The 114,693-nt window shown below is 50.7% G+C and carries 112 protein-coding genes, 1 other RNA gene and 1 other annotated feature (2 of these 114 running past the window's edge); of the genes, 46 read left to right on the forward strand and 67 right to left on the reverse strand.

All coding sequences use genetic code 11. The features are described from left to right. From OGX98_RS08995 to puuE, 4 genes are all read right to left on the reverse strand, one after another. Nucleotides 1-255 carry the 5' end (the start) of an ABC transporter ATP-binding protein gene (locus OGX98_RS08995; RefSeq protein WP_286595142.1) on the reverse strand. Its footprint begins 498 nt before the window's first position, so only the first 255 of its 753 coding nucleotides appear in the window; the start codon lies at nucleotides 253-255; the stop codon falls past the left edge of the window. Further along, nucleotides 252-1,256 carry a FecCD family ABC transporter permease gene (locus tag OGX98_RS09000; RefSeq protein ID WP_286595143.1) on the reverse strand — a complete coding sequence of 335 codons (1,005 nt, stop codon included), beginning with the start codon at nucleotides 1,254-1,256 and terminating at the stop codon, nucleotides 252-254. Before OGX98_RS09000 ends, OGX98_RS08995 begins: the two co-directional genes overlap by 4 nt. Continuing rightward, on the reverse strand, nucleotides 1,243-2,298 hold the full coding sequence (locus tag OGX98_RS09005) for an ABC transporter substrate-binding protein (protein ID WP_048221552.1): 1,056 nt from the start codon (nucleotides 2,296-2,298) through the stop codon (nucleotides 1,243-1,245). The genes OGX98_RS09000 and OGX98_RS09005 overlap by 14 nt, the downstream gene beginning before the upstream one ends. 217 nt (nucleotides 2,299-2,515) lie before the next feature. Next, on the reverse strand, nucleotides 2,516-3,781 hold the full coding sequence (puuE, locus tag OGX98_RS09010; RefSeq protein WP_045442343.1) for a 4-aminobutyrate transaminase: 1,266 nt from the start codon (nucleotides 3,779-3,781) through the stop codon (nucleotides 2,516-2,518). 106 nt (nucleotides 3,782-3,887) lie between these two features. Between puuE and pdxR the strand changes: the two genes are divergently transcribed. Next, complete coding sequence (pdxR, locus tag OGX98_RS09015; RefSeq protein ID WP_284096398.1) at nucleotides 3,888-5,360, forward strand: MocR-like pyridoxine biosynthesis transcription factor PdxR; 1,473 nt, start codon at nucleotides 3,888-3,890, stop codon at nucleotides 5,358-5,360. 53 nt (nucleotides 5,361-5,413) lie between these two features. Here the strand turns inward: pdxR and OGX98_RS09020 are convergent, their stop codons facing one another. The 4 genes from OGX98_RS09020 to OGX98_RS09035 form a co-directional block, all read right to left on the reverse strand. Beyond that, nucleotides 5,414-6,601, reverse strand: coding sequence for a c-type cytochrome (locus OGX98_RS09020; protein WP_048221555.1), 1,188 nt, complete (start codon nucleotides 6,599-6,601; stop codon nucleotides 5,414-5,416). Between the two features lie 3 nt (nucleotides 6,602-6,604). Continuing rightward, nucleotides 6,605-8,497, reverse strand: coding sequence for a flavin monoamine oxidase family protein (locus OGX98_RS09025; RefSeq protein WP_048221556.1), 1,893 nt, complete (start codon nucleotides 8,495-8,497; stop codon nucleotides 6,605-6,607). A gap of 80 nt (nucleotides 8,498-8,577) precedes the next feature. Next, the gene (locus OGX98_RS09030) at nucleotides 8,578-9,051 is read right to left on the reverse strand and encodes an ester cyclase (protein WP_082138877.1); all 474 of its coding nucleotides are present in this window, start codon (nucleotides 9,049-9,051) and stop codon (nucleotides 8,578-8,580) included. Between the two features lie 11 nt (nucleotides 9,052-9,062). Further along, nucleotides 9,063-10,490, reverse strand: a complete 1,428-nt coding sequence (locus OGX98_RS09035) for a gamma-aminobutyraldehyde dehydrogenase (RefSeq protein WP_048221558.1) — start codon at nucleotides 10,488-10,490, stop codon at nucleotides 9,063-9,065. 292 nt (nucleotides 10,491-10,782) lie between these two features. Between OGX98_RS09035 and OGX98_RS09040 the strand changes: the two genes are divergently transcribed. Both OGX98_RS09040 and OGX98_RS09045 read left to right on the forward strand, forming a co-directional pair. Continuing rightward, nucleotides 10,783-11,508 (forward strand): FadR/GntR family transcriptional regulator, encoded by a 726-nt coding sequence (locus OGX98_RS09040; protein ID WP_048221559.1) that lies wholly within the window; start codon nucleotides 10,783-10,785, stop codon nucleotides 11,506-11,508. A 24-nt stretch (nucleotides 11,509-11,532) separates the two neighbouring features. Further along, a complete protein-coding gene (locus OGX98_RS09045) occupies nucleotides 11,533-12,231 on the forward strand; it encodes a cache domain-containing protein (RefSeq protein ID WP_045442326.1) in 699 nt (232 codons plus the stop codon). Between the two features lie 20 nt (nucleotides 12,232-12,251). On the opposite strand, the gene OGX98_RS09050 is transcribed toward OGX98_RS09045, so the two are convergent. Then, complete coding sequence (locus OGX98_RS09050; protein WP_200011710.1) at nucleotides 12,252-13,733, reverse strand: APC family permease; 1,482 nt, start codon at nucleotides 13,731-13,733, stop codon at nucleotides 12,252-12,254. A 247-nt stretch (nucleotides 13,734-13,980) separates the two neighbouring features. Here OGX98_RS09050 and OGX98_RS09055 point away from each other — a divergent pair, with 247 nt between their 5' ends. Continuing rightward, complete coding sequence (locus OGX98_RS09055) at nucleotides 13,981-14,121, forward strand: hypothetical protein (RefSeq protein WP_003832695.1); 141 nt, start codon at nucleotides 13,981-13,983, stop codon at nucleotides 14,119-14,121. Nucleotides 14,122-14,301: 180 nt separating this feature from the next. Here OGX98_RS09055 and OGX98_RS09060 read toward each other — a convergent pair whose 3' ends face one another. After that, entirely contained in the window at nucleotides 14,302-14,481 is a 180-nt protein-coding gene (locus tag OGX98_RS09060; protein ID WP_045442302.1) for a hypothetical protein, read from the reverse strand. Nucleotides 14,482-14,729: 248 nt separating this feature from the next. Between OGX98_RS09060 and OGX98_RS09065 the strand changes: the two genes are divergently transcribed. From OGX98_RS09065 to OGX98_RS09080, 4 genes are read left to right on the forward strand one after another with little or no spacing between them, the layout of a single operon-like run. Then, entirely contained in the window at nucleotides 14,730-15,563 is an 834-nt protein-coding gene (locus tag OGX98_RS09065) for an ABC transporter substrate-binding protein (protein WP_048221560.1), read from the forward strand. Nucleotide 15,564: 1 nt separating this feature from the next. Then, nucleotides 15,565-16,383 carry an amino acid ABC transporter ATP-binding protein gene (locus OGX98_RS09070; protein ID WP_048221561.1) on the forward strand — a complete coding sequence of 273 codons (819 nt, stop codon included), beginning with the start codon at nucleotides 15,565-15,567 and terminating at the stop codon, nucleotides 16,381-16,383. Beyond that, nucleotides 16,383-17,168, forward strand: coding sequence for an amino acid ABC transporter permease (locus OGX98_RS09075; protein ID WP_045442293.1), 786 nt, complete (start codon nucleotides 16,383-16,385; stop codon nucleotides 17,166-17,168). Before OGX98_RS09070 ends, OGX98_RS09075 begins: the two co-directional genes overlap by 1 nt. Next, nucleotides 17,158-17,835 carry an amino acid ABC transporter permease gene (locus OGX98_RS09080; RefSeq protein ID WP_286595145.1) on the forward strand — a complete coding sequence of 226 codons (678 nt, stop codon included), beginning with the start codon at nucleotides 17,158-17,160 and terminating at the stop codon, nucleotides 17,833-17,835. Before OGX98_RS09075 ends, OGX98_RS09080 begins: the two co-directional genes overlap by 11 nt. Before the next feature lie 9 nt (nucleotides 17,836-17,844). Here the strand turns inward: OGX98_RS09080 and ydhT are convergent, their stop codons facing one another. The 9 genes from ydhT to ttrS all read right to left on the reverse strand — a co-directional run bounded on the left by ydhT (nucleotide 17,845) and on the right by ttrS (nucleotide 26,837). After that, the gene (gene ydhT, locus OGX98_RS09085; RefSeq protein WP_045442287.1) at nucleotides 17,845-18,657 is read right to left on the reverse strand and encodes a protein YdhT; all 813 of its coding nucleotides are present in this window, start codon (nucleotides 18,655-18,657) and stop codon (nucleotides 17,845-17,847) included. Nucleotides 18,658-18,660: 3 nt separating this feature from the next. Next, nucleotides 18,661-19,446, reverse strand: a complete 786-nt coding sequence (gene phsC / locus OGX98_RS09090; protein WP_286595146.1) for a thiosulfate reductase cytochrome B subunit — start codon at nucleotides 19,444-19,446, stop codon at nucleotides 18,661-18,663. After that, nucleotides 19,443-20,111, reverse strand: a complete 669-nt coding sequence (locus tag OGX98_RS09095) for a 4Fe-4S dicluster domain-containing protein (protein WP_045442282.1) — start codon at nucleotides 20,109-20,111, stop codon at nucleotides 19,443-19,445. Before OGX98_RS09095 ends, phsC begins: the two co-directional genes overlap by 4 nt. A 64-nt stretch (nucleotides 20,112-20,175) precedes the next feature. Further along, nucleotides 20,176-20,853, reverse strand: a complete 678-nt coding sequence (locus tag OGX98_RS09100; RefSeq protein WP_286595147.1) for a YdhW family putative oxidoreductase system protein — start codon at nucleotides 20,851-20,853, stop codon at nucleotides 20,176-20,178. A 10-nt stretch (nucleotides 20,854-20,863) separates the two neighbouring features. Then, complete coding sequence (locus OGX98_RS09105; protein WP_048221565.1) at nucleotides 20,864-22,966, reverse strand: aldehyde ferredoxin oxidoreductase; 2,103 nt, start codon at nucleotides 22,964-22,966, stop codon at nucleotides 20,864-20,866. A gap of 120 nt (nucleotides 22,967-23,086) precedes the next feature. Beyond that, nucleotides 23,087-23,713, reverse strand: a complete 627-nt coding sequence (locus OGX98_RS09110; protein ID WP_003029338.1) for a ferredoxin-like protein — start codon at nucleotides 23,711-23,713, stop codon at nucleotides 23,087-23,089. A gap of 481 nt (nucleotides 23,714-24,194) precedes the next feature. Further along, nucleotides 24,195-24,404, reverse strand: coding sequence for a fumarate hydratase FumD (gene fumD, locus OGX98_RS09115; protein ID WP_045442274.1), 210 nt, complete (start codon nucleotides 24,402-24,404; stop codon nucleotides 24,195-24,197). 92 nt (nucleotides 24,405-24,496) lie between these two features. After that, nucleotides 24,497-25,081 (reverse strand): tetrathionate respiration response regulator TtrR, encoded by a 585-nt coding sequence (gene ttrR / locus OGX98_RS09120; RefSeq protein WP_200011703.1) that lies wholly within the window; start codon nucleotides 25,079-25,081, stop codon nucleotides 24,497-24,499. Continuing rightward, nucleotides 25,056-26,837, reverse strand: coding sequence for a tetrathionate respiration histidine kinase TtrS (gene ttrS / locus OGX98_RS09125; RefSeq protein ID WP_286595149.1), 1,782 nt, complete (start codon nucleotides 26,835-26,837; stop codon nucleotides 25,056-25,058). The genes ttrR and ttrS overlap by 26 nt, the downstream gene beginning before the upstream one ends. A gap of 179 nt (nucleotides 26,838-27,016) precedes the next feature. On the opposite strand from ttrS, the gene ttrB reads away from it, so the two are divergent. From ttrB to ttrA, 3 genes are read left to right on the forward strand one after another with little or no spacing between them, the layout of a single operon-like run. Further along, nucleotides 27,017-27,751 (forward strand): tetrathionate reductase subunit TtrB, encoded by a 735-nt coding sequence (gene ttrB / locus OGX98_RS09130; RefSeq protein WP_048221568.1) that lies wholly within the window; start codon nucleotides 27,017-27,019, stop codon nucleotides 27,749-27,751. Beyond that, nucleotides 27,752-28,774, forward strand: a complete 1,023-nt coding sequence (gene ttrC, locus OGX98_RS09135) for a tetrathionate reductase subunit TtrC (protein ID WP_286595150.1) — start codon at nucleotides 27,752-27,754, stop codon at nucleotides 28,772-28,774. It begins immediately after the preceding gene. Further along, nucleotides 28,767-31,832: a tetrathionate reductase subunit TtrA gene (gene ttrA / locus OGX98_RS09140; RefSeq protein WP_286595152.1), complete on the forward strand. Its 3,066-nt coding sequence runs from the start codon at nucleotides 28,767-28,769 to the stop codon at nucleotides 31,830-31,832. The genes ttrC and ttrA overlap by 8 nt, the downstream gene beginning before the upstream one ends. A gap of 43 nt (nucleotides 31,833-31,875) precedes the next feature. On the opposite strand, the gene OGX98_RS09145 is transcribed toward ttrA, so the two are convergent. The 4 genes from OGX98_RS09145 to OGX98_RS09160 form a co-directional block, all read right to left on the reverse strand. Then, complete coding sequence (locus OGX98_RS09145; RefSeq protein ID WP_045442239.1) at nucleotides 31,876-32,688, reverse strand: MetQ/NlpA family ABC transporter substrate-binding protein; 813 nt, start codon at nucleotides 32,686-32,688, stop codon at nucleotides 31,876-31,878. Between the two features lie 21 nt (nucleotides 32,689-32,709). Beyond that, nucleotides 32,710-33,378 carry a methionine ABC transporter permease gene (locus tag OGX98_RS09150; RefSeq protein WP_048221571.1) on the reverse strand — a complete coding sequence of 223 codons (669 nt, stop codon included), beginning with the start codon at nucleotides 33,376-33,378 and terminating at the stop codon, nucleotides 32,710-32,712. After that, complete coding sequence (locus OGX98_RS09155) at nucleotides 33,371-34,393, reverse strand: methionine ABC transporter ATP-binding protein (RefSeq protein ID WP_045442234.1); 1,023 nt, start codon at nucleotides 34,391-34,393, stop codon at nucleotides 33,371-33,373. The genes OGX98_RS09150 and OGX98_RS09155 overlap by 8 nt, the downstream gene beginning before the upstream one ends. A gap of 154 nt (nucleotides 34,394-34,547) precedes the next feature. Then, nucleotides 34,548-34,784, reverse strand: coding sequence for a hypothetical protein (locus OGX98_RS09160; RefSeq protein ID WP_045442231.1), 237 nt, complete (start codon nucleotides 34,782-34,784; stop codon nucleotides 34,548-34,550). On the opposite strand from OGX98_RS09160, the gene ynhH reads away from it, so the two are divergent. The 3 genes from ynhH (at nucleotide 34,731) to lpp (ending at nucleotide 36,927) form a co-directional block, all read left to right on the forward strand. Then, nucleotides 34,731-34,961, forward strand: coding sequence for a protein YnhH (gene ynhH / locus OGX98_RS24050; RefSeq protein ID WP_420808585.1), 231 nt, complete (start codon nucleotides 34,731-34,733; stop codon nucleotides 34,959-34,961). The two genes, OGX98_RS09160 and ynhH, sit on opposite strands and share 54 nt — an antisense overlap. Nucleotides 34,962-34,968: 7 nt before the next feature. Further along, on the forward strand, nucleotides 34,969-36,381 hold the full coding sequence (gene pykF / locus OGX98_RS09165; RefSeq protein ID WP_045442228.1) for a pyruvate kinase PykF: 1,413 nt from the start codon (nucleotides 34,969-34,971) through the stop codon (nucleotides 36,379-36,381). 309 nt (nucleotides 36,382-36,690) lie between these two features. Continuing rightward, nucleotides 36,691-36,927, forward strand: a complete 237-nt coding sequence (gene lpp / locus OGX98_RS09170) for a murein lipoprotein Lpp (RefSeq protein ID WP_003029373.1) — start codon at nucleotides 36,691-36,693, stop codon at nucleotides 36,925-36,927. Between the two features lie 69 nt (nucleotides 36,928-36,996). Here lpp and ldtE read toward each other — a convergent pair whose 3' ends face one another. From ldtE to OGX98_RS09210, 8 genes are all read right to left on the reverse strand, one after another. Next, complete coding sequence (ldtE, locus tag OGX98_RS09175) at nucleotides 36,997-38,001, reverse strand: L,D-transpeptidase LdtE (protein ID WP_225761293.1); 1,005 nt, start codon at nucleotides 37,999-38,001, stop codon at nucleotides 36,997-36,999. Between the two features lie 123 nt (nucleotides 38,002-38,124). Next, nucleotides 38,125-38,541 carry a cysteine desulfuration protein SufE gene (gene sufE, locus OGX98_RS09180; RefSeq protein WP_045442222.1) on the reverse strand — a complete coding sequence of 139 codons (417 nt, stop codon included), beginning with the start codon at nucleotides 38,539-38,541 and terminating at the stop codon, nucleotides 38,125-38,127. A 12-nt stretch (nucleotides 38,542-38,553) separates the two neighbouring features. Beyond that, on the reverse strand, nucleotides 38,554-39,774 hold the full coding sequence (sufS, locus tag OGX98_RS09185) for a cysteine desulfurase SufS (protein ID WP_045442219.1): 1,221 nt from the start codon (nucleotides 39,772-39,774) through the stop codon (nucleotides 38,554-38,556). Then, a complete protein-coding gene (gene sufD / locus OGX98_RS09190; RefSeq protein ID WP_200011688.1) occupies nucleotides 39,771-41,042 on the reverse strand; it encodes a Fe-S cluster assembly protein SufD in 1,272 nt (423 codons plus the stop codon). The genes sufS and sufD overlap by 4 nt, the downstream gene beginning before the upstream one ends. Beyond that, nucleotides 41,017-41,763: a Fe-S cluster assembly ATPase SufC gene (gene sufC, locus OGX98_RS09195; RefSeq protein WP_045442214.1), complete on the reverse strand. Its 747-nt coding sequence runs from the start codon at nucleotides 41,761-41,763 to the stop codon at nucleotides 41,017-41,019. Before sufC ends, sufD begins: the two co-directional genes overlap by 26 nt. Before the next feature lie 16 nt (nucleotides 41,764-41,779). After that, on the reverse strand, nucleotides 41,780-43,267 hold the full coding sequence (gene sufB / locus OGX98_RS09200; protein ID WP_045442211.1) for a Fe-S cluster assembly protein SufB: 1,488 nt from the start codon (nucleotides 43,265-43,267) through the stop codon (nucleotides 41,780-41,782). Nucleotides 43,268-43,275: 8 nt separating this feature from the next. Beyond that, nucleotides 43,276-43,644 (reverse strand): Fe-S cluster assembly scaffold SufA, encoded by a 369-nt coding sequence (gene sufA, locus OGX98_RS09205; protein ID WP_048221575.1) that lies wholly within the window; start codon nucleotides 43,642-43,644, stop codon nucleotides 43,276-43,278. Nucleotides 43,645-44,120: 476 nt separating this feature from the next. Continuing rightward, nucleotides 44,121-44,996, reverse strand: a complete 876-nt coding sequence (locus OGX98_RS09210) for a LysR family transcriptional regulator (protein WP_048221576.1) — start codon at nucleotides 44,994-44,996, stop codon at nucleotides 44,121-44,123. 124 nt (nucleotides 44,997-45,120) lie between these two features. Here OGX98_RS09210 and OGX98_RS09215 point away from each other — a divergent pair, with 124 nt between their 5' ends. Beyond that, complete coding sequence (locus OGX98_RS09215) at nucleotides 45,121-45,972, forward strand: Vmh family MBL fold metallo-hydrolase (RefSeq protein ID WP_286595159.1); 852 nt, start codon at nucleotides 45,121-45,123, stop codon at nucleotides 45,970-45,972. A gap of 67 nt (nucleotides 45,973-46,039) precedes the next feature. On the opposite strand, the gene OGX98_RS09220 is transcribed toward OGX98_RS09215, so the two are convergent. The 3 genes from OGX98_RS09220 to ydiJ form a co-directional block, all read right to left on the reverse strand. Then, nucleotides 46,040-46,228 (reverse strand): YdiH family protein, encoded by a 189-nt coding sequence (locus tag OGX98_RS09220; RefSeq protein WP_045449579.1) that lies wholly within the window; start codon nucleotides 46,226-46,228, stop codon nucleotides 46,040-46,042. A gap of 77 nt (nucleotides 46,229-46,305) precedes the next feature. Next, nucleotides 46,306-46,716: a 1,4-dihydroxy-2-naphthoyl-CoA hydrolase gene (gene menI / locus OGX98_RS09225; protein WP_045442199.1), complete on the reverse strand. Its 411-nt coding sequence runs from the start codon at nucleotides 46,714-46,716 to the stop codon at nucleotides 46,306-46,308. Then, the gene (gene ydiJ / locus OGX98_RS09230; RefSeq protein WP_286595162.1) at nucleotides 46,713-49,769 is read right to left on the reverse strand and encodes a D-2-hydroxyglutarate dehydrogenase YdiJ; all 3,057 of its coding nucleotides are present in this window, start codon (nucleotides 49,767-49,769) and stop codon (nucleotides 46,713-46,715) included. Before ydiJ ends, menI begins: the two co-directional genes overlap by 4 nt. Nucleotides 49,770-49,980: 211 nt before the next feature. Here ydiJ and ydiK point away from each other — a divergent pair, with 211 nt between their 5' ends. The 9 genes from ydiK to OGX98_RS09275 all read left to right on the forward strand — a co-directional run bounded on the left by ydiK (nucleotide 49,981) and on the right by OGX98_RS09275 (nucleotide 59,496). Beyond that, the gene (gene ydiK / locus OGX98_RS09235; protein WP_045442195.1) at nucleotides 49,981-51,090 is read left to right on the forward strand and encodes an AI-2E family transporter YdiK; all 1,110 of its coding nucleotides are present in this window, start codon (nucleotides 49,981-49,983) and stop codon (nucleotides 51,088-51,090) included. A gap of 184 nt (nucleotides 51,091-51,274) precedes the next feature. Beyond that, nucleotides 51,275-51,382: antisense sRNA RprA (gene rprA, locus OGX98_RS09240), an RNA gene on the forward strand. Between the two features lie 195 nt (nucleotides 51,383-51,577). Further along, nucleotides 51,578-51,934 (forward strand): YdiL family protein, encoded by a 357-nt coding sequence (locus OGX98_RS09245; protein ID WP_045442192.1) that lies wholly within the window; start codon nucleotides 51,578-51,580, stop codon nucleotides 51,932-51,934. Nucleotides 51,935-52,077: 143 nt separating this feature from the next. Next, the gene (locus OGX98_RS09250) at nucleotides 52,078-53,298 is read left to right on the forward strand and encodes an MFS transporter (protein WP_048221579.1); all 1,221 of its coding nucleotides are present in this window, start codon (nucleotides 52,078-52,080) and stop codon (nucleotides 53,296-53,298) included. Between the two features lie 241 nt (nucleotides 53,299-53,539). Continuing rightward, nucleotides 53,540-54,775, forward strand: coding sequence for an MFS transporter (locus OGX98_RS09255; RefSeq protein WP_048221580.1), 1,236 nt, complete (start codon nucleotides 53,540-53,542; stop codon nucleotides 54,773-54,775). 21 nt (nucleotides 54,776-54,796) lie between these two features. Continuing rightward, a complete protein-coding gene (gene ydiB, locus OGX98_RS09260) occupies nucleotides 54,797-55,663 on the forward strand; it encodes a quinate/shikimate dehydrogenase (RefSeq protein ID WP_286595165.1) in 867 nt (288 codons plus the stop codon). A 35-nt stretch (nucleotides 55,664-55,698) separates the two neighbouring features. Continuing rightward, nucleotides 55,699-56,457 carry a type I 3-dehydroquinate dehydratase gene (gene aroD, locus OGX98_RS09265; protein WP_286595166.1) on the forward strand — a complete coding sequence of 253 codons (759 nt, stop codon included), beginning with the start codon at nucleotides 55,699-55,701 and terminating at the stop codon, nucleotides 56,455-56,457. Between the two features lie 278 nt (nucleotides 56,458-56,735). Next, a complete protein-coding gene (locus tag OGX98_RS09270) occupies nucleotides 56,736-58,331 on the forward strand; it encodes an acyl CoA:acetate/3-ketoacid CoA transferase (protein ID WP_225760847.1) in 1,596 nt (531 codons plus the stop codon). Between the two features lie 13 nt (nucleotides 58,332-58,344). Next, nucleotides 58,345-59,496: an acyl-CoA dehydrogenase gene (locus OGX98_RS09275; protein ID WP_045442178.1), complete on the forward strand. Its 1,152-nt coding sequence runs from the start codon at nucleotides 58,345-58,347 to the stop codon at nucleotides 59,494-59,496. A 54-nt stretch (nucleotides 59,497-59,550) separates the two neighbouring features. Here the strand turns inward: OGX98_RS09275 and OGX98_RS09280 are convergent, their stop codons facing one another. Further along, nucleotides 59,551-60,441, reverse strand: coding sequence for an AraC family transcriptional regulator (locus OGX98_RS09280; RefSeq protein ID WP_286595169.1), 891 nt, complete (start codon nucleotides 60,439-60,441; stop codon nucleotides 59,551-59,553). A gap of 508 nt (nucleotides 60,442-60,949) precedes the next feature. Between OGX98_RS09280 and OGX98_RS09285 the strand changes: the two genes are divergently transcribed. From OGX98_RS09285 to fadK, 5 genes are all read left to right on the forward strand, one after another. Next, on the forward strand, nucleotides 60,950-61,714 hold the full coding sequence (locus OGX98_RS09285; RefSeq protein ID WP_045442173.1) for an electron transfer flavoprotein: 765 nt from the start codon (nucleotides 60,950-60,952) through the stop codon (nucleotides 61,712-61,714). Nucleotides 61,715-61,735: 21 nt separating this feature from the next. Next, the gene (locus OGX98_RS09290; protein ID WP_286595170.1) at nucleotides 61,736-62,671 is read left to right on the forward strand and encodes an electron transfer flavoprotein subunit alpha; all 936 of its coding nucleotides are present in this window, start codon (nucleotides 61,736-61,738) and stop codon (nucleotides 62,669-62,671) included. 56 nt (nucleotides 62,672-62,727) lie between these two features. Then, the gene (locus OGX98_RS09295; RefSeq protein ID WP_045442169.1) at nucleotides 62,728-64,017 is read left to right on the forward strand and encodes an FAD-dependent oxidoreductase; all 1,290 of its coding nucleotides are present in this window, start codon (nucleotides 62,728-62,730) and stop codon (nucleotides 64,015-64,017) included. Then, nucleotides 64,014-64,307, forward strand: coding sequence for a ferredoxin family protein (locus tag OGX98_RS09300; protein WP_048221585.1), 294 nt, complete (start codon nucleotides 64,014-64,016; stop codon nucleotides 64,305-64,307). Before OGX98_RS09295 ends, OGX98_RS09300 begins: the two co-directional genes overlap by 4 nt. Nucleotides 64,308-64,388: 81 nt before the next feature. Further along, nucleotides 64,389-66,026, forward strand: a complete 1,638-nt coding sequence (gene fadK, locus OGX98_RS09305) for a medium-chain fatty-acid--CoA ligase (protein ID WP_286595172.1) — start codon at nucleotides 64,389-64,391, stop codon at nucleotides 66,024-66,026. Nucleotides 66,027-66,078: 52 nt separating this feature from the next. On the opposite strand, the gene ppsA is transcribed toward fadK, so the two are convergent. Beyond that, on the reverse strand, nucleotides 66,079-68,457 hold the full coding sequence (gene ppsA, locus OGX98_RS09310; protein WP_045442162.1) for a phosphoenolpyruvate synthase: 2,379 nt from the start codon (nucleotides 68,455-68,457) through the stop codon (nucleotides 66,079-66,081). Nucleotides 68,458-68,786: 329 nt separating this feature from the next. Between ppsA and ppsR the strand changes: the two genes are divergently transcribed. From ppsR to OGX98_RS09350, 8 genes are all read left to right on the forward strand, one after another. Continuing rightward, nucleotides 68,787-69,620: a posphoenolpyruvate synthetase regulatory kinase/phosphorylase PpsR gene (gene ppsR, locus OGX98_RS09315; RefSeq protein ID WP_045442159.1), complete on the forward strand. Its 834-nt coding sequence runs from the start codon at nucleotides 68,787-68,789 to the stop codon at nucleotides 69,618-69,620. 126 nt (nucleotides 69,621-69,746) lie between these two features. Continuing rightward, nucleotides 69,747-70,793 carry a 3-deoxy-7-phosphoheptulonate synthase AroH gene (gene aroH, locus OGX98_RS09320; RefSeq protein ID WP_045442157.1) on the forward strand — a complete coding sequence of 349 codons (1,047 nt, stop codon included), beginning with the start codon at nucleotides 69,747-69,749 and terminating at the stop codon, nucleotides 70,791-70,793. Nucleotides 70,794-70,962: 169 nt separating this feature from the next. Next, complete coding sequence (gene hemP, locus OGX98_RS09325; protein ID WP_071828921.1) at nucleotides 70,963-71,151, forward strand: hemin uptake protein HemP; 189 nt, start codon at nucleotides 70,963-70,965, stop codon at nucleotides 71,149-71,151. Between the two features lie 74 nt (nucleotides 71,152-71,225). Then, complete coding sequence (locus tag OGX98_RS09330) at nucleotides 71,226-73,211, forward strand: TonB-dependent hemoglobin/transferrin/lactoferrin family receptor (RefSeq protein WP_286595175.1); 1,986 nt, start codon at nucleotides 71,226-71,228, stop codon at nucleotides 73,209-73,211. A gap of 47 nt (nucleotides 73,212-73,258) precedes the next feature. Then, on the forward strand, nucleotides 73,259-74,290 hold the full coding sequence (chuS, locus tag OGX98_RS09335; RefSeq protein ID WP_225760843.1) for a hemin-degrading factor: 1,032 nt from the start codon (nucleotides 73,259-73,261) through the stop codon (nucleotides 74,288-74,290). Continuing rightward, nucleotides 74,287-75,108 (forward strand): heme/hemin ABC transporter substrate-binding protein, encoded by an 822-nt coding sequence (locus OGX98_RS09340; protein WP_225760842.1) that lies wholly within the window; start codon nucleotides 74,287-74,289, stop codon nucleotides 75,106-75,108. The genes chuS and OGX98_RS09340 overlap by 4 nt, the downstream gene beginning before the upstream one ends. Then, nucleotides 75,108-76,100, forward strand: a complete 993-nt coding sequence (locus OGX98_RS09345; RefSeq protein WP_045442149.1) for a FecCD family ABC transporter permease — start codon at nucleotides 75,108-75,110, stop codon at nucleotides 76,098-76,100. Before OGX98_RS09340 ends, OGX98_RS09345 begins: the two co-directional genes overlap by 1 nt. Further along, nucleotides 76,093-76,872 carry a heme ABC transporter ATP-binding protein gene (locus OGX98_RS09350; protein ID WP_286595178.1) on the forward strand — a complete coding sequence of 260 codons (780 nt, stop codon included), beginning with the start codon at nucleotides 76,093-76,095 and terminating at the stop codon, nucleotides 76,870-76,872. Before OGX98_RS09345 ends, OGX98_RS09350 begins: the two co-directional genes overlap by 8 nt. On the opposite strand, the gene selO is transcribed toward OGX98_RS09350, so the two are convergent. The 14 genes from selO to thrS all read right to left on the reverse strand — a co-directional run bounded on the left by selO (nucleotide 76,869) and on the right by thrS (nucleotide 89,804). Further along, nucleotides 76,869-78,311: a protein adenylyltransferase SelO gene (gene selO / locus OGX98_RS09355; protein WP_045442143.1), complete on the reverse strand. Its 1,443-nt coding sequence runs from the start codon at nucleotides 78,309-78,311 to the stop codon at nucleotides 76,869-76,871. The two genes, OGX98_RS09350 and selO, sit on opposite strands and share 4 nt — an antisense overlap. Before the next feature lie 61 nt (nucleotides 78,312-78,372). Next, on the reverse strand, nucleotides 78,373-79,086 hold the full coding sequence (locus tag OGX98_RS09360; protein WP_286595180.1) for an EAL domain-containing protein: 714 nt from the start codon (nucleotides 79,084-79,086) through the stop codon (nucleotides 78,373-78,375). 316 nt (nucleotides 79,087-79,402) lie between these two features. Further along, the gene (locus tag OGX98_RS09365) at nucleotides 79,403-79,867 is read right to left on the reverse strand and encodes a C40 family peptidase (RefSeq protein ID WP_045442137.1); all 465 of its coding nucleotides are present in this window, start codon (nucleotides 79,865-79,867) and stop codon (nucleotides 79,403-79,405) included. A gap of 77 nt (nucleotides 79,868-79,944) precedes the next feature. Beyond that, a complete protein-coding gene (btuD, locus tag OGX98_RS09370; RefSeq protein WP_225760838.1) occupies nucleotides 79,945-80,694 on the reverse strand; it encodes a vitamin B12 ABC transporter ATP-binding protein BtuD in 750 nt (249 codons plus the stop codon). Next, nucleotides 80,694-81,245, reverse strand: coding sequence for a glutathione peroxidase (locus OGX98_RS09375; protein ID WP_286595187.1), 552 nt, complete (start codon nucleotides 81,243-81,245; stop codon nucleotides 80,694-80,696). The genes btuD and OGX98_RS09375 overlap by 1 nt, the downstream gene beginning before the upstream one ends. Nucleotides 81,246-81,319: 74 nt before the next feature. Further along, entirely contained in the window at nucleotides 81,320-82,300 is a 981-nt protein-coding gene (gene btuC / locus OGX98_RS09380) for a vitamin B12 ABC transporter permease BtuC (protein WP_200011635.1), read from the reverse strand. A gap of 222 nt (nucleotides 82,301-82,522) precedes the next feature. After that, complete coding sequence (ihfA, locus tag OGX98_RS09385) at nucleotides 82,523-82,822, reverse strand: integration host factor subunit alpha (RefSeq protein WP_003030571.1); 300 nt, start codon at nucleotides 82,820-82,822, stop codon at nucleotides 82,523-82,525. Nucleotides 82,823-82,826: 4 nt separating this feature from the next. Further along, nucleotides 82,827-85,214: a phenylalanine--tRNA ligase subunit beta gene (gene pheT / locus OGX98_RS09390; RefSeq protein WP_286595190.1), complete on the reverse strand. Its 2,388-nt coding sequence runs from the start codon at nucleotides 85,212-85,214 to the stop codon at nucleotides 82,827-82,829. A gap of 15 nt (nucleotides 85,215-85,229) precedes the next feature. Further along, nucleotides 85,230-86,213 (reverse strand): phenylalanine--tRNA ligase subunit alpha, encoded by a 984-nt coding sequence (gene pheS, locus OGX98_RS09395; RefSeq protein ID WP_045442121.1) that lies wholly within the window; start codon nucleotides 86,211-86,213, stop codon nucleotides 85,230-85,232. 165 nt (nucleotides 86,214-86,378) lie between these two features. Continuing rightward, nucleotides 86,379-86,503, reverse strand: a sequence feature (Phe leader region). Next, complete coding sequence (gene pheM / locus OGX98_RS09400; protein ID WP_001386830.1) at nucleotides 86,454-86,498, reverse strand: pheST operon leader peptide PheM; 45 nt, start codon at nucleotides 86,496-86,498, stop codon at nucleotides 86,454-86,456. (Overlaps the previous feature by 45 nt.) Before the next feature lie 120 nt (nucleotides 86,504-86,623). Next, nucleotides 86,624-86,980 (reverse strand): 50S ribosomal protein L20, encoded by a 357-nt coding sequence (gene rplT, locus OGX98_RS09405; RefSeq protein WP_045442118.1) that lies wholly within the window; start codon nucleotides 86,978-86,980, stop codon nucleotides 86,624-86,626. Nucleotides 86,981-87,035: 55 nt separating this feature from the next. Then, nucleotides 87,036-87,233 (reverse strand): 50S ribosomal protein L35, encoded by a 198-nt coding sequence (rpmI, locus tag OGX98_RS09410; protein ID WP_003030583.1) that lies wholly within the window; start codon nucleotides 87,231-87,233, stop codon nucleotides 87,036-87,038. A 96-nt stretch (nucleotides 87,234-87,329) separates the two neighbouring features. Further along, complete coding sequence (gene infC, locus OGX98_RS09415) at nucleotides 87,330-87,872, reverse strand: translation initiation factor IF-3 (RefSeq protein ID WP_071828920.1); 543 nt, start codon at nucleotides 87,870-87,872, stop codon at nucleotides 87,330-87,332. A 3-nt stretch (nucleotides 87,873-87,875) separates the two neighbouring features. Continuing rightward, nucleotides 87,876-89,804 (reverse strand): threonine--tRNA ligase, encoded by a 1,929-nt coding sequence (gene thrS / locus OGX98_RS09420; protein WP_045442112.1) that lies wholly within the window; start codon nucleotides 89,802-89,804, stop codon nucleotides 87,876-87,878. Nucleotides 89,805-90,109: 305 nt separating this feature from the next. On the opposite strand from thrS, the gene yniD reads away from it, so the two are divergent. Then, nucleotides 90,110-90,217: a small membrane protein YniD gene (gene yniD, locus OGX98_RS09425; RefSeq protein WP_136345516.1), complete on the forward strand. Its 108-nt coding sequence runs from the start codon at nucleotides 90,110-90,112 to the stop codon at nucleotides 90,215-90,217. Between the two features lie 132 nt (nucleotides 90,218-90,349). On the opposite strand, the gene OGX98_RS09430 is transcribed toward yniD, so the two are convergent. Then, complete coding sequence (locus OGX98_RS09430; RefSeq protein WP_045442110.1) at nucleotides 90,350-91,108, reverse strand: DUF481 domain-containing protein; 759 nt, start codon at nucleotides 91,106-91,108, stop codon at nucleotides 90,350-90,352. Between the two features lie 287 nt (nucleotides 91,109-91,395). Between OGX98_RS09430 and pfkB the strand changes: the two genes are divergently transcribed. Both pfkB and OGX98_RS09440 read left to right on the forward strand, forming a co-directional pair. Next, nucleotides 91,396-92,325, forward strand: a complete 930-nt coding sequence (pfkB, locus tag OGX98_RS09435) for a 6-phosphofructokinase II (protein ID WP_286595192.1) — start codon at nucleotides 91,396-91,398, stop codon at nucleotides 92,323-92,325. Between the two features lie 270 nt (nucleotides 92,326-92,595). Then, entirely contained in the window at nucleotides 92,596-93,456 is an 861-nt protein-coding gene (locus OGX98_RS09440) for a fructosamine kinase family protein (protein ID WP_048221595.1), read from the forward strand. Between the two features lie 75 nt (nucleotides 93,457-93,531). Here the strand turns inward: OGX98_RS09440 and OGX98_RS09445 are convergent, their stop codons facing one another. After that, complete coding sequence (locus OGX98_RS09445) at nucleotides 93,532-94,068, reverse strand: YniB family protein (protein WP_045442103.1); 537 nt, start codon at nucleotides 94,066-94,068, stop codon at nucleotides 93,532-93,534. A 169-nt stretch (nucleotides 94,069-94,237) separates the two neighbouring features. On the opposite strand from OGX98_RS09445, the gene hxpB reads away from it, so the two are divergent. The 3 genes from hxpB (at nucleotide 94,238) to tcyP (ending at nucleotide 97,178) form a co-directional block, all read left to right on the forward strand. Next, a complete protein-coding gene (gene hxpB, locus OGX98_RS09450) occupies nucleotides 94,238-94,906 on the forward strand; it encodes a hexitol phosphatase HxpB (RefSeq protein ID WP_045442101.1) in 669 nt (222 codons plus the stop codon). Nucleotides 94,907-95,051: 145 nt separating this feature from the next. After that, a complete protein-coding gene (locus OGX98_RS09455; RefSeq protein ID WP_136345517.1) occupies nucleotides 95,052-95,651 on the forward strand; it encodes a metal-dependent hydrolase in 600 nt (199 codons plus the stop codon). A gap of 135 nt (nucleotides 95,652-95,786) precedes the next feature. After that, nucleotides 95,787-97,178 carry a cystine/sulfocysteine:cation symporter gene (gene tcyP / locus OGX98_RS09460; protein WP_048221597.1) on the forward strand — a complete coding sequence of 464 codons (1,392 nt, stop codon included), beginning with the start codon at nucleotides 95,787-95,789 and terminating at the stop codon, nucleotides 97,176-97,178. A gap of 64 nt (nucleotides 97,179-97,242) precedes the next feature. On the opposite strand, the gene cedA is transcribed toward tcyP, so the two are convergent. The 8 genes from cedA to osmE all read right to left on the reverse strand — a co-directional run bounded on the left by cedA (nucleotide 97,243) and on the right by osmE (nucleotide 103,582). Continuing rightward, the gene (gene cedA / locus OGX98_RS09465; protein ID WP_225760835.1) at nucleotides 97,243-97,506 is read right to left on the reverse strand and encodes a cell division activator CedA; all 264 of its coding nucleotides are present in this window, start codon (nucleotides 97,504-97,506) and stop codon (nucleotides 97,243-97,245) included. 166 nt (nucleotides 97,507-97,672) lie between these two features. Continuing rightward, nucleotides 97,673-98,431, reverse strand: coding sequence for a chitin disaccharide deacetylase (gene chbG, locus OGX98_RS09470; protein WP_045442084.1), 759 nt, complete (start codon nucleotides 98,429-98,431; stop codon nucleotides 97,673-97,675). A gap of 12 nt (nucleotides 98,432-98,443) precedes the next feature. Further along, on the reverse strand, nucleotides 98,444-99,799 hold the full coding sequence (locus OGX98_RS09475) for a 6-phospho-beta-glucosidase (RefSeq protein ID WP_045442082.1): 1,356 nt from the start codon (nucleotides 99,797-99,799) through the stop codon (nucleotides 98,444-98,446). A 122-nt stretch (nucleotides 99,800-99,921) separates the two neighbouring features. Continuing rightward, entirely contained in the window at nucleotides 99,922-100,764 is an 843-nt protein-coding gene (gene chbR, locus OGX98_RS09480) for a transcriptional regulator ChbR (protein WP_136345518.1), read from the reverse strand. A 10-nt stretch (nucleotides 100,765-100,774) separates the two neighbouring features. After that, nucleotides 100,775-101,122, reverse strand: coding sequence for a PTS N,N'-diacetylchitobiose transporter subunit IIA (chbA, locus tag OGX98_RS09485; protein WP_045442078.1), 348 nt, complete (start codon nucleotides 101,120-101,122; stop codon nucleotides 100,775-100,777). A 54-nt stretch (nucleotides 101,123-101,176) separates the two neighbouring features. Beyond that, entirely contained in the window at nucleotides 101,177-102,535 is a 1,359-nt protein-coding gene (chbC, locus tag OGX98_RS09490) for a PTS N,N'-diacetylchitobiose transporter subunit IIC (protein ID WP_286595193.1), read from the reverse strand. 86 nt (nucleotides 102,536-102,621) lie between these two features. Beyond that, entirely contained in the window at nucleotides 102,622-102,942 is a 321-nt protein-coding gene (gene chbB / locus OGX98_RS09495; RefSeq protein ID WP_003832547.1) for a PTS N,N'-diacetylchitobiose transporter subunit IIB, read from the reverse strand. A 298-nt stretch (nucleotides 102,943-103,240) separates the two neighbouring features. Further along, nucleotides 103,241-103,582 (reverse strand): osmotically-inducible lipoprotein OsmE, encoded by a 342-nt coding sequence (gene osmE, locus OGX98_RS09500; protein ID WP_045442064.1) that lies wholly within the window; start codon nucleotides 103,580-103,582, stop codon nucleotides 103,241-103,243. Between the two features lie 336 nt (nucleotides 103,583-103,918). Between osmE and nadE the strand changes: the two genes are divergently transcribed. Further along, nucleotides 103,919-104,749, forward strand: a complete 831-nt coding sequence (nadE, locus tag OGX98_RS09505) for an NAD(+) synthase (protein ID WP_045442061.1) — start codon at nucleotides 103,919-103,921, stop codon at nucleotides 104,747-104,749. A gap of 139 nt (nucleotides 104,750-104,888) precedes the next feature. Then, entirely contained in the window at nucleotides 104,889-105,776 is an 888-nt protein-coding gene (gene cho, locus OGX98_RS09510; protein WP_286595194.1) for an excinuclease Cho, read from the forward strand. Here the strand turns inward: cho and ves are convergent. From ves to astC, 7 genes are all read right to left on the reverse strand, one after another. After that, entirely contained in the window at nucleotides 105,736-106,311 is a 576-nt protein-coding gene (ves, locus tag OGX98_RS09515; RefSeq protein ID WP_045442055.1) for an environmental stress-induced protein Ves, read from the reverse strand. The two genes, cho and ves, sit on opposite strands and share 41 nt — an antisense overlap. 342 nt (nucleotides 106,312-106,653) lie before the next feature. Beyond that, a complete protein-coding gene (gene spy, locus OGX98_RS09520) occupies nucleotides 106,654-107,139 on the reverse strand; it encodes an ATP-independent periplasmic protein-refolding chaperone Spy (protein WP_136345519.1) in 486 nt (161 codons plus the stop codon). 366 nt (nucleotides 107,140-107,505) lie between these two features. Further along, nucleotides 107,506-108,471, reverse strand: coding sequence for a succinylglutamate desuccinylase (astE, locus tag OGX98_RS09525; RefSeq protein WP_286595195.1), 966 nt, complete (start codon nucleotides 108,469-108,471; stop codon nucleotides 107,506-107,508). A gap of 3 nt (nucleotides 108,472-108,474) precedes the next feature. Continuing rightward, on the reverse strand, nucleotides 108,475-109,806 hold the full coding sequence (gene astB, locus OGX98_RS09530; protein ID WP_286595197.1) for an N-succinylarginine dihydrolase: 1,332 nt from the start codon (nucleotides 109,804-109,806) through the stop codon (nucleotides 108,475-108,477). Then, complete coding sequence (gene astD, locus OGX98_RS09535) at nucleotides 109,803-111,281, reverse strand: succinylglutamate-semialdehyde dehydrogenase (RefSeq protein WP_286595198.1); 1,479 nt, start codon at nucleotides 111,279-111,281, stop codon at nucleotides 109,803-109,805. The genes astB and astD overlap by 4 nt, the downstream gene beginning before the upstream one ends. Then, entirely contained in the window at nucleotides 111,278-112,312 is a 1,035-nt protein-coding gene (gene astA / locus OGX98_RS09540; protein WP_045442043.1) for an arginine N-succinyltransferase, read from the reverse strand. The genes astD and astA overlap by 4 nt, the downstream gene beginning before the upstream one ends. Next, complete coding sequence (gene astC / locus OGX98_RS09545) at nucleotides 112,309-113,529, reverse strand: succinylornithine/acetylornithine transaminase (protein ID WP_286595199.1); 1,221 nt, start codon at nucleotides 113,527-113,529, stop codon at nucleotides 112,309-112,311. The genes astA and astC overlap by 4 nt, the downstream gene beginning before the upstream one ends. 444 nt (nucleotides 113,530-113,973) lie before the next feature. Between astC and xthA the strand changes: the two genes are divergently transcribed. Next, nucleotides 113,974-114,693 carry the 5' portion of an exodeoxyribonuclease III gene (gene xthA / locus OGX98_RS09550; protein ID WP_045442034.1) on the forward strand. The gene runs 87 nt beyond the window's last position, so 720 of the gene's 807 nt are visible here — the first part of the coding sequence; the start codon lies at nucleotides 113,974-113,976; the stop codon falls past the right edge of the window.

A 114,693-nucleotide genomic window follows, 5' to 3' on the forward strand; every position in this document is an offset into this window, starting at 1 on the left:
GACATCACTCACCGTATAGGGAAATGGTAGATGGGAATGCTGAGCGACAATCCCGATTCCACCTTCACTTTCTATACTTCCACCAAGCGCAGGCAACGTACCGGTTAACGTGTCCAGCAGAGTGCTTTTCCCCAACCCATTACGCCCCAGTACGGCCCATATATCACCTTTCTCACAACGAAATGTGAGTGGCTCAAATAACGGCGTTTGGTAACCATATGCCAGTTGATCAACATACAGAACCGCAGATTTCATCGTTTTCTCCGACGACTGGACTGAATTAACAAAAAGGCAAATAGGGGCGCACCGAGCAATGCGGTAATGATCCCCAGGGGTATTTCTGCCGACATCAAAGTACGCGCAATATCATCTACCGCAATCATAAAACCGCCCCCCAACCAGAAGGCGCAGGGAAGTAATCGACGATGATCGACACCCACCAGCAGTCGCGCCAGATGCGGAATAACCAGCCCAACCCAGGCAATGCTGCCGCTGACAGATACCTGTGCCGCGACTAAAAACGCGCAGCAGACCAGCACACTGCGTCGCAGAGGAATCACCGCCACGCCGAGCGCTTTAGCGTCTTTATCATTGAGTGATAACAGGTTTATCCGCCAGCGCAACTGGTACAAAATTGTCGCCGCGATACTGACCGGAACGGTCAACATCAGCACTTTATGCCAGTTGGCCGTCGCAAAACTACCCAGTAGCCAGAACACAATATTAGGCAATGTTTCTTCGGTATCGGCCTGATATTGAATCAGACTCACCAGTGCCGCAAAAAAACCACTCAAAATGATACCTGACAGGATCAGAACAAGCGTATTCTCCAGTCCCTGGAGCGCGGCAATGGCGTACACCAGGATTAAGGCTGCCAGACCGAAGAAGAACGTTGAGCCCATCATCAGCCACGGATCCAGCCCGAGCAGAATAGCCAGCGTGCCGCCAAAAGCTGAACCGGAAGTTACCCCAATAATATGTGGGTCAACCAACGGGTTATGAAACACCCCTTGCAAGGTGGCGCCACACAGCCCAAGGGCTCCCCCCGCTAACAATGCCATCAGAATACGCGGAAGTCTGACAGTCCAGATGACCTGATTTGCAATGCCCTGAGTGTCGGAATAATGGCTAAGCTGATAAAACACATCGCCCAATGACAATGGATAATGTCCAAGACACAGCGAGCCCACTCCCAGCAACAGCACAGCCGTTATGAGGATCGGTTGCCAGGGTAAAATGCGCTTACTTACCAGCATCAGGTTGCCAGTTCACACGATAAAAACGTTGGTAGTACTCCTGCGCCTGCGCATCAACATTCACGTTTTTATAGGCATCCGGGTAGAGTTTTTTTGCCATCCATAACTCACCAATCGCCAGTGCTTCCGGCATCGGATATCCCCAGGCTTTAGCGTATTCAGGCATCAGCCAGACACGATGGTTTTTCACCGCATCAATTCCCTGCCAGTTGGGATCGTTTTGGATCTCAGCCACCACCTGCGGATAGCGATCCTGAACAAAAATGACCTGCGGGTTCCACTGTAATACCTGCTCAAGCGAAACCTGCCGCGCCCCTTTAACACTCGCAGCCGCAACGTTTAGCCCGCCAGCGTGCTGCATCATCAGCCCGGTGTACTTTCCGGAACCATAGGTCATGAGATCGGGGTTAGCCATATAGATACGGACTTTTTGCGCTTCGGGAATATTAGCGACCGGTGCATTAAATTTTTCCCTCGCCGCAAAAACGTAGTTAATCAGCGATTCAGCCTGGGATTTGCGCCCAACCACATCGGCAATCAGCCGAATGCCCTGCTTTAACCCTTCGTTATAGACCTGTTCCTCGTCGGCCATTGTCGGGTTCATTTTGTTCTGCTGCCCGTCAATATCCTGGCGTAACGAGATAGCCACCACCGGAATACCGGCATTCTGGATCTGCTGGATCATCTCCGCTGGCGCATAGTTGGCAACGAACACCACCTGCGGATGAATCGCCAGCAAACTTTCAATATTCACGCTGGTGAGATCGCCAGGCGTTGGCAATGAGGTAATCGTTGGCATAAAGCGGGCAAACTCAGGGCCAAGCTGTTTTTTCCAGCTCGACATGACACCAACAATTGACTGTTGAGCATCCAACTGAACCAGAATATTCAGCGTCTGGTGTTGCAGCACAACCACCTTATCGACGTGGTCTGGTAGCGTGACCTGACGGCCTAGCTGATCGGTGACACTGCGGTCTGCCTGCGCGGAAAACGCAAACAACAGGCTGGCACAAACCAGCACAAAAGAACGAAGAGTTAACATAGATACCATCTGGAAAGGAAAAAACGATATGCATTAAATTATATAACGATGTGACTGGCAACCCATTATCTATAAATCGAGCCATTCAAAAGATGAAGATCAATTTATGACGTGAAACAGGCAGGATCGTGTTACGTCACGCTGGACTTAACGGCGATAAAAGAAAAGCCGACGGCAATCACTACCGTCGGCCTGCGTGCGTACTGCGCGTCAGATATTACGATTTAATGGCCATTTTGATGATATCTAACGCTTTGGCGAACTGATCTTGCGGAATAGTCAGCGGATAGAGGAAGCGGATCACGTTGCCGTATTGACCGCAGGTTAACAGCAGTAACCCCTGCTCAAGCGCTTTCTTCTGCACGCGTTGCGCGACGGCAGCGCTTGGCTCCTTCGTTGTTGCATCACAAAATTCAGCAGCAATCATTGAGCCTAATCCGCGTACTTCGGCCAACTCCGGACACCCTGCACGAGCATCGTTCAGGGCCGCACGCAGTTGCTCACCAAGTGCTTCTGCACGCTGGCACAGTTGTTCATCATGAATAATATCAAGCACCGCGTGGGCCGCTGCCACAGCCAACGGGTTTCCGGCATAAGTGCCGCCCAAACCACCCGGCGCTGGTGCGTCCATAATCTCGGCCTTACCGACCACACCTGACAGCGGCATACCACCAGCAAGACTTTTCGCCATGGTCATCAGGTCAGCTTTATGATCGTAGTGATCCATAGCGAACAACTCACCCGTACGGGCAAAACCACTTTGCACCTCATCGGCAATCATCACAATGCCGTGCTCATCACAGATGCGGCGGATAGATGCGACAAATTCAGGCGGAGCTACAACAAATCCCCCTTCGCCCTGCACGGGTTCGAAAATAATCGCCGCCACCTGGCTGGGGTCAATGTCAGCTTTAAACAGCCGCTCAATTGCTTTCACCGAATCTGCAGTGGAAATACCCTGTAGTTCAGAAGGATAAGGCGCATGGTAAACAGATCCAGGGAACGGACCGAATCCTTTTTTATACGGCGCGACCTTGCCGGTAAGCGCCATGGTCATGTATGTGCGTCCGTGAAAACCGCCGCCAAAGGCGATAACACCCGGCCGACCTGTGTGTGCGCGGGCAATTTTAACCGCGTTTTCTACCGCCTCTGCTCCGGTAGTAAAGAATGTGGTTTTACGCGGCCCATCAACAGGCGCAACTGCATTGATTTTCTCAGCCAGAGAAACATAGCTCTCGTACGGGACTATCTGGTATGCCGTGTGAGTAAAAGCCTGAAGCTGAGCCTCGACTGCCTGCACCATACGAGGATGACGGTGTCCGGTATTCAGCACGGCAATTCCGGCAGCGAAATCAATATATTGATTGCCTTCGATATCGGTAATTGTGCTGTTTTCCGCTGACTGAGCGAAAAAATCACACATCACACCTACGCCACGCGGGGTGGCATCCAAACGACGTTGTTGCAGGTTTTTATTGTTCATTATCTACACCTTGTCCATAAACATATCCGGGTTGAATTACCCTTTAAATTTAGACGCCATCTGGTACTTTAATCGAGAGCCAAATCGTTTTATTTTAAGGATCCAAATGCGTTCACTTGCCGGAGATGTGATCAAGCAAGCATTTAGCCAGCAGACTGACGAAAAGCTTCATCGTCGTCTGTATGCCGCCATCTGCAGTTGTATTCTTGAAGGTAACCTGAAACCAGCAACCCGCATGCCCCCTTCGCGGGATCTGGCTAGTGAGCTGGCGCTATCTCGCAACACCGTATTACGGGTATATGAGCAGTTACAGGCCGAGGGGTATATTTCTGCACGCACCAGCAGCGGGACGTTTGTTACTGACAGCGTACTGGATAATCTCAACCTGCGCACCGACAGGGAACCCACCTCACCCGCGCAAGAAGACCACACCAGCTTATCAGCCCGTTGTCTTGAACTGCTGGGTTACGCTAGCGCGAGCCCCCGACAGTGGGGACCTTTTATCCCAGGCGTACCTGACGTACAGTATTTTCCTCACCGCACGCTCAAAAAGATTCAGGACCGGCTGGCAAGACGGTTGCGCCCGGAGTTTCTTACCTACGATGCTACAGGCGGCGTAAGTGAGCTGAAAGAGGCGCTGGCCGATTACCTGCGTACCGCGCGCGGCGTCAGATGCTCTCCCGAACAGATACTGATCACCGAAGGCATTCATCAGGCGTTGGATCTGGTGACCCGCACTCTGTGTGACCCAGGTGATAACGTCTGGATTGAAGAACCTGGCTACTGGGGAATAAAAAACATTCTGCGTATCAACGCTGTTAACTTTTCGGCGATCCCCGTTGATGAACAAGGTATGGTTCCGCCAGGAGCATCAGAGGTTGCGCCGAAACTGATTTTTGTGACACCGTCACACCAATATCCCCTCGGTTCGGTAATGAGCCTCAGCCGGCGGCGGCAGCTCCTCTTTCGGGCGCGTGAAACACGAAGCTGGATAGTGGAAGATGATTACGACAGTGAGTTTCGCTTCTCGGGTCAGCCCATTCCGTCATTACAGGGACTGGAGGAAGAGAGTCCAGTCATTTACATCGGCACGTTCAGCAAAACACTTTATCCCGCACTCCGACTCGGTTATGTCGTCCTGCCCAGGGCACTCGCTACCCCACTGAAGAAAGTTCATACTGACCTCTACCGCGGTGGTCATCTTCTGATTCAGGCCGCGCTGGCTGAGTTTATTAAAGAGGGTTACTACGCGGCCCATATCCGCAAAATGCGTCAGCTCTACAGCCGCCGTCGCCATATGCTGGTTGAACTGATCACCAGGATGCTCGGTGAACATTATCTGGGTTCCTTCAACAGTAACGCCGGGCTGCATCTGATTTTACAGTTGCCAGCCGATAGCGATGACGTTGCCATTGCACGGTTGGCAAATGCCGAAGGTTTGTTGGTTCGACCGCTGTCGCGGTATTACATCAGTGAAGAGAAACGCCGCGGTCTGTTGCTGGGATTTGCCAGCATTGAAGAACATGAGATGGCATCGGCGTTTTCCAGACTGGCCGGGATTATTAAAGCCCATAGCTGACGAACGTCGGATTTGTACGCCGGATGAGGTTTGCCCCCCCATCCGGCGTTCTGCTAGTGTGTGGCTTTTTTAAGTCCGGCCAGATCCTCCTGAGTTATCTCGCCATTACCTTCGCCCCAGCTTTTACGCACATAGTTGATAACGTCGCGCATTTCACCCTTAGTCATCATTCCCTCATACGCTGGCATTTTGAAGGAGACATTTCCCCGCATCGTGGGTGTTTCCGCCCCCTGCGTAATCACTCTGTACAGCGGGGTCGGATCGTCAATCATGACCAGCGGGTTTTTGATCAAAGAAGGCACATTATCATCCGTTCCTTTGCCTTCCAGGCCGTGACAGGTTGAGCAATAGCGGTTATAGACAACCTTGCCCGCTTCAGGCGAATTTGACCACGTAGCCGTCGGGCGCGTCGGGGCAGCCTTATCGCGCTTCAGACTCAGCAAATACTGCGCTATCGCCGCAGCGTCATCATCCGTCAGATACTGAGTACTCTGACTCACAACCTCGGCCATTGATCCTGAAACCGCGGCATGTTTGCTTTTTCCTGTCAGTAACAGCGACGTTAACTCCTGCTCTGACAAGGCGGTCCCTCTGAGTGATGGTGCGTACCAGCCGTCGATCATCGCGCCGCTCAGGTATTCATCATCGCTACTGGTGTACGCTTTTTCCTGCATCGCTATCCCCCTTGGGGTATGACACGAACCGCAGTGACCAGGCCCTTCAACCAGATAAGCCCCCCGATTGACCAGCTCAGTATTTACATCCGTTTTTTTGCTCTCAGGTGCGTCGGTAAACAACCAGTTCCAGATATGCAGCGGCCATCGGGCCGAGAGGAGCCAGGGGATGGCGTTCTCTTTATTGGGTTCTGCAGATGAGGTGACATCATGCATAAAATAGGTGTACAGCGCCTGAACATCCTCATCGGAAAGCTTCGCATAAGACGGATAAGGCATCGCCGGATAAAGTGGATGACCGTCTTTGGCAATACCCTGGCGCACCGCTTTTTCAAACTCGTCGTAAGAGTAGTTGCCAATACCGTGGGTCTTGTCGGGGGTAATATTCGTCGAATAAATATCACCAACGGGCGTGGGAAACTTTTTGCCCCCCGCCATCGCCGCTCCGCCCTCAGCGGTGTGACATGCCACACAGTCAGAAATTCGCGCGATGTACTCACCGTTAGATTCAGCAGCAGAGACACCGACGCTAAATAAACAAGCGATAAGAAAGGTTACGTTACGCATAGATCACCCCATATCCTTGAGTTCGTTGACCGCACGCCATGCCTGATCGATCGCAGCATGCGCATAAGCACTCCAGTCAGAATCCGAGTTAGCAATGGCAATTCGACCGACTGGTTTACGCGCCCGGTCAATAATCTCGGGCATTTTGTCCATATCATCGAACAGCGACGTGGGGTAATACGCATAACCATGCGCCCAACGGTTAACCGTAATGGCTGAAATATCCCGTTGATTATCAAAACCCGTAGAACCGAACATCTCCTGCAACTGGGCGCGAATCATTTCTTCATGCGCCGCAAACGTGGTACCAAGTAACCATGCCCGCCCCAGGCGGAACTGTTCCCTGGCTGACAGATTACTGCCCGGATAAGTAGGCACATAGACCATATGAATAACCATTGGTTCGTCCGGTGTCGCCGGATGCTGGTAACCTCCGATACTAACCGGATAGTCGAGCTTCACCCGACTGTAAGGCGCAGCGGGAGAGTAAAACTCATGCACACCAAGCTGCTTAAACGCATTCCAGTTCTTGACCACCACGTTGGTGTACACAAGCGGTGCTTTTACGTTCAGTTTGAGGTCTGCTTTTTGCTGTTCCGGCGTTTCAGGCACAATGTATGGGATCATCATGTTATAGCCCGCCATGATGGCATTCTTACCGCGAACGCGATGCATCTTGCCATCACGTAACCAGGTTATGGCAACGCCGTCCGGCACGTTCGCCGCGTTGATCACGGTACTGTTCAGGCGCAGACGGGTTGTATTTTCCGGCTGGTCCAGCTTTTCGTAATGCAGCCTTGCGAGGACTGAATCTTCCATTGAATTGCCTGGCAGCGCGTCGGGCAGCAGGTGTCTGACCAGTAGTCGCGCCAGACCGGCATTGCCGTCCGGGAAATGATAGACATATGGCTCTTCGAGATCGGCCAGCGACTCCCCGTCCAGTGGCGGTAACCCTAATGCCTCCATACCAGGTAGTGCGCAGGCTCTGGCATCACTGCAGGAAATTCCCTCGATACCAATAGCAAAGAAATCATTGGAACGCTGCTGAAAATAGAGCAGCGCCATTTTGCTCAATCCGACTTTTGTTGCAAGGAATTCACTGTAGCTGTGGGCATCCATCCAGTCGCTTTTTTCGTCCACCGTCATGCCCTGAAGATAATCGACCGGGCGCACATGCAGGTCGATGAGCGCCTTTCGGTCACTTTCACTTAATGGAAAGTCGTTGATAAACGCTTCGATATTTCGCCCATTAAGTCTGTCCGGTGGAATATCATCGGAGACGGCCCGCCCCGGATCGCCACTGACTATTTTGGTCTCACCAAAATTCTTTTTGTCGAAAAATACGCCGCGACTAAGTTGCCAGTCAGGGTAGAAATTCACGTCAAAACTGTCTTTCAGACGCGTAGCACTAACGCCAACTGTCTCCATCAGTTTTTGGACCACGGGGCTAAAATTGTGCGCTGGTGACTGAAATGACTCGCTGCCGCCATAGCCAAGAAGTTTTTTGCCCGCGGAATTAAATTCGTTACGTTTGGCGTGCCCGCCAAAATCATCATGGTTGTCGAGGATAAGGATCCTGCTGCTCTGCCCGGCGAGTTCACGCCAGAAGCACGCGGCAGCCAGTCCGCTAATGCCGCCACCGACGATAACCAGATCGTACTCCTCCTCGATGGGGAGAGCGTTTAAGTCAAAACGTTTATGCTCACGGCCCAATGCATGAGCCATCTCGAACGAACCTGGATGATTACCCCGCAGACCAGTCAACGCAGGCGGATAATAACTTCCATTAATGAATTCGTTGCCATTTCCTGCCGCCCTGACCAGATCCAGAGGAGTCAGTCCCGCAGCGATAGTGACCGCCACGCCGTTGAGAAAATCACGTCTGGTAATTGCCATTAACTTTGTCCTTTTGCCACTTGCACACTGCCCTAAAAAAATCAGAGTCTCCCCCTCTTTTTTGAGGGAGAGACAATCGACTACTTCACTGGCTTCAGTTCTTCATCCAGTTTTTTCGAATCATAATAATCACCCTGCCAGGTAATTTTTCCTGCTTTAACATGAATATAGCTGACACCTTCAAATTTGATCGGATTATTTGTTGCCGGACTTCCGGCCCATTCACCGCTGTTTTTGCCTGAAAATTCCCACCGGAAAGCGACGGTATCCTCGTCATAAACGGGCTTACCAATCATTTTCCAGGTTAAATCAGGAACCGCTTTTATAAATGCCCCGATGACCTCTTTCTCGGCGTTTTCTCTGCCGTTTACCGGCTCACCCGCCGCCGCATCGTAATAAACCACGTCATTTGCCAGGTACTGTGCAGCAAGTGGCGCATTGTGCGCATTCCATGCCGCCATATACTCTTTCACAGTACTCAGCGAGGTACTTGCCGCCATGCTCAGGCCCGAGAACATCACCAGTGAAAGCACAGCTATTTTCAATGTTTTCATCATATTACCTGCTATTCAGAAATATCGGTCATGATATGTTTCACACGGGTATATTCATCGAGAGAATAAGAAGAGAGATCTTTTCCGTAACCCGACTTTTTGAAGCCGCCGTGTGGCATTTCAGCACACAGCGGAATATGGCTGTTAATCCACACCGTGCCAAAATCAAGATCGATGCTGAAACGTTGCGCGCGACCATGGTTGCTGGTCCAGACGCTGGCAGCCAGGCCGTATTCAACATCATTAGCCTTGTCCAGCGCCTCTTCGTCAGTTGAGAACGGCTGAATGGCCACCACCGGACCAAACACTTCGTGTTGGATGGCTTCATCATGCTGATGCAGGCCAGAGATGATGGTCGGTTCAAAGTAGAAACCCGGCCCTGCTCCTGCTCTTCCACCCGTTTCAACTTTTGCATGTGCTGGCAGACGTGCAATGAAGCCTTTTACCTGCTCAAGCTGATTTCGGCTGTTCAGCGCGCCATACAGAGCCTCCTGGTCTTCAGGAGGGCCAAATGTTATCTGCTTTGTTTTTTGGATCAGTTTTTCCAGAAACGCAGGGTAGATGGACTGTTCCACCAGAATACGCGTGGCGGCCGTGCAATCCTGACCGGCATTGAAAAAGCCCGCCGTGGTGATCGCGTCAATAGCCTTGTCTATGTTCGCATCGGCAAAAACGACGGCAGGTGCTTTTCCGCCAAGTTCCAGATGGGCTTTAGTCAGGTTTGCAGCCGCAGATGCCGCGACCTGCAAACCCGCACGGACGGAACCGGTAATAGAAACCAGTGAAGCCGTTGGGTTAGAAACCACCAGCGAACCGGTATTGGCTTTTCCCAATACCACGTTGAATGCTCCTTTCGGGAACAATGGTGCAGCCAGTTCCGCCAGCAACAACGTGCTGACCGGGGTGGTATCACTCGGTTTTAGTACTACTGTGTTACCCGCCGCCAGCGCTGGAGCAATCTTCCACACCGCCATCATAAACGGGTAATTCCACGGTGTGACTTGCCCGACAATACCCAGCGGTTCACGACGAATAGTAGAGGTAAAACCTGTGGAATATTCTCCGGCGGCCTTTCCCTCAAGACAGCGTGCTGCACCGGCGAAAAAGCGAATTGCATCGCATGAAGCGGCTATTTCCTCTTTCTCAATAAAATGCAGCAGTTGACCAGTTTCCTGGCTTTGCGCCCTCGCCAGACGTTCTACGTTTCGTTCTATTTCATCAGCCAGCGCCAGAAGCGCTTTTTGCCGCTGCGCGGGCGTCGATTTTTTCCAGATACTAAACGCTACTGCCGCCGCCGAGTAAGCAAGATCCACCTCAACCGCACTGCCGTTGGGAGATAATGCGTACGTTTCACCATCAACCGGACTCACCAGTTCAAAGGTTTCATCTGTGCTACCCGCGACATATTGCCCGTTAATAAAGTGCTTCAGGGTTTTCATGCGTGTCTCCTGCCATTTAATACATAAAGAATCTTATGTAATATATATATTGTAAAACTTTTTCAAATGCGCAACATTGACACTATGATAAGCCTCGCATTTTTAACTTATATTTTACATTTACAAGTGAGAGGCAATTCATTATCAGTAGACGCTATCGGAACACACATCCGTCTGTGCAATGGCATCACGCGCGGGCATGTAAAATAACGCGACCATTCTGACCTTCCTTGCCTGACGGGCTTGTGTTAGAAATGGTCGTTGTTTCAGGGAATTGAGTGCAGAAAAGATTATGATTACTCATGCGGTCATATTTGCGCCTATCGGGCAGGTCAGTCGTTCTGACCAGATAGTGCAGCGCCTTTCGAACGCCATTATTACGGGATTACTGGAGCCAAAAGAGCAGCTCCCAAACGAAACCGATCTGGCAAAGATGATGGGTGTCTCACATATCACAATCAGAGAAGCACTAAACACGCTTCGGGCTAATAATCTTATCCATACGATTCGTGGTCGCAATGGCGGGAGTTTTGTTTGCGAAAACATCGACGGCAAAAATAGCGCCCTGCATCCGTTCAAATCGATCAGTACAGATTACCTTTCCGATTTAGGGGAAATGCATTGCGCTATTATTAGCCACAGCGCAAGACTCGCTTCCAGGCGTATGACCGGTGCCGATATCTCTAAATTTCGCGAGTTTGTTGAGGTGTTAAGAAGAGCGGATTCGCCAGAATTAATGACACAGGCCGATATGCGTTGCCTGCTGGCAATAGCAGCCAGTTCCCATTCGGCGCGGCTGGCCAATCAGGAATTGCAGGTACAGGCTGAATGGGCCTCACTGGTTGCCATACTTTATCGCTCTGGCAATATTCATGCAGAAATTATTGCGCTCTATTCGGCGCTGGCCGACGCGCTGGCTGCCCATAACGAGGTGGAATCCGTACAGTTCGCCACGCAGATTATCGACACATTTACCTATTACCTTATAGAAAAAAAGCTGAAATATAATTCGAATTAACAATCAGTGAAGGCAGGACAGACAATGACCTCTTCGACATCCTTAAGCGCATTAATCCGTAAAATTGATGATATTACTGCTTCTACCGTAGATTCTACCGTTGCGCTGGCGAGGAGTATCCATGAGGCTATTGCCGGTGTGCAAAAAGGCTCAGCGGAGGTGGTCCTCGACCCTGCTGTAAGAGCAACCGTTCAGCAGCACATTAAACGTACACTCAATGACAATCACTATTGCTCCGGTGCCGGATTCGCCAGCCATATTGAGAGCACGCCGACAACGAGAGAGTACTGGCATCTGGAATGGTGGTATAAAAAAGATAATGGTTTGAGTCAGGCAAATCTGGATTTGGATCAGGCCACACAGCAGCGGCTGGATTTCAGAACGTTCGAGTGGTTTAAACACTCCCCACCAGCCGGCGAAGCTTATATTCACGGCCCGTATGTCGATTATATTTGCAACATCTCTTACACACTGACGTCAGCTGTACCCGTCTACTTCAATGATCAGTTTCTTGGTGTCGCCGCTGTCGATCTGCTGGTCAGCCAGATTGAAGCTGAATTGCTTTCCTGCCCCCAGCCTGATTATGTGATTCTGACGAATCTGGAAAACAGAATTATTTTCTCCAGTTGGCCGCGTTATCGCGTAGGTGAATTGTTGTCGCCGACGAACACCACCCTTGTTTATCAGAGCGACTACTTTATCCTTTATCACTATCAAAACTAAGGGCCTGAAGGCCCTTGTTTTCAGTTGTCCTGCCCCATAGTTAGCTTGTTTGCGTAGGCAATAGCATCATTTTCAGGCGCAGCGGAGCGACCGAACGGACGGGTCAGGAACATATAGACCAGCCCTGAGCCCACGACAATCGCCAGACCAAACAACACCGTCCAGCGATCAATGAAGTCGCTGCTGTCGGCAGGCTGCGCCAGCAGCCAGATACCACACAGCCCATAGGCTAACGCCAGCACGTTGACGAGAGTCCCCCAACCACCTATGGTCCACTCACCCGCTGGTTTCCAGCCCTTCAGACGCTGACGCAACGCGGCCAGCACCACCATCTGGAACGAAATGTAAATACCGATGACGGCAAACGCGGTAATGCGCGACAGATTATCCGGCTGAAAATAAACCCAGATACAAATGATCACCGGCAGTAAGCAGCTAACAACCATGGCATTATCCGGTACGCCGTTTTTGGAAATTTTTGCCATCCACTCGCTTCCCGGTAGCATTTTGTCACGGGAGAAGGAAAAGATGAGGCGGCTCAGCGCAGCCTGAAGGGACAGAATGCACGACAACATGGCTATAATCGCCACGACAATAAAGATTGTTGCGCCCGTTTCCCCCAGAGCCTCATTAAGGATAGCCGGGATCGGATCGGCCGTTTTACCGTTAACAATGCTGACCAGGTTTGGTGAAGCAAGCAGATAGCCCATCACAGAGATGATGGCGGAGATCGCGCCAAACACGATGCTCAAAATCATAGCTACCGGGATTTTTTTGCTTGGGTTCTTCACCTCCTCCGCGACGTTACCGCATGCCTCGAAGCCAAAGAACATAAACAAGCCCATCAGCGCGGCTGACATAAATGCGGTGGAATAACTTCCGTCCTGAGCAAGTACGCCCATCGAATCAAAGATGACCGAGAACGGTTGTGAGCGATGAAAGATCAGCAGATATATTCCCAGCGCAATAACGCTGACAATTTCACACCAGAAACCAATTTTGGCGACGCGGGCAAGATTCTTCGTCCCTGACATATTCACCGCCATCATCAAAAACAGCAGCACGACAGATGTCAGCAGCATAGTGGCGGGCGTTTGACCATAGTGGAACAGAGACTCTACAAAAGTCGAAGTGTATTCAGCGATTGACGTTATGGTGACAACCAACGCCCAAAGGTAAATCCACGCCGCGATCCATGCATACTTTTTCCCCCATAACCTTCTGGCCCAGGGATACAGTCCACCGGTAATAGGATACTGGGATGCCACTTCACCAAATACCAATGCCACCAGAAGCTGTCCGCACGCGACGATCAAAATCCACCATACCGCGGGTGGCCCAGCCAGAGTCACTGCCAGAGCAAACAGAGAATAAACAGCAGTAAGTGGCGACAGGTAGGTAAAACCCAACGCAAAGTTAGAGATAAGTCCGATCGACCGGTTGAACTGTTCTTTGCCATCTTTATGAAAACTATCGTTTTTCTTATCAGGTGTCTGTTCCATATATCTTTCTCTTTTGTGGAATAGTCGCAGGGGTGAACGATTAATGTATAAAAGATATTAAGTTATATGTATAGTGATTTTGTCACATATTTGTTAAATAAAATCGTATGATTTCCACTAATGAGAGAAGACACAGCGCACCGTTAAGCGGCATCTGAACTGAAAAAACGCAAGAATCGCTGCTGTTAAGCAACATATTTGCAATATAATAGGGAGATGTTTAACGCCGAACCTGAACAGGTGAATGATGGAAATTGATCTCGATAATCTGGTCTTTGATGGACTGGAAGAAGCGCAAGAGCGTAATGCTGAACGTCTGGAAGATGCTGACAAAAAAGCGCAGGAAATTATTGCTGATAATGACTGCGGCGACGCCTGCAAGATCTAATCTCTGAACCGGCGTAATGCCGGTTTTTTTATATTCGGTTCATCCTGCCCGCGCCAAATCAAATGGCACAATGTTTCAACCCGTTGCGCGAATACTGCAGTGTGCTGTTACGATCTGAATTGCCATCCGGTAGCGACGTTGCACACCTCATTCCAGTACATCTCGCGCGTCAGGCGAAGTTCAGCGTGTTGTTTTATCACGGAACCACTCCGGATCAATATTGGCGATATCCACCCCATACAGGCTGGCGACAGGAAGAACAGACTCCACAACACGCTGAAGATTAGACTCTGCACCATATTGTGGGGTCAGTGGACGCCGTTTTATTACGTTCAGCCAAAGCTGTTTCAGCCCTTTCATCTTCTCCGCCTCCTCTGTATGTCGGATGCGTTTTATTCCAGCGCACTCTCGCCTAAAAATGAAATGCGAATTATTGCCAAGGTTTTGCACAATTTTGCATTTCACTCGCTCATTGCATTTACCCGTTATTAACACCCCCGTCACTAATATCTTTTTGTATATAGATAAGAATTTTTTCATATTTGGTGACAACCCTAAGTTATGGGAGCGTAAAAAGCACAAACCAATAACTACAGGGATTTCATAAAATGATGGCAACGAAAATTCACAGCGCTAAAAAAACTCTGCTGGCTCTCAGCGTACTGCTGGCATCGGGTGTTACCGCCACGCAGGCTCAGGCCGACCAGTTGGCAGATATTAAAGCCGCAGGTGTGGTAAAAGTCGCGACATTCGACGCTAACCCGCCGTTTGGCTCAGTCGATGCGAAAAGTCACAAAATTGTCGGATACGACGTTGATTTTGCCGAAGCGCTGGCCAAATCCCTCGGCGTTAAACTTGAACTGGTAGCGACCAATCCGGCAAACCGTATCCCGCTATTGCAATCCGGGAAGGCGGATTTAATCGTGGCGGATATCACGATTACCCCTGAACGGGCACAGGTTATCGATTTCTCCGTCCCCTACTTTGTCACCGGCCAGCAATTTCTCGTTCCGGCAAAGTCTCCGGACAAACTTGATGATTACAGCCGCGCCAGAATTGGTGCGGTGAAAGGCACCACGGGTGAGCAGGCGTTGCATCAGCGATTCCCGCAGTCGCGGGTGCTGGCCTATGACGATATTCCGCTGGCATTAACTGCACTGCGTAACGGTAATGTCCAGGCAATCACGCAGGACAGCACTATTCTGGCGGGTTTATTGAGCGGCGCGCCGGATAAAGCGGATTTCAAAATCCTGCCCGACCTGCTGAGCAAAGAAGAGATCGGCGTTGGGGTGAAAAAAGGCGAATCAGCGCTGTTAAAAGCGGTAAATGATGAGCTACTGAAACTCGAATCTGAGGGTCAGGCAGCCAAAATCTATGACGTCTGGTTTGGCCCTGAAACCAAAAACCCACAGCCGCGCGCCTTTAAAATAGAAGCGAAGTAATATGCTCTCAGGTCTGTTTCCTCGTTCCGCAGCTCCCGCTGCGGATTTTACACATTTGCGCCAGGCTCGCGTTGAACTGCGCAATGTCGTTAAACAATATGACGCGCACACCGTTTTGAACGGTGTCAGTCTGTCCGTTGAGCCCGGTGAAGTGGTCACCATCCTCGGCCCCTCAGGTTCAGGCAAATCCACGCTGATTCGCCTGATTAATCAGCTTGAGTCACTGAGCGGCGGCGATATCTACATTGATAACAAACCGATTGGCCAGCTTCGCGGTGCGGCATTACGTCAGTTACGCAGTCGTATTGGTTTCGTGTTCCAGCAATTCAATCTGTATACCCATCTGACGGCACAGCAAAACATCACGCTGGCACTGGAATATGTTCACGGATGGAACAAAGCGGACGCAGAACACCGCGCGCTTGAACTGCTGGATCAGGTCGGGCTGAGAGAGAAAGCTGATGCGTATGCCGCCCAGCTTTCCGGCGGGCAGCAGCAACGTGTTGCTATCGCCCGCGCTCTGGCCTCCTCACCACAAATTATCCTTTTTGATGAACCCACCTCTGCGCTGGATCCTGAGATGATCGGAGAAGTATTACAGGTGATGAAAAATCTAGCACACAGCGGTATCACCATGATCGTCGTTACCCATGAAATGCATTTCGCCAGAGAGATTGCTGACCGGGTGGTCTTTATTGATGGCGGCGATATTCTGGAAGTGGCACCGCCAGAAGATTTTTTCACCCGTCCACAGCACCCCAGAACCCAGCGTTTCCTGAAAAAAGTGCTCGACCCGTTACATCAGGAGTCACCGTTATAATGCATGCAATGGACTGGCAGGGAGTGCTGAGCGGGCAACCTCTGCAATGGATAATTTCAGGTTTTCTGACCACGCTATGGGTCACAGTGGCAGGTATTGTACTCGCCACACTGCTGGCTATTTTGTTGCTCAGCCTGCGTCTTACGGGCAACCGCTTTGGCATCGGTGTGGTTAACGTATGGGTTTCAGTTTTTCGCAATACACCGTTACTTGTGCAACTGATGTTCTGGTATTTCGCCGCATGGAATCTGCTACCCAGGGGGGTTATTACATTCGTCAATGCAGAGCATGGCTGGTCCATTCTGCCAGGAGACGTCTGGTGGCTAACACCCGAATTTATCTGCTCTGCCTGGGGCCTGGGGGTCTTTACTTCTGCCTTTCTGGTTGAGGAAATCGCATCAGGTTTACAGGCCGTGTCTGACGGGCAGCGAGAGGCCGCCATTGCGCAGGGCTTTTCATCATGGGCCACTTTGCGTCACATATTGCTTCCTCAGGGGCTGGTGAACGCCTGGCAACCGATCGTTGGGCAATATCTCAACCTGATGAAGCTCTCTTCGCTAGCCAGTGGTATCGGTTTTGCCGAGCTGACCTACCAGGTGCGACAAGTTGAAAGCTATAACGCGCACGCGCTGGAAGCATTTGCCGTCGGTACCGCGCTCTATCTGCTGACCGGCATTGCGTTGGGTATGTTGTTAACGCGTCTTGGCCCGGCCCCTGTGTCAGCCAGGGCATTTGCCAGAAAAACGCGCGTATTCAGTCTCAGGAGTCCACAGCATGATCGCTAATATTTCGGTCATTACCGACAATCTGGACTATCTCCTGTGGGGACGCATAGCGGACGGTCAACGGGGTGGCGTTCTGCTTACACTATTGATGGCAATTGGCGCGGCAATTCTGGCCCTTCCTGCGGGAATAATACTGGCCTGCTGTGCCTGGCGTTTTCCGGGAGTGGTTCGCAAAGGACTGTTTATCTGGGCGGAGTTCATTCGCGGTATTCCGTTGATCTTTGTGATCTTCTGGATGTGGTATCTGCTACCAATGCTGAGCGGAAGCGATCTTCCTGGTGCTGTTACCGTCACGCTGGCTCTGGCCTGGTTTACCGCAGCCTCAGTGATGCACTCAGTTTATGCCGGGATAAATGCACTCCCTGCAGGGCAATATGATGCAGCGGTGGTTCAGGGCTTTCGCCCGTTTCAGGCATTATGGCTCATCATGTTGCCGCAGGTGCTGCGGAACATTCTGCCTTCACTAACAGGGATATTTATTGGCTTGCTGAAGGATACGTCGCTGGCGTTCATCGTTAACGTTCCTGAACTGACAACGGTAGCCGGTCAGGTTAACAGTCGGGTGCAAATTTACCCGGCAGCGATTTTTATCTTCACCGGGCTGGTCTATTACCTGTTGTGTTTTGGGCTGGAGAAAATTACCCGGCGTCGGTTTGCCTTGAGATAATCCTACGGCTCAACAAGCTACAAACTGGTGATCTTCGTTGAGCCTGTATTTCACGCCCGCCCGGATATTGTTTTCCCCCTCAATGGCAACCGCAAAGCGCATTCTTTCGCCGTCATGATAGGCTAACGCCGCGCATCCGCCAGGGCCGAGAATGATCGAATCGACAACACCGGTGCTGGCAATAACAGCATTTTCGCCGCAGGCATTAATATGGATGTTGTCAGCGCAATTTACGATTTTCGACTCTGCGCCAAAACTGGCGATCTGCGTCAAATCGCCGCTACTGGCAATACGACTTCTGTCACCCAGAGAACTGATACGTACACGCATGCCAGTACTTGCGATGCGCGTGCCATCACCGACACTGCTGATACGTGAGGAATTTCCCGCGATTGCTACCCTGGCACGATCCCCGGAGCTACCGATGTGCGCGTTATATCCGACGCTGCCAATACGTGCGCTGTGTCCGGCACTGGCAATCTGCGCGGCATATCCGGCACTGGCGATTTTGACGTTATCGCCCGCACAGCTAAAGTTGGTGCTATCCACGGCACTCGCCAGTTGCCTGCCGTTTTCACCTGCTGTTTGCGCACCAGCAATACTCTCCATGGCGCAAATATCCTGTTGAACAAAACTCTCCTCACCCAGCCATTTTGACCAGGCGTACTCCACAAGGCTGTTTGCCCAATCAATATACCCCTCCCGCAGGAGAGCGCGATGCACATCTGCATAGCTCCCCCCCTCAGGAAAAGCGCGTAAAAACCAACGATACATTACGGACCCAACGCGCCAGGCCCGTAAGTCACTGCGAGTAATCATCATCTCTTAATGCCGGTGATAGCCATCGATCATACATTTGAAGGTTTCGCCCGGTGTGCGCCCCGTGGTACAGAGATAAAGATGCCCAAAAATAAAAAACAGACTGACAATCGCCAGGGCAAAGTGTGCCTGTAGCAACCAGTAACGCACGCCAGGGAATACATCGCCCACCACCTGTGGGTAGAGCGATAACAGACCCGATATCAGCAACAGCGGCAACAAGCCATACATCACGCCGACATAAGCAGCCTGTTGTAATGGATTGAATTTTGAACGTGTAGATGCAGGAAACGGGTGTGACTCACCTTGCATAATGCCAAACAGATAAAACCGCGTCTGTCTTAGCGCCCTTCCGACCCAGCCCTGACGTTTGATAATATAATGATGTCCGTTCCCCCCTATCAGGTTGATCAGCACAAAACCAATCCAGCAGGCGAGCAGCAAAAAGCCGCAAACTTCATGTACGGTCAGTAAGCTTTTCATCACCGATGCGCTGACCGCAGAGAAATGGTTCACCAGACCGCTGACAAGCAGCAGCAGAAATAACAGCGCATTCGACCAGTGCCACAACCTGACGGCCTTCGAGTATAAATACACCTTTTCGCCATGCCCGGCTGATGCTTTATTGGCTGAACGGAAGCGCAGCATGGCGTGTAGCGCAAGTACCAGCCACATCCCCACCAGCATTAATCCCGCGATCACCAACCAGACAGGCCAGTAGTCCGGCGAAAACATGGGGACATACTGCGCTAGTTGTGCGTGAAACTGCTCAGCATTCTGCGACGCGTTCATACATTTTCCTTCTTAATCAAATGTTGACCGAACCGACGATACAGATGGGGTTTCCCGGCGCCTGAAAGTTGATATTCGTAATACTTGTTTTCCCGTAACCATGTCTGAATTTCCGGACTGTCTTCGCGACCAAAGATCAGCGCATGCTCCGGACAAGAGTTAACACAGATCGGTGGGAAACCTTTCGCCAGACGAGATTCGGCGCAGAAGTCGCATTTATCCGCCACTTTGGTCTGCGGGTTGAGATAACGCACCTGGTACGGACACGCACCAATACAATAGCTACATCCAATGCAGCGAGAAGCGTCTACGCGCACAATCCCATTCTCATCACGCCAGGAAGCCCCGGTCGGACATACCTCAATGCACGGCGCATCGTCACAGTGCTGACAGGACTGGCGGAAGTAGTGATACAGCGTTTCGTTGTCGTTATCCGATACCGGAATATGGGCTATCGATAAACGGCTCCCCTGAGCGGGAACATGATTCGTTTTCCTGCACGCACGAGCGCAAATATTACATCCGTTGCACAATGATTCATCATGGATCATAACGTAACGAACATCTTTGGTTGCCTTGGTACTCGCTAACAGGTTTTGACCTGGGCCGGTGAAAAAAATCACCGTCCCCATGCCAATGACAAATTTTCGTCGGGTGAAGGACATCGGGTTATCCTCTAATACTGTGACAGTGATCGTCCACACATTCCATGACATCAACCTGAAGAATTCAGGGGTTCTGATACTGCTCAACTTCAAGCCATTCGCACAAGCCGTACGCTTTGCCGTAACTCATAAAGCGCTCGCTGAACAGGTAAGGTTCCGCATTCGACGATTCCACAGTGCGTATGTCTGCGTAATCAGGATGCGTTTCCATTGCCGTGAGCGCTGCGGCGACCTGCTGAGGCTCGAAGTGATAAGGTGGCTGTTCCAGCATCGCGACCTTATAAGGGCGAGGATACGTTCTACAGTCAAAACGTACCGCTTCAGCGATCGCGCGGCAGATATCGTTTTCAACCACCTGCACACACATGCTGGCGTAGTTTTCTGCCATGGTTTGCGTCGAGTAGAAATACGTATCTTCAACCCCCTGCACACTGGCAATATCCGCCCCGGACTCATGCTGACACATCGTGTCCAGAAGCGCCGCCAGGTCGGTTTCTGGAACCGAGTAAGGCGGCAGCAAAAAGAGATTGCGAGCCACCAGTTGACCCGCTGCGGAGTGCTGGCGAATAAAATCCGCCACAATTGACTCCGGGGTAGCGGGCTCCTGGATCTGCGGCGCATTCCTGTGTTCTACAGGCTGATGTAACACATGCAGCCACTGTCTCTTTTGGCTGTCGACCTCGTCAGGAAGCGCACCAGACGCTTCCTCAACAGGCACCAGAACGTTGCTCACGTTAGTCATCTCACGTTCCTTACGCCGGCAGCAGATCCTGCGCAGCCAGATCGGCTGCCACATCTTCAAGACCGAGTCGATTCAGGGTTTCGCGAGTTGGGCATCCCAGTTCCGGATCCCAGCCCATTTCCTGATAGAACATCGTAAGTGACTGGCGCATATCCTCTCTGTCCATCTTGTCCGTCCCTTCTGTGAAGACCGGAATCTTAGGATCTTTATCAAATACCCAGGAGCAGATGAGATCGTGTTCATTGCGCATATCTTTGGTTTGCATCAGTTTTACCGTATAAGCACGATGCAGGGTAAAGATACGCTCCGCAGCTAAATCCAGACTCGCCTGCGTCGTTTCATCACCAGTTACGGCCTGGAAGAACTTCGCCTCCAGATCCAGATCCCCACGATAGTTTCGACTTTTCAGAGGTGAAACCGTCATTGGCCAGACCCAGTTGCACAGCGTCACGGCGTTATGCAAGCAGACCTTAAGCAGCGTCCATTTGGCATATTTGATTTTGGCCGCATTGATGGGGGTGTAGTTTTTGGTTTCGTCGTAGGCATCTTGCGAACCGAACAGTTCGCCCGCCACTTCCCGTTGTAATTTCAGTGGCAAACCAGAACCAATGAAGTTGATATGGGTGTGCGCCATACAGTCGCGGTTAAACATACAGTTGGTAATCGCCCCCACCTGTGCCGAGGCTTCGTTGGCATGGTGAACAGGAAAGCCAAACGGCGACCACAGTTTGTTTTTGGCATATCCCCAGTACTCTTCACCCAAATTCCAGCGTTCAGCAATGGCGTAAGAGCCATCTGCGAGGTGGCTGAGTTCACCGACGCGATGCGCCAGGCGGTAGTAGAAATCTTTAATAAAGTTAGGATCGCCCGCTTCCAGCTGATCCCAGCGGATCTCCGCATACTCTTCAGCCGGGAGTACGCGCTTAAAGACGCCTTTGGAGTAGCAGTACGTAAAGTCGCGATGCAGTTGTCCGTAGTTACACCAAATGCCGTAATCATCAAACAGGTTCAGGCCAATCAGATTCCCCACCACACGTCCATCGTCTTTATCGTCAAAGTCTTTAGGGCCGTTCGGGAAAATGGTGGTGTGCACAAAGTTCGCCACACAGGTGTTACCGCCGGTACTCGGTACGCCAAAGTCTTTAACTCGCGGGACATTGAGCTGAGACATACAGCGAATTGGGCATGAATGGCACCCGCTCATTTTGACCGTGTATTTTTCAGCCGCAGGGCCGAGATCGAATACGGATTTATAGGTACGGAAGCCAACGGTATTCTGGTTGCCAGGGGGAATTTCACCCGTTTCGATAGGTCCACCTTCCGCTGCGCCCCAGAACAGTCCTTTACGCGCCGTCCAGCGTGAGTTTGGTGAGGAGTATTCTGCCCATGCCTGCGGGGTACTCGGCACAACGTGGTTATTGTTAGCACCGATAAGCTCGGTCATCATATAGTCATTCAGCCGCTTCATCTCTTTGCGATCGGCAATGTTGACTCCTTTTGTCCCTTCGACCGCAATAGCCTTCAGGTTCTTCGACCCCATCACTGCACCAGTTCCGGCACCACCACTATGGTTACGGCTGTTGATCATGCAGGAGAGCGGAACCAGGTTCTCACCCGCCTGGCCGATAGCGGTGACGCAGGTTTCCGGGCTGGTTACGCGACAGATTTCTTCGGTCGTTGCACGCGTGCCCTTGCCCCACAGAAAATCGGCTTTTTCGATGCTCACCTTGTCATCTTTAATATTGATCCAGACAGGTGATGGCGACTTTCCTTCAATAATAATGGCGTCATAGCCGGCAAATTTCATTTGCGCAGCGAAGAATCCGCCCATATGGGCATCAACCACTAAATTACCTTTTGTGAAGGTCGATAAGGAGGTGATATTGACGCGGGAACTACAAGGCGCACCAGAACCAGTTAGTGGTCCGGTGGCAAAAACCAGTTTATTACCTTCATCAAAAGGTTTGGTACCTGGCGGGACCTCGTCGTACATGATTTTATAACCAAAGCCCATCCCACCGACAAATTTTTTAAATTTACTGGAATCTTCAACGGTGATATTACCCGTAGTGAGATTGACCCGTAAAATATTACCCGTCCAACCATTAGCCATCATATATTCCTTTGCAAGAAGGTTCGATAGATATACCCGTCACTTTGCAGGCAGCTTTTTCATTCAAAACTGCGATATTTTTGGCAATTAGTGACGCGTATCAGACATCCCTGCTATCAATCAAACAGTAATATCTTTCCACTCGATAATTTTTAATGCTCCAGTCGGACAAGCATTGGCGCATTCCCCACACAAAACGCATTTTGAGGATTTCTTCGTTTCGGTATTTACGGTTGCCATCATCCATGGGCAAGCCGTGGTACAGGCGCTACAACCAATACAGCGTTTATGATCTACCGCAATACAGCCATCTTCCTGTTTCCAGGTAATTGCGCCAATCGGGCAGACTTTCATACATTGCGGGTCTTTACACTGACGACAGGTGTCGGCGGTATAGTTTAAATCGCCATACAAACCACCACCGGAGCCTACGCCATCGTCGCCAAAAAAGAAGTTTCGATGAATTTTAATGCGGGAAAAGAAGGTACCCACAGCGCCATCGTTATAATTTGTACAAGAAATTTCGCAGCGGTGGCATCCGGTGCAACGAGCTCGCTGAGTCACCAGCACCCCTTTTGGTGTGTTGATGAGCCCCACAGTGCCGCTATCCACATCTTCCTGTTTACAGCCAAAAAGCGATAGCAGCGCGGGTGCAATGGTTAATCCCGCCAGCCCCTTCCCTGATATGCGCAGAAATTCAAGCCGCGTTAAACCACAATCTAAAAATGGACGATCAACCTGGTTCATTTATTTCGCATCCTCTTCGCAAACGCTGTAGCAGCAACACTTCCAGGCTAATATTAATGAGCGCAGGTCAGGCCATTTCGGGCCACTCATGTTGCCAACAACACGTGATTATTTGCCCTAACCTGATCGCATAAATGACGGCGGTTAAACTGAATGAATCTAATCCTTTAGGGTTAGGCATATGAATAATGTGGTTATTCTCCCCCTATAACTTTGATCGTTATCAATTAAAAAACGGAAGAAAAATAATTAATGTGGAGTGATATTTATTATCATTAAGGAAATTTGAAATAGTATTTTATATGCGCAACAAATATTTGTGACTATGCTTCAAAATACAGTGCAATATACAATTCGATATGTAATTAAATATATAACGATATTGACAATATTAGTGACAAAGCTAAATTATATTAACTGGAAGATTATTGTGATTAAAATAAGAGGGCGGCAGATTATTTCCGCCGCCCTCTTTTCTGCTTTAACCCGCCAGTGCTTTAATCACGGTCTCAATGGCCTGTCTCTCTAACTCACTGCGCTTTACACGCTGATTGGCGAGAGTCGTTCTCAGCACCCCAGCAATGACGATATGCTTAGGCTCTTGCCCCAGATCGCGCATTTCCAGCACTACTTTCCCGACTACTCTGCACATCTCACGGTACAGCTCGTCGTCTTTAGTCTGATTTCCCATATTTGCCTGCTCGTCATTGACTCAAACCAACAGCATATATCACTCTGCCCCGTTAGACAAAAATCAATGAAAATCAATGAAATGTCATAAATCTACAGCACCCGTTGTAGTCGGTTAACCAGCTCTGCAAGGCTCCCGGCCTGCATTTTTTCCATCACCCTTGCCCGGTGGACCTCAACCGTACGCACGGCGATGTTCATGGCGTCAGCGATTTCCCGGTTCATCAACCCTGTCGCCACCAGCGTCGCCAGTTCACGTTCCTTGGGAGTGAGTTGTTGATAGCAGTTGACGATCTCTTGTCGCGAGCAAGCCGCTGCGGATACCTCCAGTGCGCGCTCCAGCGCGACCTGCAGCGGTTCGGCTGAAACCGGCTTTTGCAAAAAATCGACCGCTCCGCGCTTCATTTGCTCAACCGCCATTGGTACGTCTCCATGCCCGGTGAGAAACACAACTGCCAGCGTACTTCCGCGTCGCAGCATCTCCTCATGTACACCTTGCCCGTCCAGTACCGGCATACGCATATCCAGCAACAATACGCCAGGTTGATGCAGACAGGCCTGAGCCAGGAACGTTTCGCCTTGCTCCCAGCATCGAACGTCATATCCCAAACTTTCCAGTAAAAATGCGCAGGCCTGGGTGACGGCAACGTCGTCATCCAGCAAATGAATTGTCGCCACAGCGCCCTCCTTCCTGTGTCTGCTTAAAATATAATGTCACCCTGACACCCGCCTGCCCGTCAGGGGCTGTCTGGTTTTTAATCGTAATCTCACCGCCTGCGTAACGAACCAGTCGCTGGCAAATTGCCAGTCCCAGCCCCATACCTTCCTTGCGGGTGGTCATGAAGGGCTGAAAAGCCTGATAGAGCTGAGCTTCATCAATACCTCCGCCGTTATCCTGCACCATGATGCTGATCCCCATGTCCTCATCCTGGGCCGTAAACCACACCGTTTTGGCCCCTGCCTGGGCCGCATTCAGCACCAGATTCGCCAACACCTGCTCGAGCAAAACGGACGGTAGTGTCACCATTAACGCATGACTGGCCTTCGTTTGTAGCGTCACTGCCGGGAACTGCTGCGCCATGCGTAATAATTGCCATACATGGTGAATGGCGTCACGCACGTTAATCGACTTCCAGTCATCAGCCATCACCGGGTTTCCCTGCGCCTGGCTGACCCACAAACGAAGATTATGCAATGTGTCTGCTCCCCGTTGCGCCTGGACATCAATCTGTTCAAGTGCGGGCAACAGTGGATGCTGTTGATCTTGTCCGCGCAGGCGAATCAGGCAGCCTTGCGCATAGTGGCGGATGGCCGAAAGCGGTTGATTGATTTCATGGGCAAATCCGGACGTCATCTCTCCAAGGACGCTCATTTGCCGGGCCGTTTCCAGTGCCTGTTCCTGCTTGCGCAACAGCACATTGTTGCGTTCCAGCTCTCGTCCGCGCCTGCGGACCAGCAGCATGACCCAGATATAATTGAGCGTGAGCAACAACAGCATGACAACCACAGCCCCCATTGCCAGCCGGTGTTGAATAAACCAACTTTTGACATCTAACCACAGATGCCGCTGCTGCGGATGCTGCCGAACGTCGCGTAACAATGCCTCAACTTCACGGGTAGACGCAGGCGCGCCCCAGCGAAAAGTAGCACCTTGCGGCGCGTTAAACAGTACCCGTGTGACGCGATCGGCAAGTTCATCACTCACCACCGGCAGTGCCGCAAATGACCAGTCAGGATAGAGCGGCGTGCTGGATAAGCAGGGAATGGAGGTGGGATAATTGAGCACTGCGATAAAATCCGCTTTATGGATCAACCCTTCTTCGTCCATTTTTTCCAGTAAACAGACGGGTACGATCGCCGCCTGAACGGCTTTTTCGCGTAATAAATACAATAAGGCATCTGCGGGAAATCCAGTGAATCTCAGACGCAGATCGCGCTCAGGGCGCAGGCCGACATCGCTGAGCGCCTTATACCCGAGTAAATAACCACCAAACGCCTGAGCATCAATCGCGCCGACTGTTTTACCTATCAGATCGTGTGGGGAAGTTATCCCGCTGTCACGTCTGACGAGGATCGCACTGCCTATCACATTACTCGTCGCTTTCCCGCCGCGTGTGGAACGTAAAGAGGCCAGCCAGCGTAGCGCAGAGCGGCTGTTTAGCTGCACGAATTGCGCCGGATTGGTCACCACAAATTGTACGTCTCCCCGATTGACTGCATCCTGCATTTGATGCAAATCCAGAGGTTGAATATGAAAGCGCTCACCGGGGATTTGCTGATTCAACAGGGTTTCAAGCGGTTGCCAGTGGTTTCGTGTAGATACTTCACCACGCATCGCCAAAATGCCAATGTTCCATGTATCTGCCCAGGTTACACTGCTAAATATCCATACGGATACCAACAACGCCAGGCGTCGTACGACTTTACATCCCACGCAATTATCCCTGTCAATTATGTTGTTTTAGATCAACAACAAGCCGGGTATGTGGTTAACCACAATAGTGCTTCCCCCGCCGCGATTTTTACACTGTAAATCATCAACATTCTTTATTCATCATACGCAAACCAACGGCGTGACCAATGTTTCGTTGTTGCATCGTGACGGGAGAAAATATGGACAGCAGTAAACGGCAGTTTCTCCAGCAACTGGGTGTCCTGACCGCTGGCGCATCACTGGTTCCCCTGGCTCAGGCACAATTCCCTTTCTCACCTGAACGGCATGAAGGCTCTCTTCAGCACCGCTACGGCATGCTGATTGACCTGCGGCGGTGTATCGGCTGTCAGGCCTGCACCGTCAGTTGTGCTATTGAAAACCAGACACCTCAGGGGGAGTTTCGTACCCACGTTAACCAATATCAGGTGCAGCTTGAAGGCCAGCAAAGCGTAACCAACGTCCTGCTGCCGCGCCTGTGTAACCATTGTGATAATCCACCCTGCGTTCCCGTTTGTCCGGTGCAGGCCACCTTCCAACGTGAAGATGGCATTGTGGTGGTCGACAACACGCGCTGTGTAGGCTGCGCCTACTGCGTACAGGCGTGTCCTTACGATGCACGCTTTATAAACCATGAAACCCAAACCGCCGATAAGTGCACCTTTTGCGTTCACCGACTGGAAGCCGGATTGCTCCCTGCCTGCGTGGAGTCCTGCGTTGGTGGTGCGCGAATCATTGGCGATCTAAAAGATCCACACAGTCGGATTTCGCAGATGCTGCACGATCATCATGACGCCATCAAAGTCCTGAAACCCGAAAGCGGCACTTCGCCCCACGTGTTCTATCTCGGACTGGATGAAGCCTTTGTTACCCCGTTGATGGGACGTGCTCAACCCGCTCTCTGGCAGGAGGTTTAAATGACCCACTCATTGGTTATTGAAGAGGTTCTGGCGCATCCACAGGACGTAAGCTGGCTACCGTGGGCTGTACAATACTTCTTTTTTATCGGTATTGCCGCCTGCGCCGCGCTCTTCGCCTGCGTTCTCTACTGGCGAAAAAAAGAGCAGCCGGAGTTAGAAAACCTCACTCTGCTTATCGCATTGACCTGTGCGATCACCGCCCCACTGGCGCTTACAGCGGATTTACACCAAACCGCCCGCGTCTGGCATTTCTACGCTTACCCAACGCCGTGGTCATGGATGCCCTGGGGGGCGCTATTTTTACCACTGTTCACCGGGTTTCTTGGGCTATGGTTTCTGGCACAACACATCAAACAGTTTACGCTCAAAAGTTACAGTGTCACCAAATGGTTAACCATCGGCAGCGCGCTTTCTGCAATCGGGTTGTTGGTGTACACCGGTCGTGAAGTATCGGTGGTTCAGGCGCGCCCCATCTGGTTCAGTTATGCCTTCCCGGTCGCGATGTTCCTGAGTGCGCTACAGACCTTCTTAGCTCTGCTGATCGCCGCATCGAAAAGTGAAGGCACATTGCTGCGCAAGCTGGCATGGGGACAAACCGCAACGTTAATCGCGCTGGCGATGGTGATGGTTATCTGGGTAAGCGGCAATACGCTTTCAGGTTCGGCTATCCGCTACTGGCTGGATATTGCGTCTTCAGCACGCCATTACGCCATCGGCTGGGTGGTGCTGTGGGTTGTTTCTCTGTGCTTTTGTGGACTGGTGTTGCGTCATCCTTTGTCACTTCCGCTGCGCGTTTTGCTGGCTTTAAGTGCAATGGCGCTGTGCTGGCTGATGCGCTGGACACTCCTGATTCAGGTCCAAACCATACCCAAGTTTAACGCGCAGTTTAACCCATACTCCCTGCCTGCCGGCACGGATGGCTGGCTTGCCATACTCGGCACCTTTGGCCTGTGGATAGCACTTATCATTATTGTTCGTGAAGTCCTGAATGCGATCGCAAGGAGAATGCAACATGGCTAATTTAACCCGTCGTCAGTGGCTTAAAGTCGGTCTCACCGTTGGAGGGATGGTAACCTTTGGGCTGAGTTACCGGGACGTGGCAAAACGTGCAATTGACGGTTTACTTGATGGATCTTCAGGAAAAATCACCCGCGATCGAATCATTGGCAACGCATTAATCCCCGAAGCCAACGCCCGGTCACGCTGGCAGCAGAATCCGCAACAGGTGATCTCAATGACGCAATGCTTCGGTTGCTGGACTCAATGCGGTGTACGCGTTCGCGTTGACAGCGAAAAAGGGAAAGTGCTGCGTATTGCGGGCAACCCGTATCATCCGTTATCTCACGAACACCACATTGATTCTTCTGTACCCTTTGCCACCGCTATGGAACAACTGGCGGGTGAAAGCGGTCTTGATGCACGTTCAACCGCCTGCGCTCGTGGCGCAACTTTACTTGAAGGCCTGTACAGTCCACTTCGCATTCTGGAGCCGATGAAGCGCGTTGGTAAGCGTGGCGAGGGTAAATGGCAGCGCATTAGCTTCGAACAGTTGATCAAAGAGGTCGTGGAAGGTGGCGATCTGTTTGGTGAGGGCCATGTTGACGGTCTACGGGCAATACACGATCCCAATACACCAATTGATGCCAGTCATCCCGGCTTTGGTCCGAAATCAAATCAGTTGCTGGTCACCAATACCAGCGATGAGGGGCGCGATACGTTTTTACGTCGCTTTGCCCTTAACAGTTTCGGCAGTAAAAACTTCGGCGCACACGGCGCTTACTGTGGGCTGGCATATCGGGCTGGATCTGGCGCGTTAATGGGCGATCTGGATAAGAATACCCACGTCAAACCTGACTGGGACAATGTCGAATTCGCGCTGTTTATGGGCACCTCTCCGGCACAGTCCGGCAACCCGTTTAAGCGCCAGGCCCGGCAGCTTGCCAGTGCCCGTTTACGCAACGATTTTCAGTATGTCGTGGTTGCGCCCGCCCTACCGTTAACCACGGTGTTGGCTGATGATCGTGGACACTGGCAACCCGTGCGTCCGGGAAGCGACTCCGCGCTGGCGATGGGGATGATCCGCTGGATAATCGACAACCAGCGCTACAACGCTGATTACCTCACCATTCCCGGTGTACAGGCGATGCAACAGGCCGGGGAAAAAAGCTGGACCAATGCCACGCATCTGGTGATCACAGATGAAATCCCAACGCTTGCCGGACAGCATTTAACCCTTGCGCATTTGCACGCAGGCGCGACCAGTGAACCGATGGTTGTTAACGAGGCTGGAGAGAGTGTAGCCGCCAGCGACTGCCAACGCGCACAACTGTTTGTGACACGCCAGGTTACGCTGACTGATGGACAAACGGTAACGGTAAAAAGCGGGTTCCAGTGTCTGAAAGAGTCCGCCGAAAAACTCTCGATGGCGCAATACAGCCAGCAGTGCGGCGTGGCGGAAGCGAAAATAAGTGCCCTGGCCGACGCATTCACCCGTCACGGGCGTAAAGCCGCAGTGATCACCCACGGCGGGATGATGGCAGGCAACGGATTTTATAATGCCTGGGCGGTGATGATGCTAAATGCGCTGATTGGCAACCTCAGCCTGGAAGGCGGCGTGTTTGTTGGTGGAGGCAAATTCAATGGTGCGACCGATGGTCCTCGCTACAATATGGACAGTTTCGCCGGAAAGGTGAAGCCAAAAGGGCTAAGCATCGCACGCAGTAAAACCGCCTATGAATCCTCTGAAGAGTACCGTAATAAAGTCGCCGCCGGGCAATCGCCCTTCCCGGCCAAAGCCCCATGGTATCCGTTTGTTGCAGGTCAATTGACCGAATTACTCGCCTCGGCGCTCGAAGGTTACCCTTACCCGCTGAAAGCGTGGATCTCCAACATGACCAACCCGTTCTACGGTGTGGCAGGGTTGCGCGGCGTAGCGGAAGAAAAACTCAAAGATCCTGCTCGTCTGCCGCTGTTTATCGCAATTGACGCCTTCATGAACGAAACAACCGCACTGGCGGATTACATCGTTCCGGATACGCACAACTTCGAAAGCTGGGGATTCAGCGCACCGTGGGCTGGCGTTGCCAGCAAAGCCACAACCGCGCGCTGGCCGGTAGTTGCACCAGCGACCAGTAAAACCGAGGACGGTCAACCAGCGTCGATGGAGTCTTTCTGCATTGCAGTAGCCAAACGCATCGGGCTGCCGGGCTTTGGTGACAACGCGATCACCGATCCGCAAGGTAACCACTACCCACTTAACCGCGCAGAAGATTACTACCTCAGGGTCGCCGCAAACATTGCGTTTATGGGAAAAGCGCCTGTCGCTGAAGCCACACCTGACGATATCTCGCTAACTGGCGTGACGCGGATCCTCCCTGTAATAACGCAAACGCTGAAAGCCGATGAAATAAGCCGTGTCGCGTTTGTCTATTCGCGCGGTGGTCGCTTTGCTCCGGACAAGAGTGGTCGGGTGGAAAACCGCGTCGGTAATGCGTGGGAGAAACCACTGCAAATCTGGAATGCGGACGTTGCCGCGCACCGTCATGCGATTACCGGTGAACGCTATAGCGGATGTCCGGCCTGGTATCCTGCGCGCCTCAGTGACGGTCGTTCCATTGATGAATTATTCCCTGAACGGGAGTGGCCGCTGAAGCTGATTTCATTTAAATCCAATACCATGTCCAGCGCGTCGGCGGTGATCCCTCGCCTGCATCATCTTAAACCGGTGAATCTGGTAGCGCTAAATCCGGTAGATGGTCGGCGTTTTGGGGTGTCCCATGGCGATGTAGTTCGTATTACGACCCCTGGCGGTCAGGCACAGGCGCAGATCAGTCTGCTCAATGGCGTAATGCCTGGAGTGATCGCGATTGAGCATGGTTACGGACACAGAGAAATGGGCGCGGCGCAGCATACGCTTGATGGCGAGCTGATGGCGTCTGACACCCAGATAAAATCAGGAATCAATATTAACGATCTCGGCTTTGCCGATCCGACACGTCAGGTCGCCAATACCTGGCTGGACTGGGTTTCTGGCGCCTCGGTACGTCAGGGGCTTCCGGCGAAAATCGAACGGGTGTGATCCGTGTGCCGGATGGTGGCTAAACCATCCGGCACAGTCTGGATTAGTTATTTACCGGGATCACCGCACCTTTATATTTGGTGCGGATCCAGTCCTGGATCTCTTTAGAATGCAGCGCATCAACCAGTGCCACGATATCCTTCTTCTTCTCATCGCCACGATGTACGGTAATAATGTTGGCATACGGGTTATTTTCACCGCTTTCAACGGCAATCGGATCTTTAACCGGATCCAGGCCGGCGTCGATGGCGTAGTTAGCGTTAATAACGACCGCGTCGCCCTCGTCATTGTTATACATCTGCGGTAACAGTGCCGCTTCCACGTTAGGCAGGAACTTCAGCTTTTTCGGATTATCAACAATGTCGCTGATGCGTGCAGTGACTTTATCCACCCCGGGCTTAAGTTTAATCACGCCCTCTTTTTCGAAAATCGACAGAATACGACCTTCTTCAGAAACTGCGTCACGCATGATGACCTTGCCACCTTCCGGCAGGTCCTTGAGCGATTTCACCTTTTTGGAGTAAATACCGATTGGCTCAATGTGAATCGCTCCGGCGCTGACGAAATCATAAGTTTTATCGCCTGCATGATCCTTCAATACACTATTCAGATACGGAATATGCTGGAAGTAGTTAGCATCAATCTCACGGCCAGCAAGCGCGGTGTTCGGCAAAATGTAATCCTGGAACGGTTTAATCTCCAGTTCGATCCCCTGCTTCGCCAGAATAGGCTTCGCCTGCTCAAGAATTTCAGCATGCGGCACGTTAGACGCGCCAACGGTCAGGGTATCTGCCCACGAGGCAAAGCTCAGGGCGCTAAGGGTTGCTGCAGCGAGTAATGTCAGTGATTTTTTCATGATTATGGTTTCCGTATTTTATTAGCGTTTATCTAACAGAGAGGTGATCACATCGCCGCAAAGCTGGATAATGAAGACGATGACAAGTATGGTCACCGTCGCCACCAGCGTGACGTCGCTGTGGTTGCGCTGGAATCCTTCCAGATAAGCCAAATTCCCTAAACCACCTGCACCAATCACACCAGCCATCGCGCTGTAACTAACCAACGCAATCAGCGTCACGGTGATCCCGGATACCAGAGCCGGTGATGATTCAGGCAGTAAAACCCGAAAAATAAGCGTACTCAGACGCGCGCCCATCGAGCGGGTCGCTTCAATGACACCCTTGTCCACTTCACGTAAAGCGATTTCGACCAGGCGTGCATAAAACGGCGCAGCGCCAACAATTAGTGCAGGTAACGCGGCATTGGCCCCGAGAATGGTGCCAACCATCGCTTTGGTAAACGGGATCAACAGCACGATCAGAATGATGAACGGGATCGAGCGGAAGATGTTCACCACCAGTGAAATGGCGCTGTACAACGCACGGTTCGGGAATAGACCTCCGCGAGCCGTCAGAAATAGCGCCAGTCCAAGCGCAATCCCCAGCACAAATGTCGCCACGCCGGACAGCGCGGTCATGTAGAGCGTTTCCTGGGTCGCGGCAAACAGTTGGTCCCATTTCAGATGGGGAAACAGATTTTCAACCATGTTGAATTACCTCCGCGTCGATGTCGCTGTGGCGCAGATCGGCCAGAATATTGCTGAGCTGTTCTTCGGTGGCCACAACGTGCACCCATAGCTGACCAAATGTGCCGTGGGCGGTTTGCGTCATCTTGCCGTGCAAAATGTTAAATGGCAGGCCGTAACGCAGAGTCAGTTCCCCAACAACAGGCCGGTGTGTGCGGTTTCCGGTAAAGGTTAATTTGATTACTACCCCGCCAAGTTCGCTTGCCAGCTGTGGGTTAAACTCATCCTCCTCAGCATACTGACTTACCTGACGGACAAACTGGCGTGTAATCGGCTGCTGCGGATGGGTGAAGACGCTAAGTACATCGCCCTCTTCAACAACTCTGCCGTTCTCCATCACTGCCACGCGATCGCAGATTTTGCGCACCACATGCATTTCATGAGTAATCAGCACAATCGTTAATTTGAAGCGGCGGTTAATATCGAGCAGTAGATCTAAAATCTGATCGGTGGTTTGCGGATCCAGCGCCGATGTGGCTTCGTCACACAGCAGCACGTCCGGATTGTTCGCAAGCGCCCGTGCAATCCCAACGCGCTGCTTTTGACCGCCGCTGAGCTGCGACGGATAAGCATTTTCACGGCCACTCAGCCCAACCAGCGTAATCAGTTCTGCAACCCGTGCTTTAATTTTCGCTTTCGGAGCGCCGGCAATTTGCATCGAGAACGCAATGTTTTCGAAAACGGTTCGCGACCACAGTAAATTGAAATGCTGAAAAACCATGCTGATCTTCAGTCGCGCCTGACGCAGAGATTCTCCGCTTGCTGCTGAGATGTCATGACCATTAATAATCACACTGCCGGATGTCGGTTTTTCGAGTCCATTAAGCAGGCGTATCAGGGTGCTCTTACCGGCACCACTGTAGCCAATAATTCCGTAAATCTGTCCCTGTTCAACCGTCAGATTGACGTCATCGACAGCGGTAATGGAAAGCCTGCCTGGCGTAAACACTTTTGAAATATTTTTCAGGACAATCATGTCGTTTGGTATCCGCTGCTGCTTATCGTTATCCTGCTAGTGCCTTTAGCTGTTTAGCAGTATGGATGTCCAAACGAGTGTAATCAGTGAAGTTAGCTTTTAAAATGAATTAAAACGAATTTGATATAACTTTTAGAAATATGCAAAAATCACATTACCATGTACAGAAAACAGCCATTTCAGACGACAAATGTAGCTTGTTGCGCAACAAACCACGCCCGTGGGCAACCTCTTTATCCATACCGATGAACAAATGCGTGAATATTTTTTGTGAAACTGCACAGAACTCTTTTGAAACGCTGTTTCCATTTTCCTTTTTGATAATTTTCAGCGTATAATGCGCGCCAATTGTCTCTTGAATGGTTTCAGCACATTGACCTGTAATACTCAACGACTACAAAACTCACCTTCCCGTTGGGCTGAAACGCAAGCACACATTCCTCTGCACGCTTTATTGATGTCACCTATCCTTAGAGCGAGGCATCACAACTTTCGCAACTCAGGTTTAGCTTCCCGGCCGTGCGCGACGGAAGCCAGATTTCCATATCCTTCTCAACTTAAAGACTAAGACTGTCATGAAAAAGACGAAAATTGTTTGCACCATCGGTCCGAAAACCGAATCCGAAGAGATGTTAACCAAAATGCTGGACGCGGGCATGAACGTCATGCGTCTGAACTTCTCCCACGGTGACTACGAAGAACATGGTCAGCGCATCAAGAATTTGCGCAACGTGATGAGCAAAACTGGCAAAAAAGCAGCCATCCTGCTCGACACTAAAGGTCCGGAAATCCGTACCATTAAACTGGAAGGCGGCAATGACGTTTCTCTGAAAGCGGGCCAGACCTTCACTTTTACTACCGACAAATCTGTTGTTGGTAATAACGAAATCGTTGCTGTTACCTACGAAGGCTTCACCAAAGACCTGTCCGTAGGCAACACTGTGCTGGTTGACGACGGTCTGATCGGCATGGAAGTTACCGCTATTGAAGGTAACAAAGTTATTTGTAAAGTGCTGAACAACGGCGATCTGGGCGAAAACAAAGGCGTTAACCTGCCGGGCGTTTCCATCGCACTGCCAGCACTGGCTGAAAAAGATAAACAAGACCTGATCTTTGGTTGCGAGCAAGGCGTTGACTTCGTTGCAGCGTCCTTCATCCGTAAACGTTCTGACGTTATCGAAATCCGTGAGCACCTGAAAGCGCACGGCGGCGAAAACATCCAGATCATCTCCAAAATCGAAAACCAGGAAGGTCTGAACAACTTCGACGAAATCCTCGAAGCATCTGACGGTATCATGGTTGCTCGTGGCGACATGGGCGTTGAGATCCCTGTAGAAGAAGTTATCTTCGCACAGAAAATGATCATCGAAAAATGTATCCGCGCGCGCAAAGTCGTTATCACTGCGACCCAGATGCTGGACTCCATGATCAAAAACCCACGTCCGACCCGTGCTGAAGCTGGCGACGTAGCGAACGCCATCCTCGACGGTACCGATGCAGTAATGCTGTCCGGTGAATCCGCTAAAGGTAAGTACCCGCTGGAAGCTGTGACCATCATGGCTACCATCTGTGAACGTACCGACCGCGTAATGACCAGCCGTCTGGACTTCAACAACGACAGCCGCAAACTGCGCATTACTGAAGCCGTTTGCCGTGGCGCAGTTGAAACTGCTGAAAAACTGGACGCTCCGCTGATCGTAGTGGCTACCCAGGGCGGTAAATCTGCACGCGCAGTACGTAAATACTTCCCGGATGCCACCATCCTGGCGCTGACCACCAACGAAACTACTGCCCGTCAACTGGTGCTGAGCAAAGGCGTAGTTGCGCAGGTAGTGAAAGAAATCAGCTCTACCGATGATTTCTACCGTCTGGGTAAAGAAGTTGCACTGGAAAGCGGTCTGGCACAGAAAGGCGACGTTGTGGTGATGGTTTCCGGCGCGCTGGTACCAAGCGGCACGACCAATACTGCATCTGTTCACGTGCTGTAATAATTCCGACGTGAATTAATTTGCTAAAAAAAGCGCCCTGGTGGCGCTTTTTTTATTTTATCAATAGTCATGATTAATAAAAAATCAAATCGGATTTCACTATCTAATTAGAGATTATCTAAGATGAATCCGATGGAAGCTTTCTGTTTTCACACGGTTTTTTAGCCGTTTTTGCACAATTCGATGCTTCTTTGAGCGAACGATCAAAAATAAGTGCATTCCCATCAAAAAAATATTCTCAACATAAAAAACTTTGTGTAATACTTGTAACGCTACATGGAGATTAACTCAATCTAGAGGGTATTAATAATGAATCGTACTAAACTGGTACTGGGCGCGGTAATCCTGGGTTCTACTCTGCTGGCAGGTTGCTCCAGCAACGCTAAAATCGATCAGCTGTCTTCTGACGTTCAGACTCTGAACGCTAAAGTTGACCAGCTGAGCAACGACGTGAACGCAATGCGTTCCGACGTTCAGGCTGCTAAAGATGACGCAGCTCGCGCTAACCAGCGTCTGGACAACGCAGCTACTAAATACCGTAAGTAATAGTATCTGTGTAATAAAAATGGCGCACATTGTGCGCCATTTTTTTTGCCTTTAATTTACGCTTCCCTGTTACTGCGTTGTACGCATTTCCTCTCCCGCGCCAGGCATTCCATTCTGCGCAGATTTAACTTCCACCCCATTGGTGGTCTCTTGCGTCTGTCCGGCCGTTACGGTGACCGGATATCCCGCACGTCGATAAAGCGCGCGTTCCACCAGACTATGATCTACTGTATTACTTTCCTTGAACTGAGTAAAACCAGCCGGCAGCACATACGGCATGGTCTGAACGTTCTGTTCTTCTTCCGGCGATAATGGACGATGCACTTCCACGTACCGCATACCGTTTGGTTCAACAGAATATTTTATCGGCTCATTAATCACTCTGACCGGTGTTCCCGTTCTGACCTGAGCAAACAGGGCTTTGATGTCCGGCGCATTCATGCGGATGCATCCGGAGCTCACGCGCAGGCCAACGCTGTCAGGTGCGCTGGTTCCGTGAATAAGGTATTCACCGTTACCATGCGCCAGACGCAGTGCAAAGCGTCCTAGCGGGTTATTTGGCCCAGCGGGTACCACAGGAGGCAACGTAATACCACGCTCAAGAGAACGCTTACGAATGCCTGGTGTAGGTGTCCAGGTGGGATTAGGTATTTTTTGCCCGACCCGGGTTTCCATCACCGGAGTTTCCAGCCCCTGCAGACCGATGCCAATCGGGAAAACCTGAACAATATTTTCTCCCGGCGGGAAGTAATAGAGACGCAGTTCCGCCAGATTTACAATAATGCCTTCACGCGGGGCATCCGGTAACAGCAGTTGCGAAGGAATAGTAATCAGGGTTCCGGGTTTCGGTACGGGAGCGATGGTGTTATTGGCTTCGAGGATCAGCATCGCCGCGGTGTCGAACCGACGGGCTATTGCCTGTAAGTTCTTATCGCTCTCCTGTACGGTATAGGTTTGATTCTGCCCAACAAGACGACTGTTTGCCTGGGGCAAAGGATAATCGACCGCCCAGGCGGCCTGTATAGCGCTGTAAGCGCCGATCAGCATTAGAGTAATAATAGACGCGCGTTTCATACTCACTCACCCCCCTGGCGTTATTGCCGGATACTGGTGAATACCTTATCCGGCCTACGAGTCACTGCGTTGCTCTGTACATAATCATCCGGGTCAACCTGAAGGATGATATGTTTTATCAGTTTAGCTAAGAGTTGCAGCTTTCGTACGAATAGCGCGAATCATCGCTTCAAGCCCCTGTGAACGAGACGGTGTGAGATGCTGTGCGAGCGCCATTTTTTCAAACCACGGACGCACGTCAAAATTCACAATATCCTGGGCTGTCATCCGGTTATACAAAATGAATACCACGGCGATTAGCCCTTTCACAATTGCCGCATCACTGTCGCCCTGTAATTCAATAATACCGTCAGCATTCTGACGCATTACTATCCATACCTGACTCTGGCATCCCTGAATGCTGTTTTCCGGACAGCGATCGTCGGTATTTAATTCCGGCAAACGCTGACCCAATTCAATAATATACAGGTACTTCTCTTCCCAATTAGCGCAACGCAGAAAATTACGCAACAATTTTTCTTTATCCGGTAGCGCAGCCATAACGCCTCTCTATTAACCCAGTAAGTGATGAATACGTTTCAGTCCCGTCACCAGACGGTCCACTTCTTCATGGGTGTTGTACATGGCAATCGAAGCCCGACACATTGCGGGAACGTTATAGTACGCCATCAACGGCATGGCGCAGTGATGTCCCGTCCGCACGGCAATCCCGTAGTTATCAAGAAAACTGCCGACGTCGTACGCGTGATGCTTACCAAGATTAAACGCAATGACGCCCAGTCGGTCTTTAGGTCCATAGAGGATCAGGTCCGGGACGCTCGCCAGTTGCTCAAGCGCATAGCTCATCATGAACTGCTCATACTCGCTGATTTCCTCGAGCCCTAACGCACTGACATACTCGATAGCGGCCCCCAGACCGATAATCCCCCCGGTGTTAGGTGTTCCAGCCTCAAAGCGCCAGGGGGCTTTAGCCCATGTCGTCCCCTGGGTCAGGCTAACTGTCGCTATCATCGATCCCCCGCCTTCCCACGGCGGCATCTCTTGCAGCAGAGATTCCCTGGCATACAGCACGCCAATGCCGGTTGGGCCGTAAAGTTTATGCCCGGAAAAGACATAAAAGTCGCAATCCAGCGCCTGTACATCCACTTTGTGGTGCATCACAGCCTGCGCGCCATCCACCAGCACTTTCGCGCCGTGCTCATGCGCCAGCGCAATCATCTCCGACAACGGGTTTTCTGTCCCCAGCACGTTTGATACATGGGTAATAGCCAGCAGTTTGCTGCGGTCATCGAACAGCGTCGGCAGCAGATCCAGTTGCAACGTGCCATCAGTATTGAGAGGAATAATGCGCAGCTCTGCGCCTACGCGGGCGCACAACATCTGCCACGGAACAATGTTGGCATGGTGCTCCATCTCGCTAATGATAATGTTATCACCTGCCCGCACATTGCTACTGCCCCAACTGTTGGCTACCAGGTTAATACCCTCCGTCGTACCACGCACAAACACCAGTTCTTCGGCTGAACGGGCGTTAATAAACAGAGAAGCCAGCTTACGCACATTCTCCATTTTCTCCGTGGCCTGGGCGCTGAGCGTATGAATACCCCGGTGGACGGCAGCATAACTATGGCGGTAAAACTCAGCCTCGGCATCAATCACTTGATTCGGCTTTTGTGCACTGGCGGCGCTGTCCAGGTAGGCCAACGGCAAACCGTTCACTTCACGCGTCAGGACAGGAAAGTCAGCCCGCACTTTTTCAATCGGAAATGTCATGCTACGCCTCCCGGCAGGCGTTGAGCGATCCGCGCCAGAACCTGTTGTTTCAGCGTTTCATCGCGCAGGGCTTCTGTTAGCTCAGCGGCAAACGCATAGAGAATCATCTGTTGAGCATCCTGCTGGCCGATCCCGCGGGATCGGAGATAGAACATCTGTTCATCGTCGATCCGCCCTACCGTCGCACCATGACTACATTTCACGTCATCAGCGTATATTTCCAGTTGCGGCTTGGTGTCCACTTCCGCCAGTTTACCAAGCAGCAAATTATTGTTGGTCATTTGCCCGTCGGTTTTGATGGCATGCTGCGCCACATTGATCAGGCCATTGAACACTGCCCGACCTTTATCGCTGACGATCGTCTTATGTAGCTGACGACTATTGCAATAGCCCTTGTTATGCTCCAGCCACGTACGGGTATCGCAGACTTCATTTTTTACCGGCATCGCCAGACTGTTAATCCGCAGCGTGGTATTTTCGCCGTTCAGTTGAGTGCTGGTGTTGTGACGCAATACCGCATCGCCGAGCAAAAAGCTGTAGCTTATGGCCGTCGCATCCGCCCCTAACTGCATGTCGTTATGAGCAAAGTGATGACTGACCGGGTTTTCAAACGCCAGCTTGATGTGATGCAAATGGGCGTTTGCCGCCACGTTCATTGTTAAGCGTGCGCCCGTAAAATGACGCGCATCGTTGAGGCTGACGTAATGTTCAACGACAGTGGCTTCCGCGCCTTCCGCCAGTTCAAGATGGTGACGATAATGCGCTGTATTGATCTCATCTCCCGCCAGTCCCTGGGTAATGTGCATGAGTAATAGTGGTTTCGTCGGGCGCTGATTACGCTTGACGTGAATGTGTGTCACGCTACGAGACAGGCTTTCAGTCAGATGCAGAAACACTTCAGGCTGAATCGGCGCCGGTAGCCCCAGGCGTGTGTCGTCAATACTCACGTCGAAACCGCTACCGTCCACGCTGTCGCTGAGCGTCGGGCAAAACTGCCCATCGACAAAAACCAGACGGATGGCATCAATACCTGTCGACAACGCCTCGCACTGTGTCGAACTAATTTCTGAAAAACGACTGACAAACTGTCCGGTGGTTAATCCTTCCAGCGGGGTATATTTCCAGTCCTCATGTTTGCGCGTAGGCAGCCCCAGACGCAGCATCTGTTGCAGGTGCTGTTGCGCGTGTTGCGAACGATTTTCGCCCTGCGCCTCAAACAGATGGTGCCACTGTTGTAGCACATTACTGCTGTTCACTAAGCCAGCCATATCCTTGCTCCTCCAGCTGTTTGACCAGTGTGAAATCACCGGACTTCACAATTCGCCCCTGGTAGAGAACGTGAACGTAATCGGGTTTGATATAGTCCAGGATGCGCTGATAGTGGGTGACGATAATGAACGACCGCTTGCCGTCCCGTAGCGAGTTCACGCCATCCGCGACAATCTTCAACGCGTCAATATCCAGCCCGGAGTCGGACTCATCAAGAATGCACAGCTCCGGCTCCAGTACCGCCATTTGCAGAATATCGTTACGCTTTTTCTCACCGCCAGAGAAGCCCACGTTCACCGAACGGGTGAGCAAATCCTCCGGCATCTTTAACAACTCAATTTTTTCTTCCATCAAATCCTGGAAGTCAAAGCGGTCCAGAACCTCTTCCCCGCGGTAGCTACGCACCGCATTAAGTGCCGTTTGCAGGAAAAACTGATTGCTGACGCCCGGGATTTCCACCGGATACTGAAATGCCATAAATATGCCTTCTCCGGCGCGGTCTTCAGGCGACAGTTCCAGCAAATCCTTTCCGTTGAATTCAACCGTACCACCGGTCACTTCATAATCTTCACGCCCGGCGAGCGTCGCAGACAGCGTACTTTTCCCTGAACCGTTTGGTCCCATAATGGCGTGCACTTCGCCGGGGCGAATCTCAAGGCTAAGCCCACGCAGAATCGCCTTATCTTCCACACTGACCTGTAAATCTTTAATACTTAACATGTGCTTTCCTTAAATTTCAGCCGACGCTGTGTTCAAGACTAATGGCGAGAAGTTTTTGCGCTTCCACAGCAAATTCCAGCGGCAGTTCAGAGAACACGTCTTTACAAAAACCGTTGACGATCATTGAGATGGCATCTTCTTCGCTGATACCGCGCTGCAGGCAATAGAACAACTGATCTTCACCGATGCGTGAGGTTGTAGCTTCGTGTTCAAGCTGGGCGCTGTTGTTACGACACTCGACATACGGGAAGGTGTGCGCCCCGCAGTCCGCACCAATCAGCATGGAGTCACATTGGGTGTAGTTACGGGCGTTGGTGGCGGTCGGCATGATTTTCACCAGACCACGATAGCTGTTCTGGCTGTGCCCGGCGGAAATTCCCTTCGATATGATGGTTGATTTGGTGTTCTTGCCAATGTGGATCATTTTGGTGCCGGTATCAGCCTGCTGATACCCACTGGTCAGCGCGACGGAATAGAACTCACCGATAGAATTGTCACCGCGCAAAATACAGCTCGGGTATTTCCAGGTGATAGCCGAGCCGGTTTCCGACTGCGTCCAGGACATCTTGCTGTTCTCACCTTCACACAGCGCACGTTTGGTGACGAAGTTCAGGATGCCGCCTGTATTTCCATCTCCGGGGAACCAGTTTTGTACCGTCGAGTACTTCACTTCAGCATCTTTATGGATGATAACTTCCACCACCGCCGCATGCAGTTGGTAGCTGTCACGCACTGGTGCCGAACAACCTTCGATATAGCTGACGTAACTGCCCTCATCCGCCACCAGAATCGTGCGTTCAAACTGCCCAGTTTTTTCCGCATTAATACGGAAATACGTGGAAAGCTCCATCGGACAGCGCACGCCTTTCGGCACATAAATGAACGTACCGTCTGAAGCTACCGCCGCATTTAACGCGGCAAAGAAATTGTCATTACCCGGAACGACAGTACCGAGATACTGCCTCACTAGATCCGGGTGATCGTGAATGGCCTCACCGAACGAACAGAAAATAATACCCTGCTCTGCCAGCTTGTCGCGGTAGGTCGTAGCAACCGATACCGAGTCAAAAATGGCATCTACCGCCACTTCTTTACCTTCGCGGACCGGCACGCCAAGCTGTTCAAACGCGTCCTCAACTTCTTTGCTTAAAAACGCATTCGCGCCCGTCTGTTGCACCGCTCCCGGCTCCGACGCGCAGGTTTCATCACAATTACCGCAAGAAGGTGCAGAGTAATAGCTGTAATCCTGATAATTCAGTTTTTCGTAATGCGCTTTTAGCCAGTGCGGCTCTTCCATCGTCAGCCACGCTCGGAACGCGTTAAGACGAAATTCGAGCATCCACTCAGGCTCGTTGCGCTTCGCGGAAATCGCGCGAACCACCTCTTCGTTGATTCCTTTCGCGAGTTCATCGGTTTTTAGTTGGGTGAAGAACCCCTCTTTGTAATTGAGGTGTCCGCCAGACCAGGTGTTGACATCGTCAGTTGCTTCAGTGTTACGAGACATAGTACCGCCTATACCCCAAAACTTTCGCCACAGCCGCATTCGTTCTGTGCTTTCGGGTTATGAAATTTAAATAACTGATTTAATCCTTCACGAACAAAATCGACTTCAGTTCCGTCGATAAACGGCATCGCCTGTAACGCTACGTAGAGTCTGGCGCCATCCGTTTCAAATAGCAGGTCGTCTTTATCCGGTTGACTGACAGTGCCCAGCACATAGCCGAATCCCGCACATCCCGTTTGCTTCACGCCTAACCGGACGCCCAACATATCGGGCTGTTTTGCCACCAGCTCGCGAATATGTGCCGCAGCGGCGGGCGTTAACGTCAATCCACGCCATGCAAAGTCGTCCGGATCAAATGTTCCTGAATGCAATTCCATAGGGTTACCTCGAGTAATTAGCCTTCAAGCTATAACATCATGTTAGTGATAATGATTATCACTTCAACCCCTCAACAGCAGGGGCATTCGGGTTAACCGCCCTTTTTGGCTACTTTTATTAAGCATAGACCCTGCGGCGAGGGTTCACAGAGATGGATTATTTTGTTCAATGCATTGATAAATAATAGATTATGAAAACCAAATCGTTCAGGCAGGTCAAACACGAAAAGATGTATAGATAATGTCTATTTAAGGAATAGGAGAAGAATTGGATGCGGGTAAACACAGGCAATAAAAAAACCCTTAAGGCTGCTGGTTAGCAGGCTTAAGGGTTCCGGCCCCATCCGGCGCTTATCTCCGGCACTCACGATGGCTTAGCTCTTGAAGGGGCGTTAGGAATAGTCTCATATCCCGGTGAGCCATTTTTAACACAAACTGCGATTCGCCTGTTTTATAATCTGGCTCACTTCACATTTTTAATTTTGTGTCTGATTGAGGGCATCCAGCAACAGACGCAGCCCTGCAGGCTGATGCTCACGCGAAAGGTATAATCCGTAAATCGGCAAGCGTCTCGGCTGCAACTGTGGCAGTAGTCGCACCAATTGTCCCTGCGCCAGGCCTTCTCTCGCCTCCTGCTCTGGTACCAGCGCGATCCCCATTCCCGCCAGCGCCGACTCGCATAAAAGCGAAGAGATACCCGCGCTCAAATTCCCTTTTATTGCCACAGAGACAACCTCGGCGTTCTCATTCTGAAAATGCCATGATTTTCCGGCAAATCCGCTGTAGTAGAGGCAATTATGTTGTGCGAGTTCTGCAACCGTGTGGGGAGTACCATGCAGACGAAGATAATCAGCAGAGGCACATAGCACCGACTCACAATCTCCTAACCGACGGGCGATGCTTCCTGGCTCGGGATTGTCCGTGATACGGATCGCCACATCAATACGTTCCCCCACAAGGCTAACCGGTTGATTATTAATTTCAACCTCAATACGGAGTTCAGGATAACGCGCCAGAAAAGCGGGCAGCACCGGGGCAAGAATATGCATAGCGGTGAAATGTGCGCAGGCCACCCGTAACGTTCCGGAAGGAACTTCGGTCGCACTGGCGGCACCAATATCCAGCGACAATTGCGCCAGCGAGCGGGTTTTCACCAACGCCTCCTCACCGGCAGGCGTGATCGTTAACCGACGAGATGAACGGTGGATCAACCGTGCACCGGCCCATTTCTCCATCTCATCGAGATAGCGACTGACCATCGGTCTGGAAAGACCCAGCGCTCGCGCGGCGGCACTCAGACTGCCCAAATCACAAATATGATTAAATACTGTTGCCGCCATGACTCTGTCCATCGCATCCCATCCGATCGTTTTATGAAACTCAGCATGTCCTGATAGAGGAATTCTAACAGATCCGAATTTCCTTAAAATAAGAGACGTGCAAAAGACAATTTCATCTGCAAAAGGTTATTCCATTATGAAAGTTAAAAACCTGGCCCTGCTGTTGCCACTGTTCGCCTCCCCGGTATTTGCTGCCCCACTCCAGCTTGATGTTTACAACCCGCAGGAAAAGGCTATTTTCCCTGTCTCCTCAACGCTGGTGTCTGGTCCGAAAGAGGCCATTTTGTTTGATGCGCAATTCAACACCAAAGATGGCGAAAAGCTGGTGCAGATGATCCACGCCAGCGGAAAAAAACTCAAAGCTATCGTAATTACCTCCGGCGATCCGGATTTCTATTTTGGCCTTGAACCGATTGTAAAAGCGTTCCCTGACGTAAAAATACTGGCAACGCCTCACGTGGTGGATCATATTCGCGCCACTAAAGAGGCCAAACTGCAATTCTGGGGCCCCCAGATGAAAGACGGTGCGCCAGCGTCTCTCACCGTACCGCAAGCCACAACACAAACGCGTTTTACCGTTGATGGTGAAACCCTGGAACTCCGCCATCCTGATGATTATGCCGCTTACGTCTGGATCCCAGCCAATCGCGCAATCCTCGGTGGAACCGGTGTAGCTTCTGGTATTCATGTCTGGACGGCGGATACTCAGTCCTCTGAACAACGTGCGCAATGGCGTAATGTACTCAGTGAAATGCAGGCTTTGCAGCCAACTCAGGTCATTCCAGGCCATTACATTGGCGAACTGCCGGCGGGCGATAAAGCGATTCGCTTCACCCAGGATTACTTACAGTCGTTTGAACAGGCACTTGGAGCTAAAAAAGGCTCAGACTACGTGATTAAAACGATGACTGCCGCCTGGCCCGGCCTTGCGGATGCCAGCTCTCTGGAATTGAGTGCGAAAGTAAATACAGGTGAGATGAAGTGGTAAACAAGATTTAACGCAAAAAATAACCCCGAACAGGTGTCGGGGTTTCATCACGATTAGCATACTGGAATCAATGAACGCCCAGGCGCCAGGCAAAATAGATCTCTTCTTTCAGTTCAGTCGAAGAGAGCGTCAGTAAATCGGCAAACTCCAGCTCCAGTTGTTTCAGTCTTTTCAAATACTGAGCAGGTGAAAGATCGGTTTTATCACGACGTAAAAATTCTATTGCCAGTAGGGCCGGGTCTAATTGGGTAGACATATCATCCTCGCTTGTGTTCAAAACCTGCACAGTATAGCACCTTCCTCTGCACACATTATGACCAAAAGCAAAATGCGTCACAGTATCGCTGTCGTCAGACGCGAAGTGCAGCACAATCTCCCCTGTTCATCGAAGATTTCGATTTGCCAGACCTGGTGACGAGAACCGGTATGCAGAGCGCTACAAACGCCTCTGACGCGTCCTTCACGCGCAGAACGAATGTGGTTGGCGTTCACTTCCAGTCCCACCACTTTTTGATCACCCTGAGTGCAAAGATATCCGGCGACCGATCCAATACTCTCAGCCAGCACCACGGAGGCTCCTCCATGTAACAGGCCAAATGGTTGTTTCGTGCGATGATCCACCGGCATTGTCGCTTCCAGAGTATCGTCACCGATGTGCACAAAACGAATATCAAGCAACCCAACCATGTTCCCCTCACCCATGGCATTCAGGGCCTCGAGTGTGACTTCACGTTTCCAGATCATCCTATAATCTCCAGCAGTGCCTGTAATGGATGGCGAACGCCCGTGCCTTCAACGCGTTTAACCTGGCTGCGGCAAGAATATCCTGCGGCCAGACAACGGTTACGCGGCAATCGCTGCATTGCCTGGTGCCATGATAGCTCATAGATCCCCAGTGAGTTCTGGTGATTCTTCACTTCGTGACCATACGTCCCCGCCATCCCACAACAACCTACGCTGACATTTTCCAGTTTTGCCCCAAATCGAGCAAAAATGGCCGCCCACTGTGCAGGTGAGCCGGGTAAAGCCGTCACTTCGGTGCAATGTCCAAAGAAGTACCACGGTTCACCGCCGAGGGCAGTCGGTTGCTGCGATTCAAGAACAGTCGATAGCCATTCGTTAACCAACTGTACATGGAAATCACCCCGTTGCTCGCCCAGTGCCAGTTTGTACTCGTCGCGATAGCACAGCACCAACGCCGGATCGACGCCAACCATCGGGATTTTCAGCTTCGCCACACGATTAAGGAATTCGGATGTCTTTTTCGCGGTTTTAGCAAAACGGTTTAAAAAGCCCTTAATATGCTGCGCTTTGCCATTGGGCGAGAACGGCAGCAGTACCGGCTGTAACCCTAGTTTTTCCACCAGGCGGATGAAATCCGCCACCACCTGCGCATCGTAGTAGCTGGTAAACGGATCCTGCACCACCAGTACCGTGCGAGCCTTCTGTTCCGGACTCAATACCTCAAGCTGCTCCAGCGTCATGTTGGCGGAACGGTGTCCTACCAGTTGGCGTTGTAACGACGGAGCTGACAGCAATGGTAAATCCACCATACCGATATGCTTTTTAGCCAGATTGCGCACCAGCGGTTGGTTGATGAAAAAGTTAAATGTTTTCGGAGCGCGCGCCATTAACGGCGCATAGCTTTCGACGGTCGCCACCATATGATCGCGTAGCGGGCGCAGATAGCGCGTGTGGTACAACTGCAGGAAGCGCGAACGGAATTCCGGTACGTCAATTTTAATCGGACACTGCGTGGAACATGCCTTGCAGGCCAGACACCCGGACATCGCCTCTTTCACTTCATGTGAGAAATCATACTCGCCCTTGCGCGCATGCCAGCTGTTGCGGGTTCGGGCTATCAGGGTACGCAAACTGGCACGTTTCTCCGGTAACTCTTTTTCCAGCTTAACAGGATCGATCCCGCGATCGGCCAGCAGACGCAGCCATTCACGTACCAGCGTTGCCCGCCCTTTTGGCGAGTGAATACGGTTGAGGCTGATTTTCATCGACGGGCACATTGGGCTTTTCGCATCAAAGTTAAAACATAACCCGTTGCCATTACACTCCATTGCTCCACGCCATTCCTGCCTTACGGCCAGCGGGATCTGGCGGTCATAAGTGCCGCGTTTAACCGCATCCACTTTCATCATCGGGGCATCAACGCCCTCTGGTGGACAGATTTTGCCAGGATTCAGACGGTTTTTCGGGTCAAACACCGCCTTCACTTTGCGCAGTTCGCTATACAGTTCATCACCGAAAAACGCCGGGCTGTATTCTGCCCGGAACCCTTTTCCGTGCTCACCCCACAGCAGACCGCCGTATTTTGCCGTCAGTGCCACTACATCATCAGAGATGCGTTTCATCAGCACTTCCTGCTGCGGATCACACATATCCAGCGCCGGTCTGACGTGCAGTACACCCGCATCCACGTGACCAAACATGCCATAGCTCAGGCCATGGCTGTCGAGTAATGCGCGGAACTCGGCAATGTAATCTGCCAGATGTTCTGGCGGTACGCAGGTATCCTCCGCAAACGGAATCGGTTTTGCGGAGCCTTTTGCATTACCCAGCAGACCAACCGCTTTTTTTCGCATCGCGTAAATACGCTCAACACCTGCCAGTTCGGTACACAACTGCCAGCCAATCACGCCGGCCTCCTGGCGGGCGATTAACCCGTCAAGGCGCTCGCAAAGGGCACTAACCTGCGTATCAATCAAAGCTTCGTCGTCACCCGCAAACTCCACGATGTTCAGACCCAGCATCTCTTTATTCGGTACATCGGTAATCAGTTCACTAACGGAGTGCCAGACAATGTCTTCACGCGCCAGATTAAGAACTTTGGAGTCGACGGTTTCCACCGATAACGCACGCGCTTCAACCATCACTGGCGCATTACGCAGCGCCGAATCAAAAGAGTCGTATTTGACGTTTACCAGGCGTCGAACTTTCGGCAACGGCGTTATATCCAGGCGGGCTTCGGTGATAAACGCCAGCGTGCCTTCAGAGCCGGTGAGGATGCGGGTTAAATCAAACTCGGTCATCTCGTCGTTAAAAACGTGCCGCAGATCGTAGCCGGTTAAAAAGCGATTGAGCTTAGGGAATTTATCGATGATCAACTGGCGCTTTTCGCGACAGCGCTGGTATACCGTCTTATAGATGCGACCAATGGAGGTATTCGTGTTGCCGAGCATTTCAGCAAGTTCAACCGGCATGGGTTGGGTATCAAGAATGTCGCCGCCCATTAGCACCGCACGTACACCCAGTACGTGATCGGAGGTCTTACCGTAAACCAGCGACCCTTGCCCGGACGCATCGGTGTTGATCATCCCGCCAAGCGTCGCCCGGTTACTGGTGGACAATTCTGGTGCGAAGAAATAGCCGTAGGGTTTCAGATACTGATTGAGCTGGTCTTTTATCACCCCGGCTTCCACCCGCACCCACCCCTCTTGCGGATTAATTTCAATAATGCGGCTCATATAGCGGGACATATCGACGATGATGCCCTGATTCAGAGCCTGACCGTTTGTTCCTGTCCCGCCGCCGCGAGGGGTAAAAATCAACGAGGAAAAAAGAGGTTCAGCCGCCAGGCGGGCGATAAGCGCCACATCTGCCGTCGAACGCGGAAAAACCACGGCATCTGGAAGAAGCTGATAGATACTGTTATCCGTCGACATTGTCAGACGATCGGCATAGCTCGTTGCCGTATCGCCCGTGAATCCTTGCTGCTCCAGCGCTTGCAAAAAATTGAGCACCAGTTGAACAACACCGGGTGCCTGAGAAATTTGTGGAATCATTATAGTGACCCTTTCCTGCGGTCTGTATTGTGAAGTTATCGTTTGCGTGTTGCGTTGTTTGTTGTATCACATTTTTTTCTAATACGCCCAACACAATTACAGGCAGAATCGGCCTGTTAAAAACCGCTGAAATTGCTCATCATTATAGGGTGTGATTTAAGTGTTCACGTCGCGTCAACGGTCTGACGCACAAAAAAGGTGAAAAGTATTTATGGTAAATTTTCGTCAGCCCAGCAATATCGCGCAAGTGATGCTATCGGTGCTGTTTTTGGCCATCATGATTGTGGCATGTCTGTGGATTGTGCAGCCCTTTATTCTCGGTTTTGCGTGGGCGGGAACAGTCGTTATTGCAACCTGGCCCATTTTACTACGCATACAGAAACTGTTGTGGGGACGCCGTTCGCTGGCCGTCCTGGTAATGACCCTGCTGTTGGTTCTTTTGTTTATCATCCCCATCGCGTTATTGGTGAATAGCATCGTTGATGGAAGTGGACCGTTAATCCATGCCGTGACAGCAGGAGATATGACACTGCCGGACCTTGCATGGCTGAACAGTATTCCGTTGGTTGGCGCAAAAATTTATGCCGCATGGCACAGCCTGCTTGATATGGGCGGTTCGGCCATTATGGCCAAAGTTCGTCCTTATATTGGCACCACCACCACCTGGTTTGTCGGTCAGGCCGCGCATATTGGTCGCTTTATGATGCATTGTGGCCTGATGTTGTTGTTCAGCGCCCTGCTGTACTGGCGAGGTGAGCAGGTTGCGTTAGGTATTCGCCATTTCGCGTGCCGTCTGGCATCTAAACGCGGCGATGCTGCCGTCCTGCTGGCTGCACAAGCAATCCGTGCGGTAGCGTTGGGCGTTGTTGTTACCGCTCTGGTACAGGCTGTCCTCGGCGGTATTGGTCTGGCGGTGACAGGTGTGCCATACGCGACGCTGTTGGCGGTACTGATGATCCTTTCCTGCCTGGTACAGTTGGGTCCCTTACCAGTACTGATCCCGGCCATTATCTGGCTTTACTGGTCGGGTGATTCAACCTGGGGCACAGTGCTGCTGGTATGGAGCGGCGTGGTGGGTACACTGGATAACGTTATCCGTCCAATGCTGATTCGTATGGGGGCTGATTTACCGCTGATCCTCATTCTCTCCGGCGTTATCGGCGGGTTGATTGCCTTCGGCATGATTGGCTTGTTTATCGGCCCGGTTGTACTGGCTGTCTCCTGGCGTCTGTTCTCAGCCTGGGTGAACGAAGCCCCGGTACCCGGCAACGACCCGGATGAGATCCTCGAAGAGATCGCCGAAATAGAAGATAAAAAATAACCCCAGCTCAGGCGGCGCTGCCGCCTGATTGTTTAACATTGCTAATCAATTCCGTATTTCCTGTTATCTGAATTCAACATATTCCGTCTTCACAGACACATTTGCGTCGCAAATTCTTCACGGCCTTTAAACTATTGAGATGAATCCGATCGACGTAAAAAACCAGCATGCCTACTATTAGCTCAAGGCTTTAGATCAACACATTGATTTATAAGCATGGAAATCCCCTGAGTGAAACAACGAATTGCTGTGTGTAGTCTTTGCCCATCTCCCACGATGGGCTTTTTTTTATTCTTCAAACAGCACCACCTGAAGTACAGCTCCTCCTTCAACCACCCGGCCCTTTTATACGCCATCCGCTTGGTTAAATGCGCCCATTCACTCATTATTAACAAATAATATTGCACAAGATACTGTGACTCTCTTCAAGCCGAAATATCCACAGTAATGCTATTACTATTCCACCGTCTTTTAAGGTGATGAAATTATGAACGCATTTGAATTGCAGGCATTCCGGCATGTTTTTGCTATGACGATTGAAGAAAGCGCAACTTATATCGCTGCTGATGGCAACGTTACCGCCTGGCAACAATGGGAAAACGGCGAACACGAAATCCCGGAGAACATCTCTCGTCAATGTTCAGAAATGTTAGCAAAACGAAAGTTAAGAATTAACGCGATCATTGAAAAAATAAACAACCGTATCGGTAATAACACCATGCGTTTTTTTCCTAACCTCGCCTCTTTTCAGGCAGTTTATAACAGTGAAAATTTTCTCGAATGGAAACTCTATCAATCGACTGCTGTTGAACTCTATGCGCACGATCTTGAGCGTTTGTGTTAGGAGAAAATCTGACGATTATAACTTTGTACTATTAGTAACTGACATAATGCCCACGCTGATGCGAATACGGCATATTGCTATGGCCTGTACACCCGACTCGAAATACAAAATTTCCATTTAGCCTCTTCGCTGAGTAACACATTATGAAAAACGCCTATTTCTCCACTGCGATAGGGCTGTACCTTAATTACCTTGTACACGGCATGGGGGTTATTCTGATAAGCCTCAACATGTCCTCGCTTGAACAACAGTGGCAAACCGATGCAGCAGGTGTGTCAATTGTCATCTCATCTCTCGGCATCGGTCGATTAAGCGTCTTATTACTGGCGGGCTTACTTTCCGATCGCTATGGCCGTAGACCATTCGTCATTTTCGGCATGCTCTGCTATCTGCTCTTCTTTTTTGGCATTATCAATACTCACAGTATTTTCATAGCCTACGCATTTGGCTTTTTGGCGGGTATGTCTAACAGTTTTCTTGATGCCGGGACCTATCCCAGCCTGATGGAGGCGTTTCCCCGCACCCCTGGCACCGCCAATATTTTGATTAAAGCTTTTGTGTCCGGCGGGCAGTTTCTGTTACCGATGGTCATTAGTGTACTGGTGTGGGCTGAGCTTTGGTTTGGCTGGTCATTCCTGTTCGCTGCGGGGATTATGATTGTCAACGGCGTGTTTTTATTTCGCTGCCAATTCCCGGCACATCCCGGGCCTAAACCTTTCGTCAGGACATCACCTCCCGCACAGGAAGGCCCTCTACCTAAACATCGGTGTTCCATTATCGACCTGGTCAGCTACACCCTGTATGGCTACATTGCTATGGCGACATTTTACCTGATCAGCCAGTGGCTGGCTCAGTATGGTCAATTCGTCGCGGGAATGCCGTACACCTCGGCGATTAAGCTGTTGAGTATCTACACCTGCGGTTCGCTACTGTGCGTGCTGATCACCGCGCCGCTTGCGAGGAAACCAGACCGCGCGACACCGCTGTTGATGCTTTACACGTTAATTTCATTTATTGCCCTGCTGACGGTTTGTCTGCACCCCACCCCTTACGTGGTGGTCGTATTTGCGTTTGTTATCGGGTTTTCTTCCGCCGGCGGCGTCGTACAAATTGGCTTAACGTTAATGGCGGCCCGTTTTCCGCATGCAAAAGGAAAAGCAACCGGCATTTATTACAGCGCGGGCAGCATTGCTACCTTCACGATCCCACTGATCACGGCAAAGCTTTCGCAAACCAGCATTGCCCACATCATGTGGTTTGATACCGGTATAGCCGCCATTGGTTTCGTGCTGGCGCTGTTTATTGGCTATCGCAGCCGTGTTGAGTCCAGATATCAGTTAAAAATGGCATCGCTGGTGGAATAGCACCACTGCAATATTGTTCATACCTGCTGCAAAATAATTGGGTTAATTTTTAAAACATCAGTAAAACAACGGCAGTAAGAATTGGGTTTCACAAATTAGCATGCAATATACCTGGTAACTAAAACGCCATGCTATGTGGGTGAAATGACACCCTCTCGGTATATTAATAACATGAACGCCGTCATTTAAATCATAGCGACGACAATATAATAATTTTAACATCCGCAAGGAGTTGTGAAAAATGTCTCAACACAAGGCCTTTAATACGCCATTTCTTCTGGCGATAACCTGTATTTATTTAAGCTACTTTTTACACGGCATTAGTGTCATTACGCTGGCGCAAAACATGACATCCCTGGCAGAAAAATTCTCAACAGATAATGCAGGCATTGCCTATTTAATTTCGGGAATTGGCCTTGGGCGGCTGGTCAGCATTCTATTTTTTGGCGTTCTCTCAGATAAATTTGGCCGTCGGGCCATCATCCTGTTGGGCGCTATTCTGTATATGTTCTTCTTCTTCGGTATTCCTGCCAGCCCAAATTTAATGATTGCATTTATTCTGGCTGTTTGTGTCGGCGTGGCAAACTCAGCCCTCGATACAGGCGGCTATCCGGCGTTAATGGAATGTTTTCCCAAAGCATCAGGTTCAGCCGTTATTCTGGTGAAAGCCATGGTGTCATTTGGACAGATGATCTACCCCATCATCGTCAGTACCCTGCTGCTTAATCATATCTGGTACGGCTATGCGGTTATTATCCCCGGCGTATTGTTCGTCCTGATTACTCTAATGCTATTAAAAAGCCGCTTCCCGAGTCAGATAGTGGATGCTGGCGTCGCGAAAGATTTGCCGCAAATGAACAGCAAGCCACTGGTCTGGCTGGAGGGAGTGGCATCCGTGATGTTTGGGGTTGCCGCATTTTCAACGTTTTATGTCATCGTGGTCTGGATGCCCAAATACGCCATGGCGTTTGCCGGTATGGCGGAAGCCGACGCGTTGAAAACTATCTCCTACTACAGTATGGGGTCGCTGGTCTGCGTCTTTATTTTTGCTGCGCTACTGAAGAAAATGGTTCGTCCTATCTGGGCCAACGTTTTTAACGCGGGTCTGGCAACCATTACGGCGGCGGTTATCTATCTGTACCCCTCACCGCTGGTGTGTAATGCAGGCTCATTTCTCATCGGATTCTCTGCGGCAGGCGGTATTTTACAGCTCGGTGTTTCCGTGATGTCAGAGTTTTTCCCCAAGAGCAAAGCCAAAGTCACCAGTGTTTATATGATGATGGGAGGTGTCGCCAACTTTATTATCCCACTGATCACCGGATACCTTTCTAACATTGGTCTGCAATACATTATTTTGCTGGACCTCGCATTTGCTCTGCTGGCATTTATCACTGCCATTATCGTCTTTGTCCGTTACTACCGCGTATTCAATATTCCCCAAAACGATGTGCGCCTGGGCGAACGTTATTTTCAATAAACAGTTTAATAGGAGTTTCAAATGGACGTAACTGCAAAATATGAACTGATCGGTCTGATGGCCTATCCTATCAGGCACAGTCTGTCGCCCGAAATGCAGAATAAAGCATTAGAAAAAGCAGGATTACCGTTTACCTACATGGCATTTGAAGTTGATAATTCAACGTTTGCCAATGCGATTACCGGGTTGAAAGCATTAAAAATGCGCGGTACTGGGGTATCTATGCCCAACAAGCAGCTGGCATGTGAGTATGTTGATGAATTAACCCCCGCCGCCAAACTGGTGGGCGCGATCAATACCATCGTCAATGATGACGGCTACCTTCGTGGCTACAACACGGACGGTACCGGACATATTCGCGCAATTAAAGAAAGCGGCTTCGATATTAAAGGTAAAACCATGGTACTGTTGGGCGCAGGTGGCGCATCTACGGCTATCGGTGCGCAAGCGGCAATTGAAGGTATAAAAGAGATTAAACTCTTTAACCGTAAAGATGAGTTTTTCGCAAAAGCGGTTGAGTTCGCCAAACGCGTGAATGAAAACACTGACTGCGTGGTGACCGTTATCGATCTCGCTGACCAGCAGGCGTTTGCAGAAGCGTTGGCCAGTGCGGATATTTTGACTAATGGCACTAAAGTCGGCATGAAGCCACTGGAAAATGAATCCATCGTCACCGACGTATCTTTGCTACGTCCGGATCTGTTGGTAACCGAATGCGTCTATAACCCGCATATGACCAAATTGCTGCAACAGGCACAACTTGCAGGTTGCAAAACGATTGACGGTTACGGCATGTTGTTATGGCAAGGAGCTGAGCAGTTCAAGCTCTGGACAGGAAAAGATTTCCCGCTGGAGTACGTTAAACAGGTTATGGGGTTTGCAGCCTGACGGGCAAGTATCAGTAAATATTTAAAGGGTAATCAATGAAAACCGTAACCGTAAGAAACCTCGTTATTGGCGAGGGTGCGCCGAAGATCATTGTCTCGCTGATGGGTAAAGACATCTCAACGGTAAAAAGCGAAGCGCTGGCCTATCGTGAAGCAGACTTCGACATTCTGGAGTGGCGCGTTGACCATTTTGCGGATGTTTCATCAATTGACGCCGTACTGGAAGCCGCCCACGCAATCCGCGATGTGATGACCGACAAACCGCTGTTATTTACCTTCCGCAGCGCGAAAGAAGGTGGCGAACAGGCGCTGTCTGTAGAAAAGTACCTTGCGCTTAACCGTGCGGCAGTAGACAGCGGTCTGGTGGATATGATCGATCTGGAACTTTTCACCGGCGATGAGCAGGTTAAAGCAACCGTCGAACACGCGCATGCGAAAAATGTCTTTGTGATTATGTCTAATCATGATTTCCATAAAACACCGGCGGCAGAAGAGATTATTCAGCGTCTGCGCAAAATGCAGGAACTTGGCGCAGATATTCCTAAAATTGCGCTGATGCCGCAAAGTAAAACGGATGTTCTGACGTTACTCAGCGCCACGCTGGAGATGCAGGAACGCTACGCCGATCGCCCGGTGATTACTATGTCAATGGCCAAAACTGGCGTTATTTCACGTCTGGCAGGTGAAGTCTTTGGCTCAGCTGCAACCTTTGGCGCAGTAAAAAAAGCTTCAGCCCCGGGGCAGATCTCCGTTACCGATCTGCGTACCGTACTGACAATATTACATCAGGCTTAATAACAAAATATTTCCACGATACACAAAATCATTCAAGTTGCATCAAGGCAGTAAATAAGCGAATCCCGATGAGCTTACTTAAGGTAAGTGATTCGGGTGGGAGCGTGCAGCCAACGCAGAAGCAGCTTGCAGGATTACGGGTATAAATATAAATAACTCGCTGGCTCAGATATCCGTTTAACAGCGTATATCTGGCAATCAGCTAAGCATTATTAAAGTGAATACTATTTTATCGAATATATCGATAGGTATTCGCACACATATAATCTGGAGTTTATATGAAACTTAAAAGACCTGAACGTATTCAAGGTCGGGTACCGGTATTATCGGCAGCGGACGCAGTGGATTATATTCCTGATGAAGCGACACTTTGCGTATTAGGTGCAGGTGGCGGTATTCTTGAAGCTACCAAATTAATTACTGCATTGGCTGATAAATATAAAAACAACCAGTCCCCGCGTAATTTATCACTGATCAGTCCGACAGGATTAGGAGATCGGGCAGACCGGGGGATTAGCCCGCTGGCGCAGGAAGGTTTAGTTAAATGGGCGCTTTGCGGGCATTGGGGACAATCACCACGGATCTCCGATTTAGCCGAACAGAACAAAATCGCTGCGTACAACTACCCACAGGGGGTATTAACTCAAACGTTACGCGCCTGCGCGGCCCACCAGCCAGGTATTTTAAGCGATATCGGCCTTGGCACATTTGTTGACCCTCGCCAACAGGGTGGCAAGCTGAATGAAGTGACCACTGAAGATTTAATTAAACTGGTGGAGATCGACAACAAAGAGTACCTCTACTATAAGGCCATCGCGCCAAATATCGCCTTTATTCGCGCGACTACCTGTGACAGCGAAGGCTACGCCACCTTTGAAGATGAAGTGATGTATCTCGATGCGCTGGTCATTGCCCAGGCCGTTCACAACAACGGTGGCATCGTCATGATGCAGGTGCAAAAGATGGTTAAGAAAGCCACCCTGCATCCTAAAGCGGTTCGTATTCCGGGCTATCTGGTGGACATTGTGGTGGTTGATCCCGATCAGACTCAGCTGTACGGCGGTGCGCCAGTTAACCGCTTTATTTCAGGTGATTTTGTCCTTGATGACAGCCACCAGACCGCCCTGCCACTCAACCAGCGTAAGCTTGTTGCCAGACGCGCTCTCTTCGAAATGCGCAAAGGCGCTGTCGGTAACGTTGGTGTAGGAATTGCCGATGGTATTGGCCTTGTCGCTCGCGAAGAAGGATGTGCCGACGACTTTATTCTGACGGTCGAAACCGGCCCGGTTGGTGGCATTACCTCTCAAGGCATTGCCTTTGGTGCTAACGTTAATACCCGCGCCATTATGGATATGACCTCCCAGTTTGATTTCTACCACGGTGGCGGACTGGATGTGTGCTATTTAAGTTTTGCTGAGGTGGATCGGCATGGCAACGTTGGCGTACATAAATTTAATGGCAAGATTATGGGCACTGGCGGTTTTATCGATATTAGCGCCACCTCGAAGAAAATTATTTTCTGCGGCACATTAACCGCCGGCAGTCTGAAAACAGAAGTGACCGATGGTAAATTAAATATCGTGCAGGAAGGTCGGGTGAAGAAATTCGTTAATGAATTACCCGAAATAACTTTCAGCGGAAAAATTGCCCTCGAACGCGGACTTGATGTGCGTTATATCACCGAACGCGCCGTGTTTACGTTAAAAGAAGACGGCCTCCATTTAGTTGAGATTGCACCAGGAGTCTCTCTGCAAGAAGATATTCTGGACAAAATGGATTTCACACCCGTTATTTCTCCGAACCTGAAACTGATGGACGAAAGATTATTTATTGATTCTTCGATGGGTTTTGTATTGCCCGACGCCGCCAATTAAAAGGAGTACCCAGATGGACTTTTCATTAACTGAAGAACAAGAGCTGCTGCTTGCCAGTATTCGGGATCTGATTACCAGTAATTTCCCGGAAGAGTATTTCCGTACCTGCGATCAGACCGCCACCTACCCCAGAGAATTTATGCGTGCCCTTGCGGATAACGGTATTTCGATGCTGGGTGTACCGGAAGAGTTTGGCGGTATACCGGCTGACTACGTCACACAGATGCTGGCTCTGATGGAAGTGTCAAAATGTGGAGCTCCCGCATTTTTAATTACCAACGGTCAGTGCATTCACAGCATGCGTCGTTTTGGTTCAGCCGAGCAACTACGTAAAACAGCAGAAAGCACAATGGAAACGGGCGATCCAGCGTATGCGTTGGCATTGACCGAACCTGGCGCCGGGTCCGACAACAACAGTGCCACGACCAGCTATACGCGTAAAAATGGCAAGGTGTACCTGAACGGACAAAAAACGTTCATTACCGGAGCCAAAGAGTATCCATACATGCTGGTACTGGCGCGTGATCCGGAGCCTAAAGATCCGAAGAAAGCCTTTACGCTGTGGTGGGTTGACTCCAGTAAACCCGGCATCAAGATTAACCCGTTACACAAAATCGGCTGGCACATGTTAAGTACCTGCGAAGTCTATCTCGACGATGTCGAAGTTGACGAAAGCGACATGGTCGGTGAAGAAGGCATGGGCTTCCTCAACGTGATGTATAACTTTGAAATGGAACGGTTGATCAACGCTGCGCGCAGCACCGGTTTTGCGGAGTGTGCCTTCGAAGACGCAGCACGTTACGCCAACCAGCGCATTGCATTCGGCAAGCCCATTGGGCATAACCAGATGATCCAGGAGAAACTGGCACTCATGGCGGTTAAAATCGAGAACATGCGCAATATGGTATTGAAAGTCGCCTGGCAGGCCGACCAGGAGCAATCGCTGCGTACCAGCGCAGCACTGGCAAAACTGTACTGTGCTCGCACTGCGATGGAAGTGATCGACGACGCAATTCAGATTATGGGTGGTCTGGGTTATACCGATGAAGCGCGCGTTTCCCGATTCTGGCGAGACGTACGTTGCGAACGTATTGGTGGCGGCACCGATGAGATCATGATTTACGTAGCTGGTCGTCAGATCCTGAAAGATTATCAAAACAAATAAGTGATGGTGGCAACCCGGATAGCGTATAAATGCTATCCGGGCTTATGCCAGGGATCAGACTTCCGGTAGCAGGCATTCCTGCTCAATCAGATTGTTTTTAAACTGCTTACGATAGTCGCTGGGTGAACACCCCACATGCCGTTGAAAGAGTTTGGCAAAATGATCGACATTTTCATATCCCACCCGCCACGAAATCTCACCTAACGAAGCCTCAGTATTTGTCAGGGAGAATTTCGCCTCTGTCATCCGTCGCTGAATAACATAGTTAATCGGTGAAATACGATACTCTTTGGTAAATTCATGGCAGATATAACTGACGCTGGCACGAAATTTTTTGGACAACTGATCCAGCGTTATTTTTTCGCGGAAATTGTTATTTAAATAAACCAGTACATCTTTAATTAAGATATCTTTTTTAATATACCCTTGCTCCGAACGATAAGCATTTTTAAAGTTTTCATAAAATAAAACGGTTAAGGCATAAGCGAAAGCATCATAAGCCGCAGAGGTCAGATTATTTTTGCTCTGCGGGAGCATGATGCTAAGTTCATTAAAGATACTTTTAATGACCTCCTTTCCTTGCCCGGCGCTGATGACCGGACATGAATGCCCTTGCAATAGCTGATTCTCCTGCCAGCCTTCAAAACGGAAGCCGTACAATGCACAGGTATAAGGGGTCGCAGGCGAGCTGCTGTCAGAGGCGACAGCATGGAGCCGCCCTTGTTCTATCACGACAATATCGCCGGCATGCGCGACATACAGTGAAGAATCAATAATTAATCTGGCGACCCCTTTTTTGACATAAATGAGCTCTGTTTCATTGTCATGAACATGGTGGCCAGACTCCCAGTTTGGATCATCACTAATGACGAAGCGTGAAAATCTGGGCGTTTTCCCCTGCTCAAAAAGGGTTTCCATCGCATTATCAAAACATCGTTGATACATGACAACCTCCACCTTAAGACAGTAATTTTAGGAACATTTAATAATGACAAATTAAAGCGATGAGCCATGTTATACAATGATAATCCATACTAGCGAAACAAAATTATTTGTGCCAACTGCAAGATGATACTCCCGATTGGAGTGAATTATCCCCACTATTTATTTGCATTTTAAATTTATTGAAAAGGATAAATGTTATTTCTTTAGAGGCAATAATTTACATAACGGAAACAAATATCGCTCAATAGTGAATAAAAACATGATTCACTTCGCAAAGATCTCCTACAGTTTGCCTGCTCCAATTATTTCTTCCACAATCCGTTTTCCTTCCATTCTGATCAACGTTGCACTCTGATCTCATTTTTTTTTGCAAGATTGTTAGGAATGAAAACAGATTGCCCCGTCGAAAACACATTACATCTACCGCACACTATTTTCAGTCAAATTTTACCTACTGCCGATGATGACGCACTCCGTCATCATCCGAACGTGACCCACTGGAGATACCATGAAAATAATAACCTGCTTTAAGTTGGTACCTGAAGAACAGGACATTGTTGTTACCCAGGAGCGCTCGCTTAACTTTGACCGGGCCGAAGCCAAAATCAGCCAGTTTGATTTGAACGCGATGGAAGCCGCTGCACAACTAACCGCTGAGGGTGATGAGATCGTCGCCTTAACGGTCGGAGGTTCATTGTTACAGAACTCTAAAGTGCGGAAAGACGTGTTGTCCCGCGGTCCGGATAGTCTGTTTCTGGTACAGGATGCGCAACTGGAACATTCACTGCCCAGAGACACTGCTCAGGCCCTGGCCTGCGCCGCGAAAAGTATTGGATTTGACCTGATGATATTTGGTGAAGGATCAGGCGATCTCTACGCGCAGCAGGTGGGCTTGCTGGTGGGAGAATTGCTACAACTTCCCATTATTAACGCAGTAAGCAGCATTCAACGTAACGGCGGCCATGTTCTGGTTGAGCGCGCGCTTGAAGATGAAATTGAAGTCATCGACCTCCCCCTTCCCGCCGTGCTTTGCGTCACGTCAGATATCAATACACCGCGTATTCCTTCGATGAAAGCCATTCTTGGCGCGGGTAAAAAACCCGTTACGCAGTGGCAGGCCAGTGATATTGGCTGGACACCAACGCCACCATTAGCAGAGCTGGTTGAGATCGTGGTTCCGCCGCAAGCCGAGCGCAAGCGCATCATTCTGGAAAACGACTCGCCAGAAGCCATTGCCGAACTGGCTGAGCATCTGAAAAAAGCCCTGAACTAAACCCAACGGAGAGAGATTATCATGAGTAAATTAGCCAACGTCTGGGTGTTCAGCGATAACGTAGAACGCTATGCAGAGTTAATGACCGGTGCTCGCCAATGGGGTGAGCAGGTGCACATCATTGTGCAAGGTAGCGAACAGGCAAGCAGGGCTAAGCGGCTGGGTGCCGATGAAATAATCGTCCTCGAACAAATCTCCCCCTTGCAGCGTATTGAAAACTATGCGGAGACCCTCGTCGCCCTGATAAAAGAGCACTCTGGCCTGTTGCTGATGCCTGCCACCAAACGCGCCAAGGCCCTCGGTGCGCGTCTGAGTATTCAACTCAATGCAGCGATGGTGAACGATGCCACATCGGTAAGTCTTGATGCCGGGGCGCTTTTCGCTGAGCACCGCATGTATGGCGGTCTCGCATTCGGCAAAGAAAAACTCAACAGTGCTCTGGCGATTATCACAATCGCCGCCGGAGTGCTGGAGCCGGTAGAAGAGAATCAGGAAAACAGCTGTCCGGTTACTTCCGCAACGTATATCACTCCGCACCATGAAGTTATCTGCCAGGAGCGTCGCACCAAACCACCTAGCAGTGTTGATCTCAGTAAAGCCAAACGCGTCGTGGGTGTTGGTCGTGGCCTGGTTGCACAGGACGACTTACAAATGGTGCATAACCTGGCTGCTGTACTGGGCGCTGAGGTGGGATGCTCACGACCGATTGCTGAAGGTGAAAACTGGATGGAGCGCGAACGCTATATTGGCGTTTCAGGCGTATTGCTGAAATCTGATCTTTACCTGACGCTGGGCATCTCAGGGCAAATTCAACATATGGTCGGCGGAAACGGTGCGAAAATTATCGTCGCCATCAACAAAGACAAAAAAGCCCCCATCTTTAATTACGCCGATTACGGTCTGGTGGGCGATATCTACAAAGTTGTTCCAGCCCTTATCGAACAGCTAAGCCGCTAACCCCCTATTTAACGCACAGATCCCGCCGCCCTCGCGGCGGGAAGGGAGCATAAAGCATGTCAGATGAAAAATTTGATGCCATTGTGGTCGGTGCTGGCGTGGCCGGTGCGGTAGCAGGCTATGTGATGGCAAGTGCAGGACTGGACGTGTTGGTTATTGAGCGTGGAAACAGCGCTGGCAGTAAAAATATGACCGGTGGCCGGCTCTACGCACATAGCCTTGAAAGCATCATGCCTGGATTCGCTCAGCAAGCGCCCATCGAACGTAAAGTGACCCGCGAAAAAATCTCATTCCTGACCGAAGAAAGTGCCGTGACCCTGGACTTTCACCGTGAAAAAACCGATGCCCCAGCGCAGGAGTCGTATACCGTTTTGCGCAACCGTCTTGATCCCTGGCTGATGGAAAAAGCCGAACAAGCAGGCGCGCAGTTCATTCCGGGCGTTCGCGTCGATGCGCTGATCCGCGAGGGCAATAAAGTTACCGGTGTACAGGCTGGTGACGATATCCTGGAAGCTAATATTGTCATCCTTGCCGACGGTGTTAATTCCATGCTGGGCCGCTCACTGGGCTTAGTCCCCGCCTCCTCAGCACATCATTATGCCGTCGGTGTAAAAGAACTGATCGGCTTGTCTCCCTCTGTTATTGCAGATCGTTTCAATCTTTCGGGCAATGAAGGTGCGGCCTGGCTGTTTGCCGGCTCGCCATCTAACGGACTCATGGGCGGTGGTTTTCTGTATACCAACCATGACTCTGTTTCTCTGGGGCTGGTGTGCGGCCTGGGGGACATAGACCACGCCACAAAAAGTATTCCGCAAATGCTGGAAGATTTTAAGCAGCATCCCACTATTCGCCCGCTGATTGAAGGAGGTGAATTGCGGGAATACTCGGCACATATGGTGCCTGAAGGTGGTCTGGCAATGGTGCCCAGACTGTTCGATGATGGCGTGATGATCGTCGGCGATGCCGCCGGTTTCTGTCTGAATTTGGGGTATACGGTACGCGGCATGGATTTAGCCATTGCTTCTGCGGAGGCGGCAGCTAAAACAGCGATTGCCGCGAAAGAACGGCAAGATTACTCCGCCAACAGCCTGATGGACTACAAGCACGCTCTCGAACAGAGTTGCGTAATGCGCGATTTACAGCATTTTCGCAAGATCCCGGCGCTGATGGAAAACCCGCGTCTGTTTACCCAATACCCACGCATGGTGGCAGATATCATGAGCGATATGTTCACCGTTGACGGACGTCCGAATCAACCGGTTCGCAAGATATTTATGTCCCATGCAAAACAGATTGGGTTAATGAACTTACTCAAAGACGGCATTAAGGGAGCAACAGCGCTATGAGTCAGGACAATACCGTTAACGTTGACGTCAAACTGGGCGTCAACAAATTCAATGTCGATGAAGGCCATCCGCATATTATTCTGACCGATCATCCTGACGTTAATGAATTTCGCAAATTACTGAAAGCCTGCCCCGCCGGACTGTACAAGCAGGACGAAAGCGGAAATATTCATTTTGATTCTGCAGGGTGTCTGGAGTGTGGGACTTGTCGGGTACTTTGCGGTGAAACAATCCTCGAACAATGGGGATACCCGGCAGGGACATTTGGTGTGGAGTTCCGCTACGGCTAACGGATTTTGCATTTTACAGGCCGGATCGGATGCTACTGCCGTCCGGCAAGAAGTATGCCGAAAATAATCCAGGGACAAACAATGAAAGTCACGCTAACGTTTAATGCCGAGCGTAGAAAAACATACCGACAGCAGGGATTTTGGGGGGATGCCTCACTCGGCGACTACTGGCACCAAACTGCTCAGGCCGTGCCGGACAAAACCGCTGTAGTCGATAATCAGGGCGATTCATATACCTATGCCGCACTCGACAGTGCAGCCAACAGCCTGGCATCATGGTTTTTATCCTGCGGGATCCAACCTGGCGATCGTATTGCTTTTCAACTGCCGGGCTGGTGCGAATTTACTCTTATTTATCTGGCCTGTCTGAAAACGGGGGCCGTTTCCGTTCCCCTGTTACCCGCCTGGCGCGAGGCAGAACTGGTGTGGGTACTGAACAAATGTAAAGCGAAGATCTTTTTCGCGCCTACCCTGTTTAAGCAGACCCGACCGGTCGATCTGATCCTGCCCCTACAAAATCAGTTACCGCATCTGCAACAGATTGTCGCCGTGGATAAACTGGCTCCTGCAACGGCATCATTGGCGCTCAGTCAGCTACTTACGACCCCACCGTTAACCAAAGCGATTAGCGTTCATGCCGACGAACTGGCCGCAGTGCTTTTTACCTCCGGTACTGAAGGGATGCCGAAAGGCGTGATGCTGACCCATAACAACATCCTTGCCAGCGAGCGCGCCTACTGCGCCCGCCTCAACCTCAACTGGCAGGATGTGTTTTTAATGCCTGCTCCGCTTGGGCACGCCACCGGCTTTCTGCATGGCGTAACAGCGCCGTTTTTAATTGGTGCGCGCAGCGTGCTGCTGGATATTTTTACCCCAACGGCCTGCCTCGAACTGTTGCAGCAACAGCGTTGTACCTGCGTACTCGGCGCAACACCCTTCGTCTATGACATCCTGTGCTGTGTCGAAAAGCAACCTTACGATCTCTCATCACTGCGCTTCTTCTTATGCGGTGGCACAACTATTCCGAGAAAAATTGCCCGCGACTGTCAGCAGCTCGGCATCAAACTGTTAAGCGTCTATGGCTCGACGGAAAGTTCACCGCATGCAGTAGTAAACCTTGATGACTCACTTTCCCGCATGATGAATACCGACGGCTACGCCGCCGCTGGCGTCGAAATAAAAGTGGTCGATGAAACGCGAAAAACGCTGCCACCAGGCACTGAAGGTGAAGAAGCTTCGCGCGGGCCCAACGTCTTTATGGGCTACCTTGATGAGCCAGAAATGACTGCCAGAGCGCTGGATAGCGACGGTTGGTACTACAGTGGTGATTTGTGCCGAATGGACGACGCGGGATACATAAAAATTACCGGACGTAAGAAAGATATTATCGTGCGAGGTGGCGAGAATATCAGTAGTCGTGAGGTTGAAGACATTCTATTGCAGCATCCGCGCATACATGATGCCTGTGTTGTTGCCATGCCAGACGATCGATTAGGGGAAAGGTCGTGCGCCTACGTAGTGCTCAAGTCCCCGCATCACTCGCTTTCGCTGGAATCTGTGGTGGCTTTTTTTAGTCGTAAACGGGTGGCAAAGTACAAATATCCGGAACATCTTGTGGTGATCGAAAAATTACCCAGAACGGCGTCCGGTAAAATTCAGAAGTTCTTGTTACGTCAGGATATTATTCAGCGCCTGCAGGCTGAATGTGTTGAGGTATAAGTGTGGCAGAGATGACAGGATGGCGACGCGAACGCCGCCATCCTGGTTGATATTACTTTTTCAGTTCAGCCAGACTCAGCCATGTCTGTACAACGGTATCCGGGTTCAACGACAGGCTGTCGATCCCCTCTTCCATCAGCCAGGCAGCGAAGTCTTCGTGGTCAGATGGACCCTGACCGCAAATACCAACGTATTTACCCTGTTTCTTGGCAGCGCGAATCGCCATCGACAGCAGTGCTTTCACCGCGTCGTTACGCTCATCAAACAGCTCAGAAACAACGCCAGAGTCACGGTCCAGACCCAACGCCAGCTGCGTCATGTCGTTAGAGCCAATAGAGAAGCCGTCGAAGTGCTCAAGGAACTGCTCAGCCAGCAAGGCGTTGGATGGGATCTCACACATCATGATGATCTTCAGCCCGTTCTCGCCACGTTTCAGCCCCTGACGCGCCAGCTCATCCACCACCGCTTTTGCCTGGGCCACAGTTCGTACGAACGGTACCATCACTTCAACGTTCGTCAGTCCCATTTCGTTGCGCACGCGTTTCACCGCGTCACATTCGAGGGCAAAACAGTCGCGGAAGCTATCTGAAACATAACGACCCGCGCCACGGAAGCCCAACATCGGGTTCTCTTCATGCGGTTCATAACGCTCGCCGCCGACCAGGTTGGCGTATTCGTTGGACTTAAAGTCCGACATACGGACAATGACACGTTTTGGATAAAACGCCGCACCCAAGGTCGCGATCCCTTCGGTCAGACGACCAACATAGAATTCGCGAGGGGAGTCGAACCCTTTCATCATTGAACGGATTTCTTTTTGCAGCTCAGGCGTCTGATCATCAAATTCCAGCAGTGCGCGAGGATGCACGCCAATCATGCGGTTGATGATAAATTCCAGACGCGCCAGTCCAACGCCTTCGTTCGGCAGACAGGCGAAATCGAAAGCCCGGTCCGGGTTGCCGACGTTCATCATCACCTTCAACGGCAGATCCGGCATGGTCTCCACGCTGGAACTTTTCACGCTGAAGTCGAGCATGTCAGCATACACATAGCCGGTATCGCCTTCGGCGCAGGAGACAGTCACCTTCTCGCCATCTTTCATGCGCTCGGTAGCATCACCACAACCTACGACAGCCGGGATCCCTAGCTCGCGAGCGATGATCGCCGCGTGACAGGTACGACCGCCGCGGTTGGTGACAATCGCTGCCGCTTTTTTCATGATCGGCTCCCAGTCTGGGTCGGTCATGTCGGTGACCAGTACGTCGCCTGGGTCAATGCGGTTCATTTCGCTGATGTCGTGAATCACCTTCACCGGACCCGCGCCAATGCGATGACCGATAGCACGGCCTTCAGCAATGATTTTACCCTGAGCATGCAGCGTATAACGCTCCATCACCTGGCCGCGAGAACGTACGGTTTCCGGACGAGCCTGCACAATGAACAGCTTGCCGGTGTGACCATCTTTAGCCCATTCGATGTCCATAGGACGACCGTAGTGCTTCTCGATCTGTACCGCCTGCTTCGCCAGTTCCTGCACTTCCTCGTTCGTCAGCGAGAAAATATCACGTTGATCTTGCGGAACATCTTCAATCGTAACCTGTTTACCGTGTTCCTGCGTCGGCGCATAAATCATGCGGATTTTTTTCGAACCCATCGTGCGACGCACAATTGCCGGGCGGTTAGCGGCCAGCGTCGGTTTGTGCACGTAGAATTCATCAGGGTTGACAGCGCCCTGCACGACCATTTCTCCCAGGCCCCAGGCTGAGGTGATAAACACCACCTGGTCGAAACCGGATTCGGTATCAATGGAGAACATCACGCCGGAAGACGCAAGGTCAGAGCGCACCATACGCTGGACACCCGCAGAGAGCGCCACCCCACGGTGGTCATAACCCTGGTGAACACGGTAGGAGATCGCCCGGTCGTTAAACAGCGAAGCAAATACGTGTTTTATTGCCACCAGCACCGCATCAAAACCCTGGACGTTGAGGAAAGTTTCCTGCTGACCGGCAAATGAAGCATCTGGCATATCTTCTGCGGTTGCAGAAGAACGCACGGCAAAAGAGGCATTAGCATCATCCGCGGAAAGCTGCGCGTAGGCATCGCGGACGGCATTTTCCAGCTCAGGCTGGAAAGGAGTGTCGATAATCCACTGGCGGATCTGCGCACCGGCTTTCGCAAGCGCGGTAACATCGTCAATATCCGTTTTATCCAGCAGCTCATAAATGCGCTGGTTTACACCGCTCTGGTCCAGAAACTGGTTAAACGCATCGGCGGTCGTTGCAAAACCATTCGGTACGGAAACACCCATACCGGAAAGGTTAGTAATCATTTCACCCAGGGAGGCATTTTTGCCCCCAACTCTGTCTACATCATTCATGCCGAGTTGGTTATACCAAAGCACCAGCGGTGACGAGCCATTGTTGGACATCGAACAATCCTTATATATGAACGAGGTTAGGAAACTCAATTTTGCGTAATTATCTTTGCATATTTACTTCAGCGAAAAAAACGGTGAATCGTTCAAGCAACTTTATTTTTTATTTTTTAAGATTGTTTACGCATTTGCGCAAACCCGCGAGCGGCACGGGATCACCACAAAAACTGTCGGTATAAACATTTGTTCCGAAAAATGAAATGCACTTTTCATTAAATATAAAAATACCGTTTCATTTTATAAAATAAGTATCGTTATATTCGCTTCTGGCGAATTTTAATTTATGCTTTCAGAGAATTATGTCAGCCCCCAGGATGAGCAAAATGGATAATGCTGTTGATCGTCATGTATTTTATATTTCTGATGGTACGGCCATCACCGCAGAGGTATTAGGTCACGCGGTAATGTCGCAGTTTCCAGTTACGATCAGCAGTATCACGCTGCCGTTTGTGGAAAATGAGAGCCGGGCCCGCGCGGTAAAAGACCAGATAGACGCCATTTATCAACAAACTGGCGTGCGCCCTCTGGTGTTTTACTCCATCGTGTTGCCGGAAATCCGCTCTATTATTTTGCAAAGTGAAGGGTTCTGCCAGGATATCGTGCAGGCACTGGTCGCTCCCCTGCAACATGAGATGAAGCTCGACCCCACTCCGATTGCCCATCGCACGCACGGTCTTAATCCGGGTAATCTCATCAAGTACGACGCACGCATCGCGGCGATTGATTATACGCTCGCTCATGACGACGGTATTTCGTTGCGCAACCTCGATCAGGCTCAGGTGATCCTGCTCGGCGTTTCCCGCTGCGGTAAAACCCCTACCAGCCTGTATCTGGCGATGCAGTTTGGGATCCGGGCGGCCAACTACCCCTTTATTGCCGATGATATGGATAATCTCGTGCTACCGGCATCACTGAAACCGTTACAGCATAAATTATTTGGCCTGACGATCGACCCTGAACGCCTGACGGCGATCCGTGAAGAGCGCCGAGAAAATAGCCGTTACGCATCACTGCGCCAGTGCCGGATGGAGGTGGCAGAAGTAGAAGCGCTGTACCGGAAGAATCAGATCCCGTGGTTAAACAGTACTAATTATTCGGTAGAAGAAATTGCCACTAAGATCCTCGATATTATGGGGCTGAATCGCCGAATGTACTAGAACGCTAGTGCATTGGTTCAATTTTTTGTTATTATGCTCGCCAGTAGGCAGGATGAGTGTGTTATTGTGATGTACATCACTTCCCGGTAGTCCTGCCGTTGAAGCAACAAATTTCTGAGACAAGTAATGAACAGAACCGATGAACTCCGTACTGCGCGTATTGACAACCTGGTCACTCCAGCAGAGCTTGCGCAGCGGCATCCTGTTTCGTCCTCCGTCGCCCGTCATGTGACGGATTCCCGACGCCGGATAGAAAAAATATTGAATGGTGAAGATCCCCGTTTACTGGTGATCGTTGGGCCCTGCTCGATTCACGATCTTGACGCAGCTATGGAGTACGCCACTCGTTTACAGACGTTGCGTACCAGGCACCAGGCGCGTCTGGAAATCGTGATGCGTACCTATTTTGAAAAGCCGCGCACCGTTGTTGGCTGGAAAGGCTTAATTTCTGACCCGGATTTAAACGGCAGCTACCGCGTCAACCACGGTATTGAGCTGGCGCGTAAATTACTGCTGCAGGTTAACGAGCTTGGGGTGCCAACGGCAACGGAATTCCTCGATATGGTTACCGGCCAGTTTATTGCCGATTTAATCAGTTGGGGAGCCATTGGCGCGCGTACCACTGAAAGCCAGATCCACCGAGAGATGGCCTCTGCGCTCTCCTGTCCGGTAGGGTTTAAAAACGGGACGGATGGTAATACACGTATTGCCGTCGATGCTATTCGCGCTTCCCGAGCCAGTCATATGTTCCTCTCTCCGGATAAAACCGGGCAGATGACCATCTATCAGACCAGCGGTAACCCGTATGGACATATCATCATGCGCGGAGGTAAAAAGCCGAATTACTCTGCAGCTGATATCGCCGCCGCCTGTGATACCCTGCATGAGTTCTCCTTACCGGAGCATCTGGTAGTCGATTTTAGTCACGGCAATTGCCAGAAGCAGCACCGTCGTCAGTTAGAGGTTTGCGATGATGTTTGTCAGCAAATTCGCAATGGCTCGACGGCTATCGCCGGGATTATGGCAGAAAGTTTCTTGCGTGAAGGCACGCAAAAAATCGTCAGTGGTCAACCGCTGGTCTATGGTCAGTCGATCACCGACCCATGTCTGAACTGGGAAGATACTGAACTGCTGGTCGAAAAACTCGCCTCTGCCGTTGATAGTCGTTTCTGACCTTTTCACCGGGTGGAATAGCTTCGCCCGGTGACAATCCCTTGTTTTTCCCTTCATTTTTGCTCAAAAAATATTCTCGTCACAATTTTTTCACAAAAAGGCTTGCCGCAAAATTTTAGTTTGTTGATAATGATTATCATTGTTACATTGATTGTTATTTTTAAACACTATGTCACGTATGGATAACACCACGGCAACACCCGTAAAAGACAATACACCACCTTCTCCCGTTCAAACTGAGCGTCGAATTGACAGCAAAAGTCTGCTCGGAAACGAGGGTCGGGTGATTATCGAGCATGACGGACAGCATTACCTGCTGAGACAAACGCATGCCGGAAAACTGATTCTGACTAAATAAACAACACATTTCGCCAGCCACCCAGGTGATCCCCAGGCAGCCAGCGCTTTTCGATTTCCTAATGGAGAGTTGCTATGCCATACCTGCACACCGCGGCTTTGCGCCCATCACTTTTGGCGCTGGCGATCATGAGTCATCTGTCCGCAACCGCTTATGCCGCGACTGATGATATTACCGTTACCGCCACCGGCAATGCCCGTAGCGCCTTTGAAGCGCCGATGATGGTCAGCGTCATCGACGCCAGCGCACCGGAAAACCAAACCGCCAGCTCGGCTGCCGATCTGTTACGCAAAGTACCTGGTCTGACTCTGGACGGTACGGGGCGTACTAATGGACAGGACGTTAATCTGCGTGGTTACGACCGACGCGGCGTTCTGGTCCTGGTTGATGGTGTACGTCAGGGTACCGATACCGGGCACCTGAATGGCACCTTCCTCGACCCTGCTCTCATCAAACGAATTGAAGTGGTTCGCGGCCCGTCTGCTCTGCTATACGGCAGCGGTGCGCTGGGTGGCGTGATCGCGTACGAAACCGCAGATGCTAAAGATCTCCTGGAAGTCGGCAAAAACAGCGGCTACCGCGTATTTGGTACCGCAGCAACGGGCGATCACAGCCTCGGAATGGGAGCCAGCGCATATGGTCGCAGCGATACGCTGGACGGACTGCTCGCCTGGTCCAGCCGTGACCGTGGTGATTTGCGTCAGAGCAACGGTACCACCGCGCCGAACGACGAAACGATTAACAATATGTTGGCAAAAGGCAGTTGGAAACTTGACAGCGCCCAGACACTGGCAGGTTCGCTACGTTATTACAACAATGATGCGCAGGAACCTAAAAATCCACAGGCCAGCGATGCTGATAGCAGCAGTAATCCTATGACCGATCGTTCGACTATCCAGCGTGATGCCCAACTGACGTATACCCTCGCACCAGCGGATAATGACTGGCTGAATGCTGATGCTCGCATTTACTGGTCTGAAGCACGCATTAACGCGCAGAACCCCGATGCAACCAACGAGTTTCGCAAACAAACGACCAAAGGCGGGAAAATTGATAACCGCAGTCGCCTGTTTACCGATTCCCCTGGCTCTCATCTGTTGACCTATGGCGGTGAGTATTATCGCCAGGAGCAACGTCCAGGTGGCTCGACCACAGGTTTCCCGCAGGCAAAAATTGATTTCAGCTCCGGCTGGCTACAGGACGAGATCACCTTGCGAGACCTGCCGATAACGATACTGGGTGGCACTCGTTATGACTCTTACCGCGGCAGCAGTGAGGGTTATGCGGATGTTGATGCGGATAAATGGTCCTCTCGCGCGGGAATGACCGTTACTCCTGCTGACTGGTTGATGCTGTTTGGCTCCTGGGCGCAAGCCTTCCGCGCACCGACTATGGGTGAGATGTATAACGATGCGAAACACTTCTCCATCGGTCGGTTTTACACCAACTACTGGGTGCCAAACCCTAACCTGCGCCCGGAAACCAACGAAACCCAGGAGTATGGTTTTGGCCTGCGCTTTGATGATCTGATGCTGGCGAACGACGCCCTCGAATTTAAAGCCAGCTATTTTGATACCAAAGCAAAAGATTACATCTCCACCAGCGTCGATTTTGCCGCTGCGACAACGATGTCCTACAACGTACCCAACGCCAAAATTTGGGGCTGGGACGTCATGACGAAATACACCACCGACCTGTTCAGTCTGGATCTGGCCTATAACCGTACGCGCGGCAAAGATACTGACACCGGTGAATACATTTCCAGCATTAACCCGGACACGGTCACCAGCAAACTAAACATTCCTGTAGCACACAGCGGCTTCTCAGTCGGCTGGCTCGGTACCTTTGCCGATCGCTCCACTCATATCAGCAGTAGCTACACTAAACAACCAGGCTATGCGGTAAACGACTTCTATGTGAGCTATCAGGGCCAACAGGCACTGAAAGGCGTGACCACTACGCTGGTTCTGGGTAACGCCTTCGACAAAGAATACTGGTCTCCGCAGGGCATTCCGCAAGATGGTCGTAACGGCAAAATTTTCGTGAGTTATCAGTGGTAATCACCCTGCCCCGGCTCGCCGGGGCAGCAATCTGGAAGGAAGAGGCAATGAATCATTACACACGCTGGCTGGAACTGAAAAAAGAAAATCCTGGAAAATATGCGCGTGACATCGCGGGTCTGATGAACATCAGTGAAGCTGAGCTGACCTTTGCACGCGTCGGTCATGACGCATGGCGTTTACGTGGCGAAGTACGCGAGATCCTGGGCGCACTGGAAGCCGTAGGGGAAACTAAATGTATCTGCCGTAACGAATACGCCGTTCATGAGCAAGTTGGCGCATTCACCAATCAGCACCTTAATGGACATGCCGGACTGGTGCTGAATCCCCGCGCCCTCGACCTGCGGTTGTTTCTGAACCAGTGGGCAAGTGCGTTTCATATCAGCGAAGCGACCGCCCGCGGAGAGCGCCAGAGCATTCAATTTTTTGATAATCAGGGTGATGCGCTGTTAAAAGTCTACACCACGGAGAATACCGACGTCGCGGAATGGGGCTCGCTGCTGACCCGCTTCATCTTCGCCGAAAACCCGCCGCTGGAGTTGCAATCCATTGAGAATGCTGCCCCTGCCGCGGTTACCGTAGACGCTGAAACCGTTGATAAAGAGTGGCGCACCATGACCGATGTGCATCAGTTCTTCGGCTTGTTGAAACGTCACAACCTTACGCGTCAACAGGCATTTAGCCTGGTGGGCGACGATCTGGCCTGTAAAGTCACCAATGGGGCACTGGCACAACTGCTGGAAACAGCACGTCAGGATGGTAACGAAATTATGGTATTTGTTGGCAACCGCGGCTGCGTGCAGATTTTTACCGGTGTTGTAGAAAAACTGGTGCCAATGAAAGGCTGGCTGAATATTTTCAATCCAACCTTTACCCTGCATCTGCTGGAAGAGACCATTGCAGAAACCTGGGTAACGCGCAAACCCACTGCGGATGGCCACGTGACCAGTCTGGAACTGTTTGCCGCAGACGGGACGCAAATCGCTCAGCTCTATGGTCAGCGTACAGAAGGCGAACCAGAGCAGAAGCAATGGCGTGCGCAAATTGACGCATTAACGCCAAAAGGGCTGGCCGCATGAAAAAACTGCTCGTCCTGATTGCACTCCTGCCTGCGGCGGCGCTGGCTACACCCGAGGAAAAAATAGTTTCTCTTGGCGGCGATGTCACTGAGATTGTGTATGCGCTGGGTGCACAGTCATCCCTCGTTGCACGAGACAGCACCAGCCAATGGCCTGAAGAAGCAACCGCATTACCTGATGTGGGTTATTTACGCCAACTCAACGCCGAAGGGATCCTTGCAACTCGCCCAACGCTGGTCCTTGCCAGCGCGCAGGCACAGCCGTCTCTGGTGCTTAAACAGGTCGGGCAAAGCAAAGTCCGTGTTGTCACGGTGCCTGCAAGTAACGAACTGAGCGTGATTGATGAGAAAGTTCAGGTAATTGCGCAGGCTACACATCGCGAGTCACAAGGCGAAGCGCTGCGTCAAACCTTGCGTCAGGAACTGGCGATGCTGCCATCATCGACACTCAATAAACGCGTACTGTTCATTCTCAATCACGGTGGGATGACCGCGATGGCCGCCGGGCAACAAACCGGAGCTGACACTGCCATCCGTGCCGCTGGTTTGCAAAACGCGATGCAGGGGTTCAACCGCTACCAGCCACTGTCGCAAGAAGGTGTAATCGCCAGCCAGCCAGATCTGGTGGTGATCTCGCAGGATGGCGTCAAGGCAATGGGCGGAGAAGCTAACCTGTGGTCGCTACCGGGACTTGCGCAAACACCGGCTGGTCGCAATAAACAGGTGTTACAGATTGACGATATGGCATTGCTGGGCTTTAGCGTCCGCACTCCGCAGGCAATCCAGCAACTTCGTACCAAAGCGGAGCAATTGCCCTGATGTCACGGCATATCACCTGCTCTCTGTGGATACTGGCTTTTACGCTGGCATTGACGACAGTTCTGGCTACCGGTTTTGGCGCGTTGCGTCTGCCGGTGAGTCTTTTCTGGCGCGATGGCGATGATGCCCTGCGTCAAATCTGGCTAACCATTCGACTTCCCCGCGTACTGCTGGCGCTAGTGATTGGCGGTTCGCTGGCTCTGGCGGGTTGTGTGATGCAGGGGCTATTTCGTAACCCACTTGCCGATCCAGGATTGCTGGGGATCAGCAGCGGTGCTGCCTGCGCCGTCGCATTGTGGGTGGTATTGCCGATCACGTTGCCCGCTCTGCTGATGCTGTATGCGCCAATGTTGGCGGCGTTTCTCGGTGCGCTCGCTGCAACGGTGGTGATTTTTATCCTCAGCCAACAACGTGACAGTTCGCTGTCGCGTCTGTTGCTGGTCGGTATTGCCATCAATGCACTTTGTGGATCCGCAGTGGGCGTTTTGTCGTGGGTCAGCAATGATGCCCAACTGCGCCAGCTATCGCTATGGGGAATGGGCAGCCTGGGCTCCGCGCAGTGGTCTACTCTGCTGGCGGTAGCATCGCTGATGCTGCCGACTGTACTGGTCATCTGGCGTTTGGCCCCGGCGCTGAACCTGCTGCAGTTGGGGGAAGAGGAAGCTCACTATCTCGGCGTCGATGTGCGCATGGTTCAGCGTATTTTGCTGCTCTGCAGCGCACTGTTAGTTGCCGCCGCAGTAGCGGTTAGCGGTGTGATTGGATTTATCGGACTGGTTATTCCGCATTTACTGCGTATGTGGCTCGGTCCGGATCATCGCGCCGTGATCCCCGGTTCAGTCCTGGCTGGCGCTTTTTTGCTGCTGATTGCCGATACCCTCGCCCGCACTGCCGTTGCGCCTGCTGAGATGCCGGTCGGTCTGTTAACCAGTATTCTCGGTGCGCCCTGGTTTCTGTGGCTTATTTTTCGTCAGAGAGGGCCGCATGGCTGAATATTTAACTGCCGAAGGGCTGAGCTACCACGTTGCTGGCCGAACGGTTATTCGCGACGTTTCGCTCAACCTCGCCAGGGGCGAACTGGTCGCGCTGATCGGGCCTAACGGCGCAGGAAAATCGACTTTGCTACGACTGCTGACCGGATTTCTTAAACCCGATGCCGGGCGTTGTTTACTGGACGGGAGAGTGCTTGGTGACTGGAGCACACAAGCGCTGTCGCGCCAGCGCGCGGTCATGCGTCAGCAAACACAGGTAGGATTCGACTGGCAGGTAGAAGCCGTTATTGCCATGGGGCGTGCCCCCTGGACCCAACAGCCCGAACCTGCACTTATCGCCCAGGTGATGGAAATAACCGGTTGTTTAACGCTGGCTGGTAGACACTACACCGCGCTATCTGGTGGTGAGCAGCAGCGCGTCCAGCTTGCGCGTGCACTGGCGCAGCTATGGCGTAACGGCGCGCCACGTGGCTGGTTATTCCTTGATGAACCCACTTCAGCATTAGATCTCTACCACCAACAGCATCTGCTGAGGCTGCTGAAGACACTGGCAATTCAGGGCGATCTGCATGTTTGTATCGTACTTCACGACCTCAACCTTGCAGCCCTGTGGGCTGACCGAATCGTGTTGCTCCATAACGGTAATATTGTTTCGCAGGGGGCACCGGACGCCGTATTGCAGGCCGATGATTTGATGCGCTGGTACGGCGCCCAAATTCATGTTGGCCAGCACCCGGCCAACGATTCTCCCCACGTTTTTCTCACACCTTAGCTTGAACAACTCACTTCCAGCCGTTTACCCCAGTCAGGTGGACGGCTGACATAATCATCATTACGATCGTCAAAGGGAGTACGTAGAGCAAGGTGCAATTGGTGCAACTCTGTGTAATCCCCCTTCTCTGCCAGGCTGATTGCCCTCTGCGCCAGCCAGTTACGTAAAACCAGTGCCGGGTTAGCCGCTTTCATCTGCGCCTGTCTGATATCGTCATCAACATTATCCTGTTGCAAACGCGACCGATAGCGTGCGAACCAGTCATCAAATGCGGCGCGATCGATAAACTCATCTCTCAGTGGAGATGATGCGCTGTGCTGCTCCGTCTGGCTTAGCATACGAAACGTTCGCGTATAGTCGCTTCCTTCACGCGCCATCAAACTAAACAGTTCGCTAAGCAGCTCGTTATCGTTTTTTTGCTCGCTAAAGAAGCCCAGTTTTTGCCGCATCCGTTGCCCGTAACGTGTGAGCAGCGCCAATTGATAGCTATCCAGCGCATCGTTTAGCGCATCGACCGGGATAAAAGGCGACAGGGTTTGTGCCAGACGCTGTAAATTCCACAGAGCTGCCGCCGGTTGATTGTCGAAACTGTATCGCCCCTGATGATCGGAGTGGTTACAGATGTAGTCAGGCACATAGTCATCCAGAAAACCAAACGGACCGTAATCCATCGTCAGCCCCAGAATCGACATGTTGTCGGTGTTCATCACCCCATGCGCGAATCCCACTGTTTGCCAGTCAGCGATCAACGTCGCGGTACGCGTGACGACGTCCTGAAACCACAGTTGATAACAGTCTGATTCATCCTGCCATTGCGACCAGTAGTGGCGAATAGCAAAGTCTGCCAACTGGCGGACTTTTTCCGGTTCGCGACGATAGTAAAAGTGTTCAAAATGACCAAAGCGCATATGGCTTTGTGCCACACGAATGAGCATCGCGCCCGCTTCCGTGGTCTCTCGCTGTACCGGCGTGTCACTGGTAACAATAGACAGCGCTCGTGTAGTCGGTATCCCAAGATAGTGCATCGCTTCGCTGGCCAGACTTTCCCGAATCGTAGAACGTAGCACTGCGCGTCCATCACCCATGCGGGAATATGGCGTCAACCCGGCGCCCTTGAGGTGCCAGTCAAGTATTGAACCATCTGCGAGCTGCTGTTCGCCGAGAAGGATCCCGCGTCCGTCGCCAAGTTGGCCGGCCCAAACACCAAACTGATGCCCGCTGTAAACCTGTGCTAAAGGCGACATGCCGGCAAAAAGCGACTCTCCCCCCCAAACGCCAGAGCCATCTGGAATATCAAACAGGTCTGCAGAAATGCCTAATTGTTCAGCCAGCACATCGTTATGCCAGATTACGCGCGCATTTCTCAATGGTGTGGGTAAAAGTGCGGTATAGGTTGCTGGTAATTCATCACGCCAGCGGGTGGTAAAAGACAGGGTCATAGGGCCTCCTGTCACTAGTGTAGACTGTTAATGGTCTGTTAAACACCAGCAAAGAACAGGGTTATCCCTTCACCAGCGAGATTATCTTCGCGGGAGATACTGCAGGCCACAGTGCGCCCTGCATGGCGTTAAACCCCAGAGGCAATACTCGCGTCAACATCTCCTGCGAATCAACCCCGCTAATAATGATTGATTCACAACTTGGGGATATTTGCGCCAGGATAGCTCGCATAAACGGCTCAAACGAAATATGCGCAATCCGTTGTTGCACAAAGTTTTTATCCAGCACAACTCGTTTAAAAAGACCATCAAAAATGGCCCGTGTTGATATGCCTCCGGCGCCAAAATTTGTCAGTATTAATGGAAAGCGCGTAGCTAATGCTGCCAGTGTTGGATTTTCTTTTCCGTTGTTTAACTCTGGATAACTTTCATTAATCGCCAGTTCAAGAAATGAAAATCGTTCAACACGTGATGCATATTCCGTATCTGATAATAAAGAATTAGCAACTGCCGGTGTTAAATTAATCCAGGCAGAAATTCCGCGCTGAATAAAAAAGTGTTGGCACGTTTCGATTAATTCAAGTTTTTCGGCAAATAAACGGCATTGTTCATCATCCGACAAACGAGGTAAGACCAGCTCAGTTGGCATGTGTACGACCCCATCCTGGCTGACAAAATTTGTGATGATATCGACGAACTCAAGGTCGCCATTTTCGCTTCTCGCAGGAAGTAAAGAGAACTCAGAATGATAAATATTATCCAGTGAAACAATCATTGTGCCAGCCCCGCAGCATGGGTGTTATCCGGCATCCTGTAGCAAAGGATGGAAAAATACGTCATTTCAGATGCAAATAGAGGCCCTTTCATTTTTCCCTTTTAGCCAGTAAATCGAATCCTTTTTTTTAGCTTATCCTGATTATAAACGAATATCCAGTTTTGTACTTTTTAATAACTCGCCATAAATCATATTTTTAGTAAAATACACTCTTGTTGCGCAAGGTTATTGCTGACTGGAAGTCATAAATGAAAGTTAGCTTTTAAATGATGATGGTGAGGCTACTCACTCGCCGGTAGCCTCATCATCCTTGAGATTAAATACGTCGTGCCTGCCAAAAGTTTTTACGCCAGTAGACATTATCAAGTGACGAACGCATCACCCCACGACTGGTTGACGCATGAATAAATTGATTATTGGTGTCATAAATACCGACATGCAGACCACTTTCTCCCGAGCCGGTTTTAAAGAAAACCAGATCGCCAGGCAGCAATTCATCTTTATCGATTTCCGTACCAATCTTCGATTGTGTGCGTGTATCGCGTGGCAGTTGTAAATCGAATTTGTCGCGCATCGTCATCAGTACAAATCCAGAGCAATCCACACCGCTGCGGCTCATGCCGCCATAACGATAGGGTGTTCCATGCCAGGTTTGTAGCTGGTCGTTAAGACCAGCGATGACGGCGATAGAATCCGACAATCGGGCATTTGGCGCAGGAGCGCGATGGCTGCTACACCCTGCTAAAAACAGTGCTGTGATGAAAATGAGCCAAAAACGCATTCAGGACGAATCCTCTGATTTTTATTTTTGTGCCAATTTAGCGTGGAAATTATGTGGTTTTCAAGAACCCATTTAACTTAAGTGGTTGATATGAGCATTCTGTGGCCTTCAATATCCAAACGACGGAAGTTTACGCCATAAGCCCGAGACAGGTTGGAAGGCGTCAGCACCACATCGCGAGAGCCGCTGGCCAGCAGCTTCCCTCGCTTGAGTAACCAGGCCTTATGCGCATGACGTAATGTATGATTAAGGTCATGGCTACTCATTACAATCGCTATCCCCTGCCGACAAAGCTGCCCCAATAGCCTGTCCAGCGCGTTTTGTTGCGCGACATCCAGGCTGTTCATCGGTTCATCTAACAGCAAAAGCTGACCATGCGGATTAGCCTGTGGGCAAATTTGCAGGATAACCGCTGCAAGACGCACGCGCTGCCATTCACCACCTGAAAGCTGGTTAACACCGCGTCCTAACTTATCTCCCAGTCCAAGCGCATCTGCTATCTCTTGTAACTGGTCAGTACGCGATTTGTCGGGCTGATGCAGCGTCAGAAAATGCCAGACCGGCATCGCAAACGGCGGGTTTTGTTGCTGCGCAAGATAAGCGCGGTATCGCGCCAGTTTTGCTGCGGGCCAGTCATCAAGCGCCATATCACCAAAGGTGATGGTTCCCTCTCCACTGGTTAAACCCGCCATACGCGCCAATAACGTGCTCTTACCGGCACCGTTTGGCCCCACTAAGTGCAGGATCTCCCCCGCTCTTACTTCACCGGATAGTGGGCCGAGCCGGGTCGATTCCGCCACATCCTGTAGCTGCATCAATAGAGACATTATTTTGCCAGCGCCGACTTAATACTTTGCACAAGGACCGGATCATCAGGCTTCATATCCGGTGAAAAACGGTGCAGCACCTGTCCATCTCGCCCGACTAAAAACTTCTCAAAATTCCACAGGACATCGCCCGGGTGGAGCAGAGCGCGGCCTTTACTCACCATACGCGCCAAAAAACTGCTGTCAGCAGGTGCAGTAGCTGTCGGTATAGCGTCAATCAGCTTCTGATACAGCGGATGGCGCGCTTTGCCATTGACGTCGATCTTACTGAACATTGGGAAAGTAACGCCCCACGTGGTCGTGCACCAGGTCTTAATTTCTTCTTCGCTGCCAGGCTCCTGCCCAAGAAACTGATTGCAGGGAAAACCCAGTACGGTGAATCCCTGTTCATGCCAGGCTTTCTGGAGATTCTCCAGTTGCTCATACTGCGGCGTTAATCCACATTTCGAAGCAACATTGACAATTAATAACACTTTTCCGGCATACGCCTGCAATGTGATAACTTCCCCATCGATGGTCGTCACTTCTGTATTGAAAATAGTATTTTGCATAGCCTCTCCAGAACAACAGGTGGATAGTAAGCGTTCAATTTTCAGTTTTTAATCATAGACCGAACTGGGGCATTCTAGCGCCCGGACTTTAACAATAGCCAGATGAAAACAGGCGCACCCATGGTGGCTGTCACTACGCCGATAGGCAGCTCGGCTGAAGCCAGCACCAAACGAGCAACAACATCCGCTAGCAGTAACGCTATCGCCCCTGCCAGCGCGCAGCCAGGCAGTAAAACACGGTGATCGGTCAGCCCACACAGTCGCAGAATATGAGGGATGACAAGCCCGATAAAACCAATCGCGCCGGCAAGCGCCACGCTGACACCCACCATCCAGCCTGTCGCGACCACCAGCAGGTTACGCCAGAACCATAAAGGCAGTCCCAGTTGTCGCGCAGAAGTCTCGCCCAGCGCCAGCATATTCATTGGCTGCGACTGACAGCAAATCCACAGCAAAACAGGGAGCAATGCAATCATCAGCCAGGTCTGTTGCCAGTCTACGCCGCCGAAGCCCCCCATCATCCAGTACATGAGCTGGCGCAGGTCAAAAGAGGTGGAAAAGTAGATAGCCCATGTCATCAGTGCACTACAGATAATACCCAGCGCCACGCCCGCAAGCAGCAGACGACTGGTGGACAGATGACGACGGGCAAAACGCAGAAGAATGAGCGTGATAATCAACGCCCCCGCAATCGCACATAAGCCCAATGCCCATCCAGGAAGCTGCCCCTGCCCCAGTAACACCGCAGCAATTAGCCCAACCCCTGCACCGTTAGACACACCCAGCAAGCCTGGCTCCGCGAGCGGGTTTTCAAATAGCGCCTGCATCACCGCGCCGGATATCGCCAGCGCAGCACCTACCAGTAAAACAGCGAGCGTGCGAGGAAGTCGAATCTGCCAGACAAACAAATCGCCACGAGCGCTAAACCAATCGCCGGGAGCGATCCATTGTTCTCCTGCGCACAAGCTTAGAATTGTTGCCAGCAACATCAGTACTGACAGAGACAGTATCCAGCGCACATTTCGTCGCTGTTGTTGATGAGCGAAAGTCAGCATGTTTTCCATTCTGCTGAAAAAAGATGGGGATGATTCTACGGTGCCGATTCGGCAGTGGAAAGGAAAAAGGCCGCATAGCGGCCTTTTTAGTTATACGCGTCATCCTTTATGCCGCTTCTTTGGTAGCTACGTTCAGCCCCCCGGTCACATAGCACGCTATGCTTCCGGGGTTTCCTCACCTGTCACCGCGATGCAACACAAATTATCTAGCGTATAGTTAAATTACTCTTCTTTGGGCGTTGCGTTTTCGACCCGACTCTTTAACTTCTGCCCGGGTCTGAAGGTCACCACGCGCCGTGCTGTAATGGGAATATCTTCGCCCGTTTTCGGGTTACGGCCCGGACGTTGATTCTTATCACGCAGATCGAAGTTACCAAAACCAGAGAGTTTTACCTGCTCACCATTTTCCAGAGCACGACGGATCTCTTCGAAAAACAGCTCGACCAGTTCTTTGGCATCCCGCTTGCTAAGCCCAAGCTTATCAAACAGATATTCTGACATTTCAGCTTTTGTAAGCGCCATAGGTTCAATCCCTCAATGATGCCTGGAATCGCTCTTTTAATGCCTCTACACATTTGGCAACGGTAGCGGCAATCTCCTCTTCTTCAAGTGTACGGCTGGTATCCTGAAGGATCAGGCTGATAGCGAGGCTCTTATAACCCTCCGCAACACCCTTACCGCGGTACACGTCAAACAAGTTTACGCCAACTACCTGATTTACGCCAACTTTCTTACATTCGGATAAAATATCCGCAGCGGGAACGTTTTCTGCCACAACGACTGCGATGTCACGGCGGTTCGCCGGGAAGCGAGAAATTTCACGCGCTTGAGGCACCACGCGGTCTGCGAGCTTATTCCACTCCAGTTCAAACACCAGAGTGCGACCGTTCAGATCCAGTTTACGTTCCAGCTCAGGATGAACAACCCCAATGAAACCAATACGTTCACCTTTCAGATAAATCGCCGCAGACTGACCCGGATGCAGCGCTGGATTGGCTTCAGCTTTAAACTGAATGTCACCCAACTTGCCGGTCAGGTCGAGAACCGCTTCCAGATCACCTTTTAGATCATAGAAATCAACAGTCTCTTTTGCCAGGTTCCAGTGTTCATCATAGCGGTTACCGCAGATAACGCCTGCCAGCATCAGATCCTGACGGATCCCCAGGTTAGCCTGTGTATCGGGAACAAAACGTAAACCCGTTTCGAAAATACGTACGCGGTTCTGCTGGCGATTCTGGTTATAAACTACCGTTGACAGCAGCCCCGTCCACAGCGACAGACGCATTGCCGACATATCAATAGAGATTGGGCTTGGCAGCAGTAGTGCTTCTTCGCCTGGGTGCAGCAGTGACTGGATTTTCGGATCAACAAAGCTATAGGTGATAACTTCCTGGTAGCCTTTGTCATTCAACATGGTTTTAACACGTTTCAGGGATAAATCCGCTTCGCGGTGTGTACCCATGACCAGACCCGCCTGAATTGGCATATTCGGGATATTGTCATAACCGTATATGCGAGCAATTTCTTCGACCAGGTCTTCTTCGATTGAAATATCGAAACGCCAGCTCGGCGCTACCGCTTTCCACTCACCCTGACCCTCTGTCACTTCACAGCCCAGACGACGCAGAATATCGCTCACCTGCCCATCAGCAATATGGTGTCCGATCAGACGATCCAGTTTGCTACGACGCAGGGTAATGGTTGCACGCTCTGGCAGAGTGGCTTCGTTTGTAACATCGATAACCGGGCCAGCTTCCCCACCGCAGATATCAATCAGCAGGCGCGTAGCACGCTCCATCGCTTTGTACTGCAGTGCCGGATCGACACCACGCTCATAGCGGTGAGAGGCATCGGTGTGCAGACCGTGACGACGTGCTCGACCGGTAATTGACAGCGGGCTGAAAAACGCACATTCCAGCAGAACGTTTTGCGTTTCGTCATTCACGCCAGAGTGTTCACCACCAAAAATACCACCCATTGCCAGCGCTTTATTGTGGTCAGCGATGACCAGCGTATCCGCATTCAGTTTCGCTTCGGAGCCGTCCAGCAATACCAGGGTTTCCCCCTCTTTTGCCATACGCACCACAATTCCGCCCTCGATGCGATCTTTGTCGAATGCGTGCATCGGCTGACCCAGTTCAAGCAGCACATAGTTGGTTACATCAACCACGGCATCAATGGAACGGATCCCGCAACGGCGCAGTTTCTCTTTCATCCACAACGGCGTTGGCGCTTTAACGTTAATGCCTTTTACCACACGGCCAAGATAGCGTGGGCACGCTTCAACAGCTTCGACGGTAATTGGCAGTGTGTCGTTAATGGTTGCAGCAACCGGCGCGATTTCTGGCTCTACCAGAGGAGCTTTGTTCAGTACAGCGACATCACGCGCCACACCGATGATGCCTAAGCAGTCTGCACGGTTCGGCGTTACGCTAATTTCGATAGTGTTATCATCAAGCTTCAGGTATTCACGGATATCAGTACCAATCGGTGCATCCGCAGGCAGCTCGATAATACCGTTATGATCGTCAGAAATACCCAGCTCAGAGAAAGAGCACAACATCCCTTCTGACGGTTCACCACGCAGCTTCGCGGCTTTGATTTTGAAATCACCCGGCAAAACGGCGCCAATAGTAGCCACCGCGACTTTCAGCCCCTGGCGGCAGTTAGGTGCGCCACAGACGATATCAAGCAGACGCTCACCGCCTACATTCACCTTTGTGACGCGCAGTTTATCTGCGTTAGGGTGCTGACCGCACTCAACTACTTCACCAACGACAACGCCGTTAAATTCACCAGCGACGGCGTCAACGCTATCGACTTCCAGACCAGCCATAGTGATTTGGTTTGACAACGCATCGCTATCAATCGCCGGGTTAACCCATTCGCGTAACCACAGTTCACTGAATTTCATTGTTTTATCCTGCCTTTATTTAAACTGTTTGAGGAAACGCAGATCGTTTTCAAAGAAAGAACGCAGATCGGTTACGCCGTAACGCAGCATGGTCAGACGTTCCATACCCATGCCAAATGCAAAGCCAGAGTAAATCTCCGGATCAATGCCCACATTACGCAGCACATTCGGGTGGACCATACCGCAACCCAGCACTTCCAGCCATTTGCCGTTTTTACCCATTACATCGACTTCCGCAGAAGGCTCCGTGAACGGGAAGTAGGACGGACGGAAACGAACCTGAAGATCCTCTTCAAAGAAGTTACGCAGGAAATCGTGCAGCGTACCTTTCAGGTTGGTGAAGTTAATATTGGTATCAACAATCAGCCCTTCCATCTGATGGAACATTGGCGTGTGCGTCTGATCGTAGTCGTTACGATACACTCGGCCCGGAGCGATAATACGGATTGGTGGCTGTTTTTCTTTCATGGTACGGATCTGCACGCCAGAGGTCTGGGTACGCAGCAGACGCGTGGCGTCAAACCAGAAAGTGTCGTGGTCAGCGCGCGCCGGGTGATGGCCAGGAATATTCAGGGCATCGAAGTTATGATAGTCGTCTTCGATTTCCGGCCCCGTCGCCACGGTAAAGCCCAGCTCACCGAAGAAACTTTCAATACGATCAATAGTACGCGTTACCGGGTGCAGCCCGCCGTTTTCGATACGACGCCCTGGAAGGGAGATATCGATGGTTTCTTCAGCCAGACGTGCATTCAGCGCTGCATTTTCTAAATCAGCTTTACGCGCGTTTAGCGCCTGCTGTACTTGTTCTTTTGCTTCGTTGATAACCGCACCTGCTGCCGGACGCTCTTCTGGCGGCAGTTCGCGCAGGGTAGTCATTTGAAGGGTCAGGTGCCCTTTCTTGCCCAAATATTCGACGCGGACATTGTCTAACGCGGCAACATCTGAAGCCTGGTTTATGGCGGCCGTTGCACTGGCAACCAGCTCTGCGAGATGTGACATGGTTTTCCTCGTTATGTGGCGATATTCATTAGTCGCACGTATATACACAAAATCATTCAACTTGCATCAAGGCTGCAAGAGAGCAAATCCTCAGAAGCGTACATAGGTACGTGACTGAGGTAAACGAATGCAGCCAACGCAAAGGCAGCGTGAAGGATGACGTGTATAAAAAAAGCCTCCACCAGGGAGGCTTTTAGGCGCTGTTTTCCGTTTCTTCTTTCACGCGCTAGCCTCCTGGAATCAGGTGCTAAAGTAAAAAAAGAAGCGGAAAATAGCAGCATTCATGCTTGCGTTACCTTGTGTGGTAAAAACCGTACAACCTTTATTGAAAAGGCTTATAGGTAAATTGTCAACCAATTGATTGGATTACAAATAAAAGAGAGGGAGCCAGGCTCCCTCTTTTCACCGGCTTATGCCAGAGCTGCTTTCGCTTTTTCGACCAGAGCGGAGAACGCTACTTTGTCGAATACTGCGATGTCAGCCAGGATCTTACGGTCGATTTCAACAGAGGCTTTTTTCAGGCCGTTGATGAATTTGCTGTAAGAAATACCGTTCTGACGTGCTGCTGCGTTGATACGCGCAATCCACAGTTGACGGAACTGACGCTTTTTCTGACGACGGTCACGATAAGCGTACTGACCAGCTTTGATAACAGCCTGGAAGGCAACGCGGTATACGCGAGAACGCGCACCGTAGTAGCCTTTAGCTTGTTTCAAAATTTTCTTGTGACGTGCACGGGCAACTACACCACGTTTTACGCGAGCCATATGTGCTCTCCTGTATCTATATTCTTAGTAAAAAAATTAATTAAACGTTAACGGCTTATGCGTACGGCAGGCACGCGATAACCAGACCCAGATCGCCTTTAGAAACGAGGCCTTTTGGACGCAGGTGACGTTTACGCTTAGTAGATTTTTTGGTCAGAATATGACGCAGGTTTGCGTGCTTACGCTTAAATCCACCACCACCGGTTTTTTTGAAGCGCTTAGCAGCACCGCGTACGGTCTTAATTTTCGGCATTTTAATAACTTCCACTTCGCATTGTTAATAAACGAAACGTAGGCGAACAACGGCTGTGGAACCCGTAGGCTCCACAGACATTGCTACTTGAAGGCCTTACTGTTTCTTCTTAGGAGCGAGCACCATGATCATCTGGCGGCCTTCGATCTTCGTAGGGAAGGATTCGACTACTGCCAGTTCACTCAGATCGTCACGGACGCGCGTCAGCACTTCCATACCGATCTGTTGGTGGGCCATCTCACGACCGCGGAAACGCAGCGTGATCTTAGCCTTATCGCCATCTTCCAGAAAGCGTACCAGGCTGCGGAGTTTTACCTGGTAATCGCCATCGTCGGTGCCAGGACGGAATTTAATTTCCTTAACCTGGATAACTTTTTGCTTTTTCTTCTGTTCCTTAGAAGACTTACTCTTTTCATAAAGGAACTTGCCGTAGTCCATAATACGACAAACTGGCGGTTCGGCGTTAGGGCTGATTTCAACTAAATCTACTCCAGCTTCTTCAGCTTTTTCGATAGCTTCTCTCAGACTCACAATACCCAAAGCTTCGCCTTCCAGACCTGTTAAGCGAACTTCCAGGGCGCGAATCTCGCCATTGATACGATTCGGACGTGCCGTTTGAACTCGTTTTCCGCCTTTAATACCTTATTCCTCCAGTTGTTGAAGACTGCGGCTGCGAATCTCTTGTTGCAGCTTCTCGATAACTTCATTTACGTCCAGGCTGCCCAAGTCTTTGCCACGACGGGTACGCACGGCAACTTTGCCTGCTTCTACCTCTTTGTCGCCACAGACCAACATGTAAGGGACACGACGTAAAGTGTGCTCGCGGATTTTAAAGCCTATCTTCTCATTTCTCAAGTCTGCTTTTACACGAATACCCGCATTTTGTAGTTTCTGCGTTAATTCGTTAACGTATTCAGACTGCGAATCGGTAATGTTCATGACCACAACCTGAACTGGCGCAAGCCAGGTCGGGAAGAAGCCAGCGAACTCTTCAGTCAGGATACCGATAAAACGTTCCATCGACCCAAGAATTGCGCGGTGAATCATAACCGGCACCTGACGCTCGTTGTTTTCGCCAACATAAGAGGCGCTCAGACGGGACGGCAGGGAGAAGTCCAGCTGTACAGTACCGCACTGCCATGCACGATCGAGGCAGTCATACAGGGTAAATTCAATTTTCGGACCGTAGAATGCGCCCTCACCCAGTTGATATTCAAACGGGATGTTGTTTTCTTCCAGCGCAACGGCTAAGTCCGCTTCAGCACGGTCCCACATTTCATCGCTACCGATACGTTTTTCGGGGCGAGTGGACAGTTTGACGACGATTTTCTCGAAGCCAAAAGTGCTATACATATCGTAGACCATACGGATGCAGGCGTTAACTTCATCACGGATCTGCTCTTCAGTACAGAAGATGTGTGCATCATCCTGCGTGAAACCACGTACACGCATCAGACCGTGCAGCGCACCAGATGGTTCGTTACGGTGGCAGCTACCAAACTCAGCCATACGCAGCGGCAGGTCACGATAGGATTTCAGACCTTGATTGAAGATCTGTACATGACCTGGGCAGTTCATTGGCTTGATGCAGTATTCACGGTTCTCAGAAGAGGTAGTGAACATCGCATCTTTGTAGTTGTCCCAGTGTCCTGTTTTTTCCCACAGTACACGGTCCATCATAAACGGACCTTTAACTTCCTGATACTGGTATTCTTTCAGTTTCGAACGAACAAAGACTTCCAGTTCACGGAAAATAGTCCAACCATCGTTATGCCAGAACACCATACCCGGTGCTTCTTCCTGCATATGATACAGGTCAAGCTGCTTACCAATTTTACGGTGGTCGCGTTTGGCCGCTTCTTCCAGACGTTGCAGGTAGGCGCTCAGGGCTTTTTTATCTGCCCATGCAGTACCATAAATACGCTGCAGCATCTTGTTGTTGCTATCACCGCGCCAGTACGCCCCAGCGGTCTTCATCAGTTTAAAGTGATGGCAGAAACGCATATTTGGCACGTGCGGGCCACGGCACATATCGACATATTCTTCATGATGGTACAAGCCTGGCTTGTCATCATGGGCGATGTTTTCATCAAGAATAGAGACTTTGTAGGTCTCGCCACGCTTCACGAACGTTTCACGCGCTTCGTACCAGCTGACTTTCTTCTTAATGACATCGTAGTTCTTCTCAGCGAGCTCGTGCATCCGCTTTTCGAGCGCGTCGACGTCTTCCTGAGTTAACGTACGGTCAAGATCGATATCGTAGTAAAAACCGTTGTCAACAACCGGTCCGATCGCCATTTTGGTGTGCGGCCAGAGTTGTTTGATCGCGTGCCCTAACAGGTGCGCACAGGAGTGACGAATGATCTCCAGACCTTCTTCATCCTTAGCGGTGATGATAGAGAGCTTCGCATCATGTTCAATCAGATCGGAAGCATCAACCAGTTCACCATTTACACGGCCTGCGATGGTGGCTTTCGCCAGACCTGGACCGATGTCCAGCGCAACATCCATGGGGCTTACAGCGTGGTCGTAATGGCGTTGGCTGCCATCAGGAAGAGTAATAACAGGCATGTTATATCCTTATTTGCAGTGGTGACCCACACGTAAGATCACATACAAAGTTTCAATATTTAAAATTACCAAAAAGGTGTGGGCTGATTCCCGCTTCACTCTGCGAAATATGTCACGTATCACCGGACTGGCAACAACGTAACCTACACCCGCTTTTTGATAACACCGTCTGACAGTGTACACGGCATTACGAGTCGTTCAAAGCAGCAATCAACGCGCCATCTATGATTTAAATCAATTCACTGACGACCTGCAGCCTTTGTTACACTGTGTAGTAATAGTCTGATCTGAGCAGGAAAAGAACCATGCCAACAAATCGCTCTGCAAAAAAACACTGGAAAATGGTTGTGGTATTGCTCGTAATTTGTGCGGCAATGTTGATGTTACGCTGGGCGGCAATAATTTGGGGCTAATTTGAAAAACGTTACTGACATTCACCAGGCGTTTTCATTTTTTTATAAGTTAAAGTAGAAAGTATATTTAAAGAGTCATTACGCTCAATAATAAAAAGAAAAGCCAGGTCATTTAATTGACCTGGCCTATTACTACATACGATAGCCGAGAGAAACAGTTGTACGACGATCGGTATGTTCCGGCGCTGTTGCCGGCGGTTCAGAGTTCCAGGTAACGTTATAAGCCACCTTCAACCCGAAGTGTTCATTGATAGCAACATTTAAGGCTGATTCAGAGTTGAGCGTTGTATCATCAGCACCAAACACCGATACACCCTGAGTAAACTTGGTGTTGTCCGTCATCTGCCACGCATAGGCGCCAGACGCATAACCCAACGGCTGAGTTTCAGTCTTACCGTCAGTGTGCTCGTCATAGCGAACGCCAGGACCAAATTCAAAACGGAAGCTGTGCACCGGTCCACTGAGGAACTGACGACCATAACCTGCGGTCAGCACGTCACGCTCATGATAGCCGTTATAACGGTCTGTCAACCAGCTCGCCTGCCCAAACAAGTAATCATAGTCGGTCATGTTGAAACGGCTACGACCGCCCGCGGCATATTTCTCCGAAGATCGCTCATCATTCGAGGAGGTATTGCTGGCATTTCCCCACAGAGACCACGCCGTGGTTTCACCGTACCAGGTCATGGTGGTATCTGCAGTTAAAGAAGAACTTTTTGTGTTGCCTGACTGGGCGAGGTATCCCGCGTTCAGGTTACCTTCAAAAGGTTTTTTCGCGCTGGAAGGGTCATCCATGACAGTAAAAACGGAATCATCGGCGGCGGCATGCATTGACGCAAACACGCACCCCGTCAGCACGAATGCTGCGGGTACTGTCTTCAAAAGCTTCATTTATAAAGAGTCCGTACAACAAAAAAAGAGACCATTACGGTCTCGGAAACTTTCATATGGATCAATGACAAAAGACCCAGGAAAGGTAACAAATTATAAAAAGACTCGAATAACATAGCAATATATTCTTATTTCATTTTTTGAATAAGAGCGTTCTTAAACCATAATTTTATTTATATATAAATAGAGGGATAGTTTTAAATAAAGATGCGATAAATCATGTTGTTAATTGCTTCACTTTCGTGACGTTAAGTGCCAGACTGAGGTCAGCCTAACAGGAGGTAAAGATGGTACGTATCTATACGTTAACACTCGCGCCCTCTCTCGATAGCGCAACAATCACCCCACAAATCTACCCCGAAGGTAAACTTCGCTGCACCTCACCAGTATTTGAACCTGGTGGTGGCGGCATCAATGTCGCTCGCGCCATCGCGCATCTTGGCGGTAGCGCAACAGCGATTTTCCCGACAGGCGGCGCCACTGGTGAACACCTGGTGTCGTTACTCGCTGATGAAAATGTTCCAGTATCGACGATAGAAGCCAAAGACTGGACCCGACAAAATCTTCATGTCCATGTGGAGTCCAGCGGCGAACAATATCGTTTTGTTATGCCCGGCGCTGCGCTTACTGATGACGAATTTCACCAGCTTCAGGATCAGGTACTGGAAATTGAATCAGGTGCGCTACTGGTCATTAGCGGTAGCCTGCCCCCCGGTGTAAAACTTGAGAAATTAACCCGACTGGTCACCACGGCACAAAAGCAGGGTATCCGTTGCATCATTGATAGCTCCGGTGACGCACTAGCAGCGGCGTTAGCTATTGGCAATATCGAACTGGTCAAACCCAATCTTAAAGAACTGAGCGCCCTGGTTAATCGTGAACTCACGCAGCCTGATGATGTCCGTAAAGCCGCACAGGAAATAGTGCAAAGTGGTAAAGCCCATCGCGTAGTGGTCTCTCTTGGCCCACAAGGGGCATTAGGCGTTGATCGTGAAACCTGCGTTCAGGTGGTTCCGCCTCCGGTGAAAAGTCAAAGTACCGTTGGCGCGGGCGACAGTATGGTCGGCGCCATGACGCTTAAACTGGCTGAAAACGCGACATTTGAGGATATTGTTCGTTTTGGCGTAGCTGCAGGCAGCGCAGCGACGCTAAATCAGGGCACGCGACTGTGCTCTTTAAACGATACGCAAAAAATATATTCGTATCTTTCTCAATGATAGCCCTCTCCCCCTTATAGAAAATAAGGGGGATTTACCCACAAAGCTGTCAGCATACGTGTTATACGTCTATGATAAAAAATCACGTGATTACAAAGAAGTGAATCACGTGAAGCCGAAAGTCGCCCTATCTCAGGGAGGTGTGGAAGAACGACAAACATTAAGTGCCTTTCCAGTAATGACGCGTTCAGGGTGTGCGTCAGTTCGTGTTTTTTTTCCGCATTATTGCGCTAACCTTATGATCTGGCAGACAACATGGGGAGAGACATCATGTGGCAGGCAATCAGTCGTCTTTTAAGCGAGCAATTAGGTGAAGGCGAAATCGAGCTGCGTAATGAACTGCCTGGCGGAGAGATCCACGCCGCATGGCATTTACGCTATGCGGGGCGCGATTTTTTCGTCAAATGCGATGAAAGGGAGCTGTTATCCGGCTTTACGGCGGAAGCCGATCAACTGGAACTGCTCTCCCGGAGTAATACTGTTTCAGTCCCAAAAGTCTGGGCGGTAGGTGCAGACAGAGACTACAGTTTTCTGGTGATGGATTTCCTTCCTCCGCGCCCACTTGATGCTCACAACGCCTTTATTCTGGGACAACAGCTGGCACATCTGCATGAATGGAGCGATCAACCGCAGTTCGGTCTCGACTTCGATAATGCACTCTCCACCACTCCGCAACCCAATACCTGGCAACGTCGCTGGTCAACCTTTTTTGCAGAACAACGTATTGGCTGGCAACTGGAACTGGCCGCTGAAAAAGGCATTGCGTTTGGCAACATTGACGCAATTGTAGAACATGTTCAACAACGACTCTCCTCACATCAGCCGCAGCCCTCACTGCTACATGGCGATCTTTGGTCAGGAAACTGTGCTCTCGGCCCCAACGGCCCTTACATTTTTGATCCCGCCTGTTATTGGGGGGACAGAGAATGCGATCTGGCGATGCTGCCGTTACATACCGATCAACCGCCGCAGATTTATGATGGCTATCAGTCTGTCTCGCCTTTGCCGCTGGATTTTCTGGATCGTCAGCCCATCTACCAGTTGTACACGCTGCTCAACCGGGCGATTTTGTTCGGTGGTCAGCATCTTGTAGTCGCGCAGAAAGCGATGGAACGGTTACTGGCTGCTTAAAACAATTGCCTGTTGGCACTCTGCTTATCAGGCCTACAGTCCCACGCCAGAACCGTAGGCCTGATAAGACATTACTTACAAAAAGCCCAGTAACGAAAAGAAGAAATAGCCGATTACGATGACAATCACCGGCAAAATATAGAGCGGGAAGATTTGTAGAAAGATCGTATGGTGCGGTACGACAATACGCGATTCAATTTGCTCACGTGACAGCCCCTCACTTCCTTTAGCCTGTTCCAGAATCAGTTGGTCTTCAACGCCTTCACGCAGAAAGCGCGCCTGGCGGCTCATCCTGGCACCAGAATCCTGCAACGCCAGACCGATAAAGATAAGAATAAAAATCAGCCAGAAAACGAGGTTCAGGCCGCTTTGAAAATCTGGCGTCGGCGAGTTATACCAAAACACATTAAGAAATGGTGTATTCACCCGCATCATGTCAATCATAACGTGAGCAAAATCTAGCATTACGGCGTTAATGCCTTCCTGTTTTTCACTGTGCGCATACATAAACTTCAGTACTGAAACTAGCGTTGAAATCAGCGCCGGGATAAAGATTATCCACCCCACCAGCCTTTTCAAGACAGCAATGCGTCCAGCTTGTTGATACGTCATGAGTTCCCCTTGATTAAGACGTGTCATTTTGGCCTAAGTTTACCCGTTGATAACTGTTTTCGCCTGATCTTTAAAGGCGATATAATAAAGGATTAGCCATAATGAACGCTTAGAGCGAGTTCAGTTACGCTCTTAATCCCGCTGTTTAATTCTCAAAGGAGAGGTTGTGATGTCAACCCCGCGTCAAATTCTTGCTGCAATTTTCGATATGGATGGATTACTGGTCGATTCAGAGCCACTCTGGGATCAGGCCGAACTGGATGTCATCGCAAGTTTAGGCGTAGATATCACTCGCCGCCATGAGCTTCCGGATACACTGGGATTGCGTATCGACATGGTTGTTGATCTCTGGTTTGCCCAGCAACCATGGAACGGCCCCTCACGCCAGGAAGTCACGGATCGTATCATCACCCGGGCTATTTCGCTGGTTGAAGAGACCCGGCCTCTGTTACCCGGCGTACGTGAAGCTGTCGCGCTGTGTAAATCCCAGGGGCTGCTGGTTGGGCTTGCGTCTGCCTCACCGCTGCACATGCTGGAAAAAGTGCTGGCAATGTTTGATCTCCGCGACAGCTTCGATGCGCTGGCCTCTGCTGAAAAACTGCCCTACAGCAAACCGCATCCCCAGGTTTACCTCGACTGCGCAGCCAAGCTGGGCGTTGATCCATTATCCTGTGTGGCACTGGAAGACTCCGTAAACGGCATGATCGCCTCCAGAGCGGCACGAATGCGCTCCATTGTCGTACCGGCGCATGAGAATCAGGACGATCCGCGATTTGTTCTTGCCGACGTCAAACTGACATCACTGACCGAACTTACCGCCGTGCATCTGCACGAGTAATCATCCAACGGGCAATGGCAGCATTGCCCGCAGATTGTCGATCGTGTTCCAGCGCACGCTGAGAGCATAATTGTGACAAAGGGTTACAACGTCACCTCTTCCGCCTACTGTATAAAACCCCTATACTGTATGAATTGACAGTTTATTGGGTTTTATCATGACGGCGGAAGGCCACCTTCTTTTTTCTATAGCCTGTGCGGTATTTGCCAAAAATGCCGAGCTGACGCCCGTTCTCGCTCAGGGTGACTGGTGGCATATTGTTCCTTCAGCAATTTTGACGTGCCTGCTGCCCGATATTGATCATCCTAAATCTCTGCTTGGTCAGCGTCTGAAATGGATATCAAAACCAATTGCCCGGGCGTTTGGCCACCGTGGATTTACACACAGCCTGCTGGCAGTCTTTGCCCTGTTGACAACATTTTATCTGAAAGTACCCGATACCTGGATAATCCCGGCTGATGCGTTACAAGGGATGGTACTTGGTTATCTCAGCCACATTGTGGCGGATATGTTGACGCCCGCTGGTGTTCCCCTGCTCTGGCCTTGCCGTTGGCGCTTTCGCTTGCCGATCCTCGTGCCGCAAAAAGGTAATCAACTGGAGCGTTTTTTATGCATGGCGCTGTTCGCATGGTCTATCTGGATGCCACAAACAATGCCAGAGAATAGTGCCGTACGCTGGTCATCGCAGATGATTAACACGCTGCAAATGCAATTTAATCGGTTTATAAAACACCAGGCTGATTAATAATTCAGCCAAAATGTCATTTCGGAATAAACAATTCCATTTGAATATAAGAGGCACATCACAGATTCTGCTAATCTTGCGCCAACAGAATCACTGTAGCACGGTGATATATATAAAAAGATCAGGAGAACGGGGATGAACTTTCCATTAATCGCGAACATTATCGTGTTCGCCATACTGCTGTTACTGCTGGCGCAAACCCGTCACAAACAGTGGAGTCTGGCCAAAAAAGTACTGGTTGGTCTTGTCATGGGCGTGGTTTTTGGCCTTGCCCTGCACACCATCTACGGCTCTGACAGCCAGGTGCTGAAAGATTCCGTACAATGGTTCAACATTGTCGGCAATGGCTATGTCCAACTACTGCAAATGATTGTTATGCCGCTGGTGTTTGCCTCTATCCTTAGCGCCGTTGCACGTCTGCATAACGCTTCCCAACTGGGTAAAATTAGCTTCCTGACTATCGGAACGTTATTGTTTACCACGCTGATAGCTGCTCTGGTGGGGGTGCTGGTCACCAACCTGTTCGGCCTGACGGCAGAAGGTCTGGTGCAGGGCGGTGCTGAAACCGCACGTCTGAACGCCATTGAAACCAATTATGCTGGCAAAGTCGCTGACCTCAGCGTTCCGCAACTGGTGCTGTCGTTCATCCCGAAAAACCCGTTTGCCGATCTGACCGGTGCTAACCCGACTTCGATTATCAGCGTGGTTATTTTCGCGGCATTCCTCGGTGTTGCAGCGCTTAAACTGCTGAAAGATGATGCCCCGAAAGGCGAACGTGTATTAACCGCTATCGATACCTTGCAAAGCTGGGTGATGAAACTGGTTCGTCTGGTTATGCAACTGACGCCGTACGGTGTGCTGGCACTGATGACCAAAGTCGTTGCGGGTTCAAACCTGCAGGACATCATTAAGCTCGGTAGCTTTGTCGTGGCCTCTTATCTCGGCCTGGGTATTATGTTCGTGGTTCACGGTATCCTGCTGGGCATTAACGGTGTTAGCCCACTGAAATATTTCCGTAAAGTCTGGCCTGTACTGACTTTCGCATTCACCAGCCGTTCCAGCGCCGCGTCTATTCCGCTGAACGTTGAAGCACAAACTCGTCGTCTGGGTGTACCGGAGTCCATTGCCAGCTTTGCGGCTTCTTTTGGCGCAACGATTGGGCAAAACGGTTGTGCCGGCCTGTATCCTGCCATGCTGGCCGTGATGGTTGCACCGACTGTCGGTATTAATCCGCTGGATCCAATATGGATTGCGACGCTGGTAGGTATCGTCACCGTCAGCTCCGCAGGTGTGGCTGGTGTGGGCGGTGGCGCAACCTTTGCCGCGCTGATTGTGCTGCCTGCGATGGGCCTGCCGGTGACACTGGTCGCTCTGCTGATCTCCGTTGAACCACTGATCGATATGGGCCGTACCGCGTTGAACGTCAGCGGTTCCATGACCGCCGGTACGCTCACCAGCCAATGGCTGAAGCAAACCGATAAAACGATTCTGGATAACGACGATAATGCCGAACTGGCACACCGCTAACCCTGATTCCTGAAATGTAAAAAACCGCCGGAGAGTAATGCTCCGGCGGTTTTTTTATGTCCGGTTAATCGATCAGTTCATTTTCCTGGCGAACCTGGTTCGCCCAGCGTTGTGCCGACTCCGGCACTGTAAACGCAGGCGACCGTTGAAACGCCTCCCCCATTAAGACAAAAGCGACATATTTCCCGCGCAGTATCCATACGTCACGAAACGCATCCATTTTGATCGCATGTTCAGGTGGTGCAGGCTCCACACGCGGAACATAGCTGATAACCGGACGATTTTGTTGGCGAAGAGGTTTCATAATCAGTTGCTTCACTAAAGACAAATTCTAAAAAACTGAAAAGCGCTATCTTAGCTGATTTTCTTATCGGGCGTTGTAAAAACAGTTTGCTCGCTAAAATAATGGCAAATCGAGGACTACGGGCAGGCTGCTGAGGCTGGAATGATAGACAAAAAAAGTGCGGCGCATCTCAGCGCCGCAAACTCAGGAATTACACGTTCAGAAAACTGCCAAGACGATAACCGCGCTCCGCAATAGCATATTTCAATGACGAAGACGTCAGCACATCGAGTTCAGTTAAACGGGGGTAACAATAGGCGCTTTGCCGAATAATATTATCGATAAAGGCCGGATGACACATCACTTCCAGCGAAGACTCCCCTCTTTCAGCAGATGCATCCAGAGCCTGTAAAAACAGCGCCTCAGAGATAGTTTCGCCATAAAACTCGCTGCTGAACCCCTGGGTGGTACGCAACGTTACCGGTATGTCAGACGCCTGAATCACCGTCTGGCGATCAATACGCAGCGCAATGCCCCGTTGCGCAGCGAAATTAGCTACGATTGGGAAGATCTGCGGGAACATATGCACATGGTGGTGACTATCCAGATGCGTCGGCTCCCGCCCAAACAGGTTAATAAAACGCTGATACTGAGCGGTCAGCTCTTGTGAAATTTCATCCAGCGGCAAAGTATCTTCCTCAGCCATCTGCCAGATCCATTTCCCCAAAAGCCCGTCACGAGTCAACCCCGGCATAAGCGTCAACGGTTTTCCCAGCGTCAGAACAAAGTGCATTCCCACAGCCAGTTCGGGTAAATCGCGGCTGAGCTGCTCCGCGTGGTTAATCGCTTCGCCATTGACCAGCGCCGTTGTCGAGGTCACAACACCATTGCGACAGGCTTCCACAATGCCGTAGTTTTGTCCTTTACTCAGGCCAAAATCATCAGCATTAACAATCAGTACGCGTTCCATAGCCAACCTCGATTAATGTTGTTCGCTTTTGAGTTTCTCGATACAACCGGCAAAGTTAGGCAGCCATTTCTCGTGTGCGAGAATTAATTCCCGAGCCAGAATCTCGGCATCATGGTCAGAATGTACTAATGGACTAAGGTTTAGCGCCAACAGCACATCATTAATCTCACCACTCAGCGCCGCCTGACTCGCCGCCACTTCAAAGCCTTTAATGGTATAGATAAGGCCGAGGACTTTCTCGTCAAAATGGGTAATTCTCGGGTGCGGTGTCGCACCGTTACGTCCCAACGTACAGGTCATTTCAACCGCCCAGTCTGCGGGAATATTATCGACATGCCCATGATGAGGGATGTTGACATAGTGCTCGGTCTGTTTGTCGTTGTAGATGGCGTTAATCACTTCGCAAGCCGCATCGGAGTAATAGGCCCCACCGCGCTGCTCAAGCTCCTTCGGCTTAACATTCAGCTCAGGGTTTTTGTAGAGTTCAAACAGCTGTTTCTCGACTTTCTGCACCACCTGAGCACGTGCACCGCCCTTATAGTATTCACCCATTTCAATCGCCAACATCTCTTTTGGCTTGAAGTAATACAGCAAGTAAGAGCAAGGTAAGAGTTTCAGTGAGCGAATCAGTCCTTCGCTAAACGGCAAATCGAAAATGTTCTTCACCGAAGAGGCTTTAAGCTGACCAGAAGCCACGCCGTCCAGAAGTTCATCAAAACGCGACTCCCCATTCACCAGTACGTCTTTAATAAAGACCATATGATTCAGGCCAAACAGATCGATGGATAAATCATCGCTCTCTTTCAGCGCCAGCACATCGCTGATAAACATTTTCATGCCGATGGGAATATTACACACGCCAATAAATTTCTTGAAATTAGTGTGGCGATAAACCGCTTCAGTCACCATCCCAGCCGGGTTAGTAAAGTTAATCACCCATGCGTTCGGACACAGTTCCTCCACATCCTTCACGATGTCAAAAATGACCGGAATAGTACGTAAACCTTTAAACAGGCCGCCAGCACCGTTAGTTTCCTGTCCCAGATAACCATGACTTAACGGAATTCGCTCATCCTTTTCGCGCGCTTTCAACTGACCAACTCGCAGCTGTGTTGTGACAAAATCAGCGTCTTTCAGGGCTTCACGGCGATCCAGCGTTTTATACAGCTTCATCGGCACGCCAGCTTTGTCGATCATTCGCTGGCACAGGTCAAAAATAATATCCAGCTTCTCTTTTCCACCATCGACATCCACCAGCCACAGTTCAGAAACCGGCAATTCATGATAACGCTTAATAAAGCCTTCAAGTAACTCAGGGGTGTAGCTACTTCCGCCACCAATAGTGACGACTTTTAATTTCTGATTCATAATTTCTCCCTTCAGTGTAAAAACACTGACGTGTATTACGCCCTGCCCGTTCGTCAGGAATAACGCGGCAGTCCCGGCATTATTTAGGGCAAGCGTTAAAATTAGTAATTGATGAATATTATTTACTGATTAAATTCAGTTAATTTCTTTCGATAGCTATTAGGTGTAAACGACGTCAGTTTTTTAAACGTTTTAATAAACAGGCTAGGACTGCTGTAACCAGACTCATATGCAATATCGGTTACCGAGTAGTTAGTCATCTCCAGCTGTTTCTTAGCAAAGTTAATGCGGATTTCATTAATAATCTGCATAGGTGTTTTACTGTAAAAACGCTGGGTAGCGCGGGTCAGATACTCCTGAGACTTTGCGGACAGGCGAACCATGTTTTCCAGCGCGTTTTCACTAAACTGCCTTTTGTCATGCATAGTCTCCACGGTGGTTTTAAGCCATTGTGGAATATCATCCAGCACTTGCTCTTCACGATGATGCCGTAACCGATTAATAATATAGAAGGTGACCACTTCTACAAATTCATCCAGACCACTCTCGCGAAAATTCAACGATGCAATAACCGTTTCAATGTAGGTGAGAAATGAGTTATTAGCCCGATACACCTGTGAAGCAACAAAACAAAACGGTAATAAAGGATGATAATGCTGTTCGAAAAAACGTTTACTAATACCGACGTTAAGGATCCGTGTCGCGCCGAAATCATAGAAACTTTGGTGATGCGATCCCAGAGGGATAAAAACAAAATCTCCACGTTCGAGCAGTACGCGCTTCCCGTTGATTTCCTGATAATAACGCCCGGTTAATACCAGGGTAAATTCGTAGTAATCGTGCTGATGCAGTCCACTGATACTCTCAGTTTTGTTATAGATAAACACATGGAAATTTTTGCCATTAAAAAGCTGCTGCTCATAGACGGTCTTGATTTCCGGTGCGTTAATCTGTAGTTGCATCATGCACTCCTCACTATTTCAGCTTCTCGTGAAGCTCAATCAGTTCTGTAATCAGTTCGCGCGCCAGCATTGACGTCATCAGATGATCTTGCGCGTGAACCAGAACCAGGCTGACCTTCATTTTACCTTCACCCTGATCGCCTTCAATCAGTTTCGTTTGTACGAGATGCGCTTCGTTAAGCGCCATGCGAGACTGTTCCATCATCGTCTTCGCCGACTCAAAATCCCCCTGCTTGGCCATTTTGAGCGCGCCATATGCCAGACTACGGGCCTGACCTGAATTGATGATAAGTCCCATCACCACTTCTTCCAGCTCTTCAGCCTCTGACGGCGTACCTACGATGTTTTCGATATCCAACATACTCTTTTCCTCTGGTTCAGTCCGGCATGCCCGGGTAGACATGCCGGATTAAATTTAGAATTTCAATGCGTTAGCGATATCTTCTTCGCTTTCTTCCTGGTCAATAACGTTCTGCGCTTTGTTGGCAACAACCACGAAAGGCAGATACACCAGCGTTGCAATCCCAAGGTTGAACAGTGCGACTAACAACGCGGCGACGCTGCCGTTAGTGTTGAAGAAAGCACCCAACCCGGTTGGCATGGTCCACGGTGCAATATTGGTAACCGGTGGAATAATGCCTGTGTAATAGGCGGCCAACATAATCGCTGCCAGAATTGGTTGAACCAGAATGAACGGGATAAACATCACCGGGTTCATGATAATTGGCAGGCCGAACAGGATAGGCTCGTTAATCTGGAAGATGCCTGACGGCAGTGCCAGTTTTGCCACCTGACGATAGTCCGGACGGCGGGATGCCAGGAAGATAGCAATAATCAGACCCAGCGTTGCTCCGCTACCCCCAAGGAAAATATAGGAGTCAAGCATTGGCTTTGCCCAGACATGGAACGTTTTACCGGCTTCCAGTGCAGCGTCGACAGAACCAAACTGCTGGTAAATCGCGATGTTTTCCAGCGCCCATGGCGTCATGATACCGCTATCCAACGCAGTCAGCGCCAGTGAACCGTGAATACCAAAGAACCACAGCAGCGGGACAAAAATCACGTAGGCCCAGCCCACCACGCTGCCCAGTGATGCCAGCGGAGTAGAAATTGAGTCCATGATGATCTGGTGGAAGTTCGTGCCGAAAGTCGTCAACGCCCAGGCAATAATCCCCATAACGGAGAGGATAAGAAAGCCCGGTATCAATGCAGAGAATGAGCGCGAAACGGATGTCGGCACGCTATCAGGTAATTTAATCACCCAATTACGACGGACAACAAAGGTAAACATTTCCGCGACAACCAAACCGATAATAATACCGGATATAATATTCGCACCACCCAACCAGTTTGCACCAACAGCATAGGCTTCGCCCACGCTATATGGAGTTACGGTCATAAATGCTGCAACAGATAACAGTCCGGCCGCCAGTGAATCGACTTTGCGTTCTTCCGCTAGCGCCATACCTATAAAGAATGGCGCCATCAATGACATAATACCCAGCGTACCGTTATAGACGTTTCCACCAATGCCTTTTAAACTATTGAGACTCTCAATAGTAGAAGCATCAAGCCGAATGCCCATTGAATAAAAAAAGGACCCCTCCCCAAAGCTCAGGAAAACGTTATTTATTAATACAAACATGGCCCCTGCGAGGGTTAACGGCATTAAACGAATAAAACCGTTTTTGATTGCATTAACGTGTGGCTGCTTTCCAATTTTTACAGCAAAAGGAAGGAGTACCTTTTCAAGTGAAGCAATACCGTTACTCATAGAAAAATACCCTTAAATACCGCAATAAAAAATTGCGGTGAATGTTAATGAAATAACTCTTTGACGGGAAAATTAAAATAAAATAATTAATTTGCTGCGGCTTTTTTAATTGCTGCAACAGCAGCTTTAAGCACGCCTAAACCATCGACTTTGCCATACAACAGCGAGTCAATCACTTCTACAGGCTTGTTTGGTAACAAACGCTGAATTTCGGGTAACATATAAGCAATTTGTGGGCCTAATAAAACGACATCGGCCACGGGACCTTTTTCTCCGGCCAGCGTTTCAGGAAACGCTTCAATAATAACCGGTACTTCGTATTTTTCAGCCTGCGCGCGCATTTTCGATACTAGCAAGGAAGTCGACATGCCCGCAGAACAAAACAGATAAATGTGTTTCTTTTCCATAAAAACGATCCTCATATGCGATTATCTGTCAACCAGACAGTCCGCAAGCCATAACCTGCATCCATGCTCTGGGTAACTTGCGTCAGCTAAATTACTTTTTTAGGTGGCTGAAATGAGTATACGGGATTGCACTGGAGGATGGTATTTCCTTGACCAACAAAATTGCTTCTCCTTGACCTGTCGTTATGACACCCCTCACATTTCGGGCAAATAATTCGCGACAATAATTAAGATCGCTAGAGACAAAAAAACCGGCGCGATGGCCGGTTCTCCAGAACGCACAGGCAATATACAGTTGTTACTTCTTCGCCGCCTGTGGGTCTGTGTCGTACTCTGCACATGTCTGATAGCCAGAATTAATCACGTGTCCAGTATCATCCAATGCAACAAAATAGGTCTCAGCTTTACCATCTCGTTGACCCAGGATGTAAGTCTGACAAGTTCCACGCGCATGAATCATGCTCACTTCAGATGAAGGCTTACCAGCAATCTGCGCAACCTGCGCCCGGCTCATCCCTTTCTTCACATCTTTCACCACGGGCTGGACAAATTGGTCTTTCGTACGGTCGTAGGCCGTACAACCTGCCAGCATAGTCATTACCGCCGCTGCACCCAGAATTCCTGTTAGATTCTTGTTCATTTTTTCTTCCTCTTGTTGGTACACAATATCATTCAAAATACATCGAAGCGGCAACTGAGCAAATCTTCAGGAGCTTACATCAGTAAGTGACTGAGGTGAGCAAAGGCAGCCAGCAAAGAGACGATTTGAATGATGCCGTATATTTCAGCGTGTTATATAAGCCTGGAGCACAACAACTCATTTTTCAAGCTGACAGTTGATACTTAAGCCCTTTCGGAAAATTCTATTAAAACAAAATGATGTTATATCCGGCCGCATCCCTTGTCGTTTGGGCGTCAACGCGTTAGCTTTAACACATCATTATTTTTGATCATTTTATTTTTCGGAGGGGGTTAAATGACTCTGCAACAAGAGATAATCCAGGCGCTTGGCGCCAAACCGCACATTAATGCAGAAGAGGAAATTCGCCGCAGCGTGGATTTTCTGAAATCGTACCTGCAAACCTACCCCTTTCTGAAATCACTGGTGTTAGGGATTAGCGGTGGCCAGGACTCAACCCTGGCCGGAAAATTATGCCAAATGGCGATTTCTGAACTGCGTGAAGAAACCGGCAACGACGCACTGCAGTTTATTGCCGTTCGTCTGCCTTACGGCGTTCAGGCCGATGAACAGGACTGCCAGGATGCGATAGCATTCATCCAGCCGGATCGCGTGTTAACCGTTAATATAAAGGGCGCGGTACTTGCCAGTGAGCAGGCATTACGTGAAGCGGGTATCGAACTAAGTGATTTTGTGCGAGGTAATGAGAAAGCCCGTGAACGTATGAAGGCACAGTACAGTATCGCCGGGATGACCAGCGGTGTTGTCGTTGGTACCGATCACGCGGCAGAAGCTATCACCGGATTCTTCACCAAATATGGCGATGGCGGCACCGACATTAACCCTATTTTCCGCCTCAACAAGCGTCAGGGGAAACAGCTTCTTGCCGCGCTGGGTTGCCCTGAGCATCTCTATCAGAAAGCACCAACCGCCGATCTCGAGGACGATCGTCCTTCTCTGCCTGATGAAGCCGCATTAGGTGTGACGTACGACAACATCGATGATTACCTGGAAGGGAAAACACTGGATGCCGCGGTGGCAAATAAAATCGAAGGCTGGTATATGAAGACAGAGCATAAACGTCGCCCACCAATTACGGTGTTTGACGACTTCTGGAAAAAGCCGTAACTCACTTCTTCCAGCATGATGCCGGATAGCGACAATTTATGTCCTGTCCGGCACAAGAACTGGAAACATCATCCCAGCCTCTTTTTTGAGCGAAACACTTTTGTTACACTGGATGAATAACCAGCATCCGGAGTCACAAGTGGTACGGCGTCAATCAGCACCTCGTCTTTCGTTTGAACCAGCAGCAATCTATGAATACCCCGAGCACTTGCGCCCGTTTCTGCGCGAGCTGCCAGCGGCACCTGGCGTTTATCTGTTTCACAGCGATAGCGATACGATGCCGCTTTATATCGGCAAAAGTGTGAATATTCGCAGCCGGGTGTTATCGCATCTGCGTACAGCAGACGAAGCGGCAATGTTGCGCCAGTCCCGACGTATTACCTGGATTTGTACAGCCGGGGAAATCGGCGCGCTCCTGCTGGAAGCCCGGCTGATCAAAGAGCAACAACCCCTGTTTAACAAACGACTGCGGCGTACGCGCCAGCTCTGTTCCCTGCAATTAACCGACCGAACTGTTCAAGTTGTCTATGCACGCGAAGTTGATTTCTCACAAACGCCCCATCTGTTCGGCCTGTTTGCTCATCGCCGCGCCGCGCTACAGGCGCTGCAAAGCCTCGCTGATGAACAGAAGCTTTGCTACGGTTTACTCGGGCTGGAACCGCTGAGTCGCGGACGAGCCTGCTTCCGTTCAGCGCTTAAACGCTGCGCCGGAGCATGTTGCGGAAAGGAGAGTCCCGAGGCGCATCAGTTGCGACTACAGGAAGCGCTGGAAAGAGTACGCGTAATCTGCTGGCCGTGGAAAAGTGCAATTGCACTGAAAGAGAGCACGGCGGAACTGACGCAGTACCACATCATCAATAACTGGCTGTGGCTCGGCGCTGTGTCAACACTGGATGAGGCCACAACGCTGGCACGCATGCCTGCCGGCTTTGATCATGATGGTTATAAAATCCTCTGCCGGCCGGTCATGTCAGGGCAATATGAAATTATTGAACTGGATCCGGAGAATGCCCCGGCATCCAGTTAATCTCACTAAATAACAGCTTCCCTTCCGCTTTTAGTAGTCGCAACGTGTGCTTGCCATCGTGCCAGCATGCGCCCTGGTCAACTGTCAGCAATTTATCTCCCAGTTGCCAGGCTCCGCTAATCACAAACACCACGCCGCCACGCGAACCAAAGGTTGTAAAAGTACGATCAGCAACTCTGACTTTCGCCTGACAGACATCACGACGCGTCATGATATTGAAATCCATCGACATCTGTCCCTCTGTCAGCCTGGCTTTTACCACCCTGTCCCCCGCGAAGGTAAACGGTTGATGCTGCTTGAGCGTATGCGTGAAAGCATTCACGCCTTCCAGAGTGACTTCCCCCCCTTCCAGCAGCGTAATCACGCGTTCGACCCCTGGGAAAAGTGAAAATTCGCCGTTCGCGGCAATAGAGGCAATACTCGCCCGCCAGTGGAAATCACGTGTTGCAGGCGGAAAACAACAAATCTCACGCGTTTCTCCCGCACCATTACGCCAAAGATTGACCGGCATTTTGCGGATATCAAAGTATTCCATCATCTCTCCAGAAAGGCGCAGTACGCCAGTATGCCGCACACAGGCACCCTAATCATCGTAGTTATCATTCACCCTGCACATTGTTGTTATCGGCAGCAGAGTTGATTTGCCTTAGCGATGAACCTGGCGTTTTGCAAAAAAGATTAACGCGCTGATCCAGGTAGAATTTTCGCGGGCTTCAGGAGAATAGCGTGTCGGTTGCGAGGTGCAATAGGCAGTAAAGAAAAAACCGCCGATCCTGCCCACCTCGTTAAACGTGTTGTGGACAAGACCGGCGGTCTTGAGTTTTTATTCGCGCCGTATCAGACACAACGCGAATGATTTAGTGTAGACGCTGATCGATTACTCAGCAGCCTTTGGCATTTTACCTTTCTGCGCTTCACGTTCTGTCAGACGCTTCTCAAAATTGGCATTAAACTGTTTTTTCTGTTCCGGCGTCAGAATGTTGTAGATCTTGTTCTGGGTTTCCATGTGCGCCAGCATGTTGGCTTTACGCTGTTCTTCCATCTTCGCAATTTGCGCTTCAGCTTTCGCTTTATCGAAGCTATCGCTGGCGATGATATCGTGCATTGCACGGCGTTCTTCCAGCGGCGGACGTTTCATCTGATCGCGCTGACCTTTCATAATGTCGCGGATCTGTTGTTTCTGTGCATCGGTCAGATTGAGGTCTTTAAACATCATGTCGTGATGTGGGCCAAACTTACCGTTGTGGTGCATCATAGGTTTGGCAGTTGCCGGTGCAGCAGTTGTGGTATCAGCAGCATGTGCCAGGTTCGCGGCGCCCAGCGCCAGGGTAGAGGCAACAAACAAAGCAGTCAGTTTACGCATAATTTCTGTCCTTCCTTTCAGTTATTTTTACGACACTCATGCAAGGTGATGTCGTGTTGACGAGATTAACTTTACCGGCTTTAGCGTCAATTAATCAGAGCAACGGTAAAACAATGAAAGTGTAAAAAACAAACTTTCATCAATTATGAAGAAAAAAAGAATAAATTGCGGAGAGTTGAAATAAAAAATTACAACAAGATGATTTTGAAAGGATTATGAAGAACTATACCTGAACTCTGATTATTAAGAAAGCAACTTACCAGGAATAATCTGTAATATATCCTTTATCTTCCAAATTATATTTTTGTATCTGCTCTGGCTTACCCCAGTTACCTGATTATCTGGTTCCTGGGGCAAATATTTCAGTCACAACCTTTCCAGCATCAACCCGGCACGTAAGCCACAAGCCACATTGGGGTTTGGAAAGAGAACATATTCAACATCGTGGGTGACAATAAAACGCTCATCGCCATCCTGTGCCAGCAACGTCCCCTCCCTGAATGGCGTAAAGTTCAGCGTCTGGTTATCCATATGCAAAATAAAATCGTCGCTACGCCGTGTAATTTGCGACACCACGCGATAGCGCACCGGGAATGTGTCCTCTGCACCACCACATTCCCCCTTCAGCAGACAGGCCAGCGCATCTGCTGTCTGCGCAAATTGAGTTAGATCGTTTTGTCCAAACGGCAATGCTTTACCCAGTTCCAGCGTACAAGCCAGCGCACCAAAATGCTCCCCGCTAAAGTGAGTGAACGTTCCGCCCGGCGCCTGATGGAAAACCAGCGCCTCCAGCCCCGCATCCCCCAACCAGGACAGAAACCCTTCGTCCCACGGCACGTTGCGCTGCGGCAATACACCGAAGCGCAGATGATGTGAACCACGAATAGCGGTATGGAGATCCAGATGCCAACGCACCGTCTCTGTTGCACGTGAATAAAAATCCTCCAGACACAGCTCCAGCTCACGGGCTCGCAGCGTTTCACCACTTGCGGCAAATATCTGCCATCGACCGCCAAACATGCGGTTCAGATCGCTATGACAATAGCGCTTACCCGCAGTCAGCGCCTGCGGATTACCCAGTATCACCAACATTCGCCAGGTTAAAGTCAGCTTGCCGCTAAACAATCCTGACAACAACACATCAAGCATTTCTACCGGTGCAGTTTCATTGCCATGTATACCAGCGGAAAGCACCAGCGAACGTTCAACCGGAGCAAGAGGCGTAAGTTCCAGAATGCCATGTCCGCGCCACTGCCAGTTAAAACCATGTGCTTTACCCTGGATAGCATCCGGCGCAGTACCCGCGAGCGTCAGGGCAAGAAAATTTTCCATAACTCACAGCTCCTGCTGGAAGGGGTAAACAGAACCGAGGTTCAGTAATTGTGTCAGCGAATCCAGCGCTTCGCGGCCTTCACGCAGCAGTTGCGGGTCGGCGAGATCAGCGGCGGTCAGGCGATCCCGGTAGTAACGGTCGACCCAGTTATTCAGCGTATTGAATAACGTATCATTCATGATAACCGCCGGATTAACAGCTTGTAGCTCTTGTGGGGTTAATACTACCCGTAGGCGCAGACAAGCAGGACCACCGCCGTTAGACATACTTTCCCGCAGATCAAATACCCGCAGATCGTTGATCGGGTTATCACCTTCCAGCACATGGTGCAGATAACGCCATACGCCAGCATGTTCCCGGCACTCCTGCGGTAAAATCAGCATCATCGAGCCATCATCACAACTCAACAACTGGCTGTTAAACAGGTATGTCGCTACCGCATCCTGCACTGAAACTTCCGCTGAGGGCACTTCCAGCGCAGTAAATCCAGCCACCTGTGTACGTAGCTGACTCAACAACGCTTGCTGTCTGGCAAACGCCAGCTCATGGCAAAACAACACCTGACGATTCGACACCGCAATAACATCGTTATGGAAGACTCCGAGATCGATGACATCCGGGTTTTGTTGGGCAAAAATTAGCTGATGCGGGTTAACCTGATTCAACCGCGCCACGGCTTCGCTGGCCTCGCGGGATTGCCGCGCCGGATAGCGCTTCGGTTGCGTTGCATTTCCCTCTTCGCGGCCATAAACAAACAGCTGTACACCAGGCCCGCCGTAGTCACCACCGAGACGGTTATGGTTCGCCGCCCCTTCATCGCCCAGCAACGCGACCTGCGGCAACGCACCGTGAACCGAAAAGGTTTTCTCATCGCGGAAAATCGCCCGCAACAGCGACTCAGTGGTCGGTGCTTCCAGCGAACGGTGGAATTTATTATTCAGGTTGGCAACCGTCAGATGCACTTTCCCATCCAGCGAATCAGCAGAAGGACAAACCGTTGCCGCATTCGCCACCCACATTGGCGATGCGGAGTTGACGCTGGAGAGCCAGTGAGGCGCCTGGCGCGCCACCTTTTCCAGCACCTGCTCGTCGCTGCCGCTGAACCCAAGCTGGCGCAGCGCCGGAATAAACGGACGTTCATGGGGAGGGATCACCGCCTGAGGAAATCCCGCATCCGCCAGCGCTTTCATCTTTAACAGACCCTGCTTTGCCGCCAGACGGGGATTCGACACCTGAAAACGGTGTTGCGTCGAAGCCTCATTGCCAAATGACAACCCAGCATAGTGATGCGTCAGCCCTACCAGCCCGTCGAAATTGACCTCACGCGCTTTCATATTTTACCCTCGCGTGAAAAATCCAGTCCCGGACTAAGGGCTGCAGGCAGCGTTAATAGCGGTGACTCCAGACTTGCCATCGGCCAGGCGCAATAATCTGCGGCATACCAGGCACTGGCGCGATGGTTCCCGGATGCGCCTACCCCACCAAATGGCGCAGTGCTTGCCGCACCGGTCAAGGGTTTATTCCAGTTGACAATTCCGGCCCGCGCTTCCAACAGGAGCTGATCAAACTGAACGCGATCCGGCGACACCAGCCCACACGACAGACCAAATCGGGTATTGTTGGCCAGATGAATGGCGTCGTCGAAGTTGTCGTAACGCCACACGCCGAGCAGCGGACCGAAGACTTCCTCATCCGGCACGTTTGCCACATCGGTCAGTTCGATTATCCCCGGTGCCAGCAGGGAGGTACCCACTTGCACTCGCCGTGGAGCCAGCAAAGTGCGACCGCCAAGGGCTTCAAGACGTTGCCAGGCATCATATACGTGCTGTGCCGCTTGTTGGGAAATAAGCCCGCCGATAAAGGGTTGCGGCTCGTCATCCCAGTTTCCCGGAACCAGACGCTGACTGACTTCAACCAGGCGCGCCAGAAATGCATCCCCCTGCGCCCCTTTTTTTACCAGCAGCCGACGAGCGCAGGTGCAACGTTGCCCGGCGGTGACAAACGCCGACTGAATAGTCAGATGCACTGCCGCATCAATATCTTCCGGATTTTCAATAATCAGCGGGTTGTTGCCCCCCATCTCCAGCGCGAGGATTTTTTCCGGCTGCCCGGATAACTGTCGATGCAACTGATAGCCCGTATTGGCGCTGCCGGTAAACAGCAGGCCGTCAAGGTCTTCCAGCGCACTCAACGCCTGCCCCGTTTCGCGCCCGCCCTGCACCAGATTCAGCACGCCTGGCGGTAATCCTGCCTGCTCCCACAATTTTACTACTGCCTCACCGGTCCACGGGGTCAGCTCACTGGGTTTGAAAATCAGTGTATTACCCGCCAGCAGAGCCGGAACAATATGACCGTTGGGCAAATGACCGGGGAAGTTATACGGACCAAAAACCGCCAGCACGCCGTGGGGACGGTGACGCAACGTCGCAGCACCATCTGGCAACTCATTATGTTGCTCACCGGTACGTACATGATAGGCCTTTACGGAGATAGCGATTTTATTGATCATCGCCGTCAATTCTGTCGCGGCCTCCCAACGTGGTTTGCTGGTTTCCTGTGCAATAATCGCTGTGAGTTCTGTTTTATTGCTCTCCAGCAAGGCTGCGAATTTCTCTACCACCGCCTGACGTGCGGCAAAAGGCTGTTTTGCCCAACCAGGGAAAGCTGCACGCGCTGCATGACATGCCTGGGCCACCTGCGAGGCATCAGCATCATTTCCTTGCCACAGGGTATCGCCACTCACCGGATTGGCTTTCACCCGACGTTCACCCAGACCCGTTACCCAGTCGCCATTTATCCATAATGTCATGCTGTTTTCTCCTCTGCACAAAGACGAACTAAACGGACCTTGTCGCCCGCGTGGCACTTCAGGGCATCCAACTGCGCCGCCGTTAACACCAGGCGCTGAGTATGCGGATCGGCGCGAACCAGCATGACGCGGAAGTTGTGATAGTTTTCATTGGCAACCAGGCAGGCCGGATATTCGCCTGGTGCCGGTTGTCCTTCAACAACCTCCACCAACCTGCTTTTGCGAATCGCCCGAACCCGGTCGATATCGCATTCCAGCGTCGGCCCACCGTCGAAAATGTCAATATAGTTACGATAGCGAAACCCTTCCTTTTCCAGCACCGCGCGGGCAGGTGCAGTTTGCGGATGCACTTCGCCAATCACGCTTTGCGCTTCGTCCGACAAGAAATGGGTATAAATAGGATGCTTGGGCATCAATTCAGCAATAAATGCTTTTTGCCCTGTTCCACACAGAAAATCAGCCCTGCTGAACTCCATTGAGAAAAAGCGCTTCCCAAGGCTTTGCCAGAACGGGGAGTAACCGTGTTCATCGATCACTCCGCGCATTTCTGCCACTACTTTTTCGTTAAACCGGTCACGGAACGCGGCCATAAACATAAAACGCGATTTCGACAGTAAATAGCCGTTGCCTTCTTTTCGCCAGTCCGGATCGAGGAACAGGGTACACAGCTCACTGCTTCCCGTATGATCGTTACTGAGAAACAGCGTCGGCAGCGCGTTATAAACGTTCAGCTCTTTCGAGGCATGCACCAGGGTACCCACCCGATAGTTATACCAGGGATCATTAAGTCCAACCGCCACTTCGATTGCGCAAATTCCTGCTACCGTACCTGTGGCGCTGTCTTCGAGCACAAAAACATACCCCTGCTCGCTTTTCGGCAACTTGCCCTGCCAGGTTTGCAGCGAACGTTCAATTCTCGCCATAAGAGTGGCTTCATTCGCCGGAAGCGACGTCAATCCGCCGCCGGTCTTACTGGCAAGTTGCATTAACGCCGTAATATCTGCGCGTTCAATGGGACGGATCACCATCATGATGAACCTCCTGCTGTAATGCGTTCACAGGCCAGTGCAAAGCGATCCAGTCCGGTGGCAACTTCTTCTTCGCTGACGTTCAACGCTGGCGCAAAACGCACTACGTTCCCACCAGCAATCAGCACCATCACCCCTGCACTGGCGGCTTCTTGCGAGAACAGTTTGGCTTTCCCGGCAAACTCTTCATTCAGTACGCAGCCGATTAACAGGCCAAGTCCACGAATTTCACTAAATAATCCAAAACGTTCGTTAATGGCGTTGATACGCTCCACAAACCAGTCGTGACGCTGTTTGACGCCGTTCAATACTTCCTGCGTGTTAACAATTTCCAGCACTTTCCCGGCCACCGCAGAGGCCAGCAGATTTCCGCCGTAAGTGGTACCGTGTGTGCCCACCGTCATCACACTTGCGCATTGCTCAGTCGTCAATAACGCGCCAACAGGAAAACCACCGCCCAACGCTTTGGCCGTCGTCAGCAGATCCGGCGTCACGCCGTAATGCATATAGGCATACAGCTCGCCAGTACGGCCGACTCCGGTCTGCACTTCATCGAAAATAAGCAGCGCATTGTGTCGATCGCATAATTCACGCAGCCCCTGTAAAAATGCTTTCGTTGCCGGTACCACGCCACCCTCGCCCTGGACTGGTTCCACGATAACCGCGCAAGTTGCGTCATTAATCAACTGGCTGGCAGAATCCAGATCGTTATACACGGCATGGCGGATATCCGGCGGCAACGGTGCAAAATCCTGCGAATAGGCTGGCTGCCCCCCGGCGCTTACGGTAAACAGCGTGCGACCGTGGAAGGCATTTTTAAAGGCCACGATGCCACTTTTCTGGCTACCGAAACGATCGTGAGCATATTTACGCGCCAGTTTTAGTGCGGCCTCGTTAGCTTCCGCACCAGAGTTACAAAAGAAAACGCGCTCGGCAAAAGTTGCATCAATCAGTTGTTTCGCCAACCGCAGTACCGGCTCGTTGGTATAGCCATTTCCGGTATGCCAGAATTTACTCGCCTGATCGTTTAATGCTTCACGTAACGCCGGATGTGCGTGCCCCAGCGCATTAACCGCAATGCCTCCCGCGAAATCGATATACTCTTTACCCTGCTGATCCCACAGACGCGAGCCTTCACCACGAACCGGAATAAAAGGCGCCGGAGCGTATACGGGCATCATCCATTCATCAAAATTTTCACGCGTAACTGACAGAGACATAGCGACCTCAACGGTAAATAAAAAGTTATTTATATGTTAAATAATATAGTGTTTGCGCTGTAAATGTAGATTGCAGGGTTCGTGCCAGCCAGCGAAAAAAATGCATAAACGGAGTGAGGGAACGGAATATCAATAGGTTATAACCCAGCGATATTCACTGTACGTGCATATAAAGTGAATATGTTTGCGCACTGGGCGACTAAACAGAGGAAAAAGCGAAATATTATTCAGTTGCCAAATATAATTCTGGAATTGTGATCATATACGAAATTTATCGGAAATTATTGCTCTATTCTGACGCACTCCGCGCCAAAACAGTGCAGTTTTTGCCCCATCGTTAACACCTTTAGCAGTCATTGTTGGAATCAGGTGACAAGTGGCAGTCAGCCAGCAGAAATTCTGCTACCATCCTTGCACTATTCACCTTGCAAAGTGGCAGCGACTATGAAATTTGTCTCTTTTAATATCAACGGCCTGCGCGCCCGTCCTCATCAACTGGCAGCTATTGTCGAAAAACACCAACCCGATGTTATTGGCCTGCAGGAGACAAAAGTTCATGATGATATGTTCCCTCTCGAAGAGGTAGCAAAGCTGGGTTACAACGTTTTCTATCACGGTCAGAAAGGACATTACGGCGTTGCGTTACTGACGAAAGAAACCCCGGTGTCTGTACGTCGTGGCTTCCCGAACGATGACGAAGAAGCCCAGCGCCGTATTATCATGGCGGAAATTCCTTCATCTCTGGGTAACATCACCGTCATCAACGGCTATTTCCCTCAGGGTGAAAGCCGTGACCATGAAACCAAATTCCCGGCCAAAGCAGCGTTCTATCAGAACCTGCAAAACTATCTGGATACCGAACTGAAGCGCGACAATCCAGTGCTGATCATGGGAGACATGAATATCAGCCCAACCGATCTTGATATCGGCATCGGTGAAGAGAACCGCAAGCGCTGGCTGCGTACCGGAAAATGCTCTTTCCTGCCGGAAGAGCGTGAATGGATGGAGCGCCTGCTGGGTTGGGGGTTGGTGGACACCTTCCGTCATGCTCATCCGGAAACAAACGACCAGTATTCGTGGTTTGATTACCGTTCAAAAGGCTTCGACGACAACCGTGGCCTGCGTATCGACCTGCTGCTGGCAAGCACTCCGCTGGCAGAGCGC

Source organism: Citrobacter sp. Cm046 (assembly GCF_030333065.1).
GTDB lineage: Bacteria > Pseudomonadota > Gammaproteobacteria > Enterobacterales > Enterobacteriaceae > Citrobacter > Citrobacter murliniae.

What these genes read in the sequence shown, in the direction of transcription:
- OGX98_RS09000 (WP_286595143.1), bottom strand. Translation starts at nt 1,256, where the DNA reads ATGCTGGTAAGTAAGCGCATTTTACCCTGGCAACCGATCCTCATAACG.
- OGX98_RS09005 (WP_048221552.1), bottom strand. Translation starts at nt 2,298, where the DNA reads ATGTTAACTCTTCGTTCTTTTGTGCTGGTTTGTGCCAGCCTGTTGTTT.
- puuE (WP_045442343.1), bottom strand. Translation starts at nt 3,781, where the DNA reads ATGAACAATAAAAACCTGCAACAACGTCGTTTGGATGCCACCCCGCGT.
- pdxR (WP_284096398.1), top strand. Translation starts at nt 3,888, where the DNA reads ATGCGTTCACTTGCCGGAGATGTGATCAAGCAAGCATTTAGCCAGCAG.
- OGX98_RS09020 (WP_048221555.1), bottom strand. Translation starts at nt 6,601, where the DNA reads ATGCGTAACGTAACCTTTCTTATCGCTTGTTTATTTAGCGTCGGTGTC.
- OGX98_RS09025 (WP_048221556.1), bottom strand. Translation starts at nt 8,497, where the DNA reads ATGGCAATTACCAGACGTGATTTTCTCAACGGCGTGGCGGTCACTATC.
- OGX98_RS09030 (WP_082138877.1), bottom strand. Translation starts at nt 9,051, where the DNA reads ATGAAAACATTGAAAATAGCTGTGCTTTCACTGGTGATGTTCTCGGGC.
- OGX98_RS09035 (WP_048221558.1), bottom strand. Translation starts at nt 10,490, where the DNA reads ATGAAAACCCTGAAGCACTTTATTAACGGGCAATATGTCGCGGGTAGC.
- OGX98_RS09040 (WP_048221559.1), top strand. Translation starts at nt 10,783, where the DNA reads ATGATTACTCATGCGGTCATATTTGCGCCTATCGGGCAGGTCAGTCGT.
- OGX98_RS09045 (WP_045442326.1), top strand. Translation starts at nt 11,533, where the DNA reads ATGACCTCTTCGACATCCTTAAGCGCATTAATCCGTAAAATTGATGAT.
- OGX98_RS09050 (WP_200011710.1), bottom strand. Translation starts at nt 13,733, where the DNA reads ATGGAACAGACACCTGATAAGAAAAACGATAGTTTTCATAAAGATGGC.
- OGX98_RS09055 (WP_003832695.1), top strand. Translation starts at nt 13,981, where the DNA reads ATGGAAATTGATCTCGATAATCTGGTCTTTGATGGACTGGAAGAAGCG.
- OGX98_RS09060 (WP_045442302.1), bottom strand. Translation starts at nt 14,481, where the DNA reads ATGAAAGGGCTGAAACAGCTTTGGCTGAACGTAATAAAACGGCGTCCA.
- OGX98_RS09065 (WP_048221560.1), top strand. Translation starts at nt 14,730, where the DNA reads ATGATGGCAACGAAAATTCACAGCGCTAAAAAAACTCTGCTGGCTCTC.
- OGX98_RS09070 (WP_048221561.1), top strand. Translation starts at nt 15,565, where the DNA reads ATGCTCTCAGGTCTGTTTCCTCGTTCCGCAGCTCCCGCTGCGGATTTT.
- OGX98_RS09075 (WP_045442293.1), top strand. Translation starts at nt 16,383, where the DNA reads ATGCATGCAATGGACTGGCAGGGAGTGCTGAGCGGGCAACCTCTGCAA.
- OGX98_RS09080 (WP_286595145.1), top strand. Translation starts at nt 17,158, where the DNA reads ATGATCGCTAATATTTCGGTCATTACCGACAATCTGGACTATCTCCTG.
- ydhT (WP_045442287.1), bottom strand. Translation starts at nt 18,657, where the DNA reads ATGATGATTACTCGCAGTGACTTACGGGCCTGGCGCGTTGGGTCCGTA.
- phsC (WP_286595146.1), bottom strand. Translation starts at nt 19,446, where the DNA reads ATGAACGCGTCGCAGAATGCTGAGCAGTTTCACGCACAACTAGCGCAG.
- OGX98_RS09095 (WP_045442282.1), bottom strand. Translation starts at nt 20,111, where the DNA reads ATGTCCTTCACCCGACGAAAATTTGTCATTGGCATGGGGACGGTGATT.
- OGX98_RS09100 (WP_286595147.1), bottom strand. Translation starts at nt 20,853, where the DNA reads ATGACTAACGTGAGCAACGTTCTGGTGCCTGTTGAGGAAGCGTCTGGT.
- OGX98_RS09105 (WP_048221565.1), bottom strand. Translation starts at nt 22,966, where the DNA reads ATGGCTAATGGTTGGACGGGTAATATTTTACGGGTCAATCTCACTACG.
- OGX98_RS09110 (WP_003029338.1), bottom strand. Translation starts at nt 23,713, where the DNA reads ATGAACCAGGTTGATCGTCCATTTTTAGATTGTGGTTTAACGCGGCTT.
- fumD (WP_045442274.1), bottom strand. Translation starts at nt 24,404, where the DNA reads ATGGGAAATCAGACTAAAGACGACGAGCTGTACCGTGAGATGTGCAGA.
- ttrB (WP_048221568.1), top strand. Translation starts at nt 27,017, where the DNA reads ATGGACAGCAGTAAACGGCAGTTTCTCCAGCAACTGGGTGTCCTGACC.
- ttrC (WP_286595150.1), top strand. Translation starts at nt 27,752, where the DNA reads ATGACCCACTCATTGGTTATTGAAGAGGTTCTGGCGCATCCACAGGAC.
- ttrA (WP_286595152.1), top strand. Translation starts at nt 28,767, where the DNA reads ATGGCTAATTTAACCCGTCGTCAGTGGCTTAAAGTCGGTCTCACCGTT.
- OGX98_RS09145 (WP_045442239.1), bottom strand. Translation starts at nt 32,688, where the DNA reads ATGAAAAAATCACTGACATTACTCGCTGCAGCAACCCTTAGCGCCCTG.
- OGX98_RS09150 (WP_048221571.1), bottom strand. Translation starts at nt 33,378, where the DNA reads ATGGTTGAAAATCTGTTTCCCCATCTGAAATGGGACCAACTGTTTGCC.
- OGX98_RS09155 (WP_045442234.1), bottom strand. Translation starts at nt 34,393, where the DNA reads ATGATTGTCCTGAAAAATATTTCAAAAGTGTTTACGCCAGGCAGGCTT.
- ynhH (WP_420808585.1), top strand. Translation starts at nt 34,731, where the DNA reads ATGCGCGCCAATTGTCTCTTGAATGGTTTCAGCACATTGACCTGTAAT.
- pykF (WP_045442228.1), top strand. Translation starts at nt 34,969, where the DNA reads ATGAAAAAGACGAAAATTGTTTGCACCATCGGTCCGAAAACCGAATCC.
- lpp (WP_003029373.1), top strand. Translation starts at nt 36,691, where the DNA reads ATGAATCGTACTAAACTGGTACTGGGCGCGGTAATCCTGGGTTCTACT.
- ldtE (WP_225761293.1), bottom strand. Translation starts at nt 38,001, where the DNA reads ATGAAACGCGCGTCTATTATTACTCTAATGCTGATCGGCGCTTACAGC.
- sufE (WP_045442222.1), bottom strand. Translation starts at nt 38,541, where the DNA reads ATGGCTGCGCTACCGGATAAAGAAAAATTGTTGCGTAATTTTCTGCGT.
- sufS (WP_045442219.1), bottom strand. Translation starts at nt 39,774, where the DNA reads ATGACATTTCCGATTGAAAAAGTGCGGGCTGACTTTCCTGTCCTGACG.
- sufD (WP_200011688.1), bottom strand. Translation starts at nt 41,042, where the DNA reads ATGGCTGGCTTAGTGAACAGCAGTAATGTGCTACAACAGTGGCACCAT.
- sufC (WP_045442214.1), bottom strand. Translation starts at nt 41,763, where the DNA reads ATGTTAAGTATTAAAGATTTACAGGTCAGTGTGGAAGATAAGGCGATT.
- sufB (WP_045442211.1), bottom strand. Translation starts at nt 43,267, where the DNA reads ATGTCTCGTAACACTGAAGCAACTGACGATGTCAACACCTGGTCTGGC.
- sufA (WP_048221575.1), bottom strand. Translation starts at nt 43,644, where the DNA reads ATGGAATTGCATTCAGGAACATTTGATCCGGACGACTTTGCATGGCGT.
- OGX98_RS09210 (WP_048221576.1), bottom strand. Translation starts at nt 44,996, where the DNA reads ATGGACAGAGTCATGGCGGCAACAGTATTTAATCATATTTGTGATTTG.
- OGX98_RS09215 (WP_286595159.1), top strand. Translation starts at nt 45,121, where the DNA reads ATGAAAGTTAAAAACCTGGCCCTGCTGTTGCCACTGTTCGCCTCCCCG.
- OGX98_RS09220 (WP_045449579.1), bottom strand. Translation starts at nt 46,228, where the DNA reads ATGTCTACCCAATTAGACCCGGCCCTACTGGCAATAGAATTTTTACGT.
- menI (WP_045442199.1), bottom strand. Translation starts at nt 46,716, where the DNA reads ATGATCTGGAAACGTGAAGTCACACTCGAGGCCCTGAATGCCATGGGT.
- ydiJ (WP_286595162.1), bottom strand. Translation starts at nt 49,769, where the DNA reads ATGATTCCACAAATTTCTCAGGCACCCGGTGTTGTTCAACTGGTGCTC.
- ydiK (WP_045442195.1), top strand. Translation starts at nt 49,981, where the DNA reads ATGGTAAATTTTCGTCAGCCCAGCAATATCGCGCAAGTGATGCTATCG.
- OGX98_RS09245 (WP_045442192.1), top strand. Translation starts at nt 51,578, where the DNA reads ATGAACGCATTTGAATTGCAGGCATTCCGGCATGTTTTTGCTATGACG.
- OGX98_RS09250 (WP_048221579.1), top strand. Translation starts at nt 52,078, where the DNA reads ATGAAAAACGCCTATTTCTCCACTGCGATAGGGCTGTACCTTAATTAC.
- OGX98_RS09255 (WP_048221580.1), top strand. Translation starts at nt 53,540, where the DNA reads ATGTCTCAACACAAGGCCTTTAATACGCCATTTCTTCTGGCGATAACC.
- ydiB (WP_286595165.1), top strand. Translation starts at nt 54,797, where the DNA reads ATGGACGTAACTGCAAAATATGAACTGATCGGTCTGATGGCCTATCCT.
- aroD (WP_286595166.1), top strand. Translation starts at nt 55,699, where the DNA reads ATGAAAACCGTAACCGTAAGAAACCTCGTTATTGGCGAGGGTGCGCCG.
- OGX98_RS09270 (WP_225760847.1), top strand. Translation starts at nt 56,736, where the DNA reads ATGAAACTTAAAAGACCTGAACGTATTCAAGGTCGGGTACCGGTATTA.
- OGX98_RS09275 (WP_045442178.1), top strand. Translation starts at nt 58,345, where the DNA reads ATGGACTTTTCATTAACTGAAGAACAAGAGCTGCTGCTTGCCAGTATT.
- OGX98_RS09280 (WP_286595169.1), bottom strand. Translation starts at nt 60,441, where the DNA reads ATGTATCAACGATGTTTTGATAATGCGATGGAAACCCTTTTTGAGCAG.
- OGX98_RS09285 (WP_045442173.1), top strand. Translation starts at nt 60,950, where the DNA reads ATGAAAATAATAACCTGCTTTAAGTTGGTACCTGAAGAACAGGACATT.
- OGX98_RS09290 (WP_286595170.1), top strand. Translation starts at nt 61,736, where the DNA reads ATGAGTAAATTAGCCAACGTCTGGGTGTTCAGCGATAACGTAGAACGC.
- OGX98_RS09295 (WP_045442169.1), top strand. Translation starts at nt 62,728, where the DNA reads ATGTCAGATGAAAAATTTGATGCCATTGTGGTCGGTGCTGGCGTGGCC.
- OGX98_RS09300 (WP_048221585.1), top strand. Translation starts at nt 64,014, where the DNA reads ATGAGTCAGGACAATACCGTTAACGTTGACGTCAAACTGGGCGTCAAC.
- fadK (WP_286595172.1), top strand. Translation starts at nt 64,389, where the DNA reads ATGAAAGTCACGCTAACGTTTAATGCCGAGCGTAGAAAAACATACCGA.
- ppsA (WP_045442162.1), bottom strand. Translation starts at nt 68,457, where the DNA reads ATGTCCAACAATGGCTCGTCACCGCTGGTGCTTTGGTATAACCAACTC.
- ppsR (WP_045442159.1), top strand. Translation starts at nt 68,787, where the DNA reads ATGGATAATGCTGTTGATCGTCATGTATTTTATATTTCTGATGGTACG.
- aroH (WP_045442157.1), top strand. Translation starts at nt 69,747, where the DNA reads ATGAACAGAACCGATGAACTCCGTACTGCGCGTATTGACAACCTGGTC.
- hemP (WP_071828921.1), top strand. Translation starts at nt 70,963, where the DNA reads ATGTCACGTATGGATAACACCACGGCAACACCCGTAAAAGACAATACA.
- OGX98_RS09330 (WP_286595175.1), top strand. Translation starts at nt 71,226, where the DNA reads ATGCCATACCTGCACACCGCGGCTTTGCGCCCATCACTTTTGGCGCTG.
- chuS (WP_225760843.1), top strand. Translation starts at nt 73,259, where the DNA reads ATGAATCATTACACACGCTGGCTGGAACTGAAAAAAGAAAATCCTGGA.
- OGX98_RS09340 (WP_225760842.1), top strand. Translation starts at nt 74,287, where the DNA reads ATGAAAAAACTGCTCGTCCTGATTGCACTCCTGCCTGCGGCGGCGCTG.
- OGX98_RS09345 (WP_045442149.1), top strand. Translation starts at nt 75,108, where the DNA reads ATGTCACGGCATATCACCTGCTCTCTGTGGATACTGGCTTTTACGCTG.
- OGX98_RS09350 (WP_286595178.1), top strand. Translation starts at nt 76,093, where the DNA reads ATGGCTGAATATTTAACTGCCGAAGGGCTGAGCTACCACGTTGCTGGC.
- selO (WP_045442143.1), bottom strand. Translation starts at nt 78,311, where the DNA reads ATGACCCTGTCTTTTACCACCCGCTGGCGTGATGAATTACCAGCAACC.
- OGX98_RS09360 (WP_286595180.1), bottom strand. Translation starts at nt 79,086, where the DNA reads ATGATTGTTTCACTGGATAATATTTATCATTCTGAGTTCTCTTTACTT.
- OGX98_RS09365 (WP_045442137.1), bottom strand. Translation starts at nt 79,867, where the DNA reads ATGCGTTTTTGGCTCATTTTCATCACAGCACTGTTTTTAGCAGGGTGT.
- btuD (WP_225760838.1), bottom strand. Translation starts at nt 80,694, where the DNA reads ATGTCTCTATTGATGCAGCTACAGGATGTGGCGGAATCGACCCGGCTC.
- OGX98_RS09375 (WP_286595187.1), bottom strand. Translation starts at nt 81,245, where the DNA reads ATGCAAAATACTATTTTCAATACAGAAGTGACGACCATCGATGGGGAA.
- btuC (WP_200011635.1), bottom strand. Translation starts at nt 82,300, where the DNA reads ATGCTGACTTTCGCTCATCAACAACAGCGACGAAATGTGCGCTGGATA.
- ihfA (WP_003030571.1), bottom strand. Translation starts at nt 82,822, where the DNA reads ATGGCGCTTACAAAAGCTGAAATGTCAGAATATCTGTTTGATAAGCTT.
- pheT (WP_286595190.1), bottom strand. Translation starts at nt 85,214, where the DNA reads ATGAAATTCAGTGAACTGTGGTTACGCGAATGGGTTAACCCGGCGATT.
- pheS (WP_045442121.1), bottom strand. Translation starts at nt 86,213, where the DNA reads ATGTCACATCTCGCAGAGCTGGTTGCCAGTGCAACGGCCGCCATAAAC.
- rplT (WP_045442118.1), bottom strand. Translation starts at nt 86,980, where the DNA reads ATGGCTCGCGTAAAACGTGGTGTAGTTGCCCGTGCACGTCACAAGAAA.
- rpmI (WP_003030583.1), bottom strand. Translation starts at nt 87,233, where the DNA reads ATGCCGAAAATTAAGACCGTACGCGGTGCTGCTAAGCGCTTCAAAAAA.
- thrS (WP_045442112.1), bottom strand. Translation starts at nt 89,804, where the DNA reads ATGCCTGTTATTACTCTTCCTGATGGCAGCCAACGCCATTACGACCAC.
- yniD (WP_136345516.1), top strand. Translation starts at nt 90,110, where the DNA reads ATGCCAACAAATCGCTCTGCAAAAAAACACTGGAAAATGGTTGTGGTA.
- OGX98_RS09430 (WP_045442110.1), bottom strand. Translation starts at nt 91,108, where the DNA reads ATGAAGCTTTTGAAGACAGTACCCGCAGCATTCGTGCTGACGGGGTGC.
- pfkB (WP_286595192.1), top strand. Translation starts at nt 91,396, where the DNA reads ATGGTACGTATCTATACGTTAACACTCGCGCCCTCTCTCGATAGCGCA.
- OGX98_RS09440 (WP_048221595.1), top strand. Translation starts at nt 92,596, where the DNA reads ATGTGGCAGGCAATCAGTCGTCTTTTAAGCGAGCAATTAGGTGAAGGC.
- OGX98_RS09445 (WP_045442103.1), bottom strand. Translation starts at nt 94,068, where the DNA reads ATGACGTATCAACAAGCTGGACGCATTGCTGTCTTGAAAAGGCTGGTG.
- hxpB (WP_045442101.1), top strand. Translation starts at nt 94,238, where the DNA reads ATGTCAACCCCGCGTCAAATTCTTGCTGCAATTTTCGATATGGATGGA.
- tcyP (WP_048221597.1), top strand. Translation starts at nt 95,787, where the DNA reads ATGAACTTTCCATTAATCGCGAACATTATCGTGTTCGCCATACTGCTG.
- chbG (WP_045442084.1), bottom strand. Translation starts at nt 98,431, where the DNA reads ATGGAACGCGTACTGATTGTTAATGCTGATGATTTTGGCCTGAGTAAA.
- OGX98_RS09475 (WP_045442082.1), bottom strand. Translation starts at nt 99,799, where the DNA reads ATGAATCAGAAATTAAAAGTCGTCACTATTGGTGGCGGAAGTAGCTAC.
- chbR (WP_136345518.1), bottom strand. Translation starts at nt 100,764, where the DNA reads ATGATGCAACTACAGATTAACGCACCGGAAATCAAGACCGTCTATGAG.
- chbA (WP_045442078.1), bottom strand. Translation starts at nt 101,122, where the DNA reads ATGTTGGATATCGAAAACATCGTAGGTACGCCGTCAGAGGCTGAAGAG.
- chbC (WP_286595193.1), bottom strand. Translation starts at nt 102,535, where the DNA reads ATGAGTAACGGTATTGCTTCACTTGAAAAGGTACTCCTTCCTTTTGCT.
- chbB (WP_003832547.1), bottom strand. Translation starts at nt 102,942, where the DNA reads ATGGAAAAGAAACACATTTATCTGTTTTGTTCTGCGGGCATGTCGACT.
- osmE (WP_045442064.1), bottom strand. Translation starts at nt 103,582, where the DNA reads ATGAACAAGAATCTAACAGGAATTCTGGGTGCAGCGGCGGTAATGACT.
- nadE (WP_045442061.1), top strand. Translation starts at nt 103,919, where the DNA reads ATGACTCTGCAACAAGAGATAATCCAGGCGCTTGGCGCCAAACCGCAC.
- ves (WP_045442055.1), bottom strand. Translation starts at nt 106,311, where the DNA reads ATGGAATACTTTGATATCCGCAAAATGCCGGTCAATCTTTGGCGTAAT.
- spy (WP_136345519.1), bottom strand. Translation starts at nt 107,139, where the DNA reads ATGCGTAAACTGACTGCTTTGTTTGTTGCCTCTACCCTGGCGCTGGGC.
- astE (WP_286595195.1), bottom strand. Translation starts at nt 108,471, where the DNA reads ATGGAAAATTTTCTTGCCCTGACGCTCGCGGGTACTGCGCCGGATGCT.
- astB (WP_286595197.1), bottom strand. Translation starts at nt 109,806, where the DNA reads ATGAAAGCGCGTGAGGTCAATTTCGACGGGCTGGTAGGGCTGACGCAT.
- astD (WP_286595198.1), bottom strand. Translation starts at nt 111,281, where the DNA reads ATGACATTATGGATAAATGGCGACTGGGTAACGGGTCTGGGTGAACGT.
- astA (WP_045442043.1), bottom strand. Translation starts at nt 112,312, where the DNA reads ATGATGGTGATCCGTCCCATTGAACGCGCAGATATTACGGCGTTAATG.
- astC (WP_286595199.1), bottom strand. Translation starts at nt 113,529, where the DNA reads ATGTCTCTGTCAGTTACGCGTGAAAATTTTGATGAATGGATGATGCCC.